The 113,461-nt window shown below is 70.0% G+C and carries 102 protein-coding genes (1 of these 102 cut by a window edge); 68 read left to right on the top strand and 34 right to left on the bottom strand.

All coding sequences use genetic code 11. The features are described 5' to 3' along the window. Both RISW2_RS00510 and RISW2_RS00505 read left to right on the top strand, forming a co-directional pair. Positions 1-867, top strand: partial view of an alcohol dehydrogenase catalytic domain-containing protein gene (locus RISW2_RS00510; protein ID WP_043765195.1) — the 3' portion only. Its footprint begins 219 nt before the window's first position; only the last 867 of its 1,086 coding nucleotides appear in the window; the start codon falls outside the window, past its left edge; its stop codon occupies positions 865-867. A 91-nt stretch (positions 868-958) separates the two neighbouring features. After that, positions 959-1,285 carry an ArsR/SmtB family transcription factor gene (locus tag RISW2_RS00505; protein WP_043765194.1) on the top strand — a complete coding sequence of 109 codons (327 nt, stop codon included), beginning with the start codon at positions 959-961 and terminating at the stop codon, positions 1,283-1,285. A gap of 43 nt (positions 1,286-1,328) precedes the next feature. On the opposite strand, the gene RISW2_RS00500 is transcribed toward RISW2_RS00505, so the two are convergent. Beyond that, entirely contained in the window at positions 1,329-3,230 is a 1,902-nt protein-coding gene (locus RISW2_RS00500; protein ID WP_043765192.1) for an acyl-CoA synthetase, read from the bottom strand. A 153-nt stretch (positions 3,231-3,383) separates the two neighbouring features. Here RISW2_RS00500 and RISW2_RS00495 point away from each other — a divergent pair, with 153 nt between their 5' ends. From RISW2_RS00495 to RISW2_RS00465, 7 genes are all read left to right on the top strand, one after another. Beyond that, complete coding sequence (locus RISW2_RS00495; protein WP_280113145.1) at positions 3,384-5,168, top strand: DNA polymerase III subunit gamma/tau; 1,785 nt, start codon at positions 3,384-3,386, stop codon at positions 5,166-5,168. Between the two features lie 76 nt (positions 5,169-5,244). Next, positions 5,245-5,589, top strand: coding sequence for a YbaB/EbfC family nucleoid-associated protein (locus tag RISW2_RS00490; RefSeq protein ID WP_043765189.1), 345 nt, complete (start codon positions 5,245-5,247; stop codon positions 5,587-5,589). A 23-nt stretch (positions 5,590-5,612) separates the two neighbouring features. Continuing rightward, positions 5,613-6,206 carry a recombination mediator RecR gene (gene recR / locus RISW2_RS00485; RefSeq protein ID WP_043765187.1) on the top strand — a complete coding sequence of 198 codons (594 nt, stop codon included), beginning with the start codon at positions 5,613-5,615 and terminating at the stop codon, positions 6,204-6,206. Between the two features lie 46 nt (positions 6,207-6,252). Beyond that, positions 6,253-6,645 carry a 4-carboxymuconolactone decarboxylase gene (gene pcaC / locus RISW2_RS00480; protein ID WP_043765184.1) on the top strand — a complete coding sequence of 131 codons (393 nt, stop codon included), beginning with the start codon at positions 6,253-6,255 and terminating at the stop codon, positions 6,643-6,645. Beyond that, positions 6,638-7,363, top strand: a complete 726-nt coding sequence (gene pcaH, locus RISW2_RS00475; RefSeq protein WP_156943742.1) for a protocatechuate 3,4-dioxygenase subunit beta — start codon at positions 6,638-6,640, stop codon at positions 7,361-7,363. Before pcaC ends, pcaH begins: the two co-directional genes overlap by 8 nt. A gap of 24 nt (positions 7,364-7,387) precedes the next feature. Next, the gene (pcaG, locus tag RISW2_RS00470; RefSeq protein ID WP_043765181.1) at positions 7,388-7,999 is read left to right on the top strand and encodes a protocatechuate 3,4-dioxygenase subunit alpha; all 612 of its coding nucleotides are present in this window, start codon (positions 7,388-7,390) and stop codon (positions 7,997-7,999) included. Continuing rightward, on the top strand, positions 7,992-8,855 hold the full coding sequence (locus tag RISW2_RS00465; RefSeq protein WP_051491692.1) for a 3-oxoadipate:acetyl-CoA acetyltransferase: 864 nt from the start codon (positions 7,992-7,994) through the stop codon (positions 8,853-8,855). Before pcaG ends, RISW2_RS00465 begins: the two co-directional genes overlap by 8 nt. 10 nt (positions 8,856-8,865) lie before the next feature. Here the strand turns inward: RISW2_RS00465 and RISW2_RS00460 are convergent, their stop codons facing one another. Beyond that, positions 8,866-9,711 (bottom strand): DUF6473 family protein, encoded by an 846-nt coding sequence (locus tag RISW2_RS00460; protein WP_043765179.1) that lies wholly within the window; start codon positions 9,709-9,711, stop codon positions 8,866-8,868. 162 nt (positions 9,712-9,873) lie between these two features. Between RISW2_RS00460 and RISW2_RS00455 the strand changes: the two genes are divergently transcribed. Then, positions 9,874-10,749 (top strand): 3-hydroxybutyryl-CoA dehydrogenase, encoded by an 876-nt coding sequence (locus RISW2_RS00455; RefSeq protein WP_043765178.1) that lies wholly within the window; start codon positions 9,874-9,876, stop codon positions 10,747-10,749. A 37-nt stretch (positions 10,750-10,786) separates the two neighbouring features. Here RISW2_RS00455 and RISW2_RS00450 read toward each other — a convergent pair whose 3' ends face one another. Further along, positions 10,787-12,472 carry an acyl-CoA dehydrogenase family protein gene (locus RISW2_RS00450; protein ID WP_043765175.1) on the bottom strand — a complete coding sequence of 562 codons (1,686 nt, stop codon included), beginning with the start codon at positions 12,470-12,472 and terminating at the stop codon, positions 10,787-10,789. Between the two features lie 148 nt (positions 12,473-12,620). Between RISW2_RS00450 and RISW2_RS00445 the strand changes: the two genes are divergently transcribed. After that, entirely contained in the window at positions 12,621-13,391 is a 771-nt protein-coding gene (locus RISW2_RS00445) for a sulfite exporter TauE/SafE family protein (protein WP_051491691.1), read from the top strand. A gap of 19 nt (positions 13,392-13,410) precedes the next feature. On the opposite strand, the gene RISW2_RS00440 is transcribed toward RISW2_RS00445, so the two are convergent. Beyond that, positions 13,411-13,992, bottom strand: a complete 582-nt coding sequence (locus RISW2_RS00440; protein ID WP_051491689.1) for a DUF3859 domain-containing protein — start codon at positions 13,990-13,992, stop codon at positions 13,411-13,413. A gap of 68 nt (positions 13,993-14,060) precedes the next feature. After that, positions 14,061-15,659: a phosphoenolpyruvate carboxykinase gene (locus tag RISW2_RS00435; RefSeq protein WP_043765173.1), complete on the bottom strand. Its 1,599-nt coding sequence runs from the start codon at positions 15,657-15,659 to the stop codon at positions 14,061-14,063. 314 nt (positions 15,660-15,973) lie between these two features. On the opposite strand from RISW2_RS00435, the gene RISW2_RS00430 reads away from it, so the two are divergent. From RISW2_RS00430 to RISW2_RS00400, 7 genes are read left to right on the top strand one after another with little or no spacing between them, the layout of a single operon-like run. Further along, on the top strand, positions 15,974-16,675 hold the full coding sequence (locus tag RISW2_RS00430) for a response regulator transcription factor (RefSeq protein WP_043765171.1): 702 nt from the start codon (positions 15,974-15,976) through the stop codon (positions 16,673-16,675). Between the two features lie 3 nt (positions 16,676-16,678). Continuing rightward, complete coding sequence (locus RISW2_RS00425; protein ID WP_043765169.1) at positions 16,679-18,409, top strand: sensor histidine kinase; 1,731 nt, start codon at positions 16,679-16,681, stop codon at positions 18,407-18,409. Positions 18,410-18,452: 43 nt separating this feature from the next. Beyond that, entirely contained in the window at positions 18,453-18,845 is a 393-nt protein-coding gene (locus RISW2_RS24430; protein WP_244437480.1) for an HPr kinase/phosphorylase, read from the top strand. Next, a complete protein-coding gene (gene rapZ / locus RISW2_RS00415) occupies positions 18,838-19,770 on the top strand; it encodes an RNase adapter RapZ (protein ID WP_051491688.1) in 933 nt (310 codons plus the stop codon). Before RISW2_RS24430 ends, rapZ begins: the two co-directional genes overlap by 8 nt. Then, positions 19,767-20,189: a PTS sugar transporter subunit IIA gene (locus tag RISW2_RS00410; protein ID WP_043765164.1), complete on the top strand. Its 423-nt coding sequence runs from the start codon at positions 19,767-19,769 to the stop codon at positions 20,187-20,189. The genes rapZ and RISW2_RS00410 overlap by 4 nt, the downstream gene beginning before the upstream one ends. Before the next feature lie 34 nt (positions 20,190-20,223). Beyond that, positions 20,224-20,502 (top strand): HPr family phosphocarrier protein, encoded by a 279-nt coding sequence (locus tag RISW2_RS00405; RefSeq protein WP_043765162.1) that lies wholly within the window; start codon positions 20,224-20,226, stop codon positions 20,500-20,502. Then, positions 20,496-21,389 (top strand): lysophospholipid acyltransferase family protein, encoded by an 894-nt coding sequence (locus RISW2_RS00400; protein WP_043765160.1) that lies wholly within the window; start codon positions 20,496-20,498, stop codon positions 21,387-21,389. Before RISW2_RS00405 ends, RISW2_RS00400 begins: the two co-directional genes overlap by 7 nt. A gap of 41 nt (positions 21,390-21,430) precedes the next feature. Here the strand turns inward: RISW2_RS00400 and RISW2_RS00395 are convergent, their stop codons facing one another. The 4 genes from RISW2_RS00395 to RISW2_RS23375 form a co-directional block, all read right to left on the bottom strand. Then, the gene (locus tag RISW2_RS00395; protein WP_043765158.1) at positions 21,431-22,021 is read right to left on the bottom strand and encodes a hypothetical protein; all 591 of its coding nucleotides are present in this window, start codon (positions 22,019-22,021) and stop codon (positions 21,431-21,433) included. A 5-nt stretch (positions 22,022-22,026) separates the two neighbouring features. Beyond that, complete coding sequence (locus RISW2_RS00390) at positions 22,027-24,183, bottom strand: xanthine dehydrogenase family protein molybdopterin-binding subunit (protein ID WP_043765156.1); 2,157 nt, start codon at positions 24,181-24,183, stop codon at positions 22,027-22,029. 2 nt (positions 24,184-24,185) lie between these two features. Continuing rightward, entirely contained in the window at positions 24,186-24,644 is a 459-nt protein-coding gene (locus tag RISW2_RS00385; RefSeq protein ID WP_043765154.1) for a (2Fe-2S)-binding protein, read from the bottom strand. Positions 24,645-24,850: 206 nt separating this feature from the next. Further along, entirely contained in the window at positions 24,851-25,507 is a 657-nt protein-coding gene (locus RISW2_RS23375; protein ID WP_051491686.1) for a TetR/AcrR family transcriptional regulator, read from the bottom strand. Between the two features lie 218 nt (positions 25,508-25,725). Here RISW2_RS23375 and RISW2_RS00375 point away from each other — a divergent pair, with 218 nt between their 5' ends. Then, positions 25,726-27,534, top strand: coding sequence for an autotransporter assembly complex protein TamA (locus RISW2_RS00375; RefSeq protein WP_043765152.1), 1,809 nt, complete (start codon positions 25,726-25,728; stop codon positions 27,532-27,534). Then, positions 27,531-32,843, top strand: coding sequence for a translocation/assembly module TamB domain-containing protein (locus RISW2_RS23370; RefSeq protein ID WP_051491684.1), 5,313 nt, complete (start codon positions 27,531-27,533; stop codon positions 32,841-32,843). Before RISW2_RS00375 ends, RISW2_RS23370 begins: the two co-directional genes overlap by 4 nt. A gap of 17 nt (positions 32,844-32,860) precedes the next feature. Here the strand turns inward: RISW2_RS23370 and RISW2_RS00365 are convergent, their stop codons facing one another. After that, entirely contained in the window at positions 32,861-33,415 is a 555-nt protein-coding gene (locus RISW2_RS00365; RefSeq protein WP_051491681.1) for a MarR family winged helix-turn-helix transcriptional regulator, read from the bottom strand. 354 nt (positions 33,416-33,769) lie between these two features. Between RISW2_RS00365 and ectA the strand changes: the two genes are divergently transcribed. The 4 genes from ectA to RISW2_RS00345 are packed head-to-tail and all read left to right on the top strand — an operon-like array spanning position 33,770 to position 37,494. Next, entirely contained in the window at positions 33,770-34,300 is a 531-nt protein-coding gene (gene ectA, locus RISW2_RS00360; RefSeq protein WP_084615195.1) for a diaminobutyrate acetyltransferase, read from the top strand. A 56-nt stretch (positions 34,301-34,356) separates the two neighbouring features. Then, positions 34,357-35,643, top strand: coding sequence for a diaminobutyrate--2-oxoglutarate transaminase (ectB, locus tag RISW2_RS00355; protein ID WP_043765149.1), 1,287 nt, complete (start codon positions 34,357-34,359; stop codon positions 35,641-35,643). Positions 35,644-35,649: 6 nt separating this feature from the next. Continuing rightward, positions 35,650-36,042: an ectoine synthase gene (locus tag RISW2_RS00350; protein ID WP_043765147.1), complete on the top strand. Its 393-nt coding sequence runs from the start codon at positions 35,650-35,652 to the stop codon at positions 36,040-36,042. Between the two features lie 18 nt (positions 36,043-36,060). Beyond that, complete coding sequence (locus tag RISW2_RS00345) at positions 36,061-37,494, top strand: aspartate kinase (RefSeq protein ID WP_043765145.1); 1,434 nt, start codon at positions 36,061-36,063, stop codon at positions 37,492-37,494. Between the two features lie 450 nt (positions 37,495-37,944). Here RISW2_RS00345 and RISW2_RS00340 read toward each other — a convergent pair whose 3' ends face one another. The 9 genes from RISW2_RS00340 to RISW2_RS00300 form a co-directional block, all read right to left on the bottom strand. Continuing rightward, positions 37,945-39,414, bottom strand: a complete 1,470-nt coding sequence (locus RISW2_RS00340) for an amidohydrolase family protein (RefSeq protein WP_043765143.1) — start codon at positions 39,412-39,414, stop codon at positions 37,945-37,947. Continuing rightward, complete coding sequence (locus RISW2_RS00335; RefSeq protein ID WP_043765140.1) at positions 39,414-40,607, bottom strand: amidohydrolase family protein; 1,194 nt, start codon at positions 40,605-40,607, stop codon at positions 39,414-39,416. Before RISW2_RS00335 ends, RISW2_RS00340 begins: the two co-directional genes overlap by 1 nt. Continuing rightward, positions 40,604-41,329 (bottom strand): aspartate/glutamate racemase family protein, encoded by a 726-nt coding sequence (locus tag RISW2_RS00330; protein WP_043765138.1) that lies wholly within the window; start codon positions 41,327-41,329, stop codon positions 40,604-40,606. Before RISW2_RS00330 ends, RISW2_RS00335 begins: the two co-directional genes overlap by 4 nt. Beyond that, positions 41,329-41,985, bottom strand: coding sequence for a flavin reductase family protein (locus RISW2_RS00325; RefSeq protein ID WP_043765135.1), 657 nt, complete (start codon positions 41,983-41,985; stop codon positions 41,329-41,331). The genes RISW2_RS00330 and RISW2_RS00325 overlap by 1 nt, the downstream gene beginning before the upstream one ends. Further along, positions 41,985-43,013 carry an ABC transporter ATP-binding protein gene (locus tag RISW2_RS00320; RefSeq protein WP_051491680.1) on the bottom strand — a complete coding sequence of 343 codons (1,029 nt, stop codon included), beginning with the start codon at positions 43,011-43,013 and terminating at the stop codon, positions 41,985-41,987. Before RISW2_RS00320 ends, RISW2_RS00325 begins: the two co-directional genes overlap by 1 nt. Next, positions 43,010-43,978: an ABC transporter ATP-binding protein gene (locus RISW2_RS00315; protein WP_043765133.1), complete on the bottom strand. Its 969-nt coding sequence runs from the start codon at positions 43,976-43,978 to the stop codon at positions 43,010-43,012. The genes RISW2_RS00320 and RISW2_RS00315 overlap by 4 nt, the downstream gene beginning before the upstream one ends. Positions 43,979-43,983: 5 nt before the next feature. Beyond that, on the bottom strand, positions 43,984-44,901 hold the full coding sequence (locus RISW2_RS00310) for an ABC transporter permease (RefSeq protein ID WP_084615194.1): 918 nt from the start codon (positions 44,899-44,901) through the stop codon (positions 43,984-43,986). 16 nt (positions 44,902-44,917) lie between these two features. Continuing rightward, positions 44,918-45,901, bottom strand: coding sequence for an ABC transporter permease (locus tag RISW2_RS00305; RefSeq protein ID WP_043765128.1), 984 nt, complete (start codon positions 45,899-45,901; stop codon positions 44,918-44,920). Between the two features lie 72 nt (positions 45,902-45,973). Beyond that, a complete protein-coding gene (locus RISW2_RS00300) occupies positions 45,974-47,542 on the bottom strand; it encodes an ABC transporter substrate-binding protein (RefSeq protein WP_051491677.1) in 1,569 nt (522 codons plus the stop codon). Positions 47,543-47,719: 177 nt separating this feature from the next. Between RISW2_RS00300 and RISW2_RS00295 the strand changes: the two genes are divergently transcribed. Together RISW2_RS00295 and RISW2_RS00290 are read left to right on the top strand one after the other, a co-directional pair. Next, positions 47,720-48,406, top strand: coding sequence for a GntR family transcriptional regulator (locus RISW2_RS00295; RefSeq protein WP_211238649.1), 687 nt, complete (start codon positions 47,720-47,722; stop codon positions 48,404-48,406). Beyond that, positions 48,403-49,848, top strand: coding sequence for an amidohydrolase family protein (locus RISW2_RS00290; RefSeq protein ID WP_211238648.1), 1,446 nt, complete (start codon positions 48,403-48,405; stop codon positions 49,846-49,848). The genes RISW2_RS00295 and RISW2_RS00290 overlap by 4 nt, the downstream gene beginning before the upstream one ends. Positions 49,849-49,857: 9 nt before the next feature. On the opposite strand, the gene RISW2_RS00285 is transcribed toward RISW2_RS00290, so the two are convergent. Then, positions 49,858-51,024 (bottom strand): MFS transporter, encoded by a 1,167-nt coding sequence (locus RISW2_RS00285; protein WP_043765122.1) that lies wholly within the window; start codon positions 51,022-51,024, stop codon positions 49,858-49,860. 40 nt (positions 51,025-51,064) lie between these two features. After that, on the bottom strand, positions 51,065-51,811 hold the full coding sequence (locus RISW2_RS00280) for a GntR family transcriptional regulator (protein WP_162164305.1): 747 nt from the start codon (positions 51,809-51,811) through the stop codon (positions 51,065-51,067). Positions 51,812-52,028: 217 nt separating this feature from the next. Between RISW2_RS00280 and RISW2_RS00275 the strand changes: the two genes are divergently transcribed. From RISW2_RS00275 to RISW2_RS00215, 13 genes are all read left to right on the top strand, one after another. Beyond that, a complete protein-coding gene (locus RISW2_RS00275; protein ID WP_043765120.1) occupies positions 52,029-53,189 on the top strand; it encodes an acyl-CoA dehydrogenase family protein in 1,161 nt (386 codons plus the stop codon). Further along, the gene (locus RISW2_RS00270; RefSeq protein ID WP_084615192.1) at positions 53,186-55,357 is read left to right on the top strand and encodes an acetate--CoA ligase family protein; all 2,172 of its coding nucleotides are present in this window, start codon (positions 53,186-53,188) and stop codon (positions 55,355-55,357) included. The genes RISW2_RS00275 and RISW2_RS00270 overlap by 4 nt, the downstream gene beginning before the upstream one ends. Then, positions 55,357-56,160 (top strand): ABC transporter ATP-binding protein, encoded by an 804-nt coding sequence (locus RISW2_RS00265; protein WP_043765118.1) that lies wholly within the window; start codon positions 55,357-55,359, stop codon positions 56,158-56,160. The genes RISW2_RS00270 and RISW2_RS00265 overlap by 1 nt, the downstream gene beginning before the upstream one ends. Positions 56,161-56,162: 2 nt before the next feature. Further along, the gene (locus RISW2_RS00260; RefSeq protein ID WP_043765116.1) at positions 56,163-56,948 is read left to right on the top strand and encodes an ABC transporter permease; all 786 of its coding nucleotides are present in this window, start codon (positions 56,163-56,165) and stop codon (positions 56,946-56,948) included. A gap of 84 nt (positions 56,949-57,032) precedes the next feature. Beyond that, the gene (locus tag RISW2_RS00255) at positions 57,033-58,076 is read left to right on the top strand and encodes an ABC transporter substrate-binding protein (protein WP_051491670.1); all 1,044 of its coding nucleotides are present in this window, start codon (positions 57,033-57,035) and stop codon (positions 58,074-58,076) included. A 56-nt stretch (positions 58,077-58,132) separates the two neighbouring features. Next, positions 58,133-59,056, top strand: coding sequence for an isocitrate lyase/PEP mutase family protein (locus RISW2_RS00250; protein ID WP_043765114.1), 924 nt, complete (start codon positions 58,133-58,135; stop codon positions 59,054-59,056). Continuing rightward, positions 59,053-59,991, top strand: coding sequence for an isocitrate lyase/PEP mutase family protein (locus tag RISW2_RS00245; protein ID WP_051491669.1), 939 nt, complete (start codon positions 59,053-59,055; stop codon positions 59,989-59,991). The genes RISW2_RS00250 and RISW2_RS00245 overlap by 4 nt, the downstream gene beginning before the upstream one ends. Continuing rightward, the gene (locus RISW2_RS00240; protein ID WP_051491667.1) at positions 59,988-60,686 is read left to right on the top strand and encodes an isochorismatase family protein; all 699 of its coding nucleotides are present in this window, start codon (positions 59,988-59,990) and stop codon (positions 60,684-60,686) included. The genes RISW2_RS00245 and RISW2_RS00240 overlap by 4 nt, the downstream gene beginning before the upstream one ends. A gap of 67 nt (positions 60,687-60,753) precedes the next feature. Beyond that, the gene (locus tag RISW2_RS00235) at positions 60,754-61,743 is read left to right on the top strand and encodes a TAXI family TRAP transporter solute-binding subunit (protein WP_162164304.1); all 990 of its coding nucleotides are present in this window, start codon (positions 60,754-60,756) and stop codon (positions 61,741-61,743) included. An 81-nt stretch (positions 61,744-61,824) separates the two neighbouring features. Further along, positions 61,825-63,762 carry a TRAP transporter permease gene (locus RISW2_RS00230; protein WP_051491665.1) on the top strand — a complete coding sequence of 646 codons (1,938 nt, stop codon included), beginning with the start codon at positions 61,825-61,827 and terminating at the stop codon, positions 63,760-63,762. Further along, the gene (locus tag RISW2_RS00225) at positions 63,749-64,399 is read left to right on the top strand and encodes a cysteine hydrolase family protein (RefSeq protein WP_043765110.1); all 651 of its coding nucleotides are present in this window, start codon (positions 63,749-63,751) and stop codon (positions 64,397-64,399) included. The genes RISW2_RS00230 and RISW2_RS00225 overlap by 14 nt, the downstream gene beginning before the upstream one ends. Then, the gene (locus tag RISW2_RS00220; protein ID WP_051491663.1) at positions 64,399-65,595 is read left to right on the top strand and encodes a CoA transferase; all 1,197 of its coding nucleotides are present in this window, start codon (positions 64,399-64,401) and stop codon (positions 65,593-65,595) included. Before RISW2_RS00225 ends, RISW2_RS00220 begins: the two co-directional genes overlap by 1 nt. Then, complete coding sequence (locus RISW2_RS00215; protein WP_043765108.1) at positions 65,592-67,109, top strand: 3-hydroxyacyl-CoA dehydrogenase; 1,518 nt, start codon at positions 65,592-65,594, stop codon at positions 67,107-67,109. Before RISW2_RS00220 ends, RISW2_RS00215 begins: the two co-directional genes overlap by 4 nt. A gap of 111 nt (positions 67,110-67,220) precedes the next feature. On the opposite strand, the gene RISW2_RS00210 is transcribed toward RISW2_RS00215, so the two are convergent. From RISW2_RS00210 to RISW2_RS00195, 4 genes are all read right to left on the bottom strand, one after another. Then, entirely contained in the window at positions 67,221-68,168 is a 948-nt protein-coding gene (locus tag RISW2_RS00210; RefSeq protein ID WP_043765105.1) for a D-ribose ABC transporter substrate-binding protein, read from the bottom strand. 95 nt (positions 68,169-68,263) lie between these two features. After that, positions 68,264-69,328, bottom strand: a complete 1,065-nt coding sequence (locus RISW2_RS00205; protein WP_084615190.1) for an ABC transporter permease — start codon at positions 69,326-69,328, stop codon at positions 68,264-68,266. Between the two features lie 16 nt (positions 69,329-69,344). Next, positions 69,345-71,663 (bottom strand): sugar-binding domain-containing protein, encoded by a 2,319-nt coding sequence (locus tag RISW2_RS00200; protein ID WP_084615189.1) that lies wholly within the window; start codon positions 71,661-71,663, stop codon positions 69,345-69,347. After that, positions 71,660-72,316: a DUF2291 family protein gene (locus RISW2_RS00195; RefSeq protein WP_084615200.1), complete on the bottom strand. Its 657-nt coding sequence runs from the start codon at positions 72,314-72,316 to the stop codon at positions 71,660-71,662. The genes RISW2_RS00200 and RISW2_RS00195 overlap by 4 nt, the downstream gene beginning before the upstream one ends. 378 nt (positions 72,317-72,694) lie before the next feature. Between RISW2_RS00195 and RISW2_RS00190 the strand changes: the two genes are divergently transcribed. The 5 genes from RISW2_RS00190 (at position 72,695) to RISW2_RS00170 (ending at position 78,946) form a co-directional block, all read left to right on the top strand. Next, on the top strand, positions 72,695-74,263 hold the full coding sequence (locus RISW2_RS00190; RefSeq protein ID WP_043765100.1) for an FGGY-family carbohydrate kinase: 1,569 nt from the start codon (positions 72,695-72,697) through the stop codon (positions 74,261-74,263). Between the two features lie 3 nt (positions 74,264-74,266). After that, positions 74,267-75,775 (top strand): glycerol-3-phosphate dehydrogenase, encoded by a 1,509-nt coding sequence (locus RISW2_RS00185; protein ID WP_043765098.1) that lies wholly within the window; start codon positions 74,267-74,269, stop codon positions 75,773-75,775. Continuing rightward, the gene (locus RISW2_RS00180) at positions 75,775-76,707 is read left to right on the top strand and encodes a sugar phosphate isomerase/epimerase family protein (RefSeq protein WP_043765096.1); all 933 of its coding nucleotides are present in this window, start codon (positions 75,775-75,777) and stop codon (positions 76,705-76,707) included. Before RISW2_RS00185 ends, RISW2_RS00180 begins: the two co-directional genes overlap by 1 nt. A 106-nt stretch (positions 76,708-76,813) precedes the next feature. After that, positions 76,814-77,953 carry an iron-containing alcohol dehydrogenase gene (locus RISW2_RS00175; RefSeq protein WP_425277781.1) on the top strand — a complete coding sequence of 380 codons (1,140 nt, stop codon included), beginning with the start codon at positions 76,814-76,816 and terminating at the stop codon, positions 77,951-77,953. Positions 77,954-77,977: 24 nt separating this feature from the next. Then, entirely contained in the window at positions 77,978-78,946 is a 969-nt protein-coding gene (locus RISW2_RS00170) for a sugar-binding transcriptional regulator (RefSeq protein ID WP_043765092.1), read from the top strand. Between the two features lie 22 nt (positions 78,947-78,968). Here RISW2_RS00170 and fba read toward each other — a convergent pair whose 3' ends face one another. Both fba and RISW2_RS00160 read right to left on the bottom strand, forming a co-directional pair. Further along, a complete protein-coding gene (fba, locus tag RISW2_RS00165; protein ID WP_043765091.1) occupies positions 78,969-80,003 on the bottom strand; it encodes a class II fructose-bisphosphate aldolase in 1,035 nt (344 codons plus the stop codon). 1 nt (position 80,004) lies between these two features. Further along, complete coding sequence (locus RISW2_RS00160) at positions 80,005-81,033, bottom strand: class 1 fructose-bisphosphatase (protein WP_043765088.1); 1,029 nt, start codon at positions 81,031-81,033, stop codon at positions 80,005-80,007. 211 nt (positions 81,034-81,244) lie between these two features. Here RISW2_RS00160 and RISW2_RS00155 point away from each other — a divergent pair, with 211 nt between their 5' ends. The 9 genes from RISW2_RS00155 to RISW2_RS00115 all read left to right on the top strand — a co-directional run bounded on the left by RISW2_RS00155 (position 81,245) and on the right by RISW2_RS00115 (position 92,374). Next, positions 81,245-82,033 carry a DeoR/GlpR family DNA-binding transcription regulator gene (locus tag RISW2_RS00155; RefSeq protein WP_043765085.1) on the top strand — a complete coding sequence of 263 codons (789 nt, stop codon included), beginning with the start codon at positions 81,245-81,247 and terminating at the stop codon, positions 82,031-82,033. Continuing rightward, entirely contained in the window at positions 82,030-82,797 is a 768-nt protein-coding gene (locus RISW2_RS00150) for a triose-phosphate isomerase (RefSeq protein ID WP_043765082.1), read from the top strand. Before RISW2_RS00155 ends, RISW2_RS00150 begins: the two co-directional genes overlap by 4 nt. A 19-nt stretch (positions 82,798-82,816) precedes the next feature. Then, on the top strand, positions 82,817-83,272 hold the full coding sequence (derI, locus tag RISW2_RS00145) for a D-erythrulose-4-phosphate isomerase (RefSeq protein ID WP_043765079.1): 456 nt from the start codon (positions 82,817-82,819) through the stop codon (positions 83,270-83,272). A gap of 32 nt (positions 83,273-83,304) precedes the next feature. Next, complete coding sequence (locus RISW2_RS00140; RefSeq protein WP_043765075.1) at positions 83,305-84,834, top strand: FGGY-family carbohydrate kinase; 1,530 nt, start codon at positions 83,305-83,307, stop codon at positions 84,832-84,834. Further along, a complete protein-coding gene (locus RISW2_RS00135) occupies positions 84,827-86,497 on the top strand; it encodes a glycerol-3-phosphate dehydrogenase/oxidase (protein WP_043765073.1) in 1,671 nt (556 codons plus the stop codon). The genes RISW2_RS00140 and RISW2_RS00135 overlap by 8 nt, the downstream gene beginning before the upstream one ends. A 25-nt stretch (positions 86,498-86,522) precedes the next feature. Next, entirely contained in the window at positions 86,523-88,277 is a 1,755-nt protein-coding gene (gene dhaL / locus RISW2_RS00130) for a dihydroxyacetone kinase subunit DhaL (protein WP_043765070.1), read from the top strand. Between the two features lie 127 nt (positions 88,278-88,404). After that, positions 88,405-89,844 carry a fused MFS/spermidine synthase gene (locus RISW2_RS00125; protein WP_244437479.1) on the top strand — a complete coding sequence of 480 codons (1,440 nt, stop codon included), beginning with the start codon at positions 88,405-88,407 and terminating at the stop codon, positions 89,842-89,844. Positions 89,845-89,935: 91 nt separating this feature from the next. Next, positions 89,936-90,649: a SurA N-terminal domain-containing protein gene (locus tag RISW2_RS00120; protein WP_043765067.1), complete on the top strand. Its 714-nt coding sequence runs from the start codon at positions 89,936-89,938 to the stop codon at positions 90,647-90,649. 681 nt (positions 90,650-91,330) lie between these two features. Beyond that, entirely contained in the window at positions 91,331-92,374 is a 1,044-nt protein-coding gene (locus RISW2_RS00115) for a heme-binding protein (protein ID WP_051491661.1), read from the top strand. A 62-nt stretch (positions 92,375-92,436) separates the two neighbouring features. On the opposite strand, the gene RISW2_RS00110 is transcribed toward RISW2_RS00115, so the two are convergent. The 5 genes from RISW2_RS00110 to RISW2_RS00090 all read right to left on the bottom strand — a co-directional run bounded on the left by RISW2_RS00110 (position 92,437) and on the right by RISW2_RS00090 (position 97,705). After that, entirely contained in the window at positions 92,437-93,195 is a 759-nt protein-coding gene (locus RISW2_RS00110) for a tellurite resistance TerB family protein (RefSeq protein ID WP_043765417.1), read from the bottom strand. A gap of 113 nt (positions 93,196-93,308) precedes the next feature. Then, complete coding sequence (locus RISW2_RS00105) at positions 93,309-94,787, bottom strand: aldehyde dehydrogenase family protein (protein WP_051491658.1); 1,479 nt, start codon at positions 94,785-94,787, stop codon at positions 93,309-93,311. A gap of 34 nt (positions 94,788-94,821) precedes the next feature. After that, entirely contained in the window at positions 94,822-96,273 is a 1,452-nt protein-coding gene (locus RISW2_RS00100; RefSeq protein WP_051491655.1) for an aldehyde dehydrogenase family protein, read from the bottom strand. A 35-nt stretch (positions 96,274-96,308) separates the two neighbouring features. Next, positions 96,309-96,905 carry a glutathione S-transferase family protein gene (locus RISW2_RS23365; protein ID WP_051491653.1) on the bottom strand — a complete coding sequence of 199 codons (597 nt, stop codon included), beginning with the start codon at positions 96,903-96,905 and terminating at the stop codon, positions 96,309-96,311. A 2-nt stretch (positions 96,906-96,907) separates the two neighbouring features. Further along, complete coding sequence (locus RISW2_RS00090; RefSeq protein ID WP_043765064.1) at positions 96,908-97,705, bottom strand: SDR family NAD(P)-dependent oxidoreductase; 798 nt, start codon at positions 97,703-97,705, stop codon at positions 96,908-96,910. Positions 97,706-98,073: 368 nt separating this feature from the next. Between RISW2_RS00090 and RISW2_RS00085 the strand changes: the two genes are divergently transcribed. From RISW2_RS00085 to RISW2_RS00040, 10 genes are all read left to right on the top strand, one after another. Further along, entirely contained in the window at positions 98,074-99,273 is a 1,200-nt protein-coding gene (locus RISW2_RS00085; protein ID WP_051491651.1) for an ABC transporter substrate-binding protein, read from the top strand. Between the two features lie 103 nt (positions 99,274-99,376). Then, the gene (locus RISW2_RS00080; protein WP_043765060.1) at positions 99,377-100,267 is read left to right on the top strand and encodes a branched-chain amino acid ABC transporter permease; all 891 of its coding nucleotides are present in this window, start codon (positions 99,377-99,379) and stop codon (positions 100,265-100,267) included. A gap of 12 nt (positions 100,268-100,279) precedes the next feature. Further along, positions 100,280-101,212 (top strand): branched-chain amino acid ABC transporter permease, encoded by a 933-nt coding sequence (locus RISW2_RS00075; protein WP_043765058.1) that lies wholly within the window; start codon positions 100,280-100,282, stop codon positions 101,210-101,212. Continuing rightward, complete coding sequence (locus RISW2_RS00070; protein WP_043765056.1) at positions 101,212-101,979, top strand: ABC transporter ATP-binding protein; 768 nt, start codon at positions 101,212-101,214, stop codon at positions 101,977-101,979. Before RISW2_RS00075 ends, RISW2_RS00070 begins: the two co-directional genes overlap by 1 nt. Further along, positions 101,972-102,691, top strand: coding sequence for an ABC transporter ATP-binding protein (locus tag RISW2_RS00065; RefSeq protein WP_043765053.1), 720 nt, complete (start codon positions 101,972-101,974; stop codon positions 102,689-102,691). Before RISW2_RS00070 ends, RISW2_RS00065 begins: the two co-directional genes overlap by 8 nt. 16 nt (positions 102,692-102,707) lie before the next feature. Then, positions 102,708-103,607: a branched-chain amino acid ABC transporter permease gene (locus RISW2_RS00060; RefSeq protein ID WP_043765050.1), complete on the top strand. Its 900-nt coding sequence runs from the start codon at positions 102,708-102,710 to the stop codon at positions 103,605-103,607. Next, positions 103,607-104,497, top strand: a complete 891-nt coding sequence (locus tag RISW2_RS00055; protein WP_051491648.1) for a branched-chain amino acid ABC transporter permease — start codon at positions 103,607-103,609, stop codon at positions 104,495-104,497. Before RISW2_RS00060 ends, RISW2_RS00055 begins: the two co-directional genes overlap by 1 nt. Further along, positions 104,482-105,234, top strand: a complete 753-nt coding sequence (locus RISW2_RS00050; protein WP_043765048.1) for an ABC transporter ATP-binding protein — start codon at positions 104,482-104,484, stop codon at positions 105,232-105,234. The genes RISW2_RS00055 and RISW2_RS00050 overlap by 16 nt, the downstream gene beginning before the upstream one ends. Continuing rightward, positions 105,228-105,944 (top strand): ABC transporter ATP-binding protein, encoded by a 717-nt coding sequence (locus RISW2_RS00045; protein WP_084615187.1) that lies wholly within the window; start codon positions 105,228-105,230, stop codon positions 105,942-105,944. The genes RISW2_RS00050 and RISW2_RS00045 overlap by 7 nt, the downstream gene beginning before the upstream one ends. Continuing rightward, complete coding sequence (locus RISW2_RS00040) at positions 105,941-106,306, top strand: FixH family protein (RefSeq protein ID WP_043765039.1); 366 nt, start codon at positions 105,941-105,943, stop codon at positions 106,304-106,306. The genes RISW2_RS00045 and RISW2_RS00040 overlap by 4 nt, the downstream gene beginning before the upstream one ends. A gap of 9 nt (positions 106,307-106,315) precedes the next feature. Here the strand turns inward: RISW2_RS00040 and RISW2_RS00035 are convergent, their stop codons facing one another. Beyond that, the gene (locus RISW2_RS00035; RefSeq protein WP_043765036.1) at positions 106,316-107,266 is read right to left on the bottom strand and encodes a LysR family transcriptional regulator; all 951 of its coding nucleotides are present in this window, start codon (positions 107,264-107,266) and stop codon (positions 106,316-106,318) included. Between the two features lie 221 nt (positions 107,267-107,487). Here RISW2_RS00035 and RISW2_RS00030 point away from each other — a divergent pair, with 221 nt between their 5' ends. The 5 genes from RISW2_RS00030 (at position 107,488) to RISW2_RS00010 (ending at position 112,810) form a co-directional block, all read left to right on the top strand. Further along, a complete protein-coding gene (locus RISW2_RS00030; RefSeq protein WP_043765033.1) occupies positions 107,488-108,435 on the top strand; it encodes a glutathione S-transferase family protein in 948 nt (315 codons plus the stop codon). A gap of 32 nt (positions 108,436-108,467) precedes the next feature. Then, on the top strand, positions 108,468-108,893 hold the full coding sequence (locus RISW2_RS00025; protein ID WP_043765029.1) for an ester cyclase: 426 nt from the start codon (positions 108,468-108,470) through the stop codon (positions 108,891-108,893). A 10-nt stretch (positions 108,894-108,903) separates the two neighbouring features. Further along, the gene (locus RISW2_RS00020) at positions 108,904-109,653 is read left to right on the top strand and encodes a glucose 1-dehydrogenase (protein WP_043765027.1); all 750 of its coding nucleotides are present in this window, start codon (positions 108,904-108,906) and stop codon (positions 109,651-109,653) included. Between the two features lie 140 nt (positions 109,654-109,793). After that, the gene (gene citF / locus RISW2_RS00015; RefSeq protein WP_043765022.1) at positions 109,794-111,308 is read left to right on the top strand and encodes a citrate lyase subunit alpha; all 1,515 of its coding nucleotides are present in this window, start codon (positions 109,794-109,796) and stop codon (positions 111,306-111,308) included. After that, the gene (locus RISW2_RS00010) at positions 111,305-112,810 is read left to right on the top strand and encodes a fumarate hydratase (RefSeq protein ID WP_043765021.1); all 1,506 of its coding nucleotides are present in this window, start codon (positions 111,305-111,307) and stop codon (positions 112,808-112,810) included. The genes citF and RISW2_RS00010 overlap by 4 nt, the downstream gene beginning before the upstream one ends. 142 nt (positions 112,811-112,952) lie before the next feature. Here the strand turns inward: RISW2_RS00010 and RISW2_RS23360 are convergent. Continuing rightward, positions 112,953-113,461, bottom strand: a 509-nt coding sequence (locus RISW2_RS23360; protein WP_156943741.1) for an EAL domain-containing protein, incomplete at its 5' end; no start/stop codon positions are given.

Genomic DNA, 113,461 nt, shown 5'->3' with positions numbered 1-113,461 from the left:
GGCACGCCGGGACCGGCAGTCGGTACCCGGGTGGTGATCACGCTCGTGCGGTTCTGCGGCGCCTGTCCGGCCTGCCTCTCGGGCCGGCAGACCATCTGCCGCGACGTCGACCGCGCGCCCCCGACCCTGTCGCGCTCCGACGGCACGAGCGTCCTGAACGAGATGGATTGCGGCGCCTTCGCGACCCGCGCGGTCCTGCACCACACGCAGGTCGTGGCCGTTCCCGACGCCATCCCGGCCGACCGCGCGGCGCTCCTCGGCTGCGGCGTGGTGACCGGCGTGGGCGCTGTCGTACACGCGGGCGGATTGCGGGCGGGCGAGGACGTGGTGGTGATCGGCGCGGGCGGCGTCGGGCTGAACGCCATCCAGGGCGCGCGTCTGGCGGGGGCGCGGCGCATCGTCGCGGTCGACGTGACCGAGGCCAAGCTCGAGGACGCCCGCGCCTTCGGCGCCACGGACGGCGTGCTCGCGACCGCGGGCCAGCCCTGGCGCGCGGCGCTCCGCGCGCTCGGGCGCGGCGCGGATCTGTGCGTCGTCACGGTTGGGGCGACCGGCGCCTACGACGACGCGCCGCGTTACCTCGGCTGGGGCGGCCGGGTCGTCATGGTGGGCATGCCGCATGCCGGGGCCACGGCGTCCTACGAGCCGCTCAGGACGGCGTTCACCGGCCAGAGCCTCGTCGGATCAAAGATGGGCGACGCCGTCATCGGACGCGACATTCCGTGGATGGCAGACCTCTACCTTCAGGGTAGACTGCGACTCGATGAACTGGTGTCGCGCCGCTGGCCGTTCGACCGGATCAACGACGCGATGGCCGACACGGCGGCCGGCGGCGCGCGTCGCAACGTGCTGACATTCCACGAATAGAATAGGTTCGCCCGCCGGCCGTATCGCTCCTATTGTTGCATCGAGTTTGCACTTTATGCGGGGATGGTCTCATCCGGCAGAAGGGGCCGAAATGACACGGGAAGGCGGCCAAACGGGCTTCAGCGAGGAGCCCTTCGACGGTGACGCGGCCACGGCGTACCTCAAGACCCTCGGGCACCGGGGTCGGCTGCTTATCGTCTGCCACCTGATGAACGGCGAGAAGTCGGTGGGGGAACTGGAGCGGCTCCTGAACATCCGGCAGGCGGCCGTGAGCCAGATGCTGGCGCGGCTGCGCGACGAGGGCCAAGTGGTCACCCGGCGCGAGGGCAAGACGGTCTACTACCGCATCTGCGATGCCGACACGGAGCGCCTCGTCGCGCTGCTGAGCGAGAAGTTCGGACGGGTCTGGTCGACCTGACCCCCGCGCCGGCCCGACGGGTCGTCGCCGGCGCGGGTGCGGCTCAGGCGGCCGCGGTGTCGCGTTCCTCGGCCCATTCCCAGGGCCGCGTGAACGCCCCGAGCGCCTCGGAGACCACGTCCGCATCGCCGCCGTTCAGCGCGACCCGGGCGACGAGCCCGCGCTTCTTGTCATCGACGACCGAGACCACGCGCGCGGGACTGCCGGCCGCCTCGAGCGCGCCATCGTAGATCCGCGTGATCGCACGCTTGCGCAGGTCCGGCTTGAACACCTTGCCGACCGCGGTCTTCGGCAGCTCGTCGAGGATGGTGAGGTGCTTAGGCTGCGCCGCGCGCTCGTGCACGTGGGTGCGGCAATGCGCGAGAAGCTCGTCCTCGGTCACCGTCGCGCCGGAGACGAGTTCCACGTAGGCGCAGGGCAGCTCGCCCGAATGCGCGTCGGGCTGGCCGATCGCGCCGGCGAAGGCGACCGCGGGATGCAGCAGCAGCGCCTCCTCGATCTCGGCCGGGTCGATGTTGTGCCCGCCGCGGATGATGAGATCCTTGGCCCGGCCGGTGATCCAGAGGTAGCCGTCCGCGTCGATGCGCCCGAGATCGCCCGTCCGCAGGTAGAGCCCCTGGTGGAAGAGGTCGCGGTTCTTGTCCTCCTCGGTATAGGTCGAGCCCGCGTAGACGCCGGGGTTCGAGATGCAGATCTCGCCCACCTCGTCGGTGCCGCATTCGCGCGGGCCGGCATCGGTCTGGCGCACGATCTTGACGTCCGTGTAGGGGAACGGCACGCCGACCGAGCCCACCTTCTTCTCGCCCTCGGGCGGGTTGCACGATACGAGGCAGGTCGCCTCGGTCAGGCCGTAGCCTTCGACCACGGTCACGCCCGACGCGGCCTCGAACCGCTTGAACAGCTCGAGCGGCATCGGCGCCGACCCCGAGAACGCGGTCTTGACCGACGAGACGTCGGCATCGACCTTGCGCTGCATCAGCGCCGACACGGCGGTCGGCACCGTGATGATGAAGCTGATCCTCCAGCGTTCGACGAGTTTCCAGAAATTGTCGAACACGCCCTCGCCGCGGTAGCCCGCGGGCGTCGGGAACACCACGTGCGCGCCGGAACTGACCGCGGCCATCAGGATCACGTGGCAGGCGAAGACGTGGAACAGCGGCAGCGGGCACATGATGTTGTCCTCCTCGGTGAAGAGGAGCCGGTGCCCGAGCCAGCCGTTGTAGATCATGCCCGAATAGAGGTGCTGGGCGACCTTCGGCATGCCGGTTGTCCCGCCGGTGTGGAAATAGGCGGCGACGCGGTCCCCGTCCGCGTCCGGGAAGCTCAGCATCTTCGGCTGGCGCGCGGCCTCCCGGTTGAAATCCTTGACGTCGGCATGGCTCGTGCCGGTGAGCTTCGGCCGGATCAGAGGCACGATCCACGACTTGGGCGCGGTCAGGTAGCGATTCAGGTCGACTTCTAGGATGGTCGAGACGCCGGGCGCATGGCGCACCGCCTCGTGCACCTTCTGCGCCACGTCGGTCTTGGGGAACGGCTTCAGCGTGACGACGACCTTGGCACCCGTCTCGCGCAGGATCGCGGCGATCTGCTCGGGCTCGAGCAGCGGGTTGATCGGGTTCACGATCCCGGCCACGGCCCCGCCGAGAAGCGCGGCGATGGTCTCGTTGCAGTTCGGCAGAACGTAGGCGACCACGTCCTTCTCGCCGATCCCGAGCGTGCGGAAGAGGTTCGCGGCCTGCGCGGTGCGCTCCCGCAGCTTGCCCCACGACAGGGTCTCGGCCTTGTCCTTGGGTCCCGAGAGGATCTGGTAGGATACCGCCGGGCGGTCCGGGAACTGGTCGGCCGTGCGGGACAGGAGCCCCCAGAGGGTCTGCGGCACGTCCCGTGCCTCCCACGGCATCTCGGCCTCGATGGCGTTGCGATCCGCGAACGATGCGAATGTCACGGGCGTGCTCCTCCCAGATGGCTCCCGCGGGAGAGTGTCTTACGAGCCGACCCGGTTTCGCAAGGGCGCGCGACGTGACGGCACGGCACCGCTGACGCCACGTCCCGCCGCAGCGCCGCGACCCGGTGGACGCCGTGCCGCCCAGCGCCTACTCTGCCGGCTGCCCGAAAGGAGTCGCGCATGTCCGACAGTTCCGCCTACCAGGTGCTCGCCCGCAAGTACCGGCCCGAGACGTTCGCCGATCTCGTGGGCCAGGACGCCATGGTGCGGACGCTGCGGAACGCCTTCGCCGCCGACCGCATCGCGCAGGCCTTCATCATGACCGGCATCCGCGGCACCGGTAAGACGACGACCGCGCGGATCATCGCGAAGGGCATGAACTGCATCGGGCCGGACGGCACCGGCGGGCCGACCACCGATCCCTGCGGCACCTGCGAGCATTGCCGCGCGATCATGGAGGGCCGGCATGTCGACGTCCTCGAGATGGACGCGGCATCCAACACCTCGGTCAACGACATCCGCGAGATCATCGACAGCGTGCACTACCGGGCCGCCTCGGCGCGCTACAAGATCTACATCGTGGACGAGGTGCACATGCTGTCCACCTCGGCGTTCAACGCGCTCCTGAAGACGCTGGAGGAGCCGCCGGCGCACGTGAAGTTCATCTTCGCCACGACCGAGATCCGCAAGGTGCCGGTCACGGTGCTGTCGCGCTGCCAGCGCTTCGACCTGCGCCGGATCGAACCCGAGGTGATGATCGCGCTCCTGCGCCGCATCGCCGCCGCCGAGGGGGCAGAGATCACCGACGAGGCGCTCGCCCTCATCACCCGCGCGGCCGAGGGGTCGGCGCGGGACGCGACCTCGCTCCTCGACCAGGCGATCAGTCACGGCGCGGGCGGCACCGGCGCCGAAGAGGTCCGCGCCATGCTGGGCCTCGCCGACCGCGGCCGGGTCATGGACCTCTTCGAGCAGGTCATGCGCGGTGACGCGGCCGGGGCGCTGTCCGAACTGTCGGCGCAATATGCCGACGGGGCCGACCCGATGGCGGTGCTGCGCGATCTCGCCGAGATCACGCACTGGATCTCGGTGGTGAAGATCACGCCCGAGGCGGCCGAGGATCCGACGATCGGGCCGGACGAACGCACCCGCGGCCTGGCGCTGTCCGAGGGTCTCGGGATGCGGGCGCTCACCCGCATGTGGCAGATGCTGCTCAAGGCGCTCGACGAGGTGGCCTCGGCGCCGAATGCCATGATGGCCGCCGAGATGGCGATCATCCGCATGACGCACGTGGCCGAACTGCCCTCGCCCGAGGAACTGGTGCGCAGGCTGCGGTCCGAGACGCCGCCGCCCCCGCCGCCGTCCGGGGGCGGCGGCGGCGCCATGCGTGGCGAGGGCGCCGGCGTCGCGAGCGGCGGCGCGCCCGCGCCGACCCATCGCGGCCCGTCCGGCCCCTCCGCCTCGGGCGGAAGCGCCGCGACCGCCCTCGCGGTGGAGGGCGCGCTCGCGCGCTATCCGAGCTTCGACAACGTGATCGAGGTGATCCGCGCGAACCGCGACGTGAAGCTTCTGGTCGAGATCGAGGGGGGCGTCCGGCTGGCCGCCTACCAGCCGGGCCGGATCGAGTTCACGCCGGCCGAGGACGCGGCGCCCGACCTCGCACAGCGGCTCGGCGCCGCGCTCCAGCGGTTCACCGGCAACCGCTGGGCGGTCATCGTGGTGAACGGCTGCGACGCCCCCACCATCGTCGAGCGGCGCGATGCCGACCGCATGGCGCTCCGGGCCGAGGCCGCGCGCCACCCGATGGTGCAGGCGGTCCTCGCAGCCTTTCCGAAGGCGCGCATCGCCGACATCCGCACCGAGGCCGAGGCGGAACAGGCGGCGAGCGCCGAGGCCCTGCCCGAGGTCGAGGACGAATGGGATCCCTTCGAGGAGGACTGATCCCGCCCCCCGCCCTTGTGAGAGGTGCGTCGCGCGCGTATCTCTTGGGAAACAGCACACCCTGAGGGGAGATCCGATGTTCAAGGGACTGGGCGGCCTCGGCGACATGGCCGGCATGATGAAGAAGGCGCAGGAGATGCAGACCCGCATGGCGGAGCTGCAGGAGGAACTGCACAACATCACCGTGACCGGTGAATCCGGCGCGGGCCTCGTCAAGGCCGTGGCCTCTGCCAAGGGCGAGCTGAAGAGCCTCGACATCGACCCGTCGATCTTCAACGGCGACGACAAGGAAGTGGTCGAGGACCTGATCCTCGCGGCGATCAAGGACGCGCAGAGCCGCGCCTCGGACCGGTCGCAGGAAGAGATGCGCAAGTTGACGGAAAGCCTCGGCCTGCCCAAGGACATGAACCTGCCGTTCTGAGCGCCCGCGCCGGCGGCAGCCCCATGTCCGAGAAGTCCGACATCGACGCCCTGATCGACCTGATGGCCCGCCTGCCGGGCCTCGGGCCCCGATCGGCACGCCGCGCGGTCCTCCACCTGATCCGGAAGCGCGGGCCGCTCCTGACCCCGCTCGCCGAACTCATGGGGCGCGTGGCAGAGACCGCGCGCGAATGCCTCAATTGCGGCAACGTGGGCACGTCGGACATCTGCGCGATCTGCAACGACGAGGCGCGCGCGACCGGCGTGCTGTGCGTGGTCGAGGACGTGGCCGACCTCTGGGCGATGGAGCGCTCGGGCACGTTCCGCGGCCGCTACCACGTGCTGGGCGGCACCCTGTCCGCGCTCGACGCCATCGGGCCGGACGAACTGCGCATCCCGCGCCTCGTCGACCGCGTGACCGCCGAGGGCGTCGAGGAGGTGATCCTCGCGCTCAACGCCACCGTCGACGGCCAGACCACCGCCCATTACATCGCCGACCTGCTGCGCGACCGGGTGGCGTTGTCCTCGCTCGCGCAGGGCGTGCCCATCGGCGGCGAGCTCGACTACCTCGACGACGGCACGATCACCGCGGCACTGACCGCGCGCAAGCGGCTGTGACGGACCGACCGGCATCTGCTAGTCTCGACAGGGGAGGACGTCACGGGTGACAGATCGGCACGCAGAGGGGATGCGGATCCGCCGGCAGGTGCTGGGCGACGCGCATGTGGACCGTGCCGAGGCGGCGAAGACCGAGCTCGACGCCCCCTTCCAGGACCTCATCACCGAGGGCGCGTGGGGCACGGTCTGGGCCTCGGACGGCATCAGCCTGCGCGAGCGGTCCATGCTGACGCTGGCGCTGCTGGCGGCGACGGGGAATTTCGACGAGATCCCGATGCACATCCGCGCCACCGAACGCACCGGCGCGTCGCGGCGCGACGTGCTCGAGGCGTTCCAGCACGTGGCCATCTATGCCGGCGTGCCGCGTGCGAACCACGCGCTGAAGCTCGCCCGCGCCACCTATGCCGAGATGGACGCGGCGGAGCGGCAGGATGGGTGACGGCACGTTCTTCGCCCGCGACCGTGGGCGCCACCCGCCCGCGCTGACGCCGGACTACCGCACCTCGGTGACGCGCGCGCCCGCGCGCGCGCCGATCTCGTTCCCGCCCTCGCTGTCCGAGGAGACCGGCCCCGTCTTCGGTCACGACCTGCTGGGGCCGCTCGACGCCGACCTCATCCGCAACTTCGCCCGTCCCGGCCACAGCGCCATCGGCCCGCGCATCTTCGTGCACGGCCGCGTGCTGGACGAGACCGGCCGCGGCGTGCCCGGTGCGCTGATCGAGGTGTGGCAGGCCAATGCCGGCGGGAGGTACCGCCACAAGAAGGAAGGCTACCTCGCGCCGCTCGACCCCGATTTCGGCGGCTGCGGTCGCACGATCAGCGGGGCGGACGGCAGCTATGCCTTCCGCACCGTGCAGCCCGGCCCCTATCCGTGGCCCAATGGCGGCAACGACTGGCGGCCCGCGCACATCCATTTCTCGATCTTCGGCTCGGGTTTCGCGCAGCGCCTGATCACCCAGATGTATTTCGAGGGCGACCCGATGATCCCGCTCTGCCCCATCGTGCGCACCGTGCCGACGGCGGAGGGGATCGACAGCCTGACCGCGCGGCTCGACATGGCGAACACGCTGCCCATGGACATGCGCGCCTACCGCTTCGACCTCGTGCTGCGCGGGCGCCGCCAGACGCTGTTCGAGACCCGCCCCGAGGGCGGCTGAGCCGGCACGGACAAGGAGGACCGCATGCACCGCGACCCCATGCTGAAGGAAAGCCCGAGCCAGACCGCCGGGCCTTACGTGCACATCGGCTGCCTGCCGAACCTCTGCGGCATCGACGGCGTCTACCCCGAGGATCTCGGCGCGCGCATGTACGCCGACGGTGTGCGCGGGCAGAAGATCACCGTGCGCGGCCGCATCCTCGACGGCACGGGCTCCGTCGTGCGCGACGCGCTGGTCGAGGTCTGGCAGGCGGATGCCGAGGGCCGGATGCCCGGCGGCGATCCGCGCGGCCCGGCCGATCCGGCCTTTGCCGGCTTCGTGCGCCGCGCGGCCGACCCCGAGACCGGCGACTGGACCTTCGACACGGTCAAGCCCGGGCGCGTGCCCTGGCCCGACGGACGGCTGCAGGCGCCGCACGCGACCCTCTGGATCGTCGCGCGCGGCATCAATCTGGGGCTGCACACGCGCATGTACTTCGCCGACGAGGACGCCGCGAACGACACGGACCCCGTGCTGGCGCGTATCGAGCACCGCGGCCGGGTGGCGACGCTCCTCGCGCAGCCCGAGGGGCCCGACGCCTACCGCTTCGACATCCGGCTTCAGGGCCCTGACGAGACGGTGTTCTTCGATGTCTGAGCACGCCCCAGCCGCGGGCGTCGCGGGCAAGCCCTGCATCCTCTGCGTGGCGATCACCGGATCGCTGCCGACCAAGCGGGACAATCCCGCGGTGCCGATCTCGATCGCCGAGCAGGTGGACAGCACCCACGAGGCCTACGAGGCCGGGGCAAGCATCGTCCATTGCCACGTGCGCAACGAGGACCAGACGCCGTCCGCAGACCCCGACAAGTTCGCCCGGCTGAAGGAGGGGATCGCGAAGCACTGCCCGGACATGATCGTGCAGTTCTCGACCGGCGGTCGGTCGGGCGCGGGACGTGCGCGGGGCGGGATGCTGCCGCTCCGGCCCGACATGGCGTCGCTGTCGGTGGGATCGAACAACTTTCCGACGCGGGTCTACGAGAACCCGCCCGACCTCGTCGACTGGCTCGCCGCAGAGATGCGCACCCACGAGATCGTGCCTGAGGTCGAGGCGTTCGACCTGAGCCACATCCTCCAGGCGATCCGGCTGCACGGAGAGGGCAAGCTCTACGGGCCGCTCTACGTCCAGTTCGTGATGGGCGTGAAGAACGCCATGCCCGCCGACCGGGAGGTGTTCGACTTCTACGTGAAGACCCTGGCGCGGCGGGCCCCCGAGGCGCTCTGGTGCGCGGCGGGCATCGGCGCGGCGCAGGTCGTGGTCAACGAATGGGCCATCGCCGCGGGCGGCCACACCCGCGCGGGCCTCGAGGACAACGTGCGCCTCGACCGGCACACGCTTGCTCCGTCGAACGCCGCGCTGATCCGGCGCGCGGCCGAGATCTGCGCCCGCTACGCGCGTCCCGTCGCGACGCCGGCCGAGGCGCGCGCGATTCTGGGGCTGCGACCGGCCGCCTGAGCGCCACGTCTCAGGCGACGCGCAGAAACCCGGTCACGGCCGCGGCGAGCGCCTCCGCGATCTCGTCATGGGCGCGGGCACCCAGCATCGCCTCGGCCGCCACGCGGTCGAAATCCGAGAACGCCATGCCCTCGGTCCCCGCCGCGCGCGCGGCGGCGCTGCGCACATAGGTCACCCGCCCTGCGACGCGGGCGCCCAGGGCCTCGAGCATGGGTGCCGTGACGAAGAGCGGGTCGCCCTCGAGCACCGCCGCGGTCGCGCAGTCGATCGCCGCGGGAGGCGCGGCATCGGCGCACCAGAGCAGGAATACCGGCCCGCGCAGCTGCGTCAGCAGGAGCTTCATCCGCGCGACCCAGGCGGTCTGCAACTCGGTCACCACCAGCCGGAAACGCTCGGGATCCCGCGCGTGCAGCGCCGTCAGCATGCCGCGCACGAAGGCATGGTCGGTGAAGTCCACGTCGGGATAGAGCGCGGTCAGCAGCGTCGACGCCCGCACGAAACGGTCGTTGCGGCGCGGATGCACCGTGTAGAACCGGTTCGACATGTTCTGCGCACCCAGAACCTCGATCACCGTAAGCCGCGCGCCGCCGCAGATGTCGAGCACGGCGGCATCGTTCAGGCCTGCGTCGATGCCCGCGTTCTGCACGCCGAAATTCACGCAGGGCACGCCGGTCCGGCGCTGCAGCAGATCCGGCCACGGATCGTGCAGGAACCGGCCGTAGGTTTCTGTGCCGCCGATGCAGGCGACGAAATCCCCGACGCAGGGCTTGCGCGGTCCCCGGAAGGACAGCCGCGAATTGCCGTAGCGACAGAGCGCATAATCGGGCCCACCCCGGCCCCCGGACGGATAGCTCATCTCACACCCTAGAATTCAGTCTCACCCGGATCCGAGGATTTTCGAATCGGCTTACGAAACCGCTAACGGTCGAATGCGAGAGGAACTTGGCAGGGCCGCCCTTGCCCCTGCCTTTTCGGCATGCCTATGGTTGCCCCGGTCAGCAGGAAGGGACACCGCGAGATGGAGATCAGGACGGTCGGCGTGGTCGGCGCCGGGCAGATGGGCAACGGCATCGCGCACGTGATGGCTCTGGCCGGGTACGACGTTCTGCTGAACGACGTGAATGCCGACGCGCTGACGAAGGCGACCGAGCTGATCGCCAAGAACCTCGACCGGCAGGTCAGCCGCGAGAAGATCTCGTCGGAGGAGCGCGACGTCGCGCTCGCCCGCATCCGCACCACCCAGGATCTGGCGGACCTGGGCCAGGCCGACCTCGTGGTCGAAGCCGCGACCGAGCGCGAGGAGGTCAAGAACAAGATCTTCGAGACGCTCGTGCCCGCCTGCAAGCCCGAGACCATCCTGACCTCGAACACCTCGTCGATCTCGATCACGCGGCTCGCGAGCCGCACCGACCGGCCCGAGAAGTTCATGGGCTTCCACTTCATGAACCCGGTGCCGGTGATGCAGCTGGTGGAGCTGATCCGCGGCATCGCCACCGACCAGGAAACCTACGAATCCTGCCTCGCCGTGGTCGAGAAGCTGGGCAAGACCGCGGCCTCGGCCGAGGATTTTCCCGCCTTCATCGTGAACCGGATCCTGATGCCGATGATCAACGAGGCGGTCTACACGCTGCTCGAGGGCGTCGGCAACGTGAGCTCCATCGACCAGGCGATGAAGCTCGGCGCGAACCACCCGATGGGTCCGCTGGAGCTTGCGGACTTCATCGGGCTCGACACCTGCCTCGCCATCATGAACGTACTGCACGACGGGCTTGGCGACACCAAGTACCGCCCCTGCCCGCTCCTGTCGAAATATGTCGAGGCCGGCTGGCTCGGCCGCAAGACGCGGCGCGGTTTCTACGACTACCGCGGCGAGACGCCGGTCCCGACCCGCTGAGCGCGACGGGGCGGCAGGCCGCCCCGTCCCCGCGATCTCAGGCCAGAAGCCGGCGCGCGATCACCTGCGCCTGGATTTCCGCCGCCCCCTCGAAGATGTTGAGGATGCGCGCGTCGCAGAGGACGCGGCTGATCGCGTATTCGAGCGCGAAGCCGTTGCCGCCGTGGATCTGCAGCGCGTTGTCCGCCGCCGACCACGCCACCCGGGCGCCGAGCAGCTTGGCCATCCCGGCCTCGAGGTCGCAGCGCCGGCCCTCGTCCTTCTCGTGCGCCGAGAAATAGGTGAGCTGGCGCGCCACCATGATCTCGACCGCCATCATGGCGAGCTTCGAGGCCACCCGCGGGAACGCGACGAGCGCCCGGCCGAACTGCTTTCGGTCCTGCGCGTACTGCATCCCGAGGTCGAGCGCCGATTGCGCGACACCCACGGCGCGCGCGGCGGTCTGGATGCGCGCGCTCTCGAAGGTCTCCATCAGCTGCTTGAAGCCCCTGCCCTCTTCCTGCCCGAGCAGGTTCTCGGCCTTCACGTGGAAGTCGTCGAAGCCGAGCTCGTATTCCTTCATGCCGCGGTAGCCCAGCACCTCGATCTCGCCGCCGGTCATGCCCTCGGTCGGGAAGGGATGGTCGTCGGTTCCCGGCTCCTTCTCGGCCAGGAACATGGACAGCCCGCGGTAGTCGGTGCTGTCGGGATCGGTCCGCGCCAGCAGCGTCATCACGTGGGTGCGCGCCGCATGGGTGATCCACGTCTTGTTGCCGGTGATGCGCCAGTCGCCGTTCTCGTCCTTGCGGGCCCGCGTGCGCAGTGCCCCGAGGTCCGATCCGGTGTTGGGCTCGGTGAAGACGGCGGTGGGCAGTTTCTCGCCGCTGGCGAAGGCCGGCAGCCACTTCCGTTTCTGCTCCTCGGTGCCGCCCGCGATCACGAGCTCCGCCGCGATCTCGGAGCGGGTGCCGAGGGAACCAACGCCGATATAGCCGCGCGACAGCTCCTCGGACACGACGCACATGGAGGACTTGGACAGGCCGAGGCCACCGTATTCCTCGGGGATGGTCAGCCCGAAGACGCCCATCTCCGCCAGCTCCTCGATCACCTCCATAGGGATCAGCTCGTCCTTGAGGTGCCATTCGTGGGCGTGAGGCAGGACCTTCTCGACCGCGTAGCGGCGGAACTGCTCGCGGATCATCTCGAGCTCGTCCTCGAGGCCCGACCGGCCGACGGTGATCTCGGCCGCACGTTCCTGCATCAGCTCCACGAGCCGCAGGCGCGCGGACTGCGTGTTGCCGGCCCGCATGAGCGTGGCGCCCGCCTCCGTCAGCGGCCGCGCGTCCTCTGCCGCGAGCCCCATGTCCTGCAGGCGCACGATCTCGCCCTGGTTCATCTGGATGCCGCCCACGATCTGCGACAGGTATTCCCCGAACGCGATCTGGTGGATCAACGCCTCGACCTCGCCGAACCGGTCCTGTGCCTCGAGCCGCTCGGCCCAGGCCTGCATCTGGCGCAGTGATTCCACGTAGGTCGCAAGCCAGGCGAGACCGTGCGCCGCGGTCTGGTGCACCTCGATCAGCGCACCCGAGACGCGGCCATCCTCCACCACCATCTCGCGCACGCGGGACCTGGCCGCGTCAAGGAGCGCCGCGCAGGGCGCCACCGCCGCGCCGGTGAGCGACAGCAGGTCGGGCAGCAGCGCGCTGCCGGAGAGCGTCAGATCCTGACCGTCATGTGCCATGCAAATCGTCCTTCTTTCTCCGTCCCGACGGACATAGGGCCTTCGCACCCGCAGCGCAACATAAATGCGCGCACGTCGCGGCGGGCGTTCGATTGTTGCCTGCGCGATTCTTGCGGCAGCCCCCGGGACGCTCTGCTAAGAGCCCGACATGGACACTCTTTTCACGCTGACGCCGCCGCCCGTGCTGGCGCTGTGCCTTATCGTGGCCCTCGTCGCCGGCATCATCAAGGGCATGGTCGGGTTCGCCATGCCGATGATCATCATTTCCGGCCTGGGCTCGCTGCTCGCACCGGAACTGGCGCTGGCGGGGCTGATCCTGCCGACGCTCGCCTCGAACGGGTTGCAGGCCTTCCGGCAGGGAGTCGGCGCCGCGGTCGAATCGGCGCGGCGGTTCCGGGTGTTCCTCGGGGTCGGCGCGGTGATGCTGCTGCTGTCCGCGCAGCTCGTGTCGGTGATGCCGGCGCAGGTCATGTTCGCGCTGATCGGCGTGCCCATCGTGCTTTTCGCCGCGGCGCAGCTTCTGGGCTGGTCCGGGCAGCTGCCGGGCGGCGGCGGCCGGCGCGTCGAGGTCGCGATCGCCGCCTTCGCCGGGTTCATCGGCGGCGTCTCTGGCGTCTGGGGTCCGCCGACCGTGGCGTACCTCACCATGATCGGCACCGAGAAGACGGAACAGATGCGCGTGCAGGGGGTGATCTACGGGCTCGGCGCCGTGCTGCTGACGCTCGCGCATATCGGGTCGGGCGTGCTGAACGCCGCGACGGTCTGGCTGTCCCTGGCGCTGGTGCCGGCGGCGATCCTCGGCATGTGGATCGGCGGGCAGGTGCAGGACCGCATCGACCAGCACGCGTTCCGCCGCGCGACGCAGCTCGTCCTGCTGGTGGCGGGGCTGAACCTCGTGCGGCGCGCCTTCTTCGCCTGAGGGGCGGCGGGCGCCCGGGTCAGGACATCGGCAGCCCGCCGCAGGCCGAGGCGATCTCGGGCGCGGCGGCGGGCGGCACCACCTCGAACCGCGCGGAATAGATCAGCTCGTCGTCGCGCGTCGCGGTGAAGGTCCAGGTGCCGGTCGCCAGTTCCTCGGGCGTGTCGAAGGTGTAGGCGTTGATCGCCGTGTCGCTGCCGCCCAGCGCGGTGACGTAGCTCTGCGTGCTGGCGCCGCTGTCGCGGAAGGCGGGGTGCGTCAGCGTCATCACCACGTTATCGTAGATCCGCCCGTCGCGCGCGAGGGTCTGCACGCCGAAGCTGATGCCCGGCACCGCCGGCACCACCGATGTCAGCCACTGGAAGTCCGGCACTGCGTCGAAGAGCTCGATCTTGCCGGCGACGGTGCCCGGCGCCGGCACGCTGCCGGTCGAGGGCACCTCGCAGAAGACGCCCCGCACCAGCTCGAAAAGGTCGGGATCGTAGCGCGCGCCGTCCTGCAGGGCCTGCTGCGCGTTCTGCGCCCCGGCCGCGGCGGCCGAGAGCACGAGCGGCAGGATGAGGGCGCGGAGCCTGCGAAGCGCGGGACGGCGGGGTGTCATGGCGGCAGGATGCGGCGTCGCGGCGCCAAGCGCAAGCGGCGGCCGGACGCGGCCGCCGCCTGCCGGGCTCAGCCGATCGCCACGGCCTTCACGTCGTCGTCGATGTAGGGCGCGTACTGCGCGAAATTGTCGGCGAACATCTGCACGAGCTTCGCCGCCTGCGCGTCGTAGGCCGCCTTGTCGTCCCAGGTGCGGCGCGGATCGAGCAGGAGCTCGGCCACCCCCTCGACCCGGACCGGCACCTCGAAGCCGAAATTCGGGTCCTTGCGGAACTGCGCGTTCGACAGCGACCCGTCCAGCGCGGCGGTCAGCAGCGACCGCGTCGCGCGGATCGGCATGCGGGAGCCCTGCCCGTAGGCGCCGCCGGTCCAGCCGGTATTCACGAGCCAGCAGGTCGCGCCGTGCTTGGCGATCTTCTCGCGCAGGAGGTCGCCGTAGACCTCGGGGCGGCGCGGCATGAACGGCGCGCCGAAGCAGGTCGAGAACGTCGGCTGCGGCTCGGTCACGCCGCGCTCGGTGCCCGCGACCTTGGCGGTGAAACCGGACAGGAAGTGGTACATCGCCTGCGCCGGGGTCAGCCGGGCGATCGGCGGCAGCACGCCGAAGGCGTCGCAGGTCAGCATGATGATGTTCTTCGGGTGCCCGCCCAGCGCCGTCCTGGAGGCGTTCGAGATGTAGTCGAGCGGATAGGCGCAGCGCATGTTCGCGGTCAGGCTGTCATCGTCGAAGTCGAGCTCGAAGGTCTCCTCGTCGAAGACCATGTTCTCGATCACCGTGCCGAACTTGGTCGTGGTGTCGTAGATCTCGGGCTCGGCCTCGCGGCTGAGGTTGATGGTCTTGGCGTAGCAGCCGCCCTCGAAGTTGAAGGTGCCGCGCTCGGACCAGCCGTGCTCGTCGTCGCCGATCAGCACGCGGCCGGGATCGGCCGACAGCGTCGTCTTGCCGGTGCCGGACAGGCCGAAGAAGATCGCGGTGTCGACCGGGTTGCCGACCGCGTGGTTGGCCGAGCAGTGCATCGGCATCACGCCCTTCTCGGGCAGCAGGTAGTTCAGCAGCGTGAACACCGACTTCTTGTTCTCGCCGGCATATTCGGTATTGGCGATCAGGATCAGCTTGCGGTCGAAGTTCAGCGCGATCACGGTCTCGGAACGGCAGCCGTGGCGCGCGGGATCGGCCTTGAAGCTCGGGCAGTTCACGATGGTGAAATCGGCCACGTACTCGTCGAGCTCGTCGCGGTCCGGGCGGCGCAGAAGGTGCCGGATGAAGAGGTTGTGCCAGGCCAGTTCAGACACCACGCGGACATTGATCGCGTGCGCGGGATCGGCGCCGCCCACCAGGTCCTGCACGAAGTAGTCGCGCCCCTTCATGTGCTCGATCATGTCGGCATGCAGCGCGTCGAACCCCTCGGGCGACATGGCGGCGTTGTTGTCCCACCAGATCGTGTCCTCGACAGAGGGCGTGCGCACCACGTGCTTGTCCTTGGGCGAGCGCCCGGTGAAGGCGCCGGTCGTCACGAGGAAGGCGCCCCCGCGTCCGAGCCGACCCTCGCCGCGCATCAGCGCCTTCTCGATCAGAGCGGGCTCGAGCAGGTTGTAGTAGACGTTGCCAAGTCCCTCGATTCCCTGATCCTCGAGCCGGAATTGCGGGTTCACCCGTCCGAATGTCATGGCCTTAGCTCCTGTCAGCGCCTGCGAGAGTCGCGCTCCGAAGGTCTCGGTTCCGGCGCGCAGGACATCATCTAGCACGAGGATTTTGCGGCTGAACAGAAGGCCTTCAGGCAGTTAGCGCAACCATCTCAGGTTTAGCGCAATCATCGTTCTCCCCATGCGGGTGGCAATGTCACAATTAAGCCATTACTCATGGTTTTTCGGTTGCATGGAAACGGTCACAGGTGCGTGATTCGCAGTTAGGAATTGCTGTAAAGCGGAAACGCGCTCATACTGCGGGAAAATACAAAGTGAGCAGTACGAGGAAATCCCCAATGTCCAGAATCGCCCTTGTGGACGATGACAGGAACATTCTGACGTCGGTTTCTATGACCCTCGAGGCCGAAGGCTTCGAGGTCGATACTTACAATGACGGCCAGCAGGCGCTCGAAGCGTTCAATCGCAAGCTGCCCGACATGGCGGTTTTCGACATAAAGATGCCACGAATGGACGGAATGGACCTGCTGCAGCGCGTCCGGCAGAAGTCGAAGATGCCGGTCATCTTCCTGACCTCCAAGGACGACGAGATCGACGAGGTCCTGGGCCTGCGCATGGGGGCGGACGACTACGTCAAGAAGCCGTTCTCGCAGCGGCTGCTCGTGGAACGGATCCGCGCGCTGCTCCGCCGGCAGGAGGCCGTGACCACCGGCGCCGTGGGCGAGACCGAAGAGACGAAGCTCATGCAGCGGGGGTCCCTCACCATGGACCCGCTGCGCCACTCGGTCACGTGGAAGGGGCAGGACGTGTCGCTGACGGTCACCGAGTTCCTGCTGCTGCAGGCCCTCGCCCAGCGGCCCGGCTTCGTGAAGTCGCGCGACCAGCTGATGGACGTGGCCTACGACGACCAGGTCTACGTGGACGACCGCACCATCGACAGCCACATCAAGCGGCTGCGCAAGAAGATGCGTTCGGTGGACGAGGAATTCTCGGCGATCGAGACGCTCTACGGCATCGGCTACCGTTACAACGAAGAGTGATCCATGGCCCTCGCGGAGCGGCTGCCCGATGACATGTCACGCGCCGAGGACCGGCGCGAGGACGATGTCGTGCTCGGTGACGACTGGGTGGCGCCCGACGCGACCGTCGAGAAGGAATTGCGGGAAAGCCGCGCCCGCCGCGGCCTGTTCTCGCTGAACCGCTCGCCGCTCACGCGGAAGATCATCACCTTCAACCTGATCACGCTGAACGTGCTGGTGGCGGGGATCCTGTTCCTCAACTCCTCGCGCGACACGCTGGCGATCCAGCGCGCGAACGCGGCGCAGTCAGAGGCGGAACTCATCGCCGACGTGTTCGAGGCGCAGCTGCCGCGCGCCGCGCCGGTCAACATGGCCACCGGGGACGGCATCGACGTGGCCGCCACGGTCGAGGGGCTCGACCTGCGCGACGGCACGCGGCTGCTCGTCTTCGACAGCCAGGTGTTCCTCGTGGGCGAGGCGACGGGCGACGCGCCGGCGCAGGCCGGCACGGGCGCGGGCCAGCCGGCGGAGCAGCCCACCGTGATCTCGGACTTCCTCGCCGCGATCTGGCAATCCGTCTCGGGCGTCTTCAGCATGCTCGCGGGCGACGAGCCGCTCGGCGCCGAGGACCGCCTGCGCCGCCTGATCGAGGCGGGCGACCCGAACGCCACGCAGGTCGTCCAGTCGAGCGCGCAGAGCGGCGAGACCCTGTTCACCGCGCTCTCGCCGATCCGGCAGGGCGCGGCGGTCGTGGGTTGGGTGGGCGTCATCTCGCCCGCCGCCGAGATCGACATCGCGGTCCGGCTCGAACGCGAGCGCGTCCTGCAGGTCTTCGTGATCGCGACGCTGGTGTCGATCGGCCTCAGCCTCGTCCTCGCCTCGACCATCGCGCACCCGATCTCGGACCTCGCCGAGGCGGCCGAGCTCGGGCGCGAGAGGAACCGCTCGCGCGGCGCGACCGGGCGCATCCGCATTCCCGACCTCACCGCGCGGCCCGACGAGATCGGACGCCTCTCGGGCGCGCTGCGCGGCATGGTCGCCGCGCTCTACGACCGGATCGACGGCAACGAGCAGTTCGCCGCGGACGTGGCGCACGAGATCAAGAACCCGCTCGCGAGCCTGCGCTCCGCGGTGGGCTCGCTGCGCATGGTCAAGAAGGAGGAGCACCGCGAGAAGCTTCTCGACGTGATCGAGCACGACGTGCGCCGGCTCGACCGGCTGGTCTCGGACATCTCGAACGCCTCCCGGCTCGACAGCGAGCTCGTCAAGGAGGAGGAGCAGGAGTTCAACCTTCTCGAGATGATCGACAACCTCGCGCAGTTCCTCGGCGTGGACGCCAAGCGCAAGGGGATCGAGTTCATCACCGACCTGCCGCCGCGGCCGATCATGATCCACGGGCTCGAGGCCCGGCTGGCCCAGGTCTTCGTCAACCTCATCACCAACGCGGTGTCCTTCTGCGAGGACGGCGACGCGATCCGCGTCTGGGCGCGCCGGCGCGAGAACCGCGTGCTGGTGGTGGTGGAGGATACCGGCCCGGGCATCCCCGACCAGTCGCTGACGAAGATCTTCAAGCGCTTCTACTCGCACCGGCCGGAAACCGACTTCGGCAACAACTCGGGTCTCGGGCTCGCCATCTCGAAACAGATCGTCGAGGCCCATGGCGGCGTGATCTGGGCCGAGAACATCCGCCCCACCGAGGCCGACGTCACCTCGGAACCGCTGGGCGCGCGCTTCGTCGTGGGCCTGCCGCTCTGAGGCGGCGGTGACCTCCGAGACCACCATCCTGCATGCGACCGCGGTGGCGCTCGACGGACGCGCGGCGCTGATCCGCGGCAGGGCCGGTTCCGGCAAGTCCGCGCTGGCCCTCGGCATGATGGCCGCGGGCGCGGCGCTCGTCGCGGACGACCGGGTGATCCTGACCCGCGACGGCGACGGCATCGTGCTCTCGGCGCCCGAGGCGATCCGCGGGTTGATCGAGGCGCGCGGCATCGGCCTCCTGCGCGCGCGTCCGGCCGAGGGTCCGGTCCGCCTTTCGGTGGTGGTCGACCTCGATACGCCGGAAACCGCCCGACTCCCCCCCCTGCGTCACGTTACGCTCTTGTCATGCGCGGTGCCTGTCCTTCACAACTTTGCGCACCCCCATTTCGCCGCGGCCCTCGTCCAGTATCTTAAAGGCGGACGACATGAGTAGCGACAGCCAGACCCTCACCGCCACGCGCGTGGTGCTCGTCACCGGCCCCTCGGGCGCCGGGCGCAGCACCGCGATCAACGCGCTCGAGGACCTGGGCTACGAGGCGATCGACAACATGCCGGTCAGCCTCGTGCCGCGGCTGGTGGACGGCCCCGCGCCCACGCATCCGCTGGCGCTCGGGATCGACGTGCGCAACCGCGAATTCTCGGTCGAGGCGCTGCTCGAGCTCTGCGACACGCTGCGGGGCTGGCCCGGCGTCGCGCCCGAGCTGCTCTATCTCGACTGCCGCCCCGACGTGCTGGTGCGGCGCTATTCCGAGACCCGCCGCCGCCATCCGCTGACGCCCGATGCGGCGCCGACAGAGGGGATCGCGCGAGAACGCGCGCTGCTCGATCCGGTGCGCGAGGCCGCCGACACGCTGATCGACACGAGCGAGTTCAGCCCGCACGAGCTGCGCGACGAACTGGTCGCGCGGTTCGGTCCGGACGGCGCGCGGCCGCTTGCGGTCACGCTCAGCTCGTTCTCCTACAAGCGCGGCGTGCCGCAGGGCGCCGACATGATCCTCGACTGCCGCTTCCTCGCCAATCCGCACTGGATCCCCGAGCTGCGCGATCTGACCGGGCTCGACCCGGAGGTGGTCGCGCACGTCGCCGCCGACCCGCTGCACGCGGGCTTTCTCGAGCGGGTCGAGGACATGCTGCGTTTCCTGCTGCCCGCCTATCGCGACGAGGGAAAGGCGCACTTCGCCGTGGCCTTCGGCTGTACCGGGGGGCAACACAGGTCGGTCGCGGTGACCGAGGCGGTCGCGCGCGGCCTTGCGGAAGTGGGCTGGCGGGTGTCAATAAGGCACAGGGAGCTGGAGCGGCGGGGCTTGATCGGGGACAGTCGGCCGACGCCGCAGGGGATCGGAAGGGCGAGCGCGTGATCGGTATCGTCATCGTGGCCCACGGCGGGCTGGCGCGGGAATATCTCGCGGCGGTCGAGCACGTGGTCGGCATGCAGAACGGCATGCGCGCCATCTCCATCGAGGCGGACCACAACCGCCAGTCCAAGCAGGACGAGATCTGCGCCGCCGCCAACGAGGTCGACCAGGGCGACGGGGTCGTCATCGTGGTCGACATGTTCGGCGGATCGCCATCGAACCTGGCGCTCCGGGCGTGCCAGCCCGAGAACCGCCGCATCCTCTACGGGGCGAACCTGCCCATGCTGATCAAGCTGGCGAAGAGCCGCCAGAAGGGCGTGGCCGACGCCGTCCGGGGTGCGCTGGAGGCCGGTCGGAAATACATTGACACACAGAACATCAAGCCCGATCAGGTGGCCGACCCGGCGACGCGCAGCGCCTGACCCCCTCCCCCACGTGAATCCCGAAAAGAGCGCCATGACCACGTCTGTCCGCAGAGAACTCAAGATCGTCAACGAGAAGGGCCTGCACGCCCGTGCCTCGGCCAAGCTCGTGGAGGTGGTCGAAGGTTTCGACGCGCAGGCCGAAGTGTCTCGCGACGGCCTGTCGGCCTCGGGCGACAGCATCATGGGGCTCCTCATGCTGGCCGCTTCGAAGGGCACCTCGATCGAGGTCGAGACGTCGGGCCCCGATGCCGAGGCGCTGGCGGACGCGATCGCGGCCCTCGTCGCCAACCGCTTCGGTGAGGCATGCTGAGCCCCGACGTCGATCCCCAGACCCGCCGTCCCGCCGCCGCGCCTGTCAGCCCCGCCCCGCGCGACCCCGCGCCCTACGACAAGCGCAAGCTGAGCTACGCCAACACCTTCGAGAACCCGTGGAAGCGCGGCACGATCCGCGCGATGGAATGGCTGACCGGCAAGGTCACGCTCCTGCGCATGGTCCGCGCCTTCGAGCGGATCGGCCCGGCCGAGGGCCAGGCGTTCTGGGCGCAGGCACTGTCGATCATGGACATCACGCTCGAGACCCCCGAGGCGCAGATCGCGCGCATCCCGCGCAAGGGTCCGGTGGTGGTGGTGGCGAACCATCCCCACGGCCTCGTAGACGGCATGGTGCTGGCCGAGCTGATCGGCCGGGTGCGGCGCGACTACCGCATCCTGACCCGCTCGCTCCTGACCGGCGTGCGCGAGGTCGAACGCTTCCTGATCCCCGTCCCCTTCCCGCACGAACCCGACGCGCGCGCGCAGGGGCTGCGGATGCGGGAGACGGCCATGGACCACCTGGGCGCGGGCGGGCTGGTCGCGCTCTTTCCCTCGGGCGTGGTGGCGACCTCGCGCCGGGCCTTCGGCCCGGCCGAGGAGGCGGAGTGGAACCCGTTCACCGCGAAGCTGATCCAGCGGTCGGGCGCGACGGTGGTCCCGATCCATTTCCCGGGCCAGAACTCGCGCGCCTACCAGATCGCCAACCTGATCTCTCCCACGCTGCGGCAGGGGCTCCTGATCCACGAGGTGGTGAAGGCGTGCCGCACGCCGCAGGCGCCCGTGATCGGCAGGCCGATTCCGCCGGAAGAGCTGCGCGCCGCGGGCAGCGGGCGCGAGCTCGTCGCGTGGCTCCGGCAGCGCACGCTGGCGCTCGGCCACGACTGAAACGGCGGGGCCGCCCAAGTCGGGCGACCCCGTGCGGACGTTCAACCCGGGCAGGCCGCGCCGGTGTCGATCCAGGCCTGCACGATCTCGCCGAAGGCTTCCTGCGTGCCCGGAACGGGCGTGCGCCCGTCGCCCGGATGCCAGCCCCAGCCCACGAGGCCGTCCTCGGCCATGTGCTCGTGCAGTTCGGCCAGGTCGCGGTCTCCGTTGCGCTCGGGGTCCTTGAGCTGCGCGCAGATCTCGGCGCCCGAAAGGCCCTGCCAGCCCATCGAGACCGGCGCGAGCGCCCAGGGCTCGTGCCCCGGGATCGATCCGTCGCCGGTCACGAAGGCCACGTTCTGCGTGCCGTGGCAGGTGGTGCAGAACATGCCGGGCGCGCCGAAATCGGCGTCGCCGCGCACCACCGGGGGCATGTGCGGGGTCATGTCGTCGCCCTGCGTCGGCCCGCCGTTCACGGGATGGCAGTTCAGGCAGCGGGGATGCTCGATCACCTTGAGCATCTCCTCGAACAGCGCAACCGACCGCACCTCCTCACCCTCGATGTCGTCGAAGTCCCCGACCGCGCGCAATTCCGCATCCTGCGCCAGTGCGGGGGTCGCGGCGAGCGCCGCGATCATCAGCCATTTCTTCATGTTCTTCAGACACCTGCTCGTGCAAAGGGAAGCCGGCGCGGGCTCGATCCGGTCAGCGCGCGCCACGCATTGGCCACCGCGGGCGCGATGGGCGGGGTTCCGGGTTCGCCGACGCCCGTGGGATCGGCGTCGCTGTCGATGATCGCGACCTCGACCTCGGGCATCTCGTTGATGCGCAGCATCCGGTAGGTGTCGAAGTTCAGCTGCTGGACCTCGCCCCCCTCGCCGAGCGTCAGCTCGTTGTAGAGCGCCGTGCCGAGCCCGTAGCCGATGCCGCCCTCGATCTGCGCGCGGATCACGTTCGGGTTGACCGCGATGCCGCAATCGATGGCGCACCAGACCTTGTGCACGCGCGGCAGGCCGCCCGCGTCCGAGATCTCGACGATCTGTGCCACGTAGCTCTGGAAGCTCTCGTGCAGCGCGACACCGTAGGCGCGGTCGCCGCGCACCTTGGTGCCGTCCCAGCCCGCCATCTCGGCCACCCGCTCGAGCACGGCGCGGTCCCGCCCGGCCTCGTCCTTGAGCAGGTCGAGCCGGCCCTGCACCGGGTCCTTGCCGGCCTTCTCGAGCAGCTCGTCGAGGAAGACCTCGGTCGCGTAGGCGGTGTGGGTGTGTCCCACCGACCGCCACCAGAGCGGCGCGACCGGCAGCTCCTGCTTGACCCAGTCGACGGTGAGGTTCGGCAGCGCATAGGGCATGTTGGTCGACCCCTCGAACGAGGTCGGGTCCGCCCCGCCCTGGTCGAAGGGCGTGCCGGCCATGATCGACTGGTTCACCACGCGGTCCTCCCAGCCGACGATGCTGCCGTCGGCGGCGATGCCGCCGCGCATCCTGTGCACGGTGATCGGCCGGTAATAGGCGCCGGTCAGGTCGTCCTCGCGGGTCCAGACGAGTTTCCACGCGCCGTCGCGGCCCGCGGCCTTGGCGATCGAGGCGATCTCGACCCCGATATGGGCGGTGGGCTGCGCGCGCCGCCCGAAGCTGCCGCCGGCCAGCATCACGTTCATCGTCACGTCCGCGGGCTCGAGGCCCAGGACCTGCGTCACCGCGCCCTTGTCGGCGCCGGGAAACTGCGCCCCCATCCAGATCTCGGCCTTGCCGTCCTTCAGCTCGAGCACCGCGTCGAGCGGCTCCAGCGGCGCGTGGGCAAGGAAGGGAAACAGGAACTCCGCCTCGTGCACGGTCTCGGCCGCCGCGATGGCGCCCGCGCTGTCGCCGACCTTCTCGGCCTCGAGGCCGGGCGATCGCGCAGCCTCCGAAAACGCGGCGAAGATCTCCTCGGAGGAGCGCGTCTCGGCGTCCGTGTAGTCCCACTCGACGCTCAGCGCCTCGCGCCCCTTGAGCGCGGCCGCCGTCGACGTGGCGTAGACCGCGACCCCCTGCGGGATCTGCCGCACGGCGGTGACGCCCGGCACCTCGAGCGCGGCCGCGTCGTCGAAGGACGCGACGGTGGCGCCGATCACCCGCGGACGGCGGACCACGACCGTCTCCATCCCGTCGCGGTAGACGTCCATGGTGAACATCGCGGTGCCGTCCGACTTGGACCGGCTGTCGACCTTGGGCCGGTCGGTGCCGATCAGCGTGAACTCGGACGGGTTCTTGACCGCGGGCTCGACGGGCACGTCCTGCGCGGCGGCCGCCTCGGCCAGCTCGCCGAAGGTCGCGGAATTGCTGCCGTCCGAGACGGTTCCGGCCGACACGGTGAGGGTCGCGGCATCACTGCCCCAGCGTTCGGCCGCGGCGGCGACCAGCATGGCGCGGGCGGCTGCGCCGGCCTGCCGCATCTGCATCCACGAATTGGCCATGGCGGTCGAGCCGCCGGTGCCCTGGATGCCGAAGGCGAGGTTCTTGTAGAGCTCGTCGTCGGCCGGCGCGGCCTCGACCCGCATCTGCGACCAGTCGGCGTCCATCTCCTCGGCCACGAGCGTCGCGAGGCCGGTATAGGGGCCCTGGCCGAACTCGATATGCTTGCAGAAGACGGTGATGGTGTTGTCCGGCGCGACGCGCACGAAGGCGTTCGGGGCAAAGCTGCCCTCGGCCAGCGTGCCGTCGCCCAGCGCCGCGGCGGCGCCCGATTGCGCCCGCGCGCGGATGGGCAGCGCCACCCCGATCACGAGGCCCGCCGAAGCGGCGAGGAATTGGCGGCGTGTCTGAACGGTCATGCTCAGCCCTCCAGCATGTCGGCGGCGTCGTGGATCGCCTGGCGGATGCGCACATAGGTGGCGCAGCGGCAGACGTTCCCGGCCATGGCATTGTCGATGTCCTCGTCGGTAGGTGCGGGGTTCATGCGCAGGAGGCCCACGGCGCTCATCACCTGCCCCGACTGGCACCAGCCGCATTGCGGCACGTCGATGCCGACCCAGGCGGCCTGCACGGCCTCGACCTCGGGGCCCTCGATGCCCTCGATGGTCTCGACCGAGGCTCCGTCGAGGGTGCCGATCGGCGTCACGCAGGAACGCCGCGGCATGCCGTCGACCATCACGGTGCAGGCGCCGCACTGGGCGATGCCGCAGCCGAACTTGGTGCCGGTCAGCCGCAGGTCGTCCCGCAGCGCCCAGAGAAGCGGGGTGTCGTCGGGCACCTCGAGCGTCACGTCCTTGCCGTTCACGGTGAATGTCGCCATGGGCTACTCCCTTTCGTCTGGCGGTCCGGCGCTCGGAGGCCGGCGGCTGGGTTGAGGGGGCCGTGCGACGAGGGGCCAGAGGCGCGGTCGCCGCAGCGGTCCGGAGCGCAAAAAACAGAATCCGAACTCGGATTCAAAAATGACGCAAACGCCGCGCGCCTGTCAATACGTCCCGCGCCCGGGCTCGACGCGAAGGATAGCGGCGCTCAGTGACGTTTCAATTGCAGGTAGCAGGAGAATCCGCGCAGCACCTCGTCGATGTAGGTCTGTACATCGAGCGGCGCGCTCTGCTGCGGCCAGATCATCGCGCCCGACCGCCACTTGGTCATGGCGGCGAGATGGTCCACCGCCACCGCCACGGCACGGTCGGGATCAGGATGCCCGATCTCCTCGCGCCGCTGCAGGAACAGCGCGGCCAGCCCGGCATTGAAGCGCCGCTTGAGCTCGAGGATCGTGTCCTTGAGGTCCGGGACCTCGCGCAGGTCGGGCGAATCGAGAAGCCGCATGACCGGCGAGCGGGCGAGGTCCTTCAGCGCGAAGTCGAGATAGCCTTGGGCGATGCCGGCGATCCCGCATCCGTCCCACCGGGCCGGGTCGAGCGCCTCGGCGTTGGTGTCGGCCATCTCGTCCGCGATGCGCAGGATAACGGCCCGGTAGAGCGCCGACTTGTCGCGGAAATGGTGGTAGACGGCGCCGACCGACGTACCCGCGCGCTGCGCGATGTCGGATACCGACGCCTCGGCCAGGCCGTGCTCCGCGAACAGCGCCTCGGCCGCGTCGAGAAGCGCGGCCTGCGTGCGCCGGCTGCGGCACTGCCGCACCTTGCGCTGCCAGAGCAGATCGTGCCTGTGCGGGTCGGACATGGACGGGGCGTCCTTTTCGTGCCGGGGCCGGTCGTTGCTACCGTGCGTCCGCGCGTTGTCAAGGAAAACGGGCCCCTGCCGCCTGCGTTCCGCAATTGACACATCCGGCGGCGCAACGCCGGCCGCGCGGGGCAAGCGGGTGGTCAGCATAGGCGGGCACCGCTAGGTTCAACCCGCGTCAGTCAGAAGAAACCGACCGACAGGGAGATCCGAGCGCCGTGTTCGACCTTTCCAGAAAAGTCCGCCTCGCGGCGCTTGCGATCTGCACATCAACACCGGCAGCCCTCGCCCTCGACGACGTGTCCTACTCGGTGCGCGCCCCGAGCGAGGAGCAGCGGGAAGAGATCCGCGACCTGCTGCGCAGCGTGTCGCTGATCTCTGCGGCCGAGAACGACGGGCGGACCGACCCGCAGGATCTCGTGGCGACGGCGCTTGCGGATTACGCACACCTGCTCGAGGCGCTCTATTCCCGCGGCTATTACGGCGGCGTGATCAACATCCTCGTGGACGGGCGCGAGGCCTCGCAGATCCCGCTCCTCGACCTGCCCGACCGGGTCGGGGTGATCCAGGTTCAGGTGGAGACGGGTCCGCAGTTCCGATTTTCCCGCGCCGAGGTGGCGCCCATCCCGCGCAAGACCGAGCTGCCCGAGGGCTTCGCGGTCGGCAAGGTCGCGCAGAGCACCGTGATCCGCGACGCCGTCGACATCGCCATCGAGGACTGGCGCGCGCGCGGCTACGCCAAGGCCGGCCTCGCCTCGGAAGACGTGGTGGCCGAGCACCGCACCAACACCCTGTCCGCGGTGATCGGCATCGAGACCGGCCCGAGCGTCCGCTTCGGCAACATGCTCGTCACCACGCCCAGCGCGGTCCGCGAGGGCGCGATCCGCCGCATCGCGGGTTTCCCGCAGGGCGAGAGCTTCGACCCCGAGGAGGTCGAGCGCGTGGTCGAACGGCTGCGGCGCACCGGCGCGTTCTCGTCCGTGACGCTGCAGGAAGGCGAGGTGGTGCGGCCCGACGGGACGATGGACATGTCGCTGGCGGTGTCCGACCAGAAACCCCGGCGCATCGGTTTCGGCGCGGAATACTCGACGCTCGAGGGCATCGGGCTCACCGCGTTCTGGATGCACCGCAATTTCTTCGGCGGGGCCGAGCGGCTGCGCTTCGACGCCTCGGTCCGGAACATCGGCAGCAGCGAGAGCGGGATGGACTACGCGCTGCGCGGCCGGCTCGACATTCCCGCGATCTACGGCGCCGATACCGACGGCTACGTGCTGTCCGCGATCGTGCGCGAGGACGAACCGACCTACCTGTCGAACCGCTTCGAGGCCGAGATCGGCGCCACGCGGCGCCTCGGCGACGACACCGAGGTCGAGCTGGGGCTCGGACTGATCTACAGCGACGTCGAGGACGACCTCGGCGAACGCGAGTTCTTCCTGCTGACCTTTCCCGCGGGCTTGACGATCGACAAGCGCTCGAACGAGCTGAACCCGCGGCAGGGCTATTACGTGAACGCCGAGGCCACGCCCTATCTGGGGCTCAACGACACCCAGTCGGGCGCGCGGCTCTACGGCGACCTGCGCGGCTATCTCGGCTGGGGCGACGGCGACCCGAACGTGCTGGCCGGCCGGCTGCAGCTCGGTTCCGTCGTGGGCTCCGACCTCGAGGAGACGGCGCCCGAGTTCCTGTTCTACTCGGGCGGCGGCGGCACCGTGCGCGGCCAGCCCTACCAGTCGCTGAACGTCGACCTCGGTGACGGGGACGAGACCGGCGGGCGCAGCTTCGTCGGCATGTCCGCCGAGTACCGCCGCGACCTGACCGAGAGCCTCGGGCTCGTCGCGTTCTACGACGCGGGCTACATCGGCGAGGAAAGCTTCTACGACGGCTCGGGCGGCTGGCACTCGGGCGCGGGCCTCGGCGTCCGCTACCAGACCGGCATCGGCCCGATCCGGTTCGACGTGGCCGCGCCCACCTCGGGCGATACCGGCGAAGGCGTGCAGTTCTACATCGGCATCGGACAGGCATTTTGAGACGCATCCTCTCCACCACCGCCCTCGGCCTCGCCTTCGTCGCGCCCGCGGCCGTGAACGGCCAGTCCGACGAACGCGGCCGGCTCGAGGCGCTGATCGAAGACAACCTGTCGGCCGAGGGGATGCAGATCGACATCACCGGCTTCCAGGGCGCGCTCAGTTCCGAGGCGCAGCTCGAGGAGCTGACCATCGCCGACGAGGAAGGTGTCTGGCTGACGCTGCGGGGGGCGGTGCTCGACTGGAACCGCCTCGCGCTCTTGCGGGGCAGGCTGTCGGTGAACGAGCTGACCGCCGACGAGATCATCCTCGCGCGCCTGCCCTCGCAGCCGGCCGACGCGACGGTGGAGGTGCCCGATGCCGCCACGCAGCCGTTCTCGCTGCCAGAGCTGCCGGTCTCGGTCCAGGTGGGCCGGATCGCGGCCGAAAGGGTCGAGATCGGCGCGCCGGTGATCGGCCAGCCGGTCGAGTTCCGGCTCGAAGGCTCGGCGAGCCTCGCCGGCGGCGAGGGGGAGGTGGCGCTCGACGTGGAGCGCACCGACGACCGGCAGGGCGAGATCACGCTCGATGCGGCCTATGCCAACGACTCGCGCGAGCTGTCCGTCGATCTCGACGTGAACGAGGGGCCGGGCGGCATCGTGGCCTCGCTCGCGGGCATTCCCGGCGAACCCGCGCTCGAGCTGACGGTCGAGGGCAGCGGGCCGCTGTCCGACTTCGCGGCCGACCTCGCCTTCGCCACCGACGGCGAGGACCGGCTGGCGGGCCGCATCGCCGTGGCGGACATCGCGGATGCCGACCGCGCGGGCACGCAGTTCGACGTGGACGTCGAGGGCGACGTGCGCCCGCTGCTCACGCCCGAGAACCGCGAATTCTTCGGCCCGAGCCTGTCGCTCGACGTCTCGGGCCAGAGCTATGCCGAGGGCGGCCTCGTGCTCGAGACGCTGTCGCTCGATTCGGACGCGATCACGCTCGACGGAACGGTCGAGCTCAACGCGCAGAACTGGCCCGTGCTCGTCTCGCTGACCGGCCGGATGCAGGCCGAGGATGGCGGGCCGGTCGCCCTGCCCCTGCCCGGGCAGGATACCCGCGTCGACCGCGCGGCGATCGACATCGACTTCAACGCCGCCGAGGGCGACACCTGGCAGGCCGGCATCGCGGTCGAGGGGCTCGACCGTCCCGACCTCGACGCCGCGTCCTTCCGGCTCGACGGCGACGGCACCCTGACCCAGGGCGAGGGTTCGGGGCTCGGCGCGGCCGCGGGGCAGTTCGACCTGTCGGCCGAGGGGCTCGAATTCGCCGATCCGGACCTGGCCCAGGCGGTGGGGGACACGCTGTCGGGCCTCGTGAGCTTCGACTGGACGCAGGGCTCGGCGCTCGAGCTCACTGGGATCGACCTGACCGGCGCCGGCATCACCACCACCGGCACCGTGTCGGTGAGCGGCATCGCCAACGACCTCAACATCGTCATCGCGCCGGACCTCTCGGTGGTCGCGGACGACATCTCGCGCTTTTCCGGTCTCGCCGGGCGCGACCTGAGCGGAGCGGTCGACGTGCAGGCCGAGGGCACGTTCGAACCTGTCTCGGGCGCGTTCGACATGGCCGTCGATGGCTCTGCCACCGACATCGAGACCGGCATCCCCGAGGTCGACGGCCTCGTGGCGGGCCAGCTCGACCTCGCCATCGACGCGGCGCGCAACGAGGCGGGGATCGTCCTGCGCACGCTCAACCTCGCCTCGGAGACACTGACCGCGACCGCAGAGGGCCGCGTCGGCGGCAACGAGACCGACGCGCGCTTCGACATCGACATCGCCGACATGACGCGCGTGCGCCCCGACCTCGAGGGCCGGCTCGCGGTCGCGGGCACCGTGGTGCAGGACGGCGAGGACTACACGCTCGACCTGACCGGCGCGGGCCCGGGCGGCGCGCGCATCGACGCGGACGTGACGGCCACGCTGGTCGACAACCTGCTGACCGCGGTCGGCGGCACCGGCACCGTGGCAGTCGACACGCTCGACACGTTCTCGGGCATCGCCGGGCGCGAGCTCGGCGGCGCGGTCCGCGTCGAGGGCACCGGGCGCTACGACCTGCAGAGCAGCGCGGCCACCGCCGACGTGTCCGGCACCGGCACCGACATCGCGACCGGCATTGCCGAGCTCGACGCGCTTCTTGCCGGGCAGTCGCGGTTCGTGCTCGACGGCGGGCGCAACGAGGAGGGCATCACCCTCCGCACGCTCGAACTCACGACGCCGCGCGCCGACATCACCGCCGAGGGGCGCCTGCGCGACGACGGCAGCACGGCGGAATTCGACGTGGCGTTGTCGGAACTTGCCGCCGTCGTGCCGACCATGTCGGGCGACGCGCGCCTGAGCGGAACCGCCAGCCAGGACGGCGAGGCCTGGAGCTTCGACGTCACCGGCAGCGGCCCGGGCGGCGCGCGCGCCGATCTCGACGGCACCGCGCGTCTCGTCGGCACCGATTTCCGCGGCGTGGACGCCACGGGCAGCATCGCCGCGGACGACCTGTCGGCCTATGCGGGCCTCGTGGACCGGCCGCTCGGCGGCGCGCTGACCTTTGACGGCTCGGGCAGTTTCGAACGCGCGACGGGCTTCTTCTCGGCGGATGTGAGCGGCACAAGCACCGATGTCGCGACCGGCATCGCCGAGCTCGACGCGCTGCTCGAGGGAGAGGCGACCTACGACGTCGAGGCGCGCCGCGACGCGGACGGGATCACCGTGGACGAGCTGCGCATCGCCGCGCCCCGCGTCAGCGTCACCGGCGACGGCGTCTATGCCGAGACCGGCAGCCGCGCCAACTTCGACGCGGTGGTGACCGACCTCGCCTCGGTCGTCCAGGGCATGACCGGCGAGGCGCGCCTCAGCGGCACCGCCGACCAGACCGGCGACACCGTCGATTTCGACATCACCGGCTCGGGCCCGGGCGGCGCCGCCGCGGACATCGCGGGCGCGGCGACGCTCGACGGGCTCGCCCTCCGCGCGATCGAGGCGGCGGGCGCGCTCGGAATCGAGACCCTCCGCCCCTATGCCGAGCTCGTCGGCCGCCCGCTTTCGGGCTCGGCCCGGTTCGAGGGGTCGGGCAGCTACGAGCTGGCGACGCAATTCTTCAGCGCCGATGTCTCCGGCCGGTCGCAGGACGTGACGACCGGCATCCCGCAGGCCGACGCCCTGCTCGCCGGAACCGCGACCTACGACATCGACGCCGCGCGCGACGACGACGGAATCGTGCTGCGCAACCTCCGGATCGAGGCGCCGCGCGCGCGCGCCACCGCGGAAGGCACCTACCGCGACACGGGCTCGAACGTGCGGCTCGAGGCGCGCATGACCGATCTCGGCGACGTGCTGGACGGGCTGTCGGGCGGCGCGCAGGTCGACGCGACCGCGCAGCAGGACGGCGACGTCTGGAACGTGGACGCCACCGCCTCGGGCCCCGGCGGGGCCGAGGCGCAGGTCGACGCGGCGCTTCGCGTGGTCGAGAACGCGCTCGAGGCGGTCGAGGGATCGGGCACGGTGTCGGTGACGACCCTCGCGCCCTATGGTTCGGTGGCGGGCCGGCGGCTCGGCGGGTCGGTATCGGTCGAAGGATCGGGCTCCTACGCGCTCGAGAGCCAGGAGTTCAGCGCCGACGTGGACGGCCGCGTCGCGGACCTGCGCACCGGCATCTCCGCGATCGACCAGCTCCTGCGCGGGACGACCACCTTCGGCGCGACGGCGGCGGGCGATCCGGGCGGCGCCATCCGCATCGATCGCCTGGTGGTCGATGGCACCGAGATCGACGCCACCGTGAACGGCACCTATGGCGGCAACTCGGGCGACGTCCGGTACGACCTGCGCCTGCGCGACGTGGGTCTGTTCGTGCCTGACCTGTCGGGCCCGCTGACCGCGGAGGGCACCGCGCAGCTGGCCGGCGGCGGCTACCGGATCGATGCGGGCCTGACGGGCCCCGGCGGCACGAACGCCAACGTTTCTGGCACCGCGGCGCAGGATTTCGGCCGGGTGAACCTGTCGGTGACGGGCGCCGCGCCGCTCGGGCTCGCCAACGGATTCATCGAGCCCAACATCCTTCAGGGGCAGGCACGCTTCGACCTCCGGGTGAACGGTGCGCCGGGTCTCGACGCGGTGTCGGGCACCGTGACCACGACCGGGTCCGAATTCGCCCTCCCCTCGCAGGGCCTGACCGTGAACGGCATCGACGCGCAGGTGGGCCTGTCGGGCGGACGTGCCGACATCGACCTGACAGGCGGACTGTCGTCCGGCGGGCAGCTCTCGGTCTCGGGGCCGGTAACGCTGTCACCGCCGTTCAACGGCGACCTCGCGATCACCCTCGACGGCCTGCAATATGTCGATGCGGGCTTCATCGAGAGCACCGCGAACGGGTCGCTGCGGCTGACGGGACCGCTCGCCTCGACGGCGACGCTGTCGGGCAACATCGCGCTCGGCCGGACCGAGGTGCGCGTGCCCTCGGGCGGCACGGGCAACACCTCGTTGAGCTTCGACGTCCGCCACGTCAACCCGCCCGCGGACGTCCAGGAGACGCGCGCGCGCGCAGGTTTCCGCGACCCGTCCGACGACGGCGGCGCCGGTGGCGGCGGCGGGGGCGTGAACTACGGCCTCGACGTCACGGTCACGGCCCCCTCGCAGATCTTCGTGCGGGGCCGCGGGCTCGACGCGGAACTGGGCGGCGAGGTGGTGATCGGCGGCACGTTGCAGAACATCCAGCCGGTCGGCCGGTTCGACCTGATCCGGGGCCGGCTCGACATCCTGGGCCAGCGGCTGACCCTGTCCGAGGCCTACATCCAGCTCGAGGGCGACCTGAACCCGTTCATCTACGTGCGCGCGGACACCCAGCGCGACGAGAACACGATCGCCATCATCATCGAGGGGCCGGTGTCGGAACCCGAGGTCGACTTCACCTCGAGCCCCGACCGGCCCGAGGAGGAGGTGCTGGCGCTGCTGCTGTTCGGCCGCGACCTGTCCGAGATCTCGGGGCTGCAGGCGCTGCGCATCGCTTCGGCGATCAACACGCTTGCCGGTCGCAGCGGCACCTCGCTGGTGGATCGCCTGCGGATGTCGACGGGTCTCGACGATCTCGACGTGCAGACCGGGGCGGACGGCCAGACCGAGCTGCGGCTCGGGCGCTACATCAACGAACGCGCCTATACCGACGTGACGGTGAACAGCGAGGGCGAGACCGAGATCAACCTCAACCTGACCATCACGCCCAGCGTCACCGCGCGCGGCACGGTGGGCAGCGGCGGAAATACCGGCGTCGGCATCTACTACGAGCGCGACTACTGAGCCGCGGCGGGCGGGCGCTACTGCGCCCGGTTCCGCCCGGGAACGATCCCGTTGCGCGGCGCGCCGTGCCCGGTCTCGCCGTTCGTGCCCCGCGCCTGCCGCGTGATGTCGCCCGCGGCGAGAACCGGCGCGGCGTCGAAATTGCCGGCGCCGAGCATGCCCGCCACCCGTTCCAGCACGGCCACGACCATCGCCTGTTCCCAGTCGGGAAGCGCCTCGAAATGGCGCACGTAACGCTGCTGCAGCGCGTCGGGCGCCACCTCGACCTTTTCGAGGCCTGCTGGCGTGATGGTGAGGTCGATCTGGCGGCGATCGGTCGCCGACTGCTCGCGCTGGATCAGGCCCCAGGATTCGAGCTTCTTGATCAGGACCGAGATCGTCGCCTGGGTCACGCCCATCTGCGCCGCGACGTCGGTCGGATGGCACCGGCCGCGTTCCGCGACGATCTGCAGGACGCGCAGTTGCACCGCCGTCAGCCCCGCATCCCGCGCGAGGTCGCGGCCGTAAAGATCCGTCGCGCGCAGAATCCTGCGCAACGCAATCAGGCTTTCATCCGTTCTGTCTCTGTCCATGGGCGGCTCAATCGTCTCTGACCGGTGCGACGCCCCGCCGGATGCAAGGGCACAGGAGGCGGCGGCACTCTGAGTCGTCGTATAATCAAACATGTTATTTAGTTAGTCGAATAATCTACCGATACAAGCTGCGCAATGGCCCGGACGCATCATCCGTTCGCCATACACGGCATTCCTTTGCCATCAGCACGGGCTTGTCCACAAGTTTTAATCAATTAAAATCAGCGGCATAGATGACAAATGCCGTCGCACATGCCATTTCGGGGAAGAAAATTACTTTGCCTGTTGAAACATCTCGGCCATCGCCCTATCTTTAGCATCACGAACAAGAAGACGTAGTGAAGGTTCAGACCGATGCAGACACTTCAAAGCATGAAGGCCGAAGGAACGGTGACGTTCCGCAAACCCGTGCGCGAGGACGGCTCCGCGATCTGGGAACTGATCCGCGACTGCAAGCCGCTCGACGAGAACTCGATGTACTGCAATCTTCTGCAGTCCGACCATTTCCGCGACACCTGCGTCGTGGCGGAGAAGGATGGCGAGATCGTCGGCTGGATCTCGGCGTACGTGACGCCGCATGATCCCGACACCGTCTTCGTGTGGCAGGTCGCCGTGTCGAGCGCGGCCCGCGGCATGGGGCTTGGCACGCGCATGCTGAGCGCGCTGATGGCGCGCGAGGAGTGTGCAGAGGTCAAGCGCATGCAGACGACCATCACGCTCGACAACGATGCGTCCTGGGCGCTGTTCCGCAAGTTCGCCGAGCGGTCGAACGGCCTGCTCACCTCGGACGCCCACTTCACCCGCGACACGCACTTCGCGGGTGAGCACGCGACCGAGCACATGGTGACCATCACCTTCCGCGATGCGGTGCAGAGCGCGGCCTGAAACCCGCGCTCCCGCTCACGCGTTCACATCCCATTATTCAGTCCGGAGGACTAGGAATGTCGACAGACAAACAGATTTTCGCGCGCCGCGAATCCGAGGCGCGCAGCTATTGCCGCAATTTCGATACGGTGTTCACCAAGGCCGTCGGGTCCGAGATGACCGACACCGAGGGCAAGACCTATATCGACTTCCTCGCGGGCTGCTCGTCGCTGAACTACGGGCACAACGACCCGGACATGAAGCAGGCGCTGCTGGACCACGTGGCCGGTGACGGCATCGCGCACGGTCTCGACATGTACACCGCCGAGAAGGCGCAGTTCCTCGAGGCGTTCGAGAAGAAGATCCTTGAGCCGCGCGGCATGGACTACAAGGTCATGATGACCGGCCCGACCGGTACCAACGCGGTCGAGGCGGCGATGAAGCTCGCGCGCAAGATCACCGGGCGCCGCAACATCATCTCCTTCACCAACGGCTTCCATGGCATGACCATGGGCGCGCTGTCGCTGACCGGCAATGCCGGCAAGCGGGCGGGCGCGGGCAACAGCTGCGGCGGCCTCTGCGGCGTGACGCACCTGCCCTATGACGGCGCGTTCGGCGACGGTGTCGACACGCTCCAGCAGATCGAGATGATGCTGAACAACACGTCGTCGGGCATCGACAAGCCCGCGGCCTTCATCTTCGAGCCCGTCCAGGGCGAAGGCGGCCTCAACGCCGCGTCGACCGAGTGGATGCAGGGCATCGCACGGCTCGCCAAGGAACACGGCGCGCTCCTGATCGTGGACGACATCCAGTCGGGCTGCGGCCGCACCGGCACCTACTTCTCGTTCGAGGGCACGGGCATCGAGCCCGACCTGATCACGCAGGCGAAATCGCTGTCGGGCTTCGGCCTTCCGTTCGCGGCGCTGCTGATCAAGCGCGAGCACGACATCTGGAAGCCGGCCGAGCACAACGGCACCTTCCGCGGCAACACCCACGCTTTCGTCACCGCGCGCGTCGCGCTCGAGAAGTTCTGGAGCGACGACACCTTCCAGAAGAAGGTGCAGGAGAAGTCGGTCATGCTGACGACCGGCCTGCAGTCGGTCGCCGAGATCGTCCCGGGCGCCAGGCTCAAGGGCCGCGGCATGATGCAGGGCGTCGACGTGGGCTCGGGCGAGCTTGCCGGCGACATCTGCGCACGCGCCTTCGAGAAGGGCCTGATCATCGAGACCTCCGGCGCCGACGACGAGGTGGTCAAGGTGCTGGTCGCCCTGACCGTGTCCCCCGAGACGCTGCGCAACGGCCTCGAGATCCTGCGCGAGGCGACGCAGGAAGCGACCCAGAACCACAAAATCGCAGCGGAGTAACCAGACATGATCGTTCGTGACGTGAACAAGCTGAAGGACACCGACCGTTCGGTGTCCGACAAGAAGTGGACTTCGGTGCGGATGCTCCTGGCCGACGATGCGATGGGGTTCTCCTTCCACATCACCTACATCCAGGCCGGGTCGGAGCACACGTTCCACTACAAGAACCATTTCGAGAGCGTCTACTGCATCTCGGGCAAGGGCACGATCGAGGATCTCGCCACCGGCGAGACGCACCAGATCACCCCGGGCGTCATGTACGCGCTCGACAAGCACGACAAGCACACGGTGCGCTGCGAGGAGGAGCTGGTGCTCGCCTGCTGCTTCAACCCGCCCGTGACGGGCAAGGAAGTGCACCGCGAGGACGGCTCCTACGCGTCGCCCGACGAGGCGGCCTAAGCGACGGACGGGGACTGCATGACCTTCGATTTCAGGAACCACAGCGTCGAGAAGATCGGCGGCACGACGATGTCGCGTCTCGACGAGCTGCTCGAGCCCCTGTTCAGGGTGTCGCAACCGGACTACGGCCGCATGTTCGTGGTCTCGGCGTTCGGCGGCATCACGAACCTGCTGCTCGAGCACAAGAAGAGCGGCGAACCCGGCGTCTACGCCGAGTTCGCCAACGAGACGGCCGAGCACGGCTGGATGTCGGCGCTGACGCGCGTCGACCGTGCCATGCGCGAGGCGCACGAGAAGCTGCTCTCGCACAAGGGCGACAAGCAGGACGCCGACGACTTCGTGCGTGACCGCATCGAGGGCGCGCGCAACTGCCTGATCGACCTGCACCGGCTGTGTTCCTACGGGCACTTCCGCCTGTCGGCGCACATGCAGGTGACCCGCGAGCTCCTGTCGGGGCTGGGCGAGGCGCACTCGGCCTACGTGACCACGCTGCTCCTGCGCCGGAACGGCGTCGACGCGCGGTTCGTCGATCTCTCGGGCTGGCGCGACGAGCGCGAGATGAACCTCGAGGAGCGCATCCGCGACGGGCTGTCCGACATCGACCTCGAGAGCGAGATGCCGATCGTCACCGGCTACGCGCAATGCGTCGAGGGGCTGATGAACAAGTTCGACCGCGGCTATTCCGAGGTCACGTTCAGCCAGATCGCGGCGCTGACCAAGGCGCGCGAGGCGATCATCCACAAGGAGTTCCATCTCTCCTCTGCGGATCCGAAGCTCGTGGGCGCGGACAACGTGCGCAAGATCGGCCACACCAACTACGACGTGGCCGACCAGCTGTCGAACATGGGCATGGAGGCGATCCACCCGACCGCCGCCAAGGCGCTGCGCCAGGCCGAGGTGCCGCTGCGCGTGACGAACGCGTTCGAGCCCGAGGATCCGGGCACCGTGATCGACGAGGCCGAGGCCGAGAAGGGCGTGGCCGAGATCGTCTGCGGCCTGCATGTCTTCGCGCTCGAGCTCTTCGAGCAGGACATGGTCGGCGTTAAGGGCTACGACGCCCGCACGCTCGAGATCCTGACCAAGCATGACCTGCGCATCGTGTCCAAGACGTCGAACGCGAACACGATCACGCACTACGTGGACGCGCCGCTGTCGGCCATGCGCAAGGTCGAGGAAGAGCTCGCCAAGCACTACCCGCAATCCGAGATCAACGTGCGCTCGGCCGCGATCGCCTCGGTGATCGGCCGCGACCTGCGGGGCCTGCACGTGCTCGAACGCGGTCTCGGCGCGCTGCGCGAGGCGGGGATCGACGTGATCTCGGCCCACCAGACGACCCGCACGGTCGACGCGCAGTTCGTGATCCATCGCGACGACCTCGAGACCTGCATCAAGACCCTCCATGACACGTTCATGGGCAAGGGCGGCGCCACCGCGAAACTCGAGGCGGCGTGAAACAAGTCTGAACCTGACTGGCCCGCCCTCGTGGCGGGCTTTTTTTTGCCTTGCGCGGCGGGGCACTGCCCCCGAGGCGAGGGGTCCCGCGCCAGATCTCCCGGCGCCCCGGCAATCAGGAAACCCCGGTACCGCACCACGAGCCCCTTCGTGACGGGCACGCGGATCGCCACGTCGAAGCGGAAGGTGACGTCGGCGACGTATGCGCGCGCCTCGGATACCAGCAGCAGCCGGCGCGTCAGGGGGACTGGCTCCACGCATCCTGCGGTGACCGGATAGTGCAGACCGCCCGCGCGCGCATCGAGCCCAGCACGCGGCGGACGAGCAGGCACACCGGAGCGGTGCCGGGCGCGCGGAAATCGGTCATCGCGCCCTATGCCCCGCGCAAAGGGCCCGTCCCCCGCCCCGCGGACGAAGCGCCGCAGCCCCCTGCCCCGGTCGCGGCCTGCCTCAAAACGGCGGATAGGCCGGCGGGAAGATCTCGGTCTCGGGCGGATGGCCCCAGGTGCGGTCGGGATATTTCGCCCGCAGGCCGTCGAACTGCCGCTGCGCGCGGGCGCGCGCCTCCGCCATGTCGAGCCCCGCGACCTCTCCGTCCCGCATCGACAGGCGCCCGTCGACGAAGACCGCCCGCGTGACGCGCCCCGTGGCCCCGAGGACGAGGGTCCGCACCGGGTCGATCCGCGGCGCCATCAGCGCGTCCGACATGTCAAATACGGCGATGTCGGCCTTTGTCCCCGGCGCGAGCCGGCCGAGATCGGGCCGGCGCAGCGCGTCCGCGCCGCCGATCGTGGCGGCGTCGAACATGTGTTGCGGCGCCACCTCGTCAACCGCGTCGCCCGCCATGCGCGCCATAATCACCCCGACCGCCATGTTCAGCACCATGTCGGGCGGCGCGGTGTCGGTGCCCATCCCGATCCGGATGCCCCGCCGCCGCAGCTGGCCGAAGCTCTTCAGCATCGCGCCCGTCCGCGCGAAGACGAGCGGGCAATGCGCGACCGTCACGCCATGATCGGCATAGAGCGCCAGGTCCTCGTCGGTGGCGTAGTTGGCGTGCGGCGCGATGAGCCGCTCGTCGAGCGCGCCGATCCGGGCCAGCCAAGCCGGCGCGGTGGTGCCGTGCAGCGCCCGGACCGTGTCGCGTTCCATCTGGCCCTGCGCCATGTGCAGGCGCACCGGCAGGTCGAGGTCGCGCGCCACGTCCATCGTGCGGGTGAGGAGCGTCCCGGTGCAGGTCTCGACCCGGTCGGGCGCCAGCATCCCCTGCACGAGGCCGCCGTGGCTTCCCGCCCGCGCCTTGACGAAGCCGAGGGCGTCCTCGAGCCCCCGCAACCCGCGCGCCTCGTCGAAGCGCGGCTCGAGCGTGCCGGGCGCGGTGCAGACCATGCCGCCCGAGCGGTAGGCGGGGCCAAGCCAGACCCGCAGCCCGAGCGCGCCCGCGGCCTCTGCAGCCGCCTCGAACTCGGCAACCGTCTCGCCCCATTCCCGGTAGAAGAGCGAAGCGATGGGCAATGCCGAGGTGATGCCGTTGCAGAGGAGTTGCGCAAACGAGAACCGCTTCTGGAACGCGAGTTCCTCGGGGTCGTACATCTCGTATGGCCCGCGCGCGACGTAGCTTTCGGGCCAGACCCGCCCCTTGGCCCAGGGCGGGCCGCAATCGACGCCGAGGACGGTGGTGTCGAGATCCGACAGCGCGTCGAGATCGACGAGACCCGGCGACACCAGCACCTCGCCGAGGTCGATCCGGCGGGCGACCTCGCCCTCGAATCGTTGCCCGACGAAGAGCACGCGATCGTCCTCGATCACCACCTCGCCGTTCTCTAGCAGACGGTGCCCGCCGTCGCGGAAGGCGAGGATCCAGCGCGCCCGCAGCGCCGTGCGGCCCTCGGGGCGCGCGCCCAGTGTAAGCGTGTCGAGCATCACGGTGCCTCCCGCTCGGGTCTGCCCTGCCGGCCGGTCACGCGGCCGCCCTTCAGCGTCAGCGTGACCGGCCCGCCCGTCGCGACCGCCTCGGCGAGCGTGGTTCCGGGCAGAAGTGCCAGGTCGGCCGGGCGTCCCTCGGCGAGAACGTGATCGGCGACGCCCATCACCGCCGCGCCGCCGGTCGAGCAGACATGCAGCGCGAGCTCCACGTCGGCATCCGAGCGGAAATTGTTCTTCTGGGCGACGATGCGCGCGCGGTCGAGCATGTCGGGACGGTTCCAGGGGTTCCAGGTGTCGAGGACACCGTCGCAGCCCGCCCCCATGCGCAGCCCGGCGTCGAGCACCCGGCGCACCGAGGGCACCTCTCGCGAGGGCGCGCCGGTGGTCAGGATCGCCACGTCCTCCTCCGCAAGCGCCGCAAGCAGAGCCTCGGTCCTGACCCAGTCGGGCATGCCGAGGCAGAAGGCATGGCTGATCGCGACCCGCCCCCGCATCCCGAGCGCGCGGGTCCGCTCGATGATCATTTCCATCGAGAAGGCGCCGAGCTCGCCGGCCTCGTGCAGGTGGATGTCGATGCCGCGTCCGTGCCTTTCGGCCAGACCGAACACCGCGTCGAGATGGCCACGCGGATCGCGGTCGATCCCGCAGGGATCGAGCCCGCCCACGAGATCCGCCCCGAGCGCCATCGCCTCGTCCAAGAGCTCGCGCGTTCCCGGGCGACTGACGAGGCCCGATTGCGGAAAGGCGACGATCTCCATGTCGACGATGCCGCGCAGGTCCTCGCGCGTCGCCAGCACGCCCTCGAGCGCGGCAAGCCCGTTCTCGGTATCGACGTCCACGTGGCTGCGGACATGCGTGGTGCCGGCCCCGGCCAGCGCCAGCGCGTGGCGCATGGATTGCCGGCGCGGGTCGTGGCCGAGACGGCGCCGCTCGGCGCGTTCGTTGTCGATCATCGCGCGCAAGTCGGCGCCGACCACGTTTTCGTACCAGCCCATGCCCATCAGCGTCTTGTCGAGATGCGTGTGCGCCTCGACGAGCCCCGGCACGGCGATGGCGCCGCCTCCCTCCTCGACGGGAACGCCGGGCGCCTCGAGGGCCGGGCCGATACGGTCGATGCGCCCGCCGCGGACGAGGATGTCGCAGGCGGCGCCGCCCATGGGGCGGACATTTCGGATCAGGAGGTCGGTCATGCGGCCTCCGGGAACAGGCCGCCGGCCTTGGGACGCGGCGCGGCATAGGCACCCGCCTTCGAGGTCCGGTAGGTCGTGGCGGCGAGCGCCTCGGCGAGCGTCACCGCCGCGGTCACGCCGTCGATGACGAGGATGCCGGTCTCGGCCGTCAGACGGTCGCAGAGCTCCGCCATGCCGGCGCAGCCGAGCACCACGGCCTCGGCCCCGTCCTCGTCGCGCGCGGCGCGCGTCGCGGCGGCGATCAGCTCGTGCGCTCCGCCCGCCGCGTCCTCGACCGCGAGGACCGGCAGGTCGATCGCCCGCACGCGCCGGCAGCGCCGGCCCATGCCGTAGCGGTCCGCGAGGTCCTCGATGATGGGCACCGAGCGCGGCAGCGTGGTGACCACGGAGAACCGGGCGGACAGGATCGTCGCCGCCTGCATCGCCGCCTGGCAAAGGCCGATAACCGGCGCCGCGGCGACCTCGCGCGCGGCGTCGAGGCCGGGATCGTCGAAGCAGGCGATGACATGCGCGTCCGCGCCCCGGACCTCGGCCGCGCGGATCGCCGCAAGGAGCCCCGGCACCGACAGCGCCTCGTCGGCATAGCCCTCGATCGACACCGGCGCCCCGGCCACCGTGGCGAGGTCGATCTCGGTCCCGGGCCGGGCGACCCGGCGGGCGACGCGCCCGATCTGGGCGGTCATGGACGCCGTCGCGTTCGGGTTGACCACGTGGATGCGCATCACTCTGCCCCCGCCTTCCGGGGCGCGGCCTGCGGCGCCGCCTCCCATTCCGCCGCCTCGGCCGGCTTCTTCAGTTCGAACTGGCGGTCGGCCACGACGTAATTGTCCGCGTGGAGCCGCGCGAGCGGCTGGTAGACCGCGGGATCGACGTAGCGGCCGCTCGCGTCGAGGCAGTCGTCGCGCACGGTCATCTCGACCACCTCGCCGAGGATGATGGCCCGGCGCGGGTAGTCGATGATGCGCTCGACCCGGCACTCCATTGCGCAGGGCGTGCGCGCCACGTAATCCGCGCCGATCTGGCGGCAGGGACGCGTGCCGAGCCCGGCAAAGGCCGGCTCGTCCACCTCGGGCGCGAAGTTCACGCCGCAGAGGATCATGCCCTCGGCAAGCTCCATGTCGACCATGTTGACGCAGAACTCGCTGGTGCGGCGGATGTTGCGCAGGGTGTCCTTCTCGACGCCGTCGGGCCGCGACTGGATGCCGAGGATCACGATCGGCGGGTCCTGCGAGAACACGTTGAAGAAGCTCATCGGCGCGCCGTTGAGATGCCCGGCCTCGGACCGCGTGGTCACGAGCGCGATGGGACGGGGCCCGACGAAATTGGTCAGCAGCCGGTAGCGGTCCTGCGGCGGCAATCGGGTGAAGTCGAAGTCCATCAGCCGGCCTTTCTGGTCAGTGCGCCGAAATCATGTGCGGGAAGCCTGCCCTCCTCCACGGCATGGCAGCGCACCTGCGAGGCGCCCTGGGCGCGGTAGGCCGGCACCTCGCGCCGGCAGCGCTCTTCCGCGAGGGGGCAGCGGGGGTGGAAATGGCAGCCCGGGGGCGGCGTGATCGGGTTCGGCACCTCGCCCGCGGGCCGCTCGATGTCGCGGTGCGCCATCGACACGTCCGGCACCGTGTCGAGCAGGAGGCGGGTATAGGGGTGCTGGGGCGCCGAGAAGATCCGCTCCGCCGGGGCGAGCTCGACCAGACGGCCGAGATACATCACGCCGATCTGGTCCGAGATGTAGTTCACCACCGCGAGGTCGTGGCTGATGAAGAGGTAGGTCAGTCCCATCTCGCGCTGCAGCTCGCGCATGAGGTTCAGGATCTGCGCCTGCACCGACACGTCGAGCGCCGAGGTCGGCTCGTCGCAGACCAGGAACTCGGGCTTGGTCGAGATCGCGCGCGCGATCGAGATGCGCTGGCGCTGGCCGCCCGAGAACTCGTGGGGGAACTTCTCGCCATCCTCGGACGACAGCCCCACGAACTCGAGCAGGCGGTCGACCTCCTTGCGGCGGGCGCGGGCGTCGGGCTCGATGCCGAAGCTCTTCATGGGTTCGCCGATCACGCGCGCGACGCGCCAGCGGGGATTGAGGCTCGCGAACGGGTCCTGGAAGATCATCTGCATGCGCCGGCGCACGGCCGGCGGGCTACCCGCGGGGCTGCCGGCCAGTTCGTGCCCGTCGAAGCGGATGCTGCCGGCGCTTGGCCGCACGAGGCCCATCAGCAGCTTCGCCACGGTCGACTTCCCGCATCCGGATTCACCCACGAGCGACAGCGTGGTGCCGGGCTCGATTGAAAAGTCGATGCCGTCGACCGCGTGCACATGCTGTCGGCGGGCGCCGGACAGCAAGCGGTTGAGCATCGGCGGCGAGAGGTCGAACGTCTTCTTCAGGTTCGAGACGGTCAGAAGCGCGCTCATGCGGGAACCTCCGTGGTCAGGTGACAGGCGACCGCCGCGGCGGCCGTGCCGCGCAGCTCTGGCCGCCGCTCGACGCAGGGCGCGAAGCGGTGCGGGCAGCGCGGCGCGAAGGCGCAGCCGGGCGGGCGCGCATGCGGTCGCGGCATGGCGCCCTCGATCTGCGCCAGCCGGTCCGGCCGCGGCCCGATCCGCGGGATCGAGGCCATCAGACCCTCGGTGTAGGGGTGGCGCGGATTGGCGAGCACCCGGGCGACCGGCCCGACCTCGACGATCCGGCCCGCATACATCACCGCGACGCGGTCCGCCGTCTCGGCGATCACGCCCATGTCGTGGGTCACGAGGATCACCGCCACGCCGGTCTCGCGGGCGAGCCGCCGCAACAGCGCGATGATCTGCGCCTGCACGCTCACGTCGAGCGCGGTGGTGGGCTCGTCCGCGATCACCAGCCGCGGCTCGGCGCAGAGTGCCAGCGCGATCACCACGCGCTGGCGCATGCCGCCCGAATACTGGTGCGGATAGGTGTCGATGCGTGCCTCGGGCGCCGGGATCCCGACCCGCCTCAGCCAGTCGATTGCCCGCTCGCGCGCCGCGGCCCGCGACAGCCCGAGATGGGTCTGGATCGTCTCGATCAGCTGCTCGCCCACGGTCAGCACCGGGTTGAGGCTCGTGAGCGGGTCCTGGAAGATCGCGCCGATCCGCCGGCCGCGGATGCGTCGCATCGCCTCGGGCGGCAGGGTGTCGATGCGTTCGCCCTCGAGCGTGATGCGGCCCCCCGCGATGTGTCCCGGCGGCTCGATCAGGCCGATGATGGCCGCGCCGGTCATCGACTTGCCCGCCCCGCTCTCGCCCACCATGCCGAGGATTTCCCCCGGCTCGACGGACAGAGAGACGTTCTCGATGGCATTCACCGACCCGCGGCGGCCGGGAAAGGTCACGGTCAGGTCTTCCACGGTCAGAAGTGTCATGGTCGTTACCTCAGCTTCGGGTTCAGGGCGTCGCGCAGCCAGTCGCCCAGAAGGTTGACGGCCAACACCAGCACCACGAGCACGACCGAGGGAAAGATCACGACCCACCAGATGCCCGAGAACAGGTACTCGTTGCCGATGCGGATGAGCGTGCCGAGCGAGGGCTGCGTCGCCGGCATGCCGACCCCGAGGAAGGACAGCGTCGCCTCGGTCAGGACGGCCATGCCGAGGTTGATGGTGGCGATCACCAGCACGGGACCCAGCACGTTCGGCAGGATGTGTTGGATCATGATGCCGCTGCCCGACACGCCGTTGATGCGCGCGGCCTGCACGTATTCCTTCTGCCGCTCGACCATGGTCGAGCCGCGCACCGTGCGGGCATACTGCACCCAGTTGGTCAGCCCGATGGCGAGGATCAGCACCCAGATCGCCGCATCCGCGTGCTGGTCGGGGGGCAGGACGCCCCGGGCGATCCCGTTCACGAGGAGCGCGACGAGGATCGCCGGAAAGCTCAGGAGGATGTCGGCGACCCGCATGATCGCGGCGTCGACGATCCCGCCCAGGAACCCGCCGAGAAGACCGAGCGTGATCCCCAGCGCGGCCGCCAGCGCCACCGAGGCGAAGCCCACGACGAGCGACAGCCGCAGCCCGTAGAGGATGGCCGAGTAGAGATCGCGCGCCTGCTGGTCGGTGCCGAGGATGTAGCGCGGATCGCCCCCGTCGATCCACATGGGCGGCAGCTCGCTGTCGAGCAGGAAGAGCTGCGAGATGTCGTAGGGGTTCTGCGTCGCGAGCCAGGGCGCGAAGATCGCGGCGCCGAAGAGCACGAGGAGGACGAGGCTCGAGACGCGCGCGGTCCAGGACTTCCGGAAGCTCCAGAAAAGGTCGCTGTCGAGCGCGCGGTGGAAGGTCGTGTCTGCCATTGGTGCCTCCCGTCCCTCAATGCGCCGCGCGCGCGGCATCCGCGCGCAGGCGCGGGTCGAGCACCGCGTAGAGGAGATCGACGCTGGTGTTGATGACGACGAAGATCAGGCTGACCAGGACGAGGTAGGCCGCCATCACGGGCACGTCGCCGAAGCTGACCGCCTGGATGAACAGCGCGCCCATGCCCGGCCACTGGAACACCGTCTCGGTGATGATGGCAAAGGCGATGAGGCCGCCGAGCTGCAGGCCGAAGATCGTGATGACCGGGATCAGCGTGTTCTTGAGCGCGTGCCGGAAATGGATCGACCGGTTCGGCAGGCCGCGGGCGCGGGCGAACTTGATGTAGTCCGTGCGCAGCACCTCCATCATCTCGGCCCGCACGAGCCGCATGATGAGCGTCAGCTGGAAGAGGCAGAGCATGACCGAGGGAAGGATCAGTGCCTTGAGCCCCGACACGGTCAGGAACCCGGTCGACCACCAGCCGATGTCGACCACGGTGCCGCGCCCGAACGAGGGCAGCCAATTGAGCCAGACCGAGAAGACGAGGATCAGGAGGATACCCGTCACGAAAGTCGGCAGCGAGATCCCGATCAGCGACACGAATTGCAGCGTCTGCGCCGACAAGCTGCCGGGCTTCAGCGCCGTCAGGATGCCGAGCGGGATGCCCACGAGGAGCGACAGGCCCGCCGCGACCAGAACGAGCTCTGCCGTCGCCGGGAACCGTTCGGCCAGGAGCGTCGAGACCGGGCGCGCGTTGCGCCAGGACAGGCCGAAATCCCCCTGCGCGGCGCGCGCCACGAAGCGCCCGTACTGGACCCAGAGCGGCTGGTCGAGGCCCAGTCTCTCGCGGACGGCCTCGCGTTCCTCGGTCGTGGCGGTCTCGGCCACCATCGAGTTGACCGGGTCGCCCATGAAACGGAACATCATGAAGGCGATCAACGCGACGGCGAGCATCACGAAGATCGACTGGATGATGCGGCGGATCAGAAATCCGAGCATGAGGGGCTCCTTCCTCGGGGGTGGGACGGATCTACGGGGCGGGACGCGATGCGACCGCGCCCCGCCGCCCGGTCAGTTCTGGATGCGCGCGTACCAGAGGCGCACGAGGTCGTCGGCGGCCTGCGGGATCTCGACGCTGTCGCGCACCGCCCAGGACAAGGGCTGCTGGTGCAGCGGCAGCCAGGCCACGTCCTCGTGCGCGAGCATCAGCGCCTCCTGCATCATGGAGAGCCGCTTTTCGGGGTCGAGCTCGACCGCGACGCCACGGGTCAGCTCGTCGACGCGCGGGTTCGCGTAGCCCGCCGGCGTGAAGGTGCCGTACTCGCCTTCCGGCGTCGCCAGCATCGCCGACAGGACCGAGAAGCCGTCGAGCATGGGCAGCGTCGCCCAGCCCAGCATGAAGACGTCCACCTCGCGGTTGTCGACCTTCTGGAAGTGGATCTGGCGCGGTTCGGCGAGGAGCCGCGGCTTGAAGCCCGCCTGCGCCATCATCGCCGCCATCGCCTGGCAGATCGCCTCATCGTTCACGTAGCGGTCGTTCGGGCAGTTGAGGTTGAACGCGAAGCCGTCGGGATAGCCCGCCTCGGCCAGGAGCGCCCGTGCCTTCTCGGGGTCATAGGGCAGCCGTTCGTCCATCGCCTCGCTGTAGCCCGTCACCTGCGGCGCGATCAGCGACCCGGTGACCCGCGACTTGCCGCGCATGATGCGGTCGCGGATCAGGTCCATGTTGATCGCGTGGTAGAGCGCCTGGCGCACGCGCAGGTCCTTGAGCGGATTGCCCTCGACGTCGCCGTCGACGAGGCTGTCGCCCATGTTGATGCCCATCATGATGCTGCGCAGGCCGGGGTTCTCGAGCATCCGCACGCCCTCGGCGGCCTCGATGCGCGCGGCGTCCTGCAGCGGGGCGGGCTCGATGAGGTCGATCTCGCCCGACAGGAGCGCCGCGACCCGCGTCGCGTCCGACCCGATGGGCGAATGCTCGATCCGGGTCAGGTTGTGCTGCGGCGTGTCCCACCAGTCCTCGTTCACCACGAGCACGTTCAGCGCGTCGGGGCGGCGGCTCTCGAGCCGGAAGGGCCCGGTGCCGTTGGCGTTGTTGGTGGTGTAGCCCTCCTCGCCCTGGCTCGCGTCGATGGGCGTCGTGGCGCCGTGCTCCTCGAGCCAGCCGCTGTCGAGGATGAAGATGTTGGTCAGGTAGTTGTTGAGCAGCGGCGCCGGCCCTTCGAGCACCAGGTCGACGGTCAGATCGTCGACGATCTCGACCGCCTTCAGGCCCGGCAGGTTGCCGCGCAGGGGCGATTTCGGATCGACCGCCCGCATCAGCGATACCTGCACGTCCGCGGCATCGAAGGTCTCGCCGCCGTGGAAGGTCACGCCCTCCCGCAGGGTGAAGCGGACGCGCGCCGGCTCGATCACCTCCCACGACGTCGCGAGAGCCGGCTCGACGGTCATGTCGGCGTCGTAGCGCACCAGCGGCTCGTAGATGTGGTGGGTGAAGATGTTGGTGAAGCTGTCGGTCACCGCGTGCGGGTCGAGCCCGTACACGTCGCGGGCGGTGGCGTAACGCAGGGTTTCCGCGCTGGCCCCGGTCGCGATGCAGCCGAGCACGGCGGCAGTCATCATCAGGTCGCGATACATCATGTGGTCTCCCGTTGGATCTTGCGCGGTTCCGCCGCCCGAGGCCGGCTGTCCGCGTCAGCAATATTGCAAACAGGTTCACCAATAATTGTCTACAATTTTTACTACTTGTGCGAACAAAATTGTTGCCATAAGTTTAGGCAAAATGGAAAGTCTCACTGAATCAAAAGGATGAACGTCTTGTCCCCCTCAGAGACTTCGACCGACACGCCGCAGACCGAGGTCTACAACCGGATCTGGCGCGCGATCGCGGACCGCAAGATGCGTCCGGGCACCCGACTCAAGGAGGAACAGCTCGCCGAGATCTTCTCGGTCAGCCGCGCCCGGATTCGCCACGCGCTGACCGCGCTGCAGCATGACGGGCTCGTCACCATCGTTCCCCATCGCGGCGCCTTCGTCGCGCAACCCTCGATCGAGGAGGCGCGCGACATCTTCTTCGCCCGCCGCACCATCGAGACGCAGCTGGCCGCCCGGCTCTGCGCCGCGGCCACGCCCGACACCGTCGCGCGGCTCGAACGGCACGTGCAGAGCGAACGCGCGGCGCTCGCCGCCGGGGACACCCGCACCGCGATCCGGCTGTCGGGCGGCTTCCACCTGCTCGTGGGAGAGCTCGCGGGATCGCCCTATCTCTGGGAGGTTCTGCGCGACCTCGTCTCGCGCACGTCGCTCATCATCGCCATGTACCAGGTCCGCACGGGCACCGATTGCGGTCCCGACGAACATGCCGAGATCGTGGCCGCCATCACCCGCGGCGACGCGGCGCGGGCCACCGACCTCATGGTGCACCACCTCGAACATCTGGAGGGGTCGCTCGACCTGGACCAGGATTCGATCGCCGGCGGCGACCTGAAGGACATCCTGCTGTGAGCGCACCCGCCATGCACGACATCGTCGTCCGCTGCGAGACCATCCTGACCGTGGACGACAGCCGCCGCGTGCTCGAGGACGGCTGGATCGCCGTCACCGGCGACCGCATCGCGGCGATCGGCACCGGCGCGCCGCCCGAGGGCCGGACAGTGATCGACCGCCCCGGGCTCATCGCCCTGCCCGGCCTCGTCGACGCGCATTCCCACGCGGGGCACGGCCTCGTCCGCGCGGCGGGCGACGGCGACGGCGACCTGTGGTTCCGCATCTGCGAGCGGATCTACGCGGGCCCAGCCACGCCGTCCTTCTGGCGGGCCGAGGCGGACCTCGCTCTGCTCGAGCGTCTGATGGCGGGGGTAACCACCGCGGTCTCGCTGCTCGGCGGCGGGCCCGACGTGCTGCGCACCGACACGCCAGCGGCGGGCGACGCCCATTGCGCCGCGACCCGCGACGCGGGCCTGCGCACGGTTATGGCGGTCGGCCCCGGCAGGCTGCCGTTCCCGCGCACCTTCGGGCCGGACGGCCGGCAGGTGGCGTTCCGGGACCAGCTCGACGTCAGCGCGGACCTCATCGCGCGGCACGACGACGTGCTGGGCCGCGGCACCGGCGTCGCGCTGATCCTGCCGGTCTATGCCGGGCACCACATGGACGACCACGCGGCCGAGATCCGGACGATGTCGCGGGACATCCGCGACCTGCAGGACCGCACCGGCGTGCTCTTCACCCAGGACGGCCACCGCGGGGGCACCATCGCGCTGGCGGCCGAGCTGGACCTCCTGACCCCGCGTGCCGCGCTCAGCCACAGCGTCGACCTGGTCGAGGCCGATTTCGCCACGCTCGTCGCCACGGGCGCGTCGATCATCCACAACCCTTCGGCCATCATGTCGATCCTCGGACGCTGCCCGGTGCCGGAACTGATCGAGGCGGGCGTCACCGTCTGCCTCGGATCGGACGCGGGCGCGCCCGACCGCGGCTTCGACATGTTCCGCCACATGGCGCAGGCCATGCATTATCACCGCCGCCACTTCCGCGATCCGAACGTCCTGCCCGAGGGCAAGGTGCTCGAGATGTGCACCCGCGACGCCGCCCGGGCGCTCGGGCTCGAGGCCGAGATCGGCTCGCTCGAGGTGGGCAAGAAGGCCGACATCGTGCTGCTCAACGGCCGGAGCGCGCATCTCTGGCCACCGGTCATGCCGCTCAACCGCGTCACCCATTTCGCCGGCGCCGCCGACGTGTCCACGGTGATCGTCGACGGCCGCGTGGTCCTGCGCGACCGGATACCGCAGCACGTCTCGGCCGACGACATCCTGGGCGCGGCCGCGGCCGAGGCCGACCGCGTCTTCGCGGCCTGCGGCATGGCGGACACCCGCCGGGAGGGATCCGAAACCTGGTCCGCCGCCCGCCGCACCGGCAGCGGCTACGCCCCCTCGGGCTCGCGCCGCTAGTTCCGCGCGTCAGCGGCTGTGCTCGTCCGGGATGCGCAGCCGCGTCGCGCCGACGCACAGGACCGCGCCCACCACCGCGAAGACGCCGGCGACGCCTGTCACCAGCACGGCGCCGCCGAAGCCCAGGGGCACGACGGCCTGCGTGAAGCGGTTGAAGCCCAGCCGGACGCCCAACACCTCGCCCAGCTTGTCCCGCGGCGACAGTGCGATCGTCGTCGAGATCGACAGCGGCTGACCGAGACCCAGCGCGAGCCCGATGCCGATCGAGGCAAGCGTAAGAAGGACGATGCCGTCGAGCATGGGCAGCGCGAGGAACAGGATGCCCCCGAGCAGGATCGACGAGACCACCACGCGATTCTTGCCGAAGCACTCCACCAGCGGAAGCAGGGCCACGCGCATCACAACGCCTCCTCCGTTGTGGAGCCCGATGATGACCCCGATCGTCCCCGCGGACAGGCCGATCGACGCGGCATGGAGCGGGAAATAGGCGACATAAATATCCTTGGCCATCAGGATGAGAGACGAGATCAGGAAGGCGCGGCCCATGTAGGGGTTGTAGCCCAGAACGCGCAGCGGATTGCCGGCGGGGAACGGCGCGACGCCCGGGGTCGCGTCTGGCCTGTCCGCTGGCAGCCTGACCGCGACGAGGAGCGATGCGAGCGTCACCCCGCCGAGCATCAGGAAGGACGGCCCGTAGCCCAGCGTTTCTGCGATGAAACCCGCAGGGAACGGTCCCGCGAAGCTTGCAAGCGCGACGCCGAGGCTGAAGATCGCAACGTTGCGCTCGCGCGCCCCGGCCTCGGCCGCGAGCGCGCCGACACTGCGCTGAGCCGCGAGGATGAAGAGCGTCGACGCGCTCCCCGTCACGACCTGCGAGGCGTAGAGACCCGGGCGCCCTGGCATCAGCTCGGGCAGCGCGAGGCCGAGCGCGGCCACGATCGTGCACGTGATCAGCATCGAGCGGCTGCCGCGCAGGTCGAGCCAGCGGCCGGCGCGCAAGGCAAGGAACAGCGGCAACGTGGCGAACAGCGCGACCAGCACGCCGATCTCTGCCGGCCCGATCCCCAACTCGCTGGCGTAAAGCGGCACGATGGGTCGCGTGCCAAGCACGCCCGCAAGGTGAAAAAAGGCCGCGAACGCCACCAGCGGGTGGCGCCGTGCCGGCCGACCGGTCATTCCGGTCATGCGCGCCGGGCGCGGCGACGGAGGGCGATCGTCACGGCATACACTGGGACGGCTGCCACAGGGTGCCGTCGGGACCCTGCCCCAGGGTCAGGTTCAGCTCGAACTCGTAGACATCAGGACGGTAGAGCGCGCGGATCCGCTCCACCGCCGCGCCGTTCTCGTCCCGCACTACACGCTTGATACAGAGGAGTGCCGAGCCCACCTCGACGCCGAGGAGGTCGGCCACGACATAGTCTGCGGAGCGGGCCATCACCTTCTGGTGGGCCCCCGCGATCTTGACCCCGGCCATCTCGAAGAGCCGCAGGAGCGGCGTCGTTGCCATGTCCTCGGCGCTGTAGGTCCGTCCGATGTCCTCGCGCACCCATGTCTCGGCGTAGGAAAACGGCCGGTCCTTCAGGCTGCGCAGGCGCACCGCGCGCTGCGCGATGGTGCCGGGCGCCACGCCCATATCGCTCGCGGCGTCGGGCGGCGTCTGGGTGTACTCGAACTCCAGCACCTTGACCTGGGTACTGAGCCCCATGGCGAGGAGGTTCTCGACCAGCCCGCTGACATCGGCCTGCACAGGCGTTTGCGACGACGGCGGAACCGCGAAGGTGCCGCGGCCGCGCTGGCGCAGGATCAGCCCTTCGCGCTCGAGCCGCTCCATCGTCTTGCGCAGGGTGACGCGCGACACGCTGTAGGCACGCGCCAGCTCGATCTCGCTCGGCATGGGCTTGTCCGGATCGAACTTGCGGTCGAGGATCTGCTCGCGGAGGACCAGATAGATCCGATGATACAACGGTGTCGGATCCATCATGGACGACCGGCCCCACTTCCTGTCTCGCACCCGTTTGGCGCAGTCGGCGCCGGCATCGGGGCAGTAAAGAGATCCTCGTCTCCGAGCGTCAAGCCCGCCCTCGTTGCAGTCTTCGGCGGCGGCCGCAAAGAATTTATTGCAAAAGTATTAATATGTAGTCAACCTGACATTAAGACCTGACTGGAGTGACGACGCGCACATGGACTTCGAACTGACGCAGGAGCAACGCCTCTTCCGTGATTCCGTAAGCGGGTGGGCCGAACGGACCCTGGCCGGCGGGGCGCTGGAACGCGCCCGGGCCCCCAGCTTTCCGTTCGACGTGGCGCGCGAGGCGGCGAAGATGGGACTGCTCGGCATCACCATTCCCGAGGCGGACGGCGGGCAGGGCGGAACGCTGATGGACGCCGTCATCGCCATCGAGGCGGTGGCGCTGGTCTGCCCGAAATCCGCCGATGTCATCCAGGCCGGAAATTTCGGACCGATCCGCACCTTTGCCGAATACGCCACGCCCGACCAGAAGGCACGCTACCTGTCCGGGCTTCTCGCAGGAGAGACGGTCATCGGGCTCGGCATGACCGAGGCCGAGGCCGGCTCGGCAGTGACGGACCTCAGGACCACGGCCCGCCCCGCACCCGACGGCCAGGGGTGGCTGCTGAAGGGTGGAAAGGTCTTCACCAGCCACTCGGCCGAGGCAAACGTGTTCCTCGTCTACTGCCGCTTCGGGGAGGGCGTGGGCCAGATCGGTTCGGTCATCGTCGAGCGCGGCATGCAGGGCTTTTCCCTCGGCACACCAGCCAGCTACATGAACGGCGAGACGTGGTGCCCGCTCTTCTTCGATGACGTGTTCATCCCGGAAGAGAACCTGTTGCTGGGCCCCGGGGGCTTCAAGAAACAGATCACTGGCTTCAACGCCGAGCGGATCGGCAACTCCGCCCGTGCACTCGCCGTGGGGCGGCATGCCTTCAACACCGCGCGCGACTACGCCGCGCAGCGACGCCAGTTCGGCCGCACGCTCAGCGACTTCCAGGGCCTGCAATGGAAGTTTGCCGACATCCACGCACAGATGGAGGCAGCGCAGCTCCTGCTCTACCGGGCGGCGGTCAGCGCCGACCACGGGCTGCCCGACGCCCAGCACACCGCGGTTGCCAAGCTCATGTGCAACGAGGTCGGCTTTCGCGCCAGCAACGAGGCGATGCAAGTCATGGGTGGCATGGGCTACTGTCAGGAGACTCTCGTCGAATACTGCTTCCGCAAGACGCGCGGCTGGCAGATCGCCGGCGGATCGCTCGAGATGATGCGCAACCGCATCGCCGAAGGCGTGTTCGGCACCCGCTTTTCGCAACGCGGGCCGCGCTCATGACGCTGGCCGGGACCAGGACGCCGGATACAAGGCTGGCGCAGGCGTTGTTCTCCCCGCGCTCCGTGGCGCTTGTAGGGGCGTCCTCGAACCCGGCCAAGACCACGGCACGCCCGCTGCGCTACCTTCGGAAACACGGCTATGCGGGGCAGATCTTCCCCATCAACCCGGGTGTCGAAACGATCGATGGCCTCGCGGCCTGTGCGTCGCTCGCGGACGCGCCCGACGGCATCGATCATGCCTTCATCCTCGTGGCCGCCGACGCGGTGGCGCAGGCCGTGCGCGACTGTGCCGCGCGAGGCATCCGCTGCGCCACGATCCTGAGCGACGGCTTCGCCGAGGCAGGCGCGACCGGCGCCGACCGGCAGGAGGCGGTCGCCCGGGCGGCGCGCGAGGGAGGCGTGCGACTGCTGGGGCCCAACTCCATCGGGATCATCGACACCGAGGGCTTCACCTGCAGCGCCAACGCGACGCTCGAGATGGATGCCCTGCCGCGCGGCCGGTACGGCGTCATCTCGCAGAGCGGCAGCATGATCGGCGCTCTGCTGTCGCAGGGCGCGGCGCGCGGCATAGGGTTTTCGAGCCTCGTCTCGGTCGGCAACGAGATCGACCTGACCGTGGGCGAGATCGGCGAGGTCATGCTGCAGGACCCGCGCTGCGAGGCGATCCTGCTGTTCCTCGAGTCGATCAAGGACCGGGCGGCATTGGCGCGTTTTGCCCGCGCCGCCCAGGCCACCGGCAAGCCCGTCCTCGCCTACAAGCTCGGTCGGTCCGAGGCCGGACAGGCGCTAGCCGCGACCCATACCGGCGCGCTCGCTGGAAGCGACGCCGTGGCGGACGCGCTCCTCGCACATCTCGGGATCGCCCGCGTGCGCATCCTCGAGACCCTGTTCGAGGCGCCGCCGCTGTTTCTCGGATCGGGCGCTCCGAAGGGCCGGCGCGTGGCCGTCGTGACGACCACGGGCGGCGGTGGCGCGATGGTGGTGGACGCGCTCGCATCGCTCGGGCTCGAGATGGCGCCGCCCCTGTCCGAGGTCCACGCGATCCTCGCTGAACATGGCGTGACGGGAAGCCCGGCCGGTCTGATCGACCTGACGCTGGCCGGCACGCGGCCGGCGCTTGTGCGCGCCGTCCTTGACGCCCTTCGGGCGAGCGACGATGTCGACGCGATCGCCATGGTCATCGGCTCGTCGTCGCAGTTCCATCCCGAACTCGCCGTGGCGCCGCTGCGTGGCTTCGCGCAGGGCGCGAAACCCCTCGGGGTCTACCTCGTGCCGGCCGCCGACGAATCACGCCTCCTGCTGACAGAGGAAGGGCTGGCCGTGTTCCGGACGGCGGAGTCCTGCGCCGAAGGGTTGCGTGCGCGGCTCACGCGCTGTCCGCCCGAAGCCGAAGCTGCACCCGACGCACATCTCGCTCGTTCGGTCCGCGCCCTTTTCAACGCGGCCGACGATCCGGCCCTCGACGAGATCGAGGCCCGCCGGCTTTGCGACCTTCTCGGCATCTCCGGGCCCGAGGGAGGCCTTGCCGACAGCGCCACGGCGGCAGGCGAGATCTTCGCGCGCCTCGGCAGCGATCCGGTGGCACTCAAGATCGTGTCACCGGACATCCCGCACAAGTCCGACACTGGCGGTCTGATCCTGGGCCTGACCGACCGCGCGGCGGTGGAGACGGCCTTCGACCGGCTGATGGCGACTCAACGCGCGGCGCATCCCAGGGCGCGCCTTCGCGGCGTGCTCGTGCAGCGGATGGAAACGGGCATCGCCGAGGCGCTCGTGGGCTTCCGCCGTGACCCGCAACTTGGCCCGGTGGTTATGCTGGGCGCGGGCGGCGTTCTCGCGGAGGCTCTGCGCGACACTGCCATCCGCGTGGCCCCCGTGACGACCGAGGAAGCGCGGCGGATGCTCAACGAGGTGTCTTTCCTGCGTGTTGCCCGGGGTTTCCGCAACCGGCCGCGGGGCGATCTCGACGCGCTGGCCGACGCGGTCGCGCGACTGTCGCGTCTCGCGCTTTGCGACGACGTGGCAGAGGCGGAGATCAACCCGCTTCTGATGCTGGAAGAGGGCCGCGGAGTGCGTGCCCTGGATGCGCTTGCGGTGCGGCGCGGCTCCCCTTCGGAGGAGGAGGGGGAGGATGCACCGCCCGGACGGGAGCCGGAAAGGGAGGACTGATGACCGAGCAAGCGGGATCGAAGGGCCACGTGCCCCTGATCGAATTCCGGGGCGTGGGCAAGCGCTTCACGGTGAAGGGAGAACCGCTCCAGGCGGTCAGGGACATCGACCTGAAGGTGCGCGAGGGCGAGATCCTCACGCTGGTTGGTCCATCGGGTTGCGGCAAGTCCACGCTGCTCAACATGGCCGCAGGGCTCTTCGAGGCCACCGAGGGCGAGGTGATCTACCGCGGAGCACCGGTGAAGCCCTACAACAATTCCGTGGGCTACATGACGCAGAGCGATCACCTGCTGCCCTGGCGCGACGTGATCGGCAACATCGCGATCCCGCTCGAGATCAAGGGGCTGCCCAAGGCGCAGGTCGTTGCCCGCGTCGAGGAACTGATGGAGACCGTCGGGCTTACCGGCTTCGGCCGCAGCTACCCCAACCAGCTCTCCGGAGGCATGCGCAAGCGCTGCGCGCTGGCGCGGCTCCTCGCCTACGATCCCGAGACGCTGCTGATGGACGAGCCGTTCGCCGCGCTCGACGCGATGCTGCGGATGCGCATGCAAATCGAGATACGCGCGCTCTGCCGACGGCTCGGGAAGACGGTGATGTTCGTGACCCACGACCTCGACGAGGCGGTGGCGATCGGCGACCGCTGCGTGGTCTTCACCGGACGCCCCGGCACCATCGAGCGGGTGGTCGACGTGCCGCTGCCGCCCGACCGCGACATCCTGCAGCTGCGCAAGGACCGCGATTACCAGGAGATCACGGCAACGTTGTGGGACGTCCTGGCGCCCGCTGTCGGAATGGGGGACTGACCATGGAAGAGCTGAGCAAGACGCGCATCTGGGTCCTGCGAGCCATGTTCCTCGCCTTCGTCATCATCGGCTGGGAACTCTCCTCGGGCCGACTGGCCTCGGAATTCTTCATCAGCCGCCCCTCGGCCATCGCCCAGATGTTCTGGGAATGGACGCTCTCGGGAAAGATCTTCTACCACGGGGCGATCACCCTGCTCGAGGCCCTCTCGGGCTTCCTGCTCGGCGGGCTGATCGGGATGGTGATCGGCGTCTGGCTGGGCCGCGCGCAGCTGGTGGCCGAGGTCCTCGATCCTTTCATCATGATGTTCTACAGCCTGCCCAAGGTCGCGCTCGCGCCGCTTTTCGTGCTTTGGTTCGGCATCGGGATCGACATGAAGATCCTGCTGACCGCGACCATCGTCTTCTTTCTGGTGTTCCTGAACACCTACACGGGCGTGCGCGCGGTCAGCCGCGAACAGATCGCGATCCTGCGGCTCATGGGAGCGAACGAGCGGCACGTGCTCTTCAAGGTCGTGCTGCCCTCGGCGGTGACCTGGGTGTTCACCGGGTTGCGCCTGTCTGTCCCCTACGCCCTGATCGGCGCCATCGTGGGCGAGCTCATCGCCTCGAACCGGGGTCTTGGCTACCTGCTGGCCGACTCCGCCGGCCAGTTCGACACGACCGGCGTCTTCACCGCGCTCATCGGCATCATGGCCATGGCCTTCTGCCTGAACGCGGCCGTCAAGCTCATCGAGATCCGGGCGATGCCCTGGCGCGAGACGAACTCGAAGCGCGAGATGTCGATCTGACGAAACCCGCCCCACCGCCGCGGCGGTGGGGCGTCCCGCGGTCGGGAGGATGGACCGCATTGCAACCAAGGGAGGAATAACACCATGACGTTCTTCGGAAAATTCGGGAAGGGAGCAGTGCGTGTCGCTGCCGCGGGCGCACTGTCGCTGGCAGCCGGCGCGGCCTTGGCACAGGACCGCATCAACTTCGCCATGCCAAGCGTCGGGATGCTCTACCTGCCGGTCTACGTTGCCGAGCAGATGGGCTATTTCGCGGACGAAAACATTGACCCCAACCTGCAGGTCTTCAAGGCCGGCGGCGGCACGTCCATGGCCGCGGTTCTGGGCGGCGACATGGACGTCTACATCGGCTCGACCTCTGCGGCGCTGCGCGCTGCGTCGAAGGACACGAACGCGGTCATCGCCGGCGCGCTGATGACGCAATACGCATCGAACGTCGTGATGCGCGGCGCCTATGCCGAGGAAAAGGGGCTGACCGAGGACAGCAGCATCGAGGACCGCCTCGCGGCACTCGAAGGCGCGCGCATCGGCGTGACCGGCGCGGGCAGCGGCACGCACCAGCTGGCGCTCTACATGCTGACCGAGGCAGGTCTCGATCCCGAGCGCGACGCGACGGTCAATTTCGTCGGCGGCTCGAACGAGATCCTCGCGGCCTTCTCGCGCGACCGGATCGACGCTTTCACGCTGTCGAACCCGACGAGCGACACGGCCATCGCGGATTTCGACGGCTTCATGCTGTTCAACACCGCCGCGGGCGCCTTGCCCGATCTTGACGGCCACCTCTACATCTCGGTGAACACCCGCCGCGCATGGCTGGACGAGAACCCCGATCTCGCGCGGCGGATGATGGCGGCACTGCAGCGCGCGCAGGAGGCCATGCACGACCCCGACACCACGGAAGAGGCGCGCGACATGGTTTACGAAGCCTATTTCGAGCGGTTCGACAAGGAGCTGTTCGACCGCGCATGGACCTCTGTCGTGCCGGCCTACCCGACCTCGCCCGAGATCACGCGCGAGCAGATGGAGCGCGTCGTGACCTTCCTCGAGACGTTCTCGGACGAGAAGTTCGAGGGCCTCGACATCGATTCCGCCTACACCAACGAACTCTTCGACACGGCCTCGAACTGAGGCCCGCGCATCCGCGGGACGAGCCACCCGCGGATGCCTCCCAAGAAGGGGGTTCCATGAACAAGACGACACGACTGAGGCGCCTGATCGACGCGCCGGAGATCCTGATCATGCCCGGAGCCCACGATCCGCTCTCGGCCCGGCTGATCGAGGAAGCGGGGTTCGAGGCGGTTCAGGCCAGCGGGCTCGGCATCTCGGCCGCGAGCATGGGCCTGCCCGATGCCAGCATCCTGTCCATGCGCGAGATGGCCGAGCGCACCGTGGCGATCGCGGGTGCGGTCGAGATCCCCTTCATGGCCGACGGCGACACGGGCTACGGGAATGCCGTAAACACCTGGTACACCGTGCGCGCGATCGAAGCGGCAGGTGCTGCCGGCATAAACCTCGAGGACCAGGTTATGCCCAAGCGCTGCGGTCATCTCGACGGCAAGGAGGTCGTGTCCGAGGCCGAGATGGCCGGCAAGATCGAGGCCGCCGCCGAGGCCCGTCGCGATCCCGACTTCGTCATCAACGCACGCACCGACGCGCTGGCGGTCGAGGGGCTCGATGCCACCATCGCCCGCGCCCGCACCTATTTCGCGGCCGGTGCCACCATGGTTTTCGTTGACGGGGTGGACCGCCGCGACACCGTCGCCCGGCTGGTGGACGGGATCGGCGGCCCGCTGGCCGTCAACATGGTCGAGGGCGGCCGGACGCCAGCCGGGCTGACATTCACCGAGCTGCAGAAGATGGGTGTTGCACGGGTCAGCCTGCCCGTGTCGCTGCTTCTCGCCTCGATCCACGCCATGCGCCGCGCGCTGGACACGATCCGCGCGCGCGACGGGACGGGCCCGGACCCGGATCTCTTCGCCGACTTCGCGGATACCCACCGCCTGGTGGGGATGGACCACGTCTACGCGCTCGAACGGCGTTTCCTCGACCCGGAACACCTCGAGCGGAAGTACCGCACCGCCCCCGCCGGACAGGAGACCGACCGATGACGCAGACGATCACGCGACGCCCGGGATACCCGGCCGGCCTCGCTCACGCGAGCGGCCGCAATGCGCGGCTGCGCGCGCTTCTGTCCGGCCCCGGGATCGTGATGGCCCCCGGCTGTTTCGACTGCCTGACCGCGCGGCTCGTGGCCCAGGCAGGTTTTCCCGCGGCCTACGTGACCGGGTCCGGCGTCTCGATGAGCGCGCTCGGCGCACCGGACATGGGCGTGATCTCTTATGCAGAGGTCATCGAACGCGCACGGCGCATCGCCGACAGCATCGACATCCCGGTGATCTGCGACGTCGACACTGGGTATGGCGGACCCATCAACGTGATCCGTACAGTCCGCGAGATGGAGCGCGCCGGCCTGAGCGCGGTGCAGATCGAGGACCAGACCTGGCCCAAGAAATGCGGCCACGAACCCGGCAGGCGCGTCGTCGACGTGGCCGAGATGACCGGCCGAATCAAGGCGGCCGTAGATGGGCGGGACGATCCGGACTTCGTTGTGATCGCGCGCACCGATGCGCGCAGCGCGCTCGGTCTAGAGGCGGCGCTCGACCGCGCAGCGCTCTATGCCGAGGCAGGGGCCGACGTGATCTTCGTCGAAAGCCCCGAGAGCCGCGAGGAGATGGCCGAGATCAACGCGCGCATCGACGCGCCGACGCTGGCCAACATGGTCGAGGGAGGGCTTACGCCGGTCTTGCCCGCCGCCGACCTCGAGACACTGGGCTACCGGCTCGCGATCTACCCCAATTCGCTGACCCGCCTCGTCGGACACCAAGGCCGCGCCCTGATGGAAATGCTGCGCGAGACCGGCACCACCGAGGGGATGCGCGACCAGATGCTCGATCATGCCGCCCTCTGGGGCCTGTTCGACTACCCGGACTGGACCGCGCTCGAATCGCGCTTCGCCGCCACCGACGGAAAGGGAGAGACATGAGCGACAAGCTGGAGAAATGGCAGGGTTACGTCCCGGACGCCGAGCTGGCGACCTACCGCAAGGGCGGCTTCGGCGAGCGGATCGGCTTTGGGGAGCGCGTGGCGCTGCTGAACATCGACACCACGTGGATGTTCGTCGATCCCGCCTACGACATGTGCGGCCGCGAGATGCCGGAACTGATGCAGGCGCTGACCGACCTCACTGCCCAGTTCCGGCGACTGGGTCTGCCAGTCTACTACAGCCGCCGCGACAATCGGAATCACCCGGTCCGCCGGGGCATCTGGAACCTGAAGCTTTCTGTCGCCGAGAGCCACGGCTACACCCGAGACCCGCGCGCCGACGAATGGCCCGAGGCATACGCGCCCACCGAGGCCGACGTCGTCGTCGAGAAGAACAAGCCGTCGTGCTTCTTCGAGACGCCGCTCGAATCCTTCCTGCGCTATGACCGCGTCGACACGCTCGTGGTGGTCGGCATTTCCACCAGCGGATGCGTGCGCGCCGCCGTGACCGACGCATTCTCGCACAATTTCCGCGTGATCGTGGTGGAGGACGCGGTCGGCGACCGCAGTCCCTCGGCGCACAAGGCCAGCCTCTTCGACATGGACATGAAATTCGCCGATGTCGAACGTCATGCCGATGTGACGCGCGAACTCGACCGCCGATTTTCCGGCACCGCGCGGGCCGCGACCGGCTGATCGGCAGCCCGAGGGTCCGCCAAGCGCGGGCCAAGACATCCCCGAGGGAGGAAAAACGATGGGACTCATGTCACTTAAATCCGTGCGCGCGCTCTGCGCCGGGCTGGGAAGCGCAGCGTGCGTCGCCGGCGCCACCCCTGCGCTCGCGGACACCGCGCAGCTGTCCATAGGCGCCACGAGCCAGGCGTCGTCGCTCTACGCCTACCACGTCGCGGTCGCCCAGCTGCTGAACGGCACGCTGGACGACGTGAACGTCTCGGTCGTCGAGACCGGCGGCGGGCTCGACAACATGCGCCGCCTGTCCGAGGGCCAGGTCGACTGGGGCATGATGGCAGAGCCGGACCTCTACGAGTACTACAAGGGGCTCGGCCCGTTTGAGGGGCAGCCGAACCCCGATTTCCGCACTTTCTGGACCACGACCCCCCTCGCCTACCTGTTCGTGGTGGCCGCGGATTCGGACGTCCGGTCGGTCGCCGACCTCGACGGGCAGGCCTTCAACGGCGGCGGCCGCGGGTCCGGGACCGAGCGCGCGTCGTTCGAGGCTCTCGGCGCCATGGGCGTTGAGCCCGACTGGTTCCGTACCGGCATGAGCGACGCCGTCACCGCGTTTCAGGACCGCCGCATCGTGGGCTTTACCAAGGCCGGCCCACCCGCAGCGCCGGACAGCGCGATCCTGAACGCGCAGACCGCGCGCGACATCCGCCTGCTCGACTGGACCGAGGAGGACATTGCGGCGGTGCAGGCGGAGTATCCGCACTTCGACTTCATGGCGGTCGAGGACACGCCGTACGACACCGGGCCCATGAACCTGCGCGTTGTGTTCATCACCATGGGCACCACCAAGGACATGCCCGAAGATACTGCCTATAACATCTTCCGTACCGTGGCGGAGAACGTCGACAAGGTGGCCGAATCCTACGGCGCGGTTGCGGGGCTCGACATAGCGCAGCAGACTGTCGAGCGGGCCCAGACGCCGCTGCACCCGGGCGTCGTGCGCTACCTGCGCGAAGGGGGCCATGAGATCCCCGACCGGCTGATCCCGCCCGAGATGCAGTAAGCCCAGTCCTTCGACGCACCCGTCCCGCGGGGCGGGTGCGCTCCATCGCCGCGAAGGCCGCGGCGCAAGGCGGAGTCCAGCATGACACGTGACGCCGACACCGACACTCCACGCGCCGCCCTGCGCGTGCGCCGCGGCGGTATCGTGGCGCTGAGCGGCGTCATGGTGGCCTTCCATCTCTATACCGGCGCGTTCGGTGCATTCCCGGACCTGATACAGCGCGCCGCCCACGTGGGCGGGACGCTGATGCTGGCGTTCCTGCTCTTCGGCGCCGACCGGGACAGTGCCCGGGAGCGGCCGCTGGGGGTCCTCGACGGCCTGCTGATCCTGGGCGCCGCGCTCGGCACCGCGCACGTCATCCTAAGCTACGACCGCGTGATGGGCTTCACCTTCCGAATGACGGAGGCGGATTTCATTTTGGCCATCGTCACGACCGCGCTCGTCCTCGAGGGATGCCGAAGGGTGATCGGTCTCACCATCCCGCTTCTCGGGCTTGCTGGTCTCGCCTACGCGCTGCTCGGCCCGCACCTGCCGCAGGCCGTCGCCCATCGCGGTCTCGACCCGCGGCTTGCGGCAGAGGTGCTGTACCTGTCGAACCGCGGTCTCTACGGGATGGTCACCGGCATTTCCGCGAACGTGATCGCGCTTTTCGTGATCTACGGCGTCTTCCTGTTGCGCACCGGAGGCGGACAGACCTTCATGGACATCGCCATGCGCATCGGCGGACGCAGTACGGGCGGCGGCGCCAAGGTCGCGACGATCTCGAGCGCCATGTTCGGCAGCGTGTCGGGGTCGGCGGCCGCGAACGTCGCGACCACCGGCGCGTTCACGATCCCGCTGATGACGCGGCTCGGCTACCGCCCCGCTTTTGCCGCCGCGGTCGAGGCCGTGGCGTCGACCGGCGGGCAGATCATGCCGCCCATCATGGGCGCAGGCGCCTTCATCATGGCCGAGCTTCTCGGCGTGCCGTACCTGACGATCATGGCGGCGGGCCTGATCCCCGCGATCCTCTACTTCGCGGGCTGTCTCGCGGGGATCCACTTCGAATCCCGGCGGCTCGGCTACCGCCCCGTCAACCCCGCCGAGATGCCCCGGCTGTCCGACACGTTGACCTTGCGCGGCGCGGGGCCGGTTCTGGCGTCGCTCGTTGCCCTCATCGGGCTGATGGTGCAGGGGTATTCGCCCGCGCTCGCGGCGTTCTGGGCGGTGGTGCTGCTGGTGGGATTCTACCTACTCGCTGCAACCTCGGTTGCGGACCTCAGGGACAAGCTGTCGGGGCTCGGTCGCACCGTGGTCGAGGCGGGCGTCGGGCTGGTGGCGATCGCAGTACTGATCGCGGGGGCGCAGATCCTTCTCGCCATGATTTCGACAACCGGGCTCGGGGTGTCCTTCACCTCGGCCATCATCACGCTCGGAGAGGCGAACCTCATGGTCTCGCTACTTCTTGCGATGCTGGTGGCCATGCTCCTCGGCACCGGTCTTCCGACCGCCGCGGCGTATCTCCTCGCCGCCGCCGTTGTGGCCCCCGCTCTCGTGCGGCTGGGTGTCGAGCCACTCAACGCACATTTCTTCATTTTCTATTTCAGCATCATCGCGGGGCTGACCCCGCCGCTCTGCGCCACGGTTTTCATCGCCGCGACCATGGCCCGGACCGACTGGCTGCCGACCTCCCTTCTCGCGGTGCGGCTCGCGCTCGTGGCCTTCCTCATTCCGTTCATCTTCGTCTTTCACCCCGAAATCCTGATGTCGGGCCACCCGGCGGCGATCGGTTTCTACGCCGGGACCGGGCTCTTGGGCGTTGTCGTCATCGGCGCGGCGATGGCGGGGTTCCTGTTCCATCCCCTCACCTGGCCGGAGCGCCTGCTCCTGATTGCGGCCGCCCTTCTGCTCATCGCGCCGGGCCTTGCCGCGGCCGCAACGGGCGCGGCGCTGCTCGTGCTCACGTCGATCCGGCACTGGCGTCGTCGTCCCGGGGAAGAAGCGGAAAACCATCAAGGAAACACGCATGTTGAATCATAACGGCAAGATCGTGCGCCAAACACTGGAGGAGATCCTGATCCCCGCGCAGACGGCGCTGGTGGTCATCGACATCCAGAACGACTTCTTCGCGCCGGACGGCGTTTTCGCCCGCGCAGGCCGCGACATGGCGCTGGCCGAGGCGCACCTGCCGATCATGGTCGACGTCGTGCGCCGCGCCCAGGCGTCGGACATCATGACCGTGTTCGTCCGGCAGGTCACACTTCCGGGCGGGGCAGGCGACAGCCCGGCCTGGCTTCGACTCAAACTTCGGGACGGCAAGAGCCCCGACTACACCTTGCCCGGAAGCTGGGGCGCCGAATTCTGTGACGGCATCGCGCCGCGCCCCGAGGATCCTGTCGTGGACAAGATGCGCCCCGACGCCTTCCACCGCACCGCACTCGACCTGATCCTGCGCGCCAACGGCATCGACACCGTCGTGTGCCTTGGCGCCAATACAGAGGGTTGCGTGGAATCGACCGTCCGCAGCGCGGCGCACCACGACTACTACACGGTCGTCGTGGAGGACGCGGTGGCCAGCAGCAACACCGCCTACCACGAAGCTTCGCTCGCGCTCATGCGAAACCGCTTCGTGGTGGCGCAATCTGCCGAACTCCTGCCGCTGCTGGAGCGCGGCTGATGGCAGCGGCCGTCGCACCCACGGACCAGGGGCCGCTCGCAGGCCTCAGGATCGTCGAATCCACGGCCTTCATCGCGGCGCCGCTCGCGACCATGAGCCTTGCCGCGCTCGGGGCCGAGGTGATCCGGCTCGACCCTTCCGAGGGAGGGCTCGACCACCAGCGCTGGCCGCTCTCGCAAGAGGGTGCGAGCCTCTACTGGACCATGCTCAACCGCGGCAAGAAGTCCGTGACGCTGGACCTGCGCACCGAGGAAGGACGCGAGGCCGCCGCGCGGCTGGTCTGCGAGGGCGACGGCATCTTCGTGACGAACCTGCCCGCGCGCGGCGCGCTGGCCCCCGAGGCGCTGCTGGACCGCCGCCAAGACGTGATCGTCGTCACGCTCGACGGCAGTCCCGACGGCGCCACCGCCATCGACTATACCGTGCACGCCGCATGCGGGGCGGCGCAGATGGCCGGCCCCGCAGGCCTCGACTCGCCAGTCAACAACGCAGTGCCCTTCTGGGACGTGATCGCCGGACGCACGCTCGCAATGGGACTCCTCGCCGCCGAACTGGAGCGTCGGCGCACCGGGCGCGGCCAGCACGTCGCGCTCAGCCTCTCGGACATCGCCATGGAGACAATGGCCAATGTGGGCATCCTGCCCGAGGCCGAGCTCTCGGGCGAGGCCCGCCCCCGGCAGGAGAACTGGGTCTACGGCAGCTTCGGCCGCGATTTCGAGACGCGGTGCGGGCGGCGGTTCATGCTTGCGACCGTCACCGGCAAGCAGTGGCGCGCGCTTCTCTCCGCAACCGGGCTCGGCACCGCCATGGATCGCATCGGCGAGGCCTTCGGCGCCCCGCTCGACGACGACGCGGAGCGCTTCAGGGCACGCCATGCGATCGCCGCGCTGGTGCAGGACTGGGCCGGTGCGCGCGACCTGACGCAGATCGCGGACGCCTTCGCGGGCACGTCGGTCTGCTGGTCGCCCTATCGCGATGCCGCGCAGCTCTTGGCAGAGGACGCGCGTGCGAGCCCCCGGAACCCCATGTTCGCCCGGCAGGCGCATCCGGGCGTGCCCCCGGTCCTGACGCCGCGCACCCCTCTGCGCCTCTCGGCGCATCCCCGTCTCGCCGCGGCGCGTGCGCCTGATCTCGGCGCCGACACCGCGTCGGTCCTCGGTCCACTCGACACAGCAGGAAAGGAAGCGGATCCATGACCACCCTCTCTCCGGTCGCGGTCATCGGCACCGGCACGATGGGCCGCGGCATCGTCCAGGTCTTCGCGCAGGCCGGAAGCCGGGTGATCGCGCTCGATGCCAGCCGCCAGGCGGCCGAGGCCGCGCGCGCCCATGCCCTCGCCATGATCGAGAAGCTCGCGGCCAAGGGGCGGCTCGAGCCCGATCTCGCGGCCGACGCTCCCAACCGCATCGTGGTCGCGACCGATCTCTCCGACGTCGCGGGCGCCGCCCTCGTGGTCGAGGCAGTCGCCGAGGACCTCGAGGTCAAACGCGCCCTATTCCGTGACCTCGAGGCGGTGGTGGGTCCGGATTGCATCCTTGCCACCAACACCTCGTCCCTGTCGGTGAGCGAGATCGCCGCGGGATGCGCGCGTCCCGGACGGGTCGCGGGGTTCCACTTCTTCAACCCGGTGCCGCTGATGAAGGTGGTCGAGGTGATCGGCGGGCTGCGCAGCGAGGACGCGGTTCTGGACCGGCTCGACGCCTACGCGCGCGACTTCGGGCACGCGCCGGTGCGCGCGGCAGACGCCCCGGGCTTCCTCGTGAATCATTCCGCGCGCGGTCTGACGACCGAGGGGCTGCGCATCGTCCAGGATCGCGTGGCCACGCCCCAACAGGTGGACGCGATCCTCGAAGAAGCGGCAGGATTCCGGCTCGGGCCCTTCGCGCTCCTCGACCTGACCGGGCTCGACGTATCCTCGAAGGTGTTCGACCTGATCTACGACGGATTCTACCAGGAGCCGCGCTTCCGCCCCTCGCCGATCCTGCCGATCCGGGTGGCGGCCGGGCTTTTCGGCCGCAAGTCCGGCGAGGGTTTCTACCGCTATGACAACGGTGTGCGACAGGACCCGACGGCCTCCGCCGTGCCGAACGGCGACGGCGGAAAGGTCTGGCTGGGCGCGCTCGATACGCCATGGCGCGACCGGATCGCGGCGCTTTTTCCTTCCGAGGCGCGGGACGAGGGCGCAAAACCCTCCGCTTCAAGCGCCGTGATCGCGGCCCCCCTCGGCCGCGACGCGACGGCGGAAGCGGCGGCCCACGGGCTCGACCCCGCACGCGTCGTCGCGATCGATCCGCTCTTCGGACCTGCGATAGAGGGCGGGCGGCTGACGGTGATGGGCACGCCCATGACGCGTGCCGTCATGGGCGACCGGGTGGTGGCGTGGCTTGCCGCCAGCCGGCCGGTCACGGTGATCGCCGACAGCCCCGGGTTCGTGGCGCAGCGCACGCTCGCCACCATCGTGAACATCGCCTGCGACATTGCCCAGCAGGGGATCGCCTCGCCCGGGGACATCGAGCTCGGAACGACGCTCGGCCTCGGGTATCCCCGCGGGCCCCTGCGGTGGGGCGACGCAATCGGCGCGGCCCACATCCTGCGTATCCTCGACGCGCTTCACACGCTCACCGGCGATCCGCGCTACCGAGCGAGCCCCTGGCTGCGCCGACGCGTGACACTGGGGCTGCCGCTCGACGCGCCGGCCGAGTGGCGCTAACCCGTTGCGCCCGGTCGCCGCGCCTTTCCGGCGGACATACGAACGGCGCGAAGTTGCCTTCGCGCCGCCGGGAGGAGGACGGGCGCGCGCGGGGCGCGTCCGTCCGGGAGGTCACTCGGAAAGCGTGAACGCGGCTGTGTACTTGTCCACGTTGTCGGGGGTGATCAGCAGGCAGTCGAAGAGCTGCTTTTCCTCGCTGACCATCGGCTCGCCGTTCTTGATGTAGTGGTCGGCCTGGATGACGGCCTCGCGCGCGAACACGGCGACGGGCTGCAGCACGGTGTAGGCCATCTCGCCGGCCTTCACCGCCTCGACCGCGTCGGGCGAGCCGTCGAAGCCGCCGACGATCATGCCGTCGAGCATGCCGGCCTCCTTGAGGGCCGCGATCGCGCCCAGCGCCATCTCGTCGTTGCCCGAGATCACCGCGTCGATCTCGGGGTTCGCCTGGATGATCGACTGCATCTTGTTGTAGCCCTGCGTGCGGTCCCAGTTGGCGACCTCCTCGGCCACCTTCTCGAGGCCGGGATACTGGCTCAGCACGGTCTCGTAGCCGTTCGACCGGGTGGCGGCGTTGTTGTCGGCGGGGTTGCCGAAGAACTCGACGTACTTTGCCGTGTCGCCCACCAGCGACTGGAACTGCACCGCGCCGATGGCGGCGCCCTGCGCGTTGTTCGACACGAGCTGCGCGATCGCGATGCCGGATTCGTTGATCTCGGCGTTCACGAGGAACACCGGGATGCCGGCCTCGGTGGCCTTGCGCACCACGCCGACCGAGCCGTCGGCGTTCGCGGGGTCGAGGATGATCGCCTTGGCGCCGTTGGTGATGGCCGCGTCGATGAGGTTCGACTCGACGTTGGTGTCGCCCTTGTGGGCAGCGACGGTGGCCTCGTAGCCGAGTTCCTCGGCGGTCGCCTTGGCCACTTCGCCCTCGGTGAACCAGTAGGGGTTCGCCGGGTCGGTCACGATGATGGAAATGAGGCCCTCGGCCCAGGCCGAGCCCGCCATGAGGGGCAGCGAGGCCGCGGCCGCCAAGAGCGCGCGTCTGGTGAATGCGATCATCTAAATGGTCTCCCTAGGGGTCTGGTGGTTGCCGGTTGTCCGGCGGGTCTTCGCGTCGGGTCTCCTCGCCCGGACTGCGCGAAACGGGGACGGGGTCAGCCCTTGCGGGCCTTGCCCCGGTACTGGATGGAATTGAGCATCACCGCGAGGACGATGACCGCGCCGGTGAAGACGGTCTGCCAGTAGGACGACACGCCGATGATGACGAGGCCGTCGCTGAGAAAGCCGATGACGAAGGCGCCGAGCAGCGTGCCGCGCACCGTGCCGCGCCCGCCCATCAGCGACGCGCCGCCCACGACGACCGCGGCGATGGCGGTCAGCTCGTAGGTGGTGCCGGCGGTCGGGCCGGCCGAGGTGAGCTGCGAGCTGAGCACGAGCCCCGCGATCGCGGCGCAGATGCCCGAGAGCACGTAGACCGCGATCTGCACCTTCTTGACCGGCACGCCGGACAGCTCGGCCGCGCGCTCGTTGCCGCCCGACGAGTAGAGCCAGCGGCCGAAGGCGGTGCGCGACAGCAGGAGCCCCGCGGCGATGGCGACGACGGCCAGCACGATGACACCGATCGGCACCCCGCCGATGCGGTTGAAGCCCAGCCAGTCGAAACCGGTATTGCCGAGCGCGGGATCGCCCGAGAGGTTGTTGAAGGTCAGCCCGTTCGTCATCAGTAGCGCGACGCCGCGCGCCACGTAGAGCGAGCCCAGCGTGGCGACGAAGGCCGGCACCCGGAAGAAGGCGACGAGCACGCCGTTGACCGCGCCGACGAGGGCACCGAGTGCGAGGGTCAGCACCACCACGGCCCAGACCGGCGGGTAGAGGATGACGCCCGCCGCCTCGATCTCGACCCCCTGCATCAGGAAGCCGGCGAAGACCCCGGTCAGCCCGAGGACCGACCCCACCGACAGGTCGATGCCGCCGTTCAGGATCACCAGCATCATGCCGATGGACAAGAGGCCGAAGATCGCGACGTGGTTCGCCATGATCAGGAAGTTCGACACCGTCGCGTAGTTCGGCGACAGGAACGAGAAGATCAGGATGATCGCGATGAGCGCGAAGAAGGCGCGCCCCTCGAGCAGGATCTGCACGATGCCGGCGCCTTCGCCGAACATGCCGGCCATCGGACCGCCGGACCCCTGCTTCTTGGTGGTGGTGACATCAGTCATCTCGGGTGTCTCCGTGTCAGTGCTGGGCCGAGGACGGCTTGTCCATGTCGACGATCGCCCGGGCGGTGGGCTCGTCGACGATCAGGCCGCTCAGGAGGCCGCTTTCGAGGACGGCCTTGATCGCGTGGGTCTTGAGGGTGCCGCCGGCCACGGCAACGATGCGGCGGCCCTTCAGCGCCTCGAGCGGCTGCGTCAGGATCCGCCCGCTGACCTCCTGCCCGACAGGCCGGCCGCGCCGGTCGAAGAAGTGCCCGAGGATCTCGCCCACGCCGCCGGCCCCGGCGATGGCGGCCATCTCGGCCGGCTCGATCATGCCGGTGGCGACAAGCTCGGCCTCGGGGGCGGTCGTGCCGATGCCGACGACCATCAGGTCCGCCCGCCGCGCGAGGTCCGCCGCGTGCGCCGCGGCCTTCTGGCTCAGCAGGACGTCGCGGTCGGCGGCGGTATTGGCGATGAACGGCACCGGCATCGACGCGGGCTCCGCGCCCGTCGCCTCGGCCAGCCGCGCGACGATGGCATGCGGGTTCACGTCCGAGCCGCTCGTGAGCGAGCCCATCAGCGACACGACCCTGAGTGCGGGCGCGTGCCGGGGCTCGAGCGCGTCCACGCAGGCCAGAAGCGTCCGGCCATGACCCGCGCCGATGATGGCGTTGCGGCCGCCGGCGATCTCGGCCGACAGGAACCTGCCCCCCGCCGCGCCGAGCGGCCCGAGCGCCAGATCGTCCTCGTGGAGGTCGGTCACGACCTCGCACTGCTCGAGCCCGAAGGCCGCGCGCAGGCTCTGCTCGAGGTCCACCTCGCCCGAGGCGGCCATGATCTGTTCCTTGGTCGCGTCGGGCCCGAACGTGGCCGAGATCTTGCCCTTGTGCATGACGATGATGCGGTGCGCGATGGACAGGCACTCGCTGACCTCGGAGGTCGAGTAGACCACCGCGAGCCCCTTTCGCGCGCCCTCGGCCAGCAGGCGGAACACCTCGGCCTTGGCGCCGATGTCGATGCCGCGCGACGGCTCGTCGAGCAGGACGACCGAGGGATTCGTGGCCAGCATCTTGCCGATCACGACCTTCTGCTGATTGCCGCCCGAGAGCGAGCCGATGGCCGCCCCGCCGCCGTCGGTCTTGATCGTGACCTCCCGGATCGAGCGCTCGATGATCTCCTGCTCCGCGGCCCGCGAGGTCAGAAGCCGCCGGGTGAAGGCGCCGATGGAGGCGAGCGACAGGTTCTGCCCGACCGTCATGGTCTGGACCAGCCCGTCGCGCTGGCGGTCCTCGGGGGTCAGCACGAGACCCGCGTCGATGCGCTGCGCGATGGTCATGCCGGCCACGTCGCGTCCGTGCAGCAGCACCTGCCCGCCCGAGGCCGGCAGCCGCCCGGCCACGCATTCCATCATCTCGGTGCGCCCCGCGCCCATCAGGCCGTAGATGCAGACGATCTCGCCCTGCCGCACGTCGAGCGACAGCCGGTCCACCACGGAATAGCCCGATCCCCCGGGCGCCGGCACCGACAGGTTCCGCAGCGACAGCGCGACCTCGCCGAACGTGGTGTCGGGCGGCGAGCCGAGATCGAAGTTCTCGCCCACCATGTTGCGCACGATCCATTCGAGGTCGATCTCGGCGCGCGGCGCGTAGGCGGTCATCACGCCGTCGCGCAGCACCACCGCGTGGTCGGTGATGGTCAGCGCCTCCTCGAGGTGGTGCGAGATGTAGACGATGGAGACCCCGCGCGCCTTCAGGTCGTGGATGACCTTGAACAGCACCTCGACCTCCGAGGCGGACAGCGCCGAGGTCGGCTCGTCCATGATGAGGATGCGGGAATTGACGCTCAGCGCGCGGGCGATCTCGACGATCTGCTGCTGGCCGAGGCGCAGTTCCTCGACCGGGGTCAGCGGATCGATGTCTTCCTCGAGATCTTCCATGAGGGCACGGCACTGGCGCTCCTCCTCGGCGAAGTTCACGCCGCGGGGGCCCATGATCTCGCGCCCGAGAAAGATGTTGTCGCGCACGTTCATATTGGGGGCGAGCGACAGCTCCTGGTGGATGATCGAGACGCCGAGCTCGCGCGCCTCGACGGTCGAGCGGATCTCGACCGGCCGGCCGTCGAGGATCAGCTCGCCCGCGGTTGGCGCGACCACGCCCGAGAGGATCTTCATCAGCGTCGACTTGCCCGCGCCGTTCTCGCCGAAGAGCGTGGTGACCTGGCCGCGATGCACGTCGAAGTTCACGCTCTTGAGCGCATGCACCGCGCCGTAGCTCTTCGAGATGTTGCGGGCCGCCAGGACCACCTCCGCCCGGTCGGGCGCGAGGGTCGGCGTCTCGTCGTGCAGCGGCGCCGTCATCCCTGCACCTCGAACGCGACCGGGGTGACCAGCCAGTTCTTCGGGTTGATCATGGTGAAGGCGCCGGTGACGGTGACGGTCCGGCCGGTCAGCGCCTCGCGATCGAGATCCGAAAGCACCTCGGCCGCCATGGCGCGGTTGATGCCCGATCCCGCGTCCTGGTACTCGATCTGGTTCTTGAAGGCGCCGAAGGAGATGTCGCCGACGATGTCGCGCAGCTCGGTGCCGTTGATCGCGGGCCCGGTCTGGACGCGCACGCCTGTGCCCTCCGGCAGACCCTCGACGGCGACGTTGAAGATGCCGGACGTCCCCTCGCCCACCGTGCCGGTGAAGGTGACCGGCATCACCGGGAACGCGCCTGCCATGGTACCGTAGGCCTCGACCGCCGCTGCCCTGTCCGCCTCCAGCTCCTCGGCCAGCGCGACCGCCTCGGGCGCCTTGCCGCTGACGAAGTCGCGGATCCGCGGGAACTGCTCGGCGCCGTAGCGGTCCGGGTCGAAGGCCTGCTGGCGCAGGTCTCCCTCGCCGCCGATCGACACGACCGTCGTGTCGAAGGCGATCGCCCCCAGCACCGCGACCGCGACCACCGCGATGATCGCGTTGCGGCGCGTCGCCCTCGAGGAGTGGGCGGAGACGGTACCGGTTGTTGCCATGGCGGACATGCCCCTGTGCTGGGCGGCCCGGCGATCCGGACCGCGATGGATCTGTGCCGGGAAAACCCGGCGCGCTGCTGTTGCGGGAATGGCCAGACGCCTGGCGTCGAACCGTTCCTCCCCTGCCGCCGCGCCCCTGGAACTCCTCAATTCCGCGTCCGGGCCGGCGGCCTTCCGCACCGCGAGGGGTGCGACCGATTGCGCCTACCGTAATGGAAATAAATTTCTCTGTCTGCAAAAAATTTCACACGCTGTCGTTTTTCTGTGATAGACCCGGTCCAGCCGGGCGCGGGGCGACCGGCCGCACGTGCAGGCCCGTCGCACCCGGGGCCGAAGGGGAGAGGCCGCGGCGACGGACGGCGGCAAGGGAGAGAGGACATGGCCGATTCGTCGGACCTGATCATCGGCGTCGATGCCGGCACATCGGTCATCAAGGCGGTCGCCTTCGACCTCGGCGGCGCGCAGCTCGCGTCATCCTCGGTGCGCAACTCCTACGTCATGGGTGCGGACGGATCGGCGACGCAGTCGCTGTCGCAGACCTGGGCCGACTGCGCCGCCGCGCTGCGCGGGCTCGCGGAAAAGGTCGAGGGCCTCGCGCAGCGCACCGCCGCGGTGGCGCTGACCGGACAGGGCGACGGCACCTGGCTCGTGGGACCGGGCGACGTCCCCGTCGCGGATGCCTGGCTCTGGCTCGACGCGCGCGCCGCCCCGACCGTGCGCGGCCTCGCCCGCGGACCGGACGAACGAGCGCGGTTCGAGGCCACCGGCACCGGTCTCAACACCTGCCAGCAGGGCAGCCAGATGGCGCACATGGCGCGCGTCTGCCCCGATCTTCTCGACCGCGCCGAGGTCGCGCTCCACTGCAAGGACTGGCTGTTCCTCAACCTGACCGGCGTGCGGGCGACCGACCCGTCCGAGGCGAGCTTCACCTTCGGCGATTTCCGCACGCGGTCCTACAGCGACGCGGTGATCGCGACGCTCGGCCTCGAGGACCGGCGCGCGCTCCTGCCCGAGATCCTCGACGGCTCGCGCGACACCCGGCCCCTGACCGCGGCCGCGGCGGCGCAGACCGGCCTCCTGCAGGGCACGCCGGTCTCGCTCGGCTACGTGGACATGGTGATGACCGCGCTTGGCGCGGGCGTGCACACGGGCGACGCTGGCGCGGCCTGTTCCACGGTGGGCTCGACCGGGGTGCACATGCGGGCCGTCCGGTCGGACGACGTCTACCTCAACGCCGAGGGCACGGGCTACGTCATCTGCCTGCCCGTCCCCGATCTGGTGACGCAGGTGCAGACCAACATGGCCGCGACGCTCAACATCGACTGGGCGCTGTCCCTGGTCGAGGACCTGATGGCCGAGACGGGCGCCGCGCCGTCGCATGCCGACCTCGTCGCCCGGATCGACGGCTGGATGGCGCGGTCGCGGCCGGGCGCGCTGGTCTACCATCCCTACATCTCCGAGGCGGGCGAACGCGGCCCCTTCGTGAATGCCGACGCGCGCGCGAGCCTCGTCGGCCTCAACGCCTCGCACCGCTTTCCGGACGTGATCCGCGCGGTTGTCGAGGGCCTCGGCATGGCGGCGCGGGACTGCTACGCGGCCATGGGCGACATGCCCCGCGAACTGCGCCTGACCGGCGGCGCCGCGCGGTCGCCGGCGCTGCGCCGGGTGCTGGCCGCCGCGCTCGACACGCCGGTCCGCGTTTCTTCCCGCGACGAGGCGGGGGCGGCCGGCTGCGCCATGATGGCCGCGGTCGCCATCGGCGCCTTCGACAGCATGGATGCCTGCATCGCGCGCTGGACGACGCCGCTCCTCGGCGCGCCGGAGCCGCCCTGCCCCGACCTCGTGCCTGTCTACGACACCCTCTTCGCCAACTATCGGCACGCGCGCGACAGCCTCGCCCCCGTCTGGGACGGGCTGGCGGCGGCGCGCAAATCGCAAGGAGCCTGAGACATGACTGACATCCGGAAGGTCGACCTCTTCGTGATCGGCGGCGGGATCAACGGTGCGGGCATCGCGCGCGACGCGGCCGGGCGGGGCCTCAGCGTCGTGCTGTGCGAGAAGGACGATCTCGCGGAGGGGACGTCGTCGCGGTCGGGCAAGCTCGTGCATGGCGGGCTGCGCTACCTCGAATATTACGAGTTCAGGCTCGTCCGCGAAGCGCTGATCGAACGCGAGGTGCTGATGCGGAACGCGCCGCACATCATCTGGCCCATGCGGTTCGTCCTGCCGCACAGCCCGCAGGACCGCCCCGCCTGGCTGGTCCGGCTCGGGCTCTTTCTCTATGACCATCTCGGCGGGCGCCGGAAGCTGCCCGGCACCCGCACGCTGAACCTGCACCGCGCGCCCGAGGGCGCGGCGATCAAGGACAGCTACACCCGCGGCTTCGAATATTCCGACTGCTGGGTCGACGACGCGCGGCTCGTGGTGCTGAACGCCGTCGACGCGGCCGAGCGCGGCGCGACCGTGCTGACCCGCTCGCCCTGCATCTCGGCACGGCGCGACGGCGCGATCTGGCGCGTCACCACGCGGGATACCCTGACCGGCGAGACCTCGGAGTTCGAGGCGCGGATGCTGGTGAACGCGGCCGGCCCCTGGGTCACCGACGTGGTCACCCGCGTCGCGGGGTCGAACTCGTCCCGCAACGTGCGCCTCGTGAAGGGCAGCCACATCATCGTGCCGAAGTTCTGGAAGGGCGAGAACGCCTACCTGGTCCAGAACCACGACAAGCGGGTGATCTTCATAAACCCCTACGAGCGCGACAAGGCGCTGATCGGCACCACCGACATCGCCTACGAGGGCCGCGCCGAGGACGTGACCGCCGACGAGGCCGAGGTGCAGTACCTGATCGACGCGGTGAACCGCTACTTCAAGGAACAGCTGACGCGCGACGACGTGCTCACGACCTTCTCGGGCGTGCGGCCGCTCTTTGACGACGGGCAGGGCAACCCCTCGGCCGTCACCCGCGACTACGTCTTCGACATCGACGACCGGGGCGGCGCGCCGCTCCTGAACATCTTCGGCGGCAAGATCACCACCTTCCGCGAACTGGCCGAGCGCGGCCTGCAGAAGGTGCACAAGTACTTTCCCGAGATGGGCGGCGACTGGACCGGGAACGCCCCCCTGCCCGGCGGCGACATGGCTGGCGCCGATTACGAGGAATTCCGCAACCGGATGAAGCAGGACTATCCGTGGATGCCGCGCGAACTGCGCCGGCATTACGGACGGCTCTACGGCACGCGGATCGACCGCATCGTCGCCGGCGCGACCTCGCTCGAGGGGCTCGGCCGGCATTTCGGCGGCACGCTCTACGAGGCAGAGGTGACCTACCTCGTGAAGCACGAATGGGCCCGCACCGCCGAGGACATCCTCTGGCGCCGCACCAAGCACCGCCTGCACCTGACCGAGGCGGAGCAGGCGGCCTTTGCCAAGTGGTTCGAAGACCGCCGGGAGGCCGCCTGATGGCGCTGACGCTCTCGCTGAACACGAACCCGCTGGTGAACCGCTTCGCCGAACCGGACGACCTCGTCGATGCCATCGCCCGCGACATCCGCATCCGCGACATCCAGCTCACGCACGAGTTCATCAACCCGTCGTGGCCCGCCCCCGTGGTCCGGCGGCTGACCCGCGACACGGGCGCGGCGCTGCAACGCACGGGCGCGCGCGTCACCTCGGGCATGACCGGGCCCTACGGGCGGCTCAACCATTTCGGCCATCCCGACCGGGACGTGCGGCGCTACTACGTCGACTGGTTCAAGACCTTCGCCGACATCATCGGCGATCTCGGCGGCACGTCGGTCGGCACGCAGTTCGCGATCTTCACCTTCCGCGACTACGACGATCCTGCCCGGCGGGAAGAGCTGCTGAAGATCGCCATCGACTGCTGGGCCGAAGTGGCGGAGCACGCGAAGGCCGCGGGGCTGTCCTACGTGTTCTGGGAACCCATGTCGGTCGGCCGCGAATTCGGCGAGACCATCGCGGAATGCCTGAAGCTGCAGGACCGCCTGAGTGCCGCCGACATGGCGATCCCCATGTGGATGATGGCCGACATCGACCATGGCGACGTGACCTCGCCCGACCCCCGCGACACCGATCCCTATGCGTGGGCGCGCGCGGTGCCGAAGGTGAGCCCGATCATCCACATCAAGCAGTCGATGCGCGACAAGTCCGGCCACCGCCCCTTCACCGCCGAGTTCAACGCGAAGGGCGCGATCCAGCCCGGACCGCTGCTGCGAGCCTTCGCCGAGGGCGGCGCGGTGGACAACGAGATCTGCCTCGAACTATCCTTCAAGGAACGCGAACCGAACGACCGGCAGGTGATCCCGCAGATCGCCGAAAGCGTCGCCTTCTGGGCGCCGCACATCGACAGCGGCGCCGGGGACCTCCGTGTCTGACCGCCCGCGGATGCCGGCTGGCGGCGCCTGCCAGCCGCACCCCCCGGCGCCCGGCCCTGCCGGCGGGCCCGCCGCGGTCGCCGCACCGGAGGTCTGAACGATGCCCCTGCCCGCCTTCCGCTTTGCCACCGCCGGCGACATCCGTTTCGGACGCGGGGAGGCGCGCGCCGCGGTGCCGGACCTCGCCCGGCTCGGTCCCGGCATCCTTCTGGTGCACGGCGCGACCGGGGCGCGCGCGGCCTGGCTCAGGGACGCGCTTGCGGCCGAGGGCTGCGACGTCGCGCCCTTTGCCGTGCCCGGCGAGCCCGACGTCGCGCTGGTCGCCGCCGGGGTGGACGCGGCGCGGCAGGCCGGCGCCCGCGCGGTCGTCGCGATCGGCGGCGGCGCGGTGATCGATGCCGGCAAGGCCATCGCGGCGCTGGTGCCCGCGACCCGGCCGCTCCTCCACCATCTCGAGGTGGTCGGGCGGGGCCTGCCGCTCGATGCCGATCCCCTCCCCTTCGCTGCCCTGCCCACCACCGCCGGAACGGGCGCCGAGGTGACGCGCAACGCCGTGATCGCGGTGCCCGAGGCGCGGCGCAAGGTGTCGCTGCGCGATGCGCGCATGCTGCCGCGGATAGCGGTCGTCGACCCCTCGCTGACCGACGGCTGCCCGCGGTCGGTGACGCTCGCCTCGGGTCTCGACGCCATCACGCAGGTGATCGAGCCCTATCTCTGCACCCGCGCGAACCCGATGACCGACGCGCTCTGCCTGCCCGCGATCGCGGCGGGCCCGGCCGCACTGATGACGCTCATGCAGAACGAGGACGAAGACGCGCGCGACACGCTGGCCTGGACCAGCCTCTGCGGCGGCCTCGCCCTTGCCAATGCGGGGCTCGGCGTCGTGCACGGGCTCGCGGGACCGCTCGGCGGACTTTCGGGCGCGGCGCACGGGGCGATCTGCGGCGCGCTCCTGCCGCATGGCCTGGCCGCCAATGCCGCGCGCGCGGACGGCGAGACGGCCCACCGGATCGGGAACGTGCGCCGCGCGCTCGTGCAGGCCTTGTCGATCGCGCCCGACGCCGCATTCTCGTCGCTCGCGGACTGGGCGCGGGCGGCCGGTCTGCCCGGGCTCGACGCGCAGGGCGTGACGGCGGACCAGCGGGCCGAGGCGGCGGAGATGGCGGCGAGTTCCTCGTCGATGAAGGCGAATCCCGTGCCGCTCGACGCGGCGGCGCTCGCGGGGATCTTGGACAGCGCGCGCTAGGCGCCGCGAAGCGGAGGACGCAACATGGCAAGGGACCGCGGGACCGCGGATGCCGAGCATTCGCTGGCGATCCGCGCCGCCTGGCTGCACTACGTGGGCGGCCTTAGGCAGGCCGAGGTCGCCAAGCGCATCGGCGTGCCCTCGGTGAAGGCGCACCGGCTGATCGCGCGCGCCGTGGCCGAGGGCGCCGTGAAGGTGTCGATCGAGGGCGACATCATCGAGTGCATCGAGCTCGAGCAGGCGCTCTGCCAGCGGTACGGCCTCGAGACCTGCGAGGTCGCGCCCGACCTCGAGGAGGACGGCCTGCCGCTCGAGGCGCTCGGGGCGGCCGGGGCGTCCTGGCTGCGCCGCTGCCTCGAGAACGACGACGGCCGCGTCATCGCCATCAGTCACGGACGGACTCTGACCGCGGCCGTGCGGTCGATGCCGCACATGTCGCGGCCGGACTGGCGCTTCGTGTCGCTGCTGGGCGGGCTCACGCGGAACTTCGCCGCGAACCCGCACGACGTGATGCACCTCCTGGCGGAGAAGACCGGCGCGCAGGCCTATGTCATGCCGGTTCCGTTCTACGCCAATTCGGTCGAGGACCGCGAGGTCCTGCTGGCCCAGCGCGGCATCTCGGAGGTGCTGCAGATGGCCGAGGCGGCGCCGCTCAAGCTCGTGGGCATCGGCACCGCGACCTACGAGGCGCAGCTGGTCGTCGCCGGGCTGATCCGACAGGACGAGATCGAGGCGATCTCGGCCGAGGGCGGACGCGGCGAAATCCTCGGCCACTTCTTCGACGCGGACGGAAAGATCCTTGATTCCCCCCTGACGAAGCGAACCATCGCAGCCTCCCTGGGCGAGGGGACGGCGCGCACCGACCGCATCGTCGCGCTGGCCGGCGGGATGGGCAAGGTCGACGCGATCCGCGCCGTGCTGAACAGCGGGCGGCTCTCGGGGCTCATCACCGACGAGCGCACCGCGCGGGCGCTGGTGACCGGCGGCGCGTGACCGCCGGCCGTCGCGCGCGCGGTCAGTAGGCGCGCGCCATCTCGCGCAGCGGGCGGGCGCGGATGCGCTCGGCCTGCCCGGCGGTGCCGAACGCCTCGAACTTCTCGACACATTGCGCCTTCATGCTGTCCATCGCGGGCTTGAGGTACTTGCGCGGGTCGAATTCCGACGGTGCGCTGACGAGCGTGCGGCGGATCGCCGAGGTGGCCGCGAGGCGCAGGTCGGTGTCGATGTTCACCTTGCGCACGCCGTGGCGGATGCCGCGCCGGATCTCCTCGAGCGGCACGCCCCAGGTCGGCCGGATGTCGCCGCCGTACTCGTTGATCAGGAGCCGCAGCGCCTCGGGAACCGAGGACGAGCCGTGCATCACGAGGTGCGTGTCGGGCAGCCGGCTGTGGATCGCCTCGATCACGTCCATGGCCAGCACGTCGCCGTCCGGCTGGCGGGTGAACTTGTAGGCGCCGTGGCTCGTGCCCATGGCGACGGCGAGGGCGTCGACGCCGGTCTCGGCCACGAACCTCTCGGCCTCCTCGGGATCGGTCAGAAGCTGCGCGTGGCTCAGTTTTTCGGTGGCGCCGTGTCCGTCCTCCTGGTCGCCCATGCCGGTCTCGAGCGATCCGAGGACACCCAGTTCGCCCTCGACCGACACGCCCGCGGCATGCGCGACCTCCACCACCGACCGCGTCACCCGCACGTTGTAGGCGTAATCCGCGGGCGTCGTGCCGTCCTCCATCAGAGAGCCGTCCATCATCACCGAGGTGAAGCCGTGCTGGATCGCGGTCACGCAGGTGGCGAGCGTGTTGCCGTGGTCGAGGTGCATGCAGACCGGGATATGCGGGTAGATGTCCACGAGCGCGTCGATCAGCTTTGCCAGCACGACGTCGTTGGCATAGGCCCGCGCACCGCGGCTCGCCTGCAGGATCACCGGCGACCCGGTGGCATCGGCCGCCGCCATGATGGCCAGTCCCTGCTCCATGTTCGACATGTTGAAGGCGGGCACCGCGTAGTCGTGGGCCGCCGCATGGTCGAGAAGTTGGCGAAGCGTGATGCGGGCCATGTCAGGTCTCCTGGTGCTCGGGGTCTGAAAGGTAGTCTGCGACCACGGCGACCTCGGCACGGCTGCCGAAGACCAGCGGCACGCGGTCGTGGGGATGCGCGGGGATGCGATCGAGGATCGGCCGCCGCCCGTCGGACGCGGCGCCGCCCGCCTGCTCGACGAGGTACGCGATGGGAAAGGCCTCGTAGGCGAGCCGCAGGAACCCGCCGCCATAGCCCGGACGGGTGTCCGCGGGATACATGAACAGCCCGCCGCGCCGCAGGATCCGATGCAGGTCGCCGACCGCCGCCGCGATCCAGCGCATGTTGAAATCGCGCCCCCGCGGCCCGTCCGCCCCTTCGAGCAGGTCGAGCACGTAGGATTGCAGCCCGGGCAGCCAGCGCTTCCGGTTCGAGGCGTTGAACGCGACGGTCGAGGTCTCGTCCGTCACCCGCACGTCGACGCTGTCCACGTGGAAGATGCCGGTCACCGGGTCGAGCGTCGCGATGGACACCCCGTCCCCCATGCTGAAGCCGAAATCGACCGAGTGCCCGAAGGACACGTAGGCCGCGCCGATCATCTCGCGTCCGGAGCGCAGGAACGATCCGCCCGCCGGGAAGATCGCGAAGAGCGCGCCGAGCGGCGCGCCGATGCCGATGCTGCCCGACCCGTCGATCGGGTCCATGGCCACGTCGAACAGGCCCTCGGGGTCGAGGTCGATGACCGTCTCAGCCTCTTCGGACAGGACCCGCGCGACCGACAGCCCGCGCAGGAGCGCGACGAAATGGTCGTGCGCGGCCATGTCGAGGGCCTTCTGCCGGTCGCCGGAATCGTTGGTCCCGACCACCGCGGTCGGATCGCCGGTCAGGTGTCCCTGCGCCAGCCGGCCGGCAAGCGGGATGCTGCCCTGGGCCAGGGCCGCGACGAGGGCGGCGAGCGCCACGCGCTGCGGCGCGTCGCCCGCCCGTTGCTCGAGGTGATGCGCCAGTGTCGGCGCCGTGATGGCGCCGTCCCGGCTGAGCCGGAGGGGCGCGGCGATCGGCTCAGGCATGGTTCGGCCCCTGCGTCTCGGCGTGCGCCGCGCGCGCGGGATCGAGGGCGCACCCGGCGATGTCCCCGAAGAGCGATTCTGTCGGCATGGGTGTCCTCCTCAGCTGTGGAAGCGCTAGCGCAAATGCGGAAACATCACAATATTGAATCTCAATATAACACCATTGACGTGAACTTTGTGACGTGTGATGTTATGCGCAGGAGGACGCGGCGTGAAACGTGACGACAGGCAACAGGCCATCATGGACATGCTGGTGGCCGAGGGCGAGGTCGAGCTGGACGCGCTCTCGGAACGCTTCGGCGTGTCGAAGATGACCATCCACCGCGACCTCGACGACCTCGAGGGCGCGGGCCTCCTGCGCAAGATCCGCGGCGGCGCCACCATCCGGTCGGGCACCCAGTTCGAAAGCGACTTCCGCTTCCGCGAGCGGCAGGACAGCGAGGCCAAGACCGCCATGGCGCGCGCGGCGCTGCGGCTGGTCGAGCCCGGCATGTCCGTCATGATCAACGACGGGTCGATGGCCGCGATCCTCGGGCAGATGCTGGTCGCGCGGCGCCCGCTGACGGTCATCACCAACAACGCGGCCGTGATCGACGCGCTGCGCGCCGAGGCGGGCGTGACGCTCATCGCGCTCGGCGGCGTGCATTCCGCCAAGTTCAACGCCTATCTCGGCAAGGTGACCGAGGACGCGCTGGCGGGACTGCGCGCCGACATCGCCTTCATCTCGTCGCCGGCCGTCTCGGGGCTCGAGGTGTTCCACATGGACGACAGCGTGCTGCGGGCCAAGCGGGCGATGATGGACCGCGCCGCGCGCCGCGTGCTCCTGGTCAACCACGCCCGCTTCGGCCACGCCGCGCTGCACCGCCTCGCGACGCTGGCGGAGTTCGACCACATCATCACCGACAGCGCCCCCGATCCCGAGACCTGTGCCGCGCTGCGTGCGGCCGGCCTGCCGCTGACGCTGTCCGACGATCCCGACCTGCAGGAGATCCCCGCATGACCCGACCGAGCTTCTGGATCGGCACCAGCTGGAAGATGAACAAGACGCTCGCCGAGGCGCAGGCCTTCGCGGCGGCACTGGCCGCCGCCGACGCCGCGCGCGACCCGCGCATCCAGCGCTTCGTGATCCCGCCCTTCACCGCCGTGCGCGAAGTCGCGTCCATGCTCGCGGACAGCTCGGTCAAGGTGGGCGCGCAGAACATGCACTGGGCGGACAGCGGCGCGTGGACGGGCGAGGTTTCGCCGCTCATGCTCCGGGATTGCGAGCTCGACATCGTCGAGCTCGGCCATTCCGAGCGCCGCGCGCATTTCGGCGAGACCGACGAGACCGTCGGGCTCAAGACCGAGGCCGCGGTGCGCCACGGGCTGATCCCGCTGATCTGCATCGGCGAGACGCTGGAGGAACGCGAGGCCGGGCGCGCGCAGGAGGTGCTCGCGGCGCAGGTGCGCGGGGCCCTCGCCCGGCTCGGCGACGATTGGAAGGACGCCGAGATCCTCCTCGCCTACGAACCCGTGTGGGCGATCGGCGAGAACGGCATCCCCGCGACCTCCGACTATGCGGATGCGCGTCAGGCCGAGATCATCGCGGTCGCCGAGGACGTGCTCGGCCGCCGGATGCCCTGCCTCTACGGCGGGTCGGTCAATCCCGGCAATTGCGAGGAACTCATCCGCTGCCCGCATGTCGACGGGCTGTTCATCGGGCGCTCCGCGTGGACCGTCGAGGGCTACCTCGACATCCTCGCGCGCTGCGCCGCGGTTCTCTGAAAAAGGAAAGGAAGACGTCATGAAGATTGCGATCGCAGGCGACAGCGCGGGCGAAGGGCTCGCCAAGATTCTCGCCGACCACCTGAAGGACACGCACGACGTGTCGGAAATCTCGCGCACCGAGGACGGGCCCGACGCGTTCTACGCGAACATGGCCGACCGCGTGGCATCGGCGGTGCTCGCGGGCGACTACGACCGCGCGATCCTGTGCTGCGGCACGGGGATCGGCGTCTGCCTCTCGGCCAACAAGGTGCCGGGCATCCGCGCCGCGCAGTGCCACGACACCTATTCCGCCGGCAAGGCCGCTACCTCGAACAACGCGCAGATCATCACCATGGGCTCGCGCGTGATCGGGCCGGAACTGGCCAAGGACATCGCCGATGCCTTTCTCTCGGCATCCTTCGATCCCGAGGGACGCTCTGCGGGCAACGTCAAGGCGATCGACGCGGTCGACGCAAAGTACCACAAGGCCTGATTGCAGGCGGCGGCGACCAGCGAAGGCGGCAGATGGACAGGATCCTCGCAATCGACAACGGCCTGACCGTGACCAAGGCCGTGCTCTTCGACCTCGAGGGCACGCAGGTCGCGGTCAGCCGGCGCACCGTGCCGCAGCAGAAGCCCGGTCCCCGGCGCGTGGAGCGCGACATGGACACGCTGTGGCAGGAGACCGCCGCGGCGATCCGCGAGGTCCTGTCGGCCGGAGCCACCGACCCGTCGCGGGTCGTGGCGGTCGCCGCCACCGCGCATGGCGACGGGGTCTACCTGCTCGATCCCGAAGGCGCGCCGCTCGGGCCCGGGATCCTGTCGCTGGACAGCCGGGCCATCGGCGTCGTCGACGACTGGACCCGCGACGGCACCGCCGAGCGCGCGCTGGCGCTGACCGGGCAGGTCCCGCACGTCTCGGCGCCCTCCGCGCTGCTCGCCTGGATGCGCCGCGAGGAGCCCGAGAGATTCGCGCGCATCGGCCACGTGCTGGCCTGCAAGGACTGGCTGTGCTTCTGCCTGAGCGGGCGGATCGGCACCGACCGGACCGAGGCCAGCACCTCCTTCACCGAGCCCGGCACGCAGGCGTTCAGCGGCGCCGCGCTCGACCTCTTCGGCCTCTCCGCCCTGTCCGGCGCGCTGCCCGACATGGCGCATTCGGCCGAGATCGTGGGCCACGTGACGGCCGCGGCTGCGCGGGCGACCGGCCTCGCCGAGGGCACGCCGGTGGCGGCGGGCCTGCACGACGTGACGGCCTCTGCGCTCGGCATCGGCGCGCACCGTCCGGGCGTCGTCGGCGTCGTCGCCGGCACCTACTCGATCAACGAATGCGTCTCGACCGCGCCGCGCATCGACGCCCGATGGTTCTGCCGCAACGCGGTCGCGCCGGGCTTCTGGAACAGCATGGCGATCTCGCCCGCCTCGGCCACGAACTACGACTGGTTCCTCGACACGCTCTGCGCCGCCGAACGCCGCGACGCCGGGCCGGGCATCCACGACCTGCTCCGGTCCGAGATCGACGCGGCGCTGGCACGGCCCTCCCCGCTTCTCTACCACCCCTACCTCTTCGGCTCGCCCATGGGGGCCGCGCCCAGCGCCGGGTTCCTCGGACTGCGCGGCTGGCACGGCCGCGGAGACATGCTGGCCGCGCTTCTCGAGGGCATCGCCTTCAACCACCGCCAGCATGTCGACGCGCTGCGCGGCCCATTCGAGGCGACCGAGGTCCGTCTGACCGGCGGCGCCTCGCGCAACCCGACGGTGGCGCAGCTCTTCGCCGACATCCTCGACATGCCGGTGACCGTGACCGCGACCGACGAGGCCGCGGCCTGGGGTGCCGCGCTCTGCGCCGGGGCCGCCATCGGGGCCTTTGCCCGCTTCGACGCCGATCCGCGGGACATCGACGGCGAGGCCACGACCTGGCGCCCCGCGCCCGACCGCGCCGCGCACTATTCCCACCGCTTCGCACTCTACCGCGAGGTGGCCGAGGCGCTCGGACCCACCTGGGACCGACTGAACGCACTCGAGGCCATGGGACGGGAGGGGCCCCGTGACTGAGCGCTCCGGCGATACCTTCGACGCCGTCATCATCGGCGCCGGCATCAACGGCGCGGGCGTCTTCCGCGACCTCTGCGCGCAGGGGCTGAAATGCCTGATCGTCGACAAGGGCGATTTCGGCTCGGGCACCAGCGCGGCGCCGTCGCGGCTGATCCATGGCGGGCTGAAATATCTCGAGACGGGCGAGCTCCGGCTGGTCGCCGAATCGACCTACGAGCGCAACCTGCTGTTGCGGAACGCCGCGCATCTCGTCCGCCCGCTGCCGACCGCCATCCCGATCCTGTCCTGGACCAAGGGCGTCGCGGCGGCGCTGCGCACGCTTCTCGGCTCGACGACCGCGCCGCGGAGCCGCGGCGCCCTCCTCGTGAAGATCGGGCTCGCGCTCTACGACATCTACGGTGCGCGCGCACGGCAGATGCCGCGGCACCGCATGGTCGGGCGCCGCCGGGCGCTGTCGGACCTGCCTGCCCTGACCCCGCGCATCGTGGCGCTCGGCACCTACCACGACGCCAAGGTGACCGCGCCGGAACGGCTGGTTCTGGAACTCGTGCAGGACGGTCTCGCCCTGTCGCCCGGCTCCGAGGCGCTGAACTGGTGCGCCGTCACCGGGATGGCCGATGGCGCGCTGCGGCTGCAGCCGCAGGCGGGCAGTGCGCGCACGGTCCGCACGCGCGTCGCGGTCAACGCCGCGGGACCCTGGATCGACCGGGTGAACGCGGCGCTCGGCCTCGACACGCGGCTGATCGGCGGCACGAAGGGCGCGCATGTCCTGCTCGACCACCCGGAGCTCCTGCGCCAGCTCGACGGCCGGATGCTCTATTTCGAGGCCGATGACGGGCGCATCCTGCTCGTCGTGCCGTTCGAGGGCCGCGCGCTCGTCGGCTCGACCGACATTCCCGACGACGACCCGGACGCCGCCTTCTGCACCGACGCGGAGACCGCGTATTTCCTGCAGGCGCTGCGCGATCTCCTGCCCGGACTGGCATTCGACCGCGATCAGATCGTCTACGCCTATGCCGGCATCCGGCCCCTGCCGAATTCCGAGGGCGTGGCGCCCGGCCTCATCAGCCGCGACCATTCGGCCCCGACCGAGCCCGCGACGGCCGCGCGGCCCTTCCCGGTCATCTCGCTCGTCGGGGGCAAGTGGACGACCTTCCGCGCCTTCGCCGCCGAGGTGAGCGACAGCGTGCTCGCCCAACTCGGCACGGCAAGGCGCCGGCCGACCGACACCATGGCGATCGGCGGCGGGCGCGACCTGCCCCGCGACGCGGCCGCACGCGCGGGCTGGATCGCGGAGGCCGCACGCGAGACGGGCGCGGGGACAGCGCGCCTCGCCACGCTCCTCGAGCGATACGGCACCACCGCGCGCGCCATCGCGCGGCACGAGGGACCAGACCCGGCCCCCCTGCCGGACGCGCCGGACTTCACCGAGGCCGAGATCGACTGGATCCTGCGGCACGAAAGCGTCGTGCACCTGTCCGACGTCCTGTTGCGCCGCACCCCGCTCGCGATCGGCGGCCGGCTGACCCCGCCGCTCTGCCGCCGGGTCGCGGCGCTCGCGGCCGCGGCGCTCGACTGGCCCGAAGGACGCGCGGAGACGGAGCTTCGGGAGCTGGCCGCGCTCCTTGCCGAGCGCCACGGCGTGCACCTAGACTTGGCCTGACGACCGCCAGCAAGGATCTCCGCCCGTGTCCGACCACCACCGCAAGCTCATCAACGATCCGGATACGCTGATCGAGGACCTGATCGAGGGCATGGTGTCGGCGCATCCCGATCTCCTGCACGTCGAGGGCGGAACCGGGCGCGCGATCGTTGCGCGGAACGGGCCGCGCGACGGCAAGGTCGGCATCGTCGTCGGCGGCGGGTCGGGGCACGAGCCGGCCTTCGCGGGCTATGTCGGCCGGGGGCTCGCCGACGCGGCGCCGCTCGGCAACATCTTCGCCTCGCCCTCGCCCGCGCAGATCGCGGATGCGGGCCGTGCGGCGGACGGCGGCGCGGGCGTGCTCTTCCTCTTCGGGAACTATACCGGCGACGTGATGAATTTCGGCATGGCGGCGGAGGACATGGCACGCGAGGGCGTCCCCGCGCGGTGCTTCGTCGTGACGGACGACGTCGCCTCGGCCCCCGCCGACCGGGCGGGGGAACGGCGCGGCATCGCCGGCGACTTCTTCGTGTTCAAGGTCGCGGGCGCCGCGGCCGACCGGGGCCTTGACCTCGACGCGGTCGAGGCCGCCGCGGCCCGCGCCAACGCCGCCACCCGCACCATGGGGGTGGCGCTGTCGGCCTGCGTCCTGCCGCAGACCGGACGGCCGAACTTCGACCTGCCGGTCGGCCAGATGGAGATCGGCATGGGCATCCACGGCGAACCCGGCATCGAGCGCGGGCCCGCCGAAGGCGCCGACGCGGTCGCCGACCGCCTGCTCGAGCCCATCCTGGAGGAGCTGCGCCTCGGCGCCGGGGACCGCGTCGCGGTGCTGGTGAACGGCCTCGGGTCGACCTCGCTCCTCGAACTCTACCTGCTGCACCGGCGGGTCGCGGCGGTGCTCTCCGCCCGCGACGTGGCAATCCACCGCAGCTGGGTCGGCGAATACTGCACCTCCCTCGACATGGAGGGGGCGTCGGTCACGCTCATGCGCCTCGACGCCGATCTCGAGGCCTGGCTCGACCATCCCTGCAAGACACCCGCCCTGCGCGTCGGCGAGCCGGGCCCGCAGGCGACGGCGCGCCCGCGCCGCGCCGCCGCCCGGCCGGCGGCGCGCACCGCGCGGGCGGTCGATCGCGCGGCGCTGAAATCCGGGGGCGATCTCGGGCCGGCCGAGTTCCGCGCCATGATGCACGCGGGCGCCGAAGCGATCTTTGCCGAGCGCGACCATCTCTGCGCGCTCGACGGCGCGATCGGCGACGGCGATCACGGCATCACAATGGAGATCGGCTGGAAGGCGGTCCTGACCGCGCTGGGCGGCGTTCCCGCCGACACGACGATCACCGGGACCTGCGACGTCGTCGCGGAGGCCTTCCTCGACGCCGTCGGCGCATCGGCGGGGCCGCTCTACGCCTCGGGGTTCCGGGCGGCGGGCGAGGCGGTCGCGGACCGGGTGGACCTCGATGGCCGGGCGCTGGCCCGCTGGCTCGACGGGTTCGCGGACGGCATCGCGACGCGCGGCCAGGCCCGGGTGGGCGAGAAGACCATGCTGGACGCCTGGCGCCCGGCAGCCGACGCGGCCTCGGCGCGAGCCGATAGCGGCGCCACCAGCCGCGACTGCCTCGAGGCCGCGGCGGCGGCCGCGCAGGCTGGTGCCGCCGCGACCGCCGACATGCGCAGCGCGCGCGGCCGGTCGCAGAAGCTCGGCGACCGGGTGCTTGGCCATGTCGACCCGGGCGCGGCCTCCGCCGCGACAATCCTCGCGGCCTGGGCGCGCAGCCTCCGGCCGTCCGAAGCCTAGACCCCCGGACGCCGGACGCGTATCCCGTCGCGCGACGCGGCGAACGGACTATCTGGCGCCGGGCAACGCAAGGGAGGCTTCCATCCGGTTCCCGATCGCCATCGCGCTGATCCTCGTCCTGTCGGGCGTGGGTCTGACCTACGAGATCGCCGCGGGCCGGGTGCTCGCGCCGTTCTTCGGCACCTCGCTCCTGACCTGGACCGCGGTCATCGCGACCGTGCTCGCGGGGTTCTCGCTCGGCAGCGCGTTCGGCGGCTTCGTGGCGGAGCGTCCGCGCGCCGCGGCCGCCGGCACCGTGCGCAATGCGCTGGTGGCGACGGCGGTCCTGATGGCGCTCTCGCCGACGCTGCTCGGGCTCGTGCACGCATCCGGGGCGCGCGGCACCGGGGGCATGCTGCTCAGCGTCTTCGTCACCTTCTTCCCGGCTTCCGTCACCGTGACGCTGCCCTCGCCCTACCTCGCCAAGCTCGCGGTCGAGGCGCGACCCGGGCGCGAGGGATCGTCGCTCGGAATCGTCCTCGCCGCGGGGTCGGTGGGCGCGATCGTGGGCGCGATCCTCGCGGGCTTCGTCGCGTTGCCGCTCATCGGCTCGACGGCCACGTTCGCGGCCTGCGGCGCGGTGTGCCTGCTCTGCCTGCCCTTCCTGCGCCGGCCCCCGCCGGGCGACGGCGCCGGGGGTTCCAGCGACGGGACGGGCCCGCGCCCGGTCGTGACGGTCGCCGCCGCGGCCTTCGTCGCCTTCGCGGGCGTCGTCGGCACCCCCGCCTGCATGTACGAATCCGGCCTGTCCTGCCTGCATGTCCTGCGCACCGGCGGCATGGTCCGGCTGCTGTCCGACGGCACCGAACAGGCGGCCGAACGGGTGCCGCGCGCAGGCGATCCGGCGGCCGCGGACGGCGCGCTCGCCCTCTCCTACACGCGATGGCTCTGGGCGCGGCTCGACCGCGACCTCGGGGCCGATCCGGACGTGCTCTTCGTGGGCGTCGGCGGGTACACCCTGCCCACGCGGCTCCTCGCGGCGCGGCCCGAGGCGCAGGCGGTCGCGGTGGAGATCGACCCGCTGGTGACGCAGGTCGTGCAGGCCCACATGCCCGCAGCCTCGGCAATGATCGACCGGACCGGCTACGATGCGGACGGAACCGAACCGTCGTCAGGCCGGCTCGGCATCGTGCACGCGGACGGCCGGGTCTACCTGAACGAGACCAGCCGACGCTTCGACGCGGCGGTGATGGACGCGTTCTCGTCCGGGTCGGTGCCCGCCCACCTCGTCACCGTCGAGACCTACGCGCGGCTGCGCGAGATCGTCGCAGGCCCGGTTTACGTCAATCTCATCGACGCACCCGACGGCCCCCTCGCGCGCGGGGTCCACGCGATCCTCGACGGGCTCTACCCGCACGTGGTGGCGGTCCGCGGACCGACAAGCGCGCGCGGGCGCGGCAACGTCCTCCTGGCCGCCTCCCGCACGCCGCTCGCGGCGCTCGACACGCTGCCCGAGGGCTACGCGCGCTACCGTCCGGCGCCGGCGCGGGCCTTCACCGACGACCGCGGCTGGGTCGGCCACCGGTAGCGCCGCGAGGTGCGCGGGCCTGCCCGACATGGAACGTCGGGCAGCCGCACCTGTTGGTCCTGCAGACGGCAATCACCACAGGAGACACCCCATGCGTTTCGCGACGCGCCTCACGACCTCCGCCGCAGCCGCGGCGATCGCCCTGACCTCCGCCGCCTTCGCCCAGTCGCAGGACGGTGCGGCCGAGGCCCCCGACACCCGCCAGAACCAGGACACCACCGCAAGCTCCCAAGGCGCGCCGGGCGCGGAGGGACAGATTGACCCCGAGGCGCGGATCGCCAGCGTCGACGACGCCGACATCACGCAGGCCGACGTCATGGCGATGATCCAGGCGATGCCCGAGCGCATGCGCCAGCAGCCGGCGGAGACGCTGATCCCGATGGCGGTCGAGCAGCTCATCATGCACGAACTCGTCCTCGCCGCCGCCGCCGAGGCCGGCCTGTCGGAGGACGAGGAGGTGCAGGCCGCCGTCGAGGAAGACGCGCGCATGCGCGAGGAAGATGCCATGGTGCGCGTCTTCCTGCAGCGCGAGCTCGACGGCGCGGTCACCGACGAGGCGGTCCGGTCCACCTACGAGGAGATCAAGGCGAACGCCGACGCCGAAATCCCGCCGCTCGAGGATGTCCGGCCGCAGATCGAGAACCAGCTGCGCCAGGAGGCCTACGGACAGCTGCAGAGCGAGCTGCAGGAGGGCACGCGGATCGTGTTCTACGGCCCCGACGGCGAGCCACGCGCTGCCGGTACCGATCCCGCGAACGCCGGATCGAAGCAGGAGACCACCGACGGCGACACCGCGGACCGGTGACCGGATTCGTGACAAGCGACTCGGTCCGATCCGTGTTATGCTAAGTACATGGAAGCAGGTCTACGGCGTCTCGTTCACAGCATATGCCTGGTAGTCGACGCATGAGATGCTTCCGAAGGCCGTCGCCTCACTCGCGGCGGCCTTCGTGCGCGTGCGGCCCCGCACGCTGAGCCGCGCGAGCGCGGCACGATCGCCCTGACCCGTCCCTGACCGCGACACGGTCCGAGGGACCCACACGGGGCGCAGGGGCGATGGCAACGTCCGAGAACGACGCCCACGTGCTGGCGCGGATGGCCGACGGGGACCGCACGGCGCTACGCGGACCTTCGCCACGCCGGCGGCCGCCTCGTTGCCCGAGGCGCCGCGAACGCGACCGCGCAGGGAGTGGTTGCCCTTACGTCAGCAGGAAATGGCCGAGGCGAACCGACAGGCGGGACAGGGCGCCCGCGGTCCGCGGTTCCGCGTGCGCCTGACGCGCTTGGAACCCGCGCCCGAAGCCCTTGTGGCCATTCGATTTTCGACACTCTTCCGAACAGGTCGCACGTTGTGCGCAGCCGCCGCGGGCGCTGCCGGCACGTCACGCGTTCCGCGCGATCGGAACGTCGATCAATCACCCCCAAGATGATAGGATTCTCGCATTGGACGAAAGTGCTTCACGAAAATTCATCATGGGAGGGATGCATGGCCAGTCCTCGGATCTATCAGAAAAACGAACGCCGCCACATCGAGGTGGCACAGACCGGTGACGACGATCTCGGACCGTTCAAGCTGCTGCCGGGCACCTGGACGAATGCCGAGGTGGCGCCGGGGGTGCAGGACGGGCGCGGCTGGAACATGATCGCGCTGCCTTTCGGGGGTGCGCGACCGCCCTTCCGGGTGCTGCTGAACCAGTACAACGAGAGCCTGATGTTCACGCTGGTCGACAAGGGCGTTCCGAACCGCGGGGTGCGGCTGGACCCGGACGTCAATTCCACGGACCAGCGCATCGTCACGCTCGACTACCAGCAGTCGATCCACCAGGTGGCGGCCGCGGACTTTCCCGAGAGCGGGGAGGCGGGCGGTGCGGGTCTCGCCATCCACCACGAGCCGGGGCTGTTCCTGCACATGCTCAGCCATGAGACGAACGGGATCGACATCGGGCGCCTCGCCACGATCCCGCACGGCGACTCGGCGCTCGGGCTCGGGACCAGCGCGGTCGTCGACGGCCTGGCCCCGATCCCCGAGACGGTGACCGCGCTTGCCGTGGGCGTGGGCACCGACATCGAGAACAGCCCCTACCTCGCCCCGTACAAGCATTTCCGCGACAACGTCTTCACCGGCACCGTCGATCCGGTGCAGGTGCCGGGCTTCCCGGGGTTCAACCCTCTCGATGCCACGCGGCTCCTGCGGCTGGGCAACGACCAGCTGAACGTGACGCGCACCACCGTGCTCGATTTCGACACGACGCTCGAGGAGGCGGGAATCGTCAACATCCCCTTCATCGTGCGCGAAGCCAACGCCGCGAGCATGAGGTCGACGTTCTGGATCCAGGAGATCGCGCAGGACGACGGCTCGACCCTGCTCAGGATGCAGTATCTGCAAGTGGTGATGCTGGACTTCTTCATCCCGCGGCCCGACGGCATGCCGGGGCCGATCCGGTGGCCGCATGTCAGCATCAACACGATGGTGAAGGTGGCCGAACCGGACCCCGAGGTCGGCAAGTACATGACCACGAACCGCGCCTAGCGGGTCCGCCTCGAGGCGCGCCCCTGACGGGGGCGCGCCAGTCCGGGTGGGGTCCCGGCAGTTCAGGAGGCGATGGCGTCGGCCTCCTCGGCCTGCTCGGCCGACAGGTTGAGCCGGTCGCGAAGGGTCTGCAGGTACCGCCGGTCCCCCTCGCTGTCGCCGTCGATGGCGGCGCGGGACGCGAGGTAGAATTCCTCGGCCGTCTCTTCGTCGCCCACCTGAGTCAGCAGCTCGTCGAGCGGTCTGGGGTTCGCGATCTCGCGCTCCATCATGGCCCGCTCGTCGGGCGTCGCATCCGCGTCGTTGATCGCCTGCACGATGCGGCCGCGTTCCTCCTGCGACAGCGACCCGTCGGCGTAGGCGGCGGTGATCATGGCGCGGATCATCAGCAGCGCCTCGTCCTCGCTGAAACGTTCGGCCGCCGCTTCCCCTGCGCGGACATCCTCGTCGTCGACGCCGCCGCCATGGGCACCCGACGCGGCAGAGGCCGGCGACGGCGACTGCGAGGCGGGGCCGCCCAGGAACTCGTTCGCGGCATCCCGCACCTTGTCGAAAAGGCCGCCGCCGGAGGAGCCCTGCGAGGCGCTCCCGCCGGTGCCGCGCGACGCGGTGCCCTGGCTCGACTGGTGCGACTGGTAGGCTTGGTAGGCCATGTAGCCCAGCGCCGCGAGGCCGAGCTTCGAGCCCATCCCCCCGCGCCGCACGCGGCGCCGCGAGCCGAGCAGCCCGAGGGCGGAGGCGGTCCCGAGGGCGCCCTTGCTGCGGCCCCGCCCCGCCATCCGGGTGGCCAGCATCGTGCCGAGAATCCGCTTCATGCTCATGACGTCGTCCTCCAGCCCCGTCGCGCGGGGCACAGCTGCGACCAGCCTCGCGCGGTCGCTCCTTCCCGCCAGAACGTCGGCCGCATGCACGATGTTCCGCGGCGCCGGCGGGATCAGCCGTGGGCGATCACGATGGTGCGGCTCGCGCTGAACTCGAACAGCGCCTCGTAGCCCTTCTCGCGCCCGTGGCCCGACTTTCCGACGCCGCCGAAGGGCAGCTCGACGCCGCCGCCCGAGCCGTAGCCGTTGATGAACACCTGGCCCGCGGCGATCCGCCGCCCGATGCGCAACGCGCGGGCGCCATCCCGCGACCACACGCCCGCGACGAGGCCGTATTCGGTGCCGTTGGCCAGCCGCACCGCGTCGTCCTCGTCGGTGAAGGTCAGGAGCGACAGCACCGGCCCGAAGATTTCCTGCAGCGCCATCGGATGGTCCCGCGGCACCGGGCCGTAGAGACGCGGAAGGACGTAGAAGCCGTCCGGGTCCGCGCGCGGATCGAGGCGGCCCTCGGCCACGAGCGGCACGTCCGCGGCCGAGGCGAGGTCGCAGAACCGCGCCACCCTGCGCTTCTGCTTCAGGTTGATGAGGGGCCCGAGGTCGAGATCGGCCTCGGGCGGGCCCGCGACGAGCGCGGCGAAGGCGGCGGCGAGCCGCTCGGTGAGCGTTCCGGCGATCGCCGCGTCGACGAGCACGCGGGACCCGGCCGAACAGGTCTGGCCGGCGTTCTGCACGACGGACGCGACGATCACCGGGACCGCCGCGTCGAGATCGGCATCGGCGAGCACCACCTGCGGAGACTTGCCGCCCAGTTCGAGCACGCAGCCCGCATGCCGCCGCGCGGCCGCGACCTGCACCTGCGTGCCGACCTCCGGGCTGCCGGTGAAGGACAGGAAATCGACGCCGGCATGGCGCGAGAGCGCGGCGCCCGCGACCTCGCCCCGCCCGGGCACCACGTTGATCGCCCCCGCCGGGAAGCCCGCGTCGCGGGCGAGCTCGGCCAGGCGCAGCGCGGTGAGGCAGGCATCCTCGGCGGGTTTCAGGACGGTCGCGTTGCCCATGGCGAGCGCGGGCGCCAGCGTGCGTCCCACCATCTGCGCGGGGTAGTTCCACGGGATGATGTGGCCGGTCACCCCGTGCGCCACGCGTTCGGTGAGGGCAAGGGTCCCGGGCTGGTAGGGGATGCTGCGCCCGTGCACCTTGTCGGTCGCGCCGCCGTAGAACTCGAAATAGCGCGCCGAGAGGTCGAGGTCGGCGCGCGCCTGCGAGAGGGGCTTGCCGGTATCGCGCGCCTCCAGCACCGCGAGGTCGCCGGCCGCCTCGCGGATACGCGCGGCCAGGCGGGACAGGAGGCGCCCGCGGTCGACGGCCGCGATGCGTCCCCAGGCCCCGTCGAAGGCCCGGCGCGCCGCCGCGACCGCCGCGTCGACGTCGCGGGCGTTGCCGGCCGCGATCCGGTCGAAGGGACGGCCGGTCGCCGGCTCGACGAGGTCGAGCGTCTTGCCGGACTCCGCGGGCCGCCACTCGTTGTCGATGAATATCCCGGACCGGCTGGTCGCCGCCTCGGCGGTTCCGGTTCTGTCGAAGGCGTTCACGACCGCGTCCTCCTGCCTGCGGCGACCCGGCCGGTCAGATCTTCACGGTCACCGTCTTCAGGTGCGAGTAGTGGTGGATCGCCTCGATCCCCTTCTCGCGGCCGTAGCCCGAGTTCTTGTGGCCGCCGAACGGGGTCTGGACGGACATGGTGTTCCAGACGTTGACAAAGATCTGACCCGCCTCGATCCGGTCGGCGACACGCAGCGCACGGCTGATGTCGCGGCTCCACAAGGTGCCGATCAGGCCGTATTCGCTGTCGTTTGCGATGCGGATCGCGTCCTCCTCGGTGTCGAAGGGGATCGCCACGCCCACCGGGCCGAAGACCTCCTCCTGCGCGATGCGCATGGCGTTGTCCACATCGGCGTAGATCGTGGGCTCGATGTAGAAGCCGCCTTCCTGCCCCTTCACCTCGGCCACCTTGCCGCCGGCCAGCACACGGGCGCCATCCTCCTGCGCGATCTTGAAATAGCCCTGCACGCGCTGGAACTGCGCGGGCGTGATGATGGGCCCGAGATTGTCTCCGGGCGTGATCTTGGCGACCTCGGCGCGCAGTTTCTCGGTGAACTCGGAATAGATCGAGCGCTGCACCAGGATGCGCGTGCCTGCCGAGCAGACCTGGCCCGCGTTCAGGGTGAAGCCCTTGACCGCCTCGGCGGCGGCCACGTCGAGGTCGGCGTCCTCGAAGACGATGTTCGCCGATTTCCCGCCGAGCTCCAGCGTCAGCGGAATGATCCGTTCGGCCGCGATGCGGCCGATGGCGCGCCCCACGCCGACCGAGCCGGTGAAGGCGACCTTGCGCACCGCGTCGTGGCGCACGATGGCCTCGCCCACCTCCGGTCCGGTGCCGAGGACGATGTTGATCACGCCGTCCGGAAAGCCGACCTCGGTCGCGAGGCGGGCCATCTCGATCGTGGTCTGCGAGGTGATCTCGGACGGCTTGGCGACGACCACGTTGCCGGCCGCGAGCGCGGGCGCGATGGCGCGGGCAGCCTGGTTCAGCGGCAGGTTCCAAGGGGTGATGACGCCGATCACGCCGTAGGGTTCCCGCCGGGTGAACACGTGCTGGTCGGGCGCGACGTCCAGCACGTCGCCCGACGGCAGGTAGACGAGGCTGCCGTAGAACTCGAAATACTGCGCGCTGCCCTCGATCTCGGCCAGTGCGCCGGCGACCGGCTTGCCGCTGTCGGCGCATTCCATCTCGGCCAGGCGGTCGCGGTTGGCGCGGATCGCGGCAGCGAGCGCGAGCATCAGGCGCCCCCGCTCCGCGGCGACGTGGCGGCGCCACGCGTCGCGGGCCCGCTGCGCGGCTGCCACCGCCCGCGCGACATCGTCCGCCGTCCCCGAGGCCACGCGCAGATGCGCGAGGCCGGTCGTCGGATTGACGGCCTCGAGATAGTCGCCGCCGGCCGGTTTCTCCGAGGCGCCGTCGATCCAGTGGTCGAGGACCCGGAGGTCGGCGCGGGACACGTTGGCATGATCGTTCATGGGAGGCTCCGGTATTTCGGGACCGCGCGGCGCGGTCAGATGTAGGGCATGGTCGCTTCGAGCGACGGGCGGCCCTTCTGCCGCTCGCGCCAGGCGCGCAGGTTCGGCAGGTCGGCCAGCCAGTCGCGGTCGGTGAAGCGGAACACGATGTAGTCGAGCGCCGTGACCGCGGCGAAGTTGGCAATGTCCGGCCGGTCGTCGAAGTCGCGCGGCAGGTGGGCGTCGAGACGCGCCAGCCCCTCGGCCATGGTGCGGTAGCGCTTCGAGCCCACCATGTCGGTGTCGAAACCGTCGCTGGACTTGCGCCCGATGATGATCGCGGTGGCGGCCTCGGTCGCGCCCAGCGCCGGCGCAGCGATGGCGAGGGTCCGCGCCAGATCCTCTGCCGGGTAGATCGACGGCGCCGCGATCTCGTCGAGATACCGCAGAATGAGGTGCGCCTCGGCGATGACATGGCCGTCGTCGGTGGTCAGGACCGGCACCCGGCCCGCCGGGTTGGCCTCGAGGAACGCGTCCGGGTCCTTCCAGGGATCGACGATCTCGAGCTCGACCCGGTCCGACAGCCCCTTTTCCTCGATGGCCAGCCGGACGAGACGGACGAAGGGCGAGGTGGTGTTGACGTAGAGATGCATGGTCACTTCACCTTCAGCGTGATGCCGCCGTCGACGACGAGTTCGATGCCGGTGATGTGCTTGGCCTCGTCGGAGGCCAGGAACACCGACGCCCAGGCGACGTCCCAGCCGTCGCCCATCTTGCCGAGCGGCACCAGCGCGTCGCGCGCCGCCACCATCTTTTCGGTGGAGCCGTAGACGCCCGTGACGTTTCCCTTGTGGATGAGCGGCGTGTTCATCAGGCCCGGCAGGATCGAGTTGCAGCGCACGCCCTTCGGCCCGTAGTTCAGCGCGATGTCGCGGGTGAAGGCGTTCACCGCGCCCTTCGAGGCCGAGTAGCTGATGCAGCTGTAGCCGAGGCTGTGGGTCGAGGCGATGGACGAGATGTTGATGATCGACCCGCCGCCCTGCGCGGTCATGATCGGCAGGATGTTCCGGCAGGTGAGGTAGATCGACTTGACGTTGATCGCCATCAGCCGGTCCCACTGCGCCTCGGTGAGCTCCTCGGGACCGCCGGGGTCGATGATGCCCACGTTGTTGTCGAGCACGTCGATGCGGCCGAAGGTGTCCATGCACTTCCGGACCGCGGCCTCGACCTCGTCGCCCCTGGAGACGTCGCAGACGGCGGTCTCGACCGTTCCGCCCTCGTCCCGGATGATCTGCGCGGTCTCCTCCACCGCATCGGGGTTCACGTCGAGCGCGAAGACCTTCGCGCCCTCGCGCGCCATCGCCACCGCGGCAGCCTTGCCGTTGCCCCAGCCCGGCCCGATCGAGCCGGCGCCGGAGAAGAAGACCACCTTGTCCCTGAGACGGTCAGCCATCGCGTCACCTCCACACGCATTGTCGTTGCCCCGCAGATCACCGGAAGCCGGCGGCTGTAACAAATATGAACGCGCTCTACGGGCAATAGGATTGCGATATACCACGGCCGCGGTGCCTTGCATCCATCCCGGCCGGAACGGCTTTTCCCGCGGTCCTGCAACGGATTGCGGCGCTGCGCAGGTCGGTTCCGGGCGCCACGGCCGGGCGTTCGGCAGGGGATATAGCGGAATCCTCTAGGGGCGATGGCAAAACGCTATTTACGGCGACCACAGCGAGTCGGGCAGCCTTTGCCCGCAGGTCGGCGGCGGAGGCGCGAGGGTCATCCCCATCGCGACGCCGGCCCACGGAAGTCACCTGGAGGAGAAACATGAAACTCAAAGCACTAGTGGCGGCCGGGCTGGTCGGAGCGTCGTCCCTGGCGCTGGCCACCGCGGCCGCGGCGCAGGACAAGACCATCCGCATCGTCGGATTCGGCGCCTCTTCGGGCGTGGTCGGCATCTTCGGCCAGAACTCGACCGCGGCGATGTCCGCGGCGTTCGAGAAGATCAACGCCGAAGGGGGCGTCACGCTCGCCGACGGCTCGCAGGCCCGCATCGTCACCGAGTACTACGACGACCGCTGCAATGCCGAGGAAGGCATCTCGGTCCTGCGGCGCATCGCCTCGACCGATGCGCTGGTCGCCATCGGCCCCACCTGCTCGAACGTGGCAGAGCCGCTTTTCGGCATCATGCAGGCGCGGGTCGACGACGAGAGCGACACCGGCCTCCAGTTCCCGGTCTTCACCGACGTGGCGATCAAGGGCGGGCTCGCCGGCATCTCGGACTGGGTCTTCCGCAACACGCCGTCCGAGGCGGCGATGTACGACGAGCTCTTCGGCTGGCTGCGCGAGACACATCCCGACGCCACCACCATCTTCGGCGGCGTGGAAGAGGATTTCGCCCATTCCCGCGCCTCCTGGTACGACGTGATGAAGACCGCCGCGGACAAGCACGGCTTCGAACTCGTGGGCGAGGCGCAGTGGCTGCTCTCTGACACCAACTTCTCGAACCAGGTGCGCGGCATGCGCCGGGCCGAGCCGGACATCGTCGCGATCTCGGCGCATCCCTTCACCACCTGCGGCGTCCTGCGCGAGATGGCGCGCCAGCGCGTGGAGCCCGAGGTCCTCGTGGGCCTGACCTCGTCCTCGAGCCTCGAGACGCTGTCCGGCTGCGCGACCGAGGCCGAGGGCCTGACCATCCCCACGAGCTTCGCCCCGGTCAACGACGAGGCCCGGGCAGCCGCCGAAGCCGTCGTCGCCGAAGGCGGGCAGATGGACCTGCACAGCGCATCGGCCTGGGAGAACGCGATGATCCTCAAGGACGTGATCGAACAGGTCGGCGTCGAGGGCACCGCGGAATCGCTCGAGGAGGACCGCCGCAAGATCCGCGACGGGCTGGCCGCGATGGAAAGCGCGCCCGGGCTGCTCGGCACCAACCAGCGCATGCCCGACGGCGAGGCGGTGAAGCCCTACGTCTTCGTCCATGCCCGCGATGGCGGCTGGGAAGTCCTGCACAACCCCGGCAGCTGATCCTGCGGGGCGCGCCCGCCCGGTCAGGCGCGCCCCTTCCCGACATTTCCACGGCCCAGCCGCCCCCGGCGGCGATGCCGGATGACTTCGAGGCAGCCCCGTCATGGACTATTTCCTCATCATCGACTTCGTGCAGTCGCTCCTCGACGGGCTGCTGTTCGGGACGACCTACGCGCTGATCGGCATCGGCTTCACGCTGATCTTCGGCGTGATGCGCAAGCTGAACCTCGCCTACGGCGCGGCCGCCCTGGCCGGGACCTATATCGGGGTCGCGGCCACCTTCGCCTTCGACGCGCCGCCGCCGGTGGTGTTCCTGCTCTCGGCGCTGGGCTCGGGCGCCATCGGGATCGTCGTCTACTACTGCTGCTTCCGCTTCACGCCCACGCACTACCCGATGGCGTCCCTGCTGGCATCGGTCGGCATGCTGCTCTTCATCGACGAGGTGGTGATCCATGCGAGCCACGGCATGCCCCTGCCCTACCCGTCGGTGTTCCGCGAGGCGACCATCGAGCTCGGCGACATCTGGGTGCGCGGAGACCTGCTGTTCGTCTTCTTCATCTGCGTGGTGGCGATGGCTGTGCTGTTCTGGCTGCTCTACCGCACGCCGCTCGGGCTCGCCACGCGTGCCGTCAGCCAGCAGCCCCGCGCGGCCGCGCTCTGCGGCATCGACCCGACCCGGGTGAACCTGCTGACCTTCGGCCTTGCCGGGATCCTGGGCGGCATCGCCGGCGCGATGACCGCGGCCGCGGTGGGCGTGCTTTCGCCGATCATCGCTATGGGCCTGACGGTGAAGGGGCTGATCGCCGTGGTCATCGGCGGGCTCGGTTCGATCCCTGGCGCGATCATCGGCGGGCTGCTCGTCGGCGCGGCGGAGAACGTGTTCCTCATGCTGCGCGGCGTGACCGAGCGCGACATCTACGTGATGCTGCTGCTCTTCCTCTTTCTCACCCTGCGTCCCGGCGGCCTCTTCGGCTCGACCGCAGGCCGCGACTGACCGGAGGCCACGATGGATTTCTACCTCGGGCTCGCCCAGATCTTCGGCGTCCACACGCTGCTGGGCCTTTCCGCCTATGTCGTCCTCCTGACCGGGCAGGTCAGCATGGCGCAGGCCGGCTTCTACGCCATCGGCGCCTACACTGCCGGGGCCATGACGGCGATGTTCGGGCTGCACATCCTGCCCGCCATCGTGATCGCGGGCCTCGTCAGCGCGGCCATCGCCTGCATCGTGGGCTTTCCGGCGCTGCGCGTGAAGGGCCTGATGCTGGTGGTCGCCACCCTCGCCTTCGGCGAGATGGTGCGGCTGTTCTTCTTCAACCTCACCTGGCAGGTGGAGCGGAACGGCGATCGCGTGGGACCGAACGGCGCCGAGGGCTTCCGCTCGATCCGCTACTTCCCCGAGAACGGCTGGGAGGTCTGGCACGTCACGGTCTTCATCTGGTTCGTCGTGGTCGTCGTGATGGGCGCGCTCTGGTGGATGGACCGCACCCGCGCCGGCGCCGTCCTGCGCGCCGTGGGGCACGACGAGACCGCGGCGCAGTCGATCGGGCTCAATCTCACTGCGGTGAAGGTCGGGGCGATGACCGCGGGCGGCTTCATCGCCGGGCTTGGCGGCGGCATCTACGCCCATACCGTGACCCACATCGAGCACGGCGTCTTCGGGGTCCTGCTGGCCACCTTCGCGATCGCCTACCCGATCCTCGGCGGGCTCGGCTCGGTCTTCGGCACGCTGATCGCGGTGCTGTTCATCCAGGGGTTCCTGATCGAGGGCCTGCGCTTCATGGGCGAATGGCGCTCGCTGCTCTTCGGCGCGCTGATCGTGCTGGCGATGAACCTCCGGCCGCACGGGCTTCTCGGCGAGCATGCGCCGCGGCTCAAGAACCTCTTCGGCGCCGGTCCGGCGCGGCCCTCCGATCCCCTGTCCACGAAGGAGGCGAAGTGATGCTTGCGCTGGACTCCCTCTCCAAGCATTTCGGCGGCGTGCGCGCGGTCGACGGCATCAGCCTGACGCTCAAGGAAGGCGAGATCTTCGGCCTGATCGGTCCCAACGGGTCCGGCAAGTCGACCACGATCAACCTCATCACCGGCCTCTACACCCCCACGACCGGGACGGTCAGGCTCGACGGCCGCGACCTGACGGCCATGGCGCAGCACGAGCGGACCGCCATGGGGGTGGCGCGGACCTTCCAGAACATCCGGCTCTTCGGCAACCTGACCGTGGCCGAGAACCTCTGGGTCGCGCAGAACGGACACGAGCAACGCCGGGCGCATTTCCTCGGACGCTGGTTCAGGGCCGGCGGCGAGCACTCCCCCGAGATCGGGGAGCTGCTGAAGTTCTCGCGGCTCCACTCCAAGCGCGACGTGCAGGCCTCTGCCCTGTCCTTCGGAGAGATGCGCCGGCTGGAGATGGCACGCGCGCTGGCCTCGCGGCCGCGTGTCCTGCTGCTCGACGAGCCGGCCGCCGGGGCGAGCCGCGAGGACGGCCAGATCCTCGCCGAGCGGATCCGCGAAACGCGCGACCGCGGCGTCACCGTCCTGCTGATCGAGCACATGATGGAGCTGGTGATGGGCATCTCCGACCGGGTCGCGGTGCTGAACTTCGGCCGCAAGATCGCCGAGGGCTCGCCCGCCGAGGTGCAGGCCAATGCGGACGTGCGGGCCGCCTATCTCGGCAGCAAGCACAAGGACGAGGAGCTGATCCATGCTTGAGATCCGCGACATCAGGACCTCCTACGGCAAGATCGCCGCGCTCAAGGGCGTGTCGCTCGAGATCCGCGAAGGCGGGCTGACCTGCCTCCTCGGCCCGAACGGCGCCGGCAAGACCACCCTGATCTGGACGATCGCGGGCATCCTCAAGGCGCAGTCGGGCTCGATGCGGCTCGGCGACGACGAGCTGGCGGGGCTGAAGCCGCACCAGATCGTCGAGAAGGGCGTCGTGACCGTCCCCGAGAACCGGCTGGTCTTTCCCGAAATGACCGTGACGGAGAACCTGGTCGCGGGCGCTTTCAGCCGGCGCAGGCAGAAGGGCGACGTGGCCGAGGACCTCGACGCCGTGCTCGACCGCTTTCCGCGCCTGCGCGAACGCGCCTCGCAGGAGGCCGGCACGCTCTCGGGCGGCGAGCAGCAGATGCTGGCGGTGGGCCGCGCGCTGATGGCGCGTCCGAAGATTCTCCTGATGGACGAGCCGTCGACCGGGCTCGCCCCGATCATCGTCGAGGAAATCTTCGAGATCATCGGGCAGCTGCGGGACGAGGGCCGCACGATCTTTCTGGTCGAGCAGAACGCAAACCTCGCGCTCGACTACGCCGATCACTTCTACCTGCTCGAACAGGGGCACGTGACCTTCGGCGGCGACCCCGCGACGGTCGATCACGACGACCTGATCGCCCGCGCCTATCTCGGCGCGCGCAAGGCAAGCTGAGACCCGGGCCGGGCCGATGATCGACCTCGTTCAGAACATGCTGGACGGCCTCGCCATCGGTTCGGCCTATGGCCTCCTCGCCCTGGGCTTCACGCTGATCTTCGGGGTGATGCGGCGGCTGAACATGGCGTTCGGATCGTCGATCCTCGTCGGCATCTTCGCGGGCGCATGGCTGCACGGTCAATGGGCGGCCGGGATGATCCCGATCTTCGCGGCCACCGTTGCCGGCGCGGTCGTCGCCTCGGCCTACGTGGAGCGGATGTCGTTCGCGTGGATTCGCGGCGACGCCGCGCTCGCCTCGATGGCGTCGAGCTTTGCCATCTGGATGCAGCTCGAGGAACTCGTGGCGCGCGCCTTCCCGCAGCGAAGCTATGCCTTCCCGACCTTCGAGGCGCTGCCGATGCTCGAACTCGGCCCGTTCTTCCTGCGGCCCGAACACGCGGCGATGTTCCTGACCGCGGCCGTCCTCGTGGCAGCGCTGCACTGGCTGCTGACGCGCACGCTCTTCGGCCTCCGCGTGCGCACCCTCTCGGACAGCCGCGATGCCGCCCGCGTCTCGGGCGTCGACGTCGGGCGGGTGGCGGTCCTGACCTTCGGCCTCGCGGCGGCCATCGGCGGCGTGGCGGGGTTCCTGATCGCCGCGACCGACGGGCAGATCAGCACCAAGCTCGGGATGTGGGCGACCATGAAGGGCCTGATCGCCATGGTGATCGGCGGGCTCGGCAGCCTGCGGGGTGCGCTGGTGGGCGGGCTGGTCCTGGGCGTCGTCGAGGCGCAGGCACAATGGTATCTCGGCGCCTCGGGGCGCGAGATCTGCACCTTCGCGCTGCTGTTCGCGGCGCTGATCCTGCTGCCGCAGGGCCTGGTCGGCCGGAAGGACACGCTCGCACGCGCCGAGGCGGTGCGGAGGATCTGATGGACGGCTTCACGATCTCGGTCCTGTCGAACATCGCCCTCTTCTCGTTCCTGGCGATCTCGGCCTGGGTGCTGCTGATCGCGGGCGAGATCAGCTTCGGCCAGCAGGCCTATTTCGCCCTCGGGGCCTATGGCGCGGGCATCGCCACGGCCGTCTGGCAATGGCCGTTCGCGCTCGGCGTGGCCTTCGGCATCGGCCTCGGCGCGCTGGTCGGCGGGCTCGTCGCGTGGCCCGCGGTGCGACTGTCCGGGCTGCACTACGCCATCGCCACGCTCGCCTTCGCGGAACTGGTGCGGGCCACGCTCAACGTCTTCACCTACCGACGGGACGTGGGCGGCGTCGCGACCGGCCCGGACGGCGCCAACGGCTTCCGCGACATCCGGTGGGTCTACGAGGCGGGCCTCCCGCCCGGCGCGTATCTCCTGGTCATCGCGGGCTGCCTTGCGGGGGTGATCGGGCTGGTGGCGCTGCTGACCCGCGGCCGGTTCATGGCGCGGCTGCGGATCGTCGGCGAGGACCCGATCCTCGCGGCGATGATGGGCCTTCCGGTCGCGCGGACGCGGATCGCTGCGGCCGCGCTCGCGGGGGGCATCGCGGCGCTGGGCGGCGCCCTCTACGCCCATCTCGCGACCTATGTCGAACCCGCGCAGTTCTCCGTGATGACCGGGGTGCACGCGCTGGCCTACGGGCTGATCGGCGGGCTCGGCACCGTGTTCGGACCGATCCTGGGCGTGCTGATCGACATCGGACTGCTTGAATCGCTGCGCATCTTCGCGGGCTACCGGATGGTCGTGTTCGGCGGTCTGGTGGCGGTCGTGCTCATCCTGCGCCCGCGCGGCGTGCTGGACGAGCGGATGATGCACCGGGTGGCGGCATGGCTGCGGCGCTAGAGGTCGCGGGCCTCACCTGCCGGTTCGGCGGCGTGACGGCGCTCGACCGGGTCGACCTGGCGCTGGCCCGGGGCGAGGCGCTGGGCCTGATCGGCCCGAACGGCTCGGGCAAGACCAGCCTCCTCAACGTGGTGAGCGGCCATCACGCGCCCGAGACCGGCAGCGTGCGGCTCGGGGGGCGCGAGATCGCCGGCCTGCCAAGCGACCGCATCGCGACCCTCGGCGTGGCGCGCACCTTCCAGACCCCGCGCGTGCTGACGCGCCTGACGGTCTTCGAGAACCTGCGCGCCGCCCGGCACGCCCGCGCGCCCGGCATCGAGATGCTGTGGCAGGCCCGCGCCGCACGGCGCCGCGAGCGCGAGAGGCTCCTCTCCCTGCTGGCGCTCTTCGGGCTCGAGGGCAAGGCGCACGACATGCCCGACGCGCTGACCCTCATGGAACTGCGCGAGCTCGAGATCGCCCGCGTTCTGGCCGCGGATCCCGCCCTCATCCTGCTGGACGAACCCGCGGCCGGCATGACGGAGGCCGAGACCGACCGGCTCGCGCGGACCGTCGCGACCCATCTCCTGCCCGGGCGCAGCGCCATCATCATCGAACACAAGGTCACGTTCGTCACCGCGCTCTGCAAGCGGATCGCGGTCCTCGACGCGGGACGCAAGATCGCCGACGGGCGAGCGACCGACGTGCTGGCCGGCAGCGCGGTCCGGCAGAGCTATTTCGGGGCCGGCACGTGCTGACGGTCACGGACCTCTCGGTGCGGTACGGCCGCATCCACGCCCTGCGCGCCGTGTCGCTGAGCCTATCGCGCGCCGAGGTGCTGCTGCTCGCAGGTCTGAACGGCGCCGGCAAGTCGAGCCTGGTGCGCGCCATCGCAGGCCTCACCCCGGCGGCCGGAGGCCGGGTGGACCTGGCAGGCCGCGACATCACGGGCATGCCGCTCCATCGGCTGGACGACATCGCGCTCCTGCCCGAGGGCCGGGTGCTCGCGCCGTCGCTGACGGTGGCCGAGACGCTGCGGCTCGGTGCGCGGAATACCCGGCGCCCGGTGCGCCGCGCCCGCACGGCCGACGTGCTCGACCGGCTGCCGGAGCTCGCCGGCCGGCTCGATCAGCGGGCCGGCACGCTGAGCGGGGGCGAGGCGACCCTGCTCGCGCTCGGCCGCGCGCTGATGGCAGGTCCGCGGCTCCTGCTGCTGGACGAGCCGACGCTCGGCCTCTCACCGGCGGCCGCCGCGCGTGTCTTCGACATCCTTGCGGCCCTGCGGCAGGACGGGCTCGGCCTCCTGCTGGTCGAACAGAACCTGCGCCGCGCCGTCGGCCTCGCCGATCGCGTGCTCGCGCTGCGGCACGGACGCGCGGTGCACCAGGGCGCGGCGCGCGACCTCGGGGATCCCGCGGCGCTGGAAGAGATGCTTTTCACCGACCGACGCGAAGGAGTTGCACCATGATGAAGACCTTCACCGCCACGGCGCTGGCGCTGTCCCTTGCCGCGCCCGCCCTCGCCGCCGACCGCCTTGAGGCCGTCGCGGACTGCGTCCCGACCGACGCCGCGCTGAGCTACGACTGCACCATCGAGCTCAGCCGCAACGGCGCGCCGGTCGAGGACGCGGTCTTCACCGTCGCGCCCGACATGCCGTCGATGCCGATGGCCCACAACATCGCGCCGGTGCCGGCCGAGGCCGGGGACGCGCCCGGCAGCTACACAGTGCCCCTGACGCTCGACATGCACGGACGGTGGGCGCTCAGGCTCGAGGTCAGCGCGCCGGCGCGCGACATGGTCGTGGTTACCCACGATTTCGACGCCGAGTGACGCCCTGGGTCAGCCCGACAGGCTTTGCGACGGCTCGAGCGCCTGCCAGATGCCGCGGTCGACGAGATCCCGGATCACGTCGTGGCAGATCCTCTCGACCTCCTGGCTGGCGCGGCTGACCGGCTTGGCGGGATTGCGCACGAGGTAGACCGGGCGGATGAGCCGCGGCTCCACGATGGGCGCCATGATCAGTTCGCCCCGCTCGACGAAGTCGATCGCGGCGGCCGGGGCGAGGATCGTGTAGCTGCTGCCCCGCGCCACCAGCGTCTTGATCTGGCCGAGCCCATCCATCTCGGTCGCGACGTTCAGCGCGACGCCCTGCGACTTCAGGACCCGGTCGATCATGATCCGGAGCCCGTGATGGGGCGAGGGCAGGACGAGTTCGGCCTCGGCCAGCTCGGCCAGCGTGACCGCAGAGCCCGCGCGGCTCTCGAACGGCCAGGCATCGGGGGCGGAGAAGAAATGAAGCTCCTCGGTCATCAGCTGGCGGTGGCTCAGGTGCCGGACCGACCCGAGATCGTAGAGCATGCCGAGGTCGATCGACTGGTCCTCGAGCCAGGACTTGATGAAGCCGCTCATCGCGTCGATCACCCGCAGGCGGACCTTGGGCAGTTCAAGCCGGACCGTCTCGGCCAGCGGGACCGAGAGGACCATCGCGATCGAGCTGGGCAGCCCGAACGTGACCTCGCCCTGCGGTTCGGTTCCCGATTGCCGGACGGCGGTCGCCGCACGGTCGAGCGCGTCGATGACGTCGCGGGCATGGCTGAGCAGGACCTCGCCCGACTGCGTGAGAGATACGCCGCGCGGGCTGCGTTCCAGGAGCTTGACGTCGAGCTCGCGCTCGAGCGCGATGACGTGCTGCGACAGCGATGGCTGCGCCACGTTCACCCGCTGCGCGGCCGCGGACAGCGACCCCTCCTCCGCGATCGCCACGAAGTATCTCAGCTGCCTGACGTCCATCGCTCTCTCCCCCGCGAGCGATAGTAGTTTCCTCTGGCGGGATGAGAAACGACAATTTTCCGCGCGGATCCGTGCGCCTTGCCGGCGGGCCCCGCGGGCCGGTCAAAACGAATTCCTATGGCCGTGTGATCAATCCCGTCTTACCGCCCGCGCCGCGCGGCCTGCTATCCAAGGGGTATCGCGGCGCGGAACGGCGCCCGGAGGGAGGAGGAAGCCAACAGATGACGGACATCATTCTGCACCACTACGACCTGTCGCCGTTTTCCGAGAAGATCCGGCTCGCGCTCGGCCACAAGGGGCTGGCGTGGAGATCGGTCAAGGTGGAGGCCGTTCCGCCGCGGCCGCTGCTCGACGCGCTGACCGGCGGCTACCGCCGGGTGCCCGTGCTGCAGATCGGCGCCGACGTCTACTGCGACACCGAAGTGATCTTTCGCGCGCTCGAACGCCTGCAGCCCGAGCCCACGCTCTACCCGACCGGCGAGGGCCTGTCGAAGGCGCTGTCGCTCTGGTGGGACCGGGCGACCTGGAAGCCGGCCATCGGCGTCCTCGTCGCGCATATCGGCGAGCACCTGCCCGAGGCCTTCCTCAAGGATCGCAAGGAGCACTACCTGGGCTACGACATCTCGAAGGCGGGGATGGCGCCCATGCTGCCGGTCTATGTCCAGCAGATGGCCGCGTTCGCGGAATGGCTCGACTCGATGCTGGGCCGCACCGGCGCCTACCTGACGGGGGACGCGCTCGGCGCCGCCGACCTGACCTGCTATCACTCGCTGTGGCTGTTGCGCGCCAATGCCGGCGCCGACACCATCGACGCCCAGCTCGGGCTGAGCCCCGCCGTGACGGCCTGGATGGACCGGGTCGCGGCAGTCGGGCACGGCACGCTGTCCGAGATGACGCCGGAAGAGGCCGTGGCCGCGGCACATGCCGCCACGCCCGACAGCACCTTCGCCGCCGACGCCGACCCGAGCGGCCTGAAGCTCGGAACGCAGGTCACGGTGACCCCTGACGACAACGCCCGCGTGCCTGTGTCGGGAACGCTCGTCTCGGCCGACAAGCAGGAGGTCGTCGTCGCCGTCGAAAGGCCCGAGACCGGGCGCATCCACGTGCATTTCCCGCGGGCTGGTTTTGAGACCCTGCCCGCGTCGAGCGCCGCGCAGTCCGCGGCCTGACCCCCATATCCAGGGACATGAAAGGTACCGCCATGACCGATACCGCCACCCTCGAGGCCAACCGCAAGCGGGCGCAGGACTACTTCAAGGCCTTCGCGTCCAAGGACCGTGACTGGCTCGAGGCCAATGTCGCGCCGACCTACGTGCGCCGCGATTCCACCCTGCCCTTCGAGGTGATCGGCCCCGAAGGCGTGCTGCAGCTGGGCGACCTCTTGCTCGGCGCCTTCTCGGAGATCGAGCTCGACATCCAGGACACCGTGGCCGAAGGCGACAAGGTGCTCGTCCGGCTGCAGTTCCGGGGCGTGCATTCCGGCGCCTTCGGCGACCACGCGGCCACCGGCAAGCGGTTCGACGTCGCCGTGCTCGACCTCTTCCGCATGGAGGACGGCAAGATCGCCGAACAATGGCCCGCGATCGACAATATCGGTCTCCAACAGCAGATCGGCATGCTGGGCTGAGGGGAAGGCGATGCGACTTGACGGAAAGAGCGCCCTGATCACCGGCGGCGGCGCGGGCTTCGGGGCGGAGATCGCGAAGGTCTTCGCCCGCGAGGGCGCCCGGGTGACGGTTCTCGACCTGAACGCCGAGGCCGCCACGGCCACCGCCGCCGCGATCGGCGAGGCGGCGCAGGCGGTGGTCGGCGACGTGACCAGCGCCGCCGATGTCGCCCGCGCGGTCGAGGCCGCGGAACGGTTTGGAGGGCGCCTCGACATCGTGGTGAACAATGCCGGCTGGACCCACCGCAACAAGCCGATGCTGGAGGTCACGGAGGACGAGTTCGATCGCGTCTACGCGGTCAACGTCAAGTCGATCTTCCACATGAGCGCCGCCGCGGTCCCGGTCATGCGCGCGCAGGGGGGCGGCGTGATCCTCAACGTGGGATCGACCGCCGGGATCCGGCCGCGGCCCGGCCTCACGTGGTACAATTCCAGCAAGGGCGCGGTGAACCTGCTCTCGCGGTCGATGGCGGTCGAACTCGCCCCCGACGGCATCCGGGTCAACTGCGTGGCGCCGGTCATGGGGGCGACGGGGCTGCTCGAATCCTTCATGGGCGTGCCGGACACGCCGGAGAACCGCGCGCGCTTCATCGCCACGGTACCGCTCGGCCGCCTGGCCGAGCCCGGCGACGTCGCCGGCGCCTGCCTCTACCTCGCCTCGGACGAGGCCGGGTTCATCACCGGCGTGGTGCTCGAGGTCGACGGCGGACGGACCGTCTGACGGCCGATGCACGGCCCAGTCCCTGCCCCGCCGCGACCGCGGCGCGCAGGGGCGGCCCGTGCCCGAAGGCCGATCCATCCCATGCAGGCCGCCCCGGCCGCCGCAATCCCGCCGGGGCGAACGAGGTGCAGGAGAACGACATGTTGAACCTTCCGGTGACCGTCGACGGCTATGGCGCCATCCGGGCACATGTGCCGTCCCGCGCGACGGAGTCCGCGTCGCGGAAGAAGGCCGCGCGCGCCTCCAAGGTGCTTCCCGATCTCGACGCGGCGATCTCGGCCTGCGAGCTGACCGACGGCGCGACGGTCTCGTTCCACCATCACCTGCGCAACGGCGATGGCGTGCTGAACAGGGTGATGGACGCGCTGGCGCGGCGCGGGCTGAAGAACCTGCACGTGGCGGCCACCTCGATCTTTCCGGTGCACGCGCCGCTGATCGACCATATCCGCTCGGGGACGGTCGGCCGGATCTCGGCCAGCTTCATCTCGGGCCCGGTGGGCGAGGCGGTGAGCCGCGGGCTGGTGCCCGAGGTCGTCGTCCTCAGGACCCACGGCGGACGGGCCCGCGCGCTCGACACGGGCGAACTGGTCGTCGACGCGGCCTTCGTCGCGGCGCCGGCCGCGGACGATCTCGGCAACGTCTCGGGACGTGCCGGCAAGACCGCCTGCGGCACGCTCGGCTACCCGATGACCGACGTGGAGGTCGCGCGCCGCGTGGTGGCCGTGACCGACAGCCTGATGCCCTACCCCGCGCACCCCATCGACATCCCGCAGGGCAAGGTCGACCACGTGGTCGTCGTCGACCGGATCGGCGATCCGAACGGCATCGCATCGGGCACCACCAAGCCCGCCGAGGACGGCCCGAGCCTCGCCATCGGCGCGCAGGCCGCTTCGGTGATCGCGGCGAGCGGGCTTCTGACCGAGGGCTTCTCGTTCCAGACGGGTGCGGGCGGCATCTCGCTCGCCACCGCCGGCGCCGTCGGGCGCGAGATGGCGCGGCGGCAGATCACCGGCAGCTTCTGCTCGGGGGGCATCACCGGGTTCCACGTGGGCATGCTGAACGAGGGCCTGTTCCGCACCCTGATGGACGTGCAGTGCTTCGATCTGGACGCGGTCCGTTCCTACCAGCGCGACCCGCGTCACCTGTCCATGTCCGCCGCGACCTATGCCGCGCCGCATCTGGGCGGCGCAGTGGTCGACCGGGTCGACGCCGTGGTCCTCGGCGCGACCGAGATCGATCTCGGCTTCAACGTCAACGTCACCACCAAGGCCGGGGGGATCGTCATCGGCGGATCGGGCGGGCACGCGGACACCGCCGCCGGCTCGCGGCTTGCCATCATCACCACGCGGTTGACGGCGGGCGGCTACGCGAAGATCGTGCCCGAGGTCGGAACGCTGACGACGCCCGGCGCCACGGTCGACGTGGTGGTGACCGATGCCGGGATCGCCGTGAACCCGGGCCGCGCCGACCTGCAGGACCGGCTGAAGAGCGCGGGACTGCCGGTCCGGCGGATCGAGGAGCTTCTCGCCGAGGCCGCCGCCGCCGCGACCCGGCCGACCCCGCCGCGCGCGACCGACCGGGTGGTCGCCGTGTCCGAATACCGCGACGGCACCGTGACCGACGTGGTCCGCCAGGTGGAGGAAGCCGCGCCGTGACCGTGATCCGCGAAGCCGACCTGATCGACAGCATCGCCGACGCGCTGCAATACGTCTCGTACTACCACCCGCCGGACTTCATCCGCGCGATGGCCGCCGCGTGGCAGCGCGAGGAGAGCCCGGGCGCGAAGGACGCCATGGCACAGATCCTCGTCAATTCCCGCATGGCGGCCATCGGGCACAGGCCGATCTGCCAGGATACCGGGACCGCGAACATCTTCCTGTCGGTCGGGCACGAGGCGCGGCTCGCGCTGTCGGGCTCGCTGCAGGAGGCGGTCGACGAGGCCACCCGCCGGGCCTACCGGCTCGACACGAACCCGCTGCGCGCCTCGGTCGTGGTCGACCCGCTGGGCGAGCGGCGCAATTCCGGGGACAACACGCCCGCGATGCTGTCGACCGAGATCGTCGCCGGCGACAAGGTGTCTGTGCACGTCTCGGCCAAGGGCGGCGGGTCCGAGAACAAGGCGAAGTTCGCCGTGCTGAACCCCTCCGCGTCGATCGCCGACTGGGTGGTCGAGACGGTGGAGACGCTCGGCGCCGGATGGTGCCCGCCGGGCATCCTCGGCATCGGCGTGGGCGGGTCGTCGGACCGCGCGATGCTTCTGGCCAAGCAGTCGCTCAACGACCCCATCGACATGGCGGAGCTGCGCCGGCGGGGCCCCGCGAGCCGGACCGAGGAGCTGCGGCTCGAGATCTGGGACCGGGTCAACGCGCTCGGCATCGGCGCACAGGGGCTCGGCGGGCAGACGACGGTGCTCGACGTCAAGATCCGGTCCTTCCCGACGCATGCCGCGTCGCTGCCGGTGGGACTGATCCCGAACTGCGCCGCCACGCGGCACGTGCACTTCACGCTCGACGGCTCGGGCCCTGCGCGGCTCGCCCCGCCGGATCTCGGCGACTGGCCCGAAATCCTGCTCGACCAGGCCGGGGCCGGCGCCCGGCGGATCGACCTCGACGCGCTCTCGGACGACGTCGTGGCCGCGCTCACCCCGGGCGAGACGGTGCTCCTGTCGGGCACGCTCTATACCGGCCGCGACGCGGCGCACGAGCGCATGGTCGCCATGCTGGACGCGGGCGACCCCCTGCCCGTCGACCTGCGGGGCCGCGCGATCTACTATGTCGGGCCCGTCGATGCGGTGGGCGACGAGGTGATCGGACCCGCGGGCCCGACCACCTCGTCCCGGATGGACAAGTTCACCGACCGCGTGCTCGCCGGGACCGGGCTGAAACTGATGATCGGCAAGGCCGAACGCGGGCCCGCCGCCGTCGAGGCCATCCGCCGCCACCGCGCCGCCTACCTCATCGCGGTCGGAGGCGCCGCCTACCTCGTCTCGAAGGCGATCCGCGCCGCCCGGCCGGTCGCCTTCGAGGATCTCGGCATGGAGGCGATCTACGAGCTGCGCGTCGAGGACATGCCCGTCACGGTCGCCGTCGACGTCAACGGCACCTCGATCCACCGGAGCGGACCACGACAATGGCGCCGGACGCAAGGGGCGGGTTGAGCGCTAAGGATCGGCTGGCCAATCCTCAAGCTGAGTGACATCCAGCGAAAGGCGCCAGCCGGTGCAACCAGCAGGCATTCACACCCGAAACATGTTTGAGCCCCGAGGCTGAGCAGCCCGATCCGGCCTAGCGCCAAAGCTGTCAGCGCCTTGACACACGAGTTCCGTCGTTGCGGAGAGCGGACAGCCCCGCGCCGTCGCCGGGCGACGATTTGTCAACCAATGAGACGGTATTTGACGAGAAACTGGTCGGCATCACCTGCCTCGCCGGGAGTTCATCCATCAACCCGGGGACCCGCTTCGCGGCCACGGGACTAAAGAAGAGAAAACCCTGCCCGACCATACAGCCAGCCTGCCGCAAGAAATCCGCCTGCTCCTTCGTCTCGATCCCCTCAGCGACCACCTGCACGCCGAAACTCTCACTAAGACCGATGACCGCGCTGATGATCGCCCGGTTCCCCTTACCGGAACCGATACCCTGCACGAAGCTGCGATCGATTTTGACGACATCTACGGGATAATTTCGCAAGTGAAAAAGCGAAGCGTAGCCGGTCCCGAAATCGTCCGGCGCGATCCTCACTCCTGCCCCGTTCAGTTTCTCGAGGGTCTTGCCAACCAGTTCAGCACTGCTGACCTGCTCCCCTGAAAAGT

Origin of the sequence: Roseivivax isoporae LMG 25204, assembly GCF_000521865.1 — a bacterium.
GTDB lineage: Bacteria > Pseudomonadota > Alphaproteobacteria > Rhodobacterales > Rhodobacteraceae > Roseivivax > Roseivivax isoporae.
The sequence above is the reverse complement of the archived record's forward strand: the minus strand, read 5'-3'. Positions and strand labels throughout refer to the sequence as shown.

What these genes read in the sequence shown, in the direction of transcription:
- RISW2_RS00260 (WP_043765116.1), top strand. Translation starts at nt 56,163, where the DNA reads ATGGAAGAGCTGAGCAAGACGCGCATCTGGGTCCTGCGAGCCATGTTC.
- RISW2_RS00070 (WP_043765056.1), top strand. Translation starts at nt 101,212, where the DNA reads ATGCTTGCGCTGGACTCCCTCTCCAAGCATTTCGGCGGCGTGCGCGCG.
- RISW2_RS00310 (WP_084615194.1), bottom strand. Translation starts at nt 44,901, where the DNA reads ATGGCAGACACGACCTTCCACCGCGCGCTCGACAGCGACCTTTTCTGG.
- RISW2_RS00035 (WP_043765036.1), bottom strand. Translation starts at nt 107,266, where the DNA reads ATGGACGTCAGGCAGCTGAGATACTTCGTGGCGATCGCGGAGGAGGGG.
- RISW2_RS00110 (WP_043765417.1), bottom strand. Translation starts at nt 93,195, where the DNA reads ATGAGCATGAAGCGGATTCTCGGCACGATGCTGGCCACCCGGATGGCG.
- RISW2_RS00020 (WP_043765027.1), top strand. Translation starts at nt 108,904, where the DNA reads ATGCGACTTGACGGAAAGAGCGCCCTGATCACCGGCGGCGGCGCGGGC.
- RISW2_RS00215 (WP_043765108.1), top strand. Translation starts at nt 65,592, where the DNA reads ATGACCACCCTCTCTCCGGTCGCGGTCATCGGCACCGGCACGATGGGC.
- RISW2_RS00250 (WP_043765114.1), top strand. Translation starts at nt 58,133, where the DNA reads ATGAACAAGACGACACGACTGAGGCGCCTGATCGACGCGCCGGAGATC.
- RISW2_RS00190 (WP_043765100.1), top strand. Translation starts at nt 72,695, where the DNA reads ATGGCCGATTCGTCGGACCTGATCATCGGCGTCGATGCCGGCACATCG.
- RISW2_RS00205 (WP_084615190.1), bottom strand. Translation starts at nt 69,328, where the DNA reads ATGACTGATGTCACCACCACCAAGAAGCAGGGGTCCGGCGGTCCGATG.
- RISW2_RS00435 (WP_043765173.1), bottom strand. Translation starts at nt 15,659, where the DNA reads ATGACATTCGGACGGGTGAACCCGCAATTCCGGCTCGAGGATCAGGGA.
- RISW2_RS00455 (WP_043765178.1), top strand. Translation starts at nt 9,874, where the DNA reads ATGGAGATCAGGACGGTCGGCGTGGTCGGCGCCGGGCAGATGGGCAAC.
- RISW2_RS00270 (WP_084615192.1), top strand. Translation starts at nt 53,186, where the DNA reads ATGACGCTGGCCGGGACCAGGACGCCGGATACAAGGCTGGCGCAGGCG.
- RISW2_RS00220 (WP_051491663.1), top strand. Translation starts at nt 64,399, where the DNA reads ATGGCAGCGGCCGTCGCACCCACGGACCAGGGGCCGCTCGCAGGCCTC.
- rapZ (WP_051491688.1), top strand. Translation starts at nt 18,838, where the DNA reads ATGAGTAGCGACAGCCAGACCCTCACCGCCACGCGCGTGGTGCTCGTC.
- RISW2_RS00075 (WP_043765058.1), top strand. Translation starts at nt 100,280, where the DNA reads ATGGATTTCTACCTCGGGCTCGCCCAGATCTTCGGCGTCCACACGCTG.
- pcaH (WP_156943742.1), top strand. Translation starts at nt 6,638, where the DNA reads ATGGGTGACGGCACGTTCTTCGCCCGCGACCGTGGGCGCCACCCGCCC.
- RISW2_RS00430 (WP_043765171.1), top strand. Translation starts at nt 15,974, where the DNA reads ATGTCCAGAATCGCCCTTGTGGACGATGACAGGAACATTCTGACGTCG.
- RISW2_RS00200 (WP_084615189.1), bottom strand. Translation starts at nt 71,663, where the DNA reads ATGACGGCGCCGCTGCACGACGAGACGCCGACCCTCGCGCCCGACCGG.
- RISW2_RS00025 (WP_043765029.1), top strand. Translation starts at nt 108,468, where the DNA reads ATGACCGATACCGCCACCCTCGAGGCCAACCGCAAGCGGGCGCAGGAC.
- RISW2_RS00340 (WP_043765143.1), bottom strand. Translation starts at nt 39,414, where the DNA reads ATGCTCGACACGCTTACACTGGGCGCGCGCCCCGAGGGCCGCACGGCG.
- RISW2_RS00100 (WP_051491655.1), bottom strand. Translation starts at nt 96,273, where the DNA reads ATGAACGATCATGCCAACGTGTCCCGCGCCGACCTCCGGGTCCTCGAC.
- RISW2_RS00425 (WP_043765169.1), top strand. Translation starts at nt 16,679, where the DNA reads ATGGCCCTCGCGGAGCGGCTGCCCGATGACATGTCACGCGCCGAGGAC.
- RISW2_RS00255 (WP_051491670.1), top strand. Translation starts at nt 57,033, where the DNA reads ATGACGTTCTTCGGAAAATTCGGGAAGGGAGCAGTGCGTGTCGCTGCC.
- recR (WP_043765187.1), top strand. Translation starts at nt 5,613, where the DNA reads ATGTCCGAGAAGTCCGACATCGACGCCCTGATCGACCTGATGGCCCGC.
- RISW2_RS00160 (WP_043765088.1), bottom strand. Translation starts at nt 81,033, where the DNA reads ATGCCTGAGCCGATCGCCGCGCCCCTCCGGCTCAGCCGGGACGGCGCC.
- RISW2_RS00195 (WP_084615200.1), bottom strand. Translation starts at nt 72,316, where the DNA reads ATGGCAACAACCGGTACCGTCTCCGCCCACTCCTCGAGGGCGACGCGC.
- pcaG (WP_043765181.1), top strand. Translation starts at nt 7,388, where the DNA reads ATGCACCGCGACCCCATGCTGAAGGAAAGCCCGAGCCAGACCGCCGGG.
- derI (WP_043765079.1), top strand. Translation starts at nt 82,817, where the DNA reads ATGAAGATTGCGATCGCAGGCGACAGCGCGGGCGAAGGGCTCGCCAAG.
- RISW2_RS00245 (WP_051491669.1), top strand. Translation starts at nt 59,053, where the DNA reads ATGACGCAGACGATCACGCGACGCCCGGGATACCCGGCCGGCCTCGCT.
- RISW2_RS00305 (WP_043765128.1), bottom strand. Translation starts at nt 45,901, where the DNA reads ATGCTCGGATTTCTGATCCGCCGCATCATCCAGTCGATCTTCGTGATG.
- RISW2_RS00140 (WP_043765075.1), top strand. Translation starts at nt 83,305, where the DNA reads ATGGACAGGATCCTCGCAATCGACAACGGCCTGACCGTGACCAAGGCC.
- RISW2_RS00440 (WP_051491689.1), bottom strand. Translation starts at nt 13,992, where the DNA reads ATGACACCCCGCCGTCCCGCGCTTCGCAGGCTCCGCGCCCTCATCCTG.
- RISW2_RS00385 (WP_043765154.1), bottom strand. Translation starts at nt 24,644, where the DNA reads ATGGCGACATTCACCGTGAACGGCAAGGACGTGACGCTCGAGGTGCCC.
- RISW2_RS00320 (WP_051491680.1), bottom strand. Translation starts at nt 43,013, where the DNA reads ATGAGCGCGCTTCTGACCGTCTCGAACCTGAAGAAGACGTTCGACCTC.
- RISW2_RS00350 (WP_043765147.1), top strand. Translation starts at nt 35,650, where the DNA reads ATGATCGTTCGTGACGTGAACAAGCTGAAGGACACCGACCGTTCGGTG.
- RISW2_RS00460 (WP_043765179.1), bottom strand. Translation starts at nt 9,711, where the DNA reads ATGAGCTATCCGTCCGGGGGCCGGGGTGGGCCCGATTATGCGCTCTGT.
- fba (WP_043765091.1), bottom strand. Translation starts at nt 80,003, where the DNA reads ATGGCCCGCATCACGCTTCGCCAACTTCTCGACCATGCGGCGGCCCAC.
- RISW2_RS00505 (WP_043765194.1), top strand. Translation starts at nt 959, where the DNA reads ATGACACGGGAAGGCGGCCAAACGGGCTTCAGCGAGGAGCCCTTCGAC.
- RISW2_RS00230 (WP_051491665.1), top strand. Translation starts at nt 61,825, where the DNA reads ATGACACGTGACGCCGACACCGACACTCCACGCGCCGCCCTGCGCGTG.
- RISW2_RS00365 (WP_051491681.1), bottom strand. Translation starts at nt 33,415, where the DNA reads ATGGACAGAGACAGAACGGATGAAAGCCTGATTGCGTTGCGCAGGATT.
- RISW2_RS00090 (WP_043765064.1), bottom strand. Translation starts at nt 97,705, where the DNA reads ATGGCTGACCGTCTCAGGGACAAGGTGGTCTTCTTCTCCGGCGCCGGC.
- RISW2_RS00040 (WP_043765039.1), top strand. Translation starts at nt 105,941, where the DNA reads ATGATGAAGACCTTCACCGCCACGGCGCTGGCGCTGTCCCTTGCCGCG.
- RISW2_RS00335 (WP_043765140.1), bottom strand. Translation starts at nt 40,607, where the DNA reads ATGACCGACCTCCTGATCCGAAATGTCCGCCCCATGGGCGGCGCCGCC.
- RISW2_RS00240 (WP_051491667.1), top strand. Translation starts at nt 59,988, where the DNA reads ATGAGCGACAAGCTGGAGAAATGGCAGGGTTACGTCCCGGACGCCGAG.
- RISW2_RS00390 (WP_043765156.1), bottom strand. Translation starts at nt 24,183, where the DNA reads ATGACCGTTCAGACACGCCGCCAATTCCTCGCCGCTTCGGCGGGCCTC.
- RISW2_RS00065 (WP_043765053.1), top strand. Translation starts at nt 101,972, where the DNA reads ATGCTTGAGATCCGCGACATCAGGACCTCCTACGGCAAGATCGCCGCG.
- RISW2_RS00150 (WP_043765082.1), top strand. Translation starts at nt 82,030, where the DNA reads ATGACCCGACCGAGCTTCTGGATCGGCACCAGCTGGAAGATGAACAAG.
- RISW2_RS00275 (WP_043765120.1), top strand. Translation starts at nt 52,029, where the DNA reads ATGGACTTCGAACTGACGCAGGAGCAACGCCTCTTCCGTGATTCCGTA.
- RISW2_RS23375 (WP_051491686.1), bottom strand. Translation starts at nt 25,507, where the DNA reads ATGTCCGACCCGCACAGGCACGATCTGCTCTGGCAGCGCAAGGTGCGG.
- RISW2_RS00235 (WP_162164304.1), top strand. Translation starts at nt 60,754, where the DNA reads ATGTCACTTAAATCCGTGCGCGCGCTCTGCGCCGGGCTGGGAAGCGCA.
- RISW2_RS00210 (WP_043765105.1), bottom strand. Translation starts at nt 68,168, where the DNA reads ATGATCGCATTCACCAGACGCGCGCTCTTGGCGGCCGCGGCCTCGCTG.
- RISW2_RS00085 (WP_051491651.1), top strand. Translation starts at nt 98,074, where the DNA reads ATGAAACTCAAAGCACTAGTGGCGGCCGGGCTGGTCGGAGCGTCGTCC.
- ectB (WP_043765149.1), top strand. Translation starts at nt 34,357, where the DNA reads ATGTCGACAGACAAACAGATTTTCGCGCGCCGCGAATCCGAGGCGCGC.
- RISW2_RS00445 (WP_051491691.1), top strand. Translation starts at nt 12,621, where the DNA reads ATGGACACTCTTTTCACGCTGACGCCGCCGCCCGTGCTGGCGCTGTGC.
- RISW2_RS00185 (WP_043765098.1), top strand. Translation starts at nt 74,267, where the DNA reads ATGACTGACATCCGGAAGGTCGACCTCTTCGTGATCGGCGGCGGGATC.
- RISW2_RS00330 (WP_043765138.1), bottom strand. Translation starts at nt 41,329, where the DNA reads ATGCGCATCCACGTGGTCAACCCGAACGCGACGGCGTCCATGACCGCC.
- RISW2_RS00400 (WP_043765160.1), top strand. Translation starts at nt 20,496, where the DNA reads ATGCTGAGCCCCGACGTCGATCCCCAGACCCGCCGTCCCGCCGCCGCG.
- RISW2_RS00265 (WP_043765118.1), top strand. Translation starts at nt 55,357, where the DNA reads ATGACCGAGCAAGCGGGATCGAAGGGCCACGTGCCCCTGATCGAATTC.
- RISW2_RS00080 (WP_043765060.1), top strand. Translation starts at nt 99,377, where the DNA reads ATGGACTATTTCCTCATCATCGACTTCGTGCAGTCGCTCCTCGACGGG.
- RISW2_RS00120 (WP_043765067.1), top strand. Translation starts at nt 89,936, where the DNA reads ATGCGTTTCGCGACGCGCCTCACGACCTCCGCCGCAGCCGCGGCGATC.
- RISW2_RS00285 (WP_043765122.1), bottom strand. Translation starts at nt 51,024, where the DNA reads ATGACCGGTCGGCCGGCACGGCGCCACCCGCTGGTGGCGTTCGCGGCC.
- RISW2_RS00225 (WP_043765110.1), top strand. Translation starts at nt 63,749, where the DNA reads ATGTTGAATCATAACGGCAAGATCGTGCGCCAAACACTGGAGGAGATC.
- RISW2_RS00325 (WP_043765135.1), bottom strand. Translation starts at nt 41,985, where the DNA reads ATGGACTTCGACTTCACCCGATTGCCGCCGCAGGACCGCTACCGGCTG.
- RISW2_RS00180 (WP_043765096.1), top strand. Translation starts at nt 75,775, where the DNA reads ATGGCGCTGACGCTCTCGCTGAACACGAACCCGCTGGTGAACCGCTTC.
- citF (WP_043765022.1), top strand. Translation starts at nt 109,794, where the DNA reads ATGTTGAACCTTCCGGTGACCGTCGACGGCTATGGCGCCATCCGGGCA.
- RISW2_RS00315 (WP_043765133.1), bottom strand. Translation starts at nt 43,978, where the DNA reads ATGACACTTCTGACCGTGGAAGACCTGACCGTGACCTTTCCCGGCCGC.
- RISW2_RS00115 (WP_051491661.1), top strand. Translation starts at nt 91,331, where the DNA reads ATGGCCAGTCCTCGGATCTATCAGAAAAACGAACGCCGCCACATCGAG.
- RISW2_RS00060 (WP_043765050.1), top strand. Translation starts at nt 102,708, where the DNA reads ATGATCGACCTCGTTCAGAACATGCTGGACGGCCTCGCCATCGGTTCG.
- RISW2_RS00405 (WP_043765162.1), top strand. Translation starts at nt 20,224, where the DNA reads ATGACCACGTCTGTCCGCAGAGAACTCAAGATCGTCAACGAGAAGGGC.
- RISW2_RS00170 (WP_043765092.1), top strand. Translation starts at nt 77,978, where the DNA reads ATGGCAAGGGACCGCGGGACCGCGGATGCCGAGCATTCGCTGGCGATC.
- ectA (WP_084615195.1), top strand. Translation starts at nt 33,770, where the DNA reads ATGCAGACACTTCAAAGCATGAAGGCCGAAGGAACGGTGACGTTCCGC.
- RISW2_RS00300 (WP_051491677.1), bottom strand. Translation starts at nt 47,542, where the DNA reads ATGATGTATCGCGACCTGATGATGACTGCCGCCGTGCTCGGCTGCATC.
- RISW2_RS00030 (WP_043765033.1), top strand. Translation starts at nt 107,488, where the DNA reads ATGACGGACATCATTCTGCACCACTACGACCTGTCGCCGTTTTCCGAG.
- RISW2_RS00450 (WP_043765175.1), bottom strand. Translation starts at nt 12,472, where the DNA reads ATGGCACATGACGGTCAGGATCTGACGCTCTCCGGCAGCGCGCTGCTG.
- RISW2_RS00055 (WP_051491648.1), top strand. Translation starts at nt 103,607, where the DNA reads ATGGACGGCTTCACGATCTCGGTCCTGTCGAACATCGCCCTCTTCTCG.
- RISW2_RS00490 (WP_043765189.1), top strand. Translation starts at nt 5,245, where the DNA reads ATGTTCAAGGGACTGGGCGGCCTCGGCGACATGGCCGGCATGATGAAG.
- RISW2_RS00050 (WP_043765048.1), top strand. Translation starts at nt 104,482, where the DNA reads ATGGCTGCGGCGCTAGAGGTCGCGGGCCTCACCTGCCGGTTCGGCGGC.
- RISW2_RS00395 (WP_043765158.1), bottom strand. Translation starts at nt 22,021, where the DNA reads ATGAAGAAATGGCTGATGATCGCGGCGCTCGCCGCGACCCCCGCACTG.
- RISW2_RS00465 (WP_051491692.1), top strand. Translation starts at nt 7,992, where the DNA reads ATGTCTGAGCACGCCCCAGCCGCGGGCGTCGCGGGCAAGCCCTGCATC.
- RISW2_RS23365 (WP_051491653.1), bottom strand. Translation starts at nt 96,905, where the DNA reads ATGCATCTCTACGTCAACACCACCTCGCCCTTCGTCCGTCTCGTCCGG.
- RISW2_RS00345 (WP_043765145.1), top strand. Translation starts at nt 36,061, where the DNA reads ATGACCTTCGATTTCAGGAACCACAGCGTCGAGAAGATCGGCGGCACG.